Annotated in this window: 82 protein-coding genes; 42 read left to right on the plus strand and 40 right to left on the minus strand. The window is 66.4% G+C overall.

The genetic code is table 11. The features are described from left to right. Positions 1–359 precede the first annotated feature (359 nt). Both ACYCAX_RS22250 and ACYCAX_RS22255 read right to left on the minus strand, forming a co-directional pair. Positions 360–653, minus strand: a complete 294-nt coding sequence (locus tag ACYCAX_RS22250) for an addiction module antidote protein (RefSeq protein ID WP_294978332.1) — start codon at positions 651–653, stop codon at positions 360–362. After that, positions 646–948: a type II toxin-antitoxin system RelE/ParE family toxin gene (locus ACYCAX_RS22255; RefSeq protein ID WP_460248856.1), complete on the minus strand. Its 303-nt coding sequence runs from the start codon at positions 946–948 to the stop codon at positions 646–648. Before ACYCAX_RS22255 ends, ACYCAX_RS22250 begins: the two co-directional genes overlap by 8 nt. A gap of 216 nt (positions 949–1,164) precedes the next feature. On the opposite strand from ACYCAX_RS22255, the gene ACYCAX_RS22260 reads away from it, so the two are divergent. After that, positions 1,165–1,569, plus strand: a complete 405-nt coding sequence (locus ACYCAX_RS22260) for a VOC family protein (RefSeq protein WP_460248857.1) — start codon at positions 1,165–1,167, stop codon at positions 1,567–1,569. Between the two features lie 156 nt (positions 1,570–1,725). Here ACYCAX_RS22260 and gbdR read toward each other — a convergent pair whose 3' ends face one another. Together gbdR and ACYCAX_RS22270 are read right to left on the minus strand one after the other, a co-directional pair. Further along, positions 1,726–2,832 (minus strand): choline metabolism transcriptional regulator GbdR, encoded by a 1,107-nt coding sequence (gene gbdR, locus ACYCAX_RS22265; protein WP_015479718.1) that lies wholly within the window; start codon positions 2,830–2,832, stop codon positions 1,726–1,728. Between the two features lie 374 nt (positions 2,833–3,206). Beyond that, positions 3,207–4,583, minus strand: coding sequence for an L-serine ammonia-lyase (locus ACYCAX_RS22270; protein WP_015479717.1), 1,377 nt, complete (start codon positions 4,581–4,583; stop codon positions 3,207–3,209). Between the two features lie 281 nt (positions 4,584–4,864). Here ACYCAX_RS22270 and ACYCAX_RS22275 point away from each other — a divergent pair, with 281 nt between their 5' ends. The 4 genes from ACYCAX_RS22275 to choV are packed head-to-tail and all read left to right on the plus strand — an operon-like array spanning position 4,865 to position 8,531. Next, positions 4,865–5,518, plus strand: coding sequence for a glycine betaine ABC transporter substrate-binding protein (locus tag ACYCAX_RS22275; protein ID WP_460248858.1), 654 nt, complete (start codon positions 4,865–4,867; stop codon positions 5,516–5,518). Then, positions 5,515–6,453, plus strand: coding sequence for a choline ABC transporter substrate-binding protein (locus ACYCAX_RS22280; RefSeq protein ID WP_294978356.1), 939 nt, complete (start codon positions 5,515–5,517; stop codon positions 6,451–6,453). Before ACYCAX_RS22275 ends, ACYCAX_RS22280 begins: the two co-directional genes overlap by 4 nt. Positions 6,454–6,507: 54 nt before the next feature. Next, positions 6,508–7,347 carry a choline ABC transporter permease subunit gene (choW, locus tag ACYCAX_RS22285; RefSeq protein WP_015479715.1) on the plus strand — a complete coding sequence of 280 codons (840 nt, stop codon included), beginning with the start codon at positions 6,508–6,510 and terminating at the stop codon, positions 7,345–7,347. Between the two features lie 5 nt (positions 7,348–7,352). Then, on the plus strand, positions 7,353–8,531 hold the full coding sequence (choV, locus tag ACYCAX_RS22290) for a choline ABC transporter ATP-binding protein (RefSeq protein WP_015479714.1): 1,179 nt from the start codon (positions 7,353–7,355) through the stop codon (positions 8,529–8,531). 298 nt (positions 8,532–8,829) lie between these two features. Here the strand turns inward: choV and ACYCAX_RS22295 are convergent, their stop codons facing one another. From ACYCAX_RS22295 to ACYCAX_RS22310, 4 genes are all read right to left on the minus strand, one after another. Further along, positions 8,830–9,837 (minus strand): alpha/beta fold hydrolase, encoded by a 1,008-nt coding sequence (locus tag ACYCAX_RS22295; protein WP_294978362.1) that lies wholly within the window; start codon positions 9,835–9,837, stop codon positions 8,830–8,832. Between the two features lie 221 nt (positions 9,838–10,058). Continuing rightward, positions 10,059–10,925 carry a helix-turn-helix transcriptional regulator gene (locus tag ACYCAX_RS22300; protein WP_294978365.1) on the minus strand — a complete coding sequence of 289 codons (867 nt, stop codon included), beginning with the start codon at positions 10,923–10,925 and terminating at the stop codon, positions 10,059–10,061. A gap of 196 nt (positions 10,926–11,121) precedes the next feature. Then, the gene (locus tag ACYCAX_RS22305) at positions 11,122–12,540 is read right to left on the minus strand and encodes an aminotransferase (RefSeq protein ID WP_460248859.1); all 1,419 of its coding nucleotides are present in this window, start codon (positions 12,538–12,540) and stop codon (positions 11,122–11,124) included. A gap of 92 nt (positions 12,541–12,632) precedes the next feature. Next, positions 12,633–13,736, minus strand: coding sequence for a polyamine ABC transporter substrate-binding protein (locus tag ACYCAX_RS22310; protein WP_294978370.1), 1,104 nt, complete (start codon positions 13,734–13,736; stop codon positions 12,633–12,635). A 196-nt stretch (positions 13,737–13,932) separates the two neighbouring features. Here ACYCAX_RS22310 and ACYCAX_RS22315 point away from each other — a divergent pair, with 196 nt between their 5' ends. The 5 genes from ACYCAX_RS22315 to ACYCAX_RS22335 all read left to right on the plus strand — a co-directional run bounded on the left by ACYCAX_RS22315 (position 13,933) and on the right by ACYCAX_RS22335 (position 20,174). Next, a complete protein-coding gene (locus ACYCAX_RS22315; protein ID WP_015479709.1) occupies positions 13,933–14,580 on the plus strand; it encodes a TetR family transcriptional regulator C-terminal domain-containing protein in 648 nt (215 codons plus the stop codon). Between the two features lie 109 nt (positions 14,581–14,689). Further along, positions 14,690–15,430 carry a response regulator gene (locus tag ACYCAX_RS22320; protein ID WP_086009581.1) on the plus strand — a complete coding sequence of 247 codons (741 nt, stop codon included), beginning with the start codon at positions 14,690–14,692 and terminating at the stop codon, positions 15,428–15,430. A 3-nt stretch (positions 15,431–15,433) separates the two neighbouring features. Further along, entirely contained in the window at positions 15,434–16,213 is a 780-nt protein-coding gene (locus ACYCAX_RS22325) for a substrate-binding periplasmic protein (protein ID WP_015479707.1), read from the plus strand. Beyond that, positions 16,210–18,456 (plus strand): ATP-binding protein, encoded by a 2,247-nt coding sequence (locus tag ACYCAX_RS22330; protein WP_460248861.1) that lies wholly within the window; start codon positions 16,210–16,212, stop codon positions 18,454–18,456. Before ACYCAX_RS22325 ends, ACYCAX_RS22330 begins: the two co-directional genes overlap by 4 nt. 293 nt (positions 18,457–18,749) lie before the next feature. After that, positions 18,750–20,174: an amino acid permease gene (locus tag ACYCAX_RS22335; protein WP_294971044.1), complete on the plus strand. Its 1,425-nt coding sequence runs from the start codon at positions 18,750–18,752 to the stop codon at positions 20,172–20,174. Positions 20,175–20,222: 48 nt separating this feature from the next. Here ACYCAX_RS22335 and ACYCAX_RS22340 read toward each other — a convergent pair whose 3' ends face one another. Together ACYCAX_RS22340 and ACYCAX_RS22345 are read right to left on the minus strand one after the other, a co-directional pair. Further along, positions 20,223–21,107: a dihydrodipicolinate synthase family protein gene (locus ACYCAX_RS22340; RefSeq protein WP_015479704.1), complete on the minus strand. Its 885-nt coding sequence runs from the start codon at positions 21,105–21,107 to the stop codon at positions 20,223–20,225. Positions 21,108–21,166: 59 nt separating this feature from the next. Further along, complete coding sequence (locus ACYCAX_RS22345) at positions 21,167–21,949, minus strand: aldolase (RefSeq protein ID WP_294971050.1); 783 nt, start codon at positions 21,947–21,949, stop codon at positions 21,167–21,169. 143 nt (positions 21,950–22,092) lie between these two features. On the opposite strand from ACYCAX_RS22345, the gene ACYCAX_RS22350 reads away from it, so the two are divergent. The 11 genes from ACYCAX_RS22350 to ACYCAX_RS22400 all read left to right on the plus strand — a co-directional run bounded on the left by ACYCAX_RS22350 (position 22,093) and on the right by ACYCAX_RS22400 (position 35,165). After that, a complete protein-coding gene (locus tag ACYCAX_RS22350) occupies positions 22,093–22,632 on the plus strand; it encodes a helix-turn-helix domain-containing protein (protein ID WP_294971054.1) in 540 nt (179 codons plus the stop codon). Between the two features lie 227 nt (positions 22,633–22,859). Continuing rightward, positions 22,860–23,648, plus strand: coding sequence for an enoyl-CoA hydratase/isomerase family protein (locus ACYCAX_RS22355; protein ID WP_294971058.1), 789 nt, complete (start codon positions 22,860–22,862; stop codon positions 23,646–23,648). A gap of 17 nt (positions 23,649–23,665) precedes the next feature. Beyond that, positions 23,666–24,826 (plus strand): acyl-CoA dehydrogenase family protein, encoded by a 1,161-nt coding sequence (locus ACYCAX_RS22360; RefSeq protein ID WP_460248862.1) that lies wholly within the window; start codon positions 23,666–23,668, stop codon positions 24,824–24,826. A 10-nt stretch (positions 24,827–24,836) separates the two neighbouring features. Beyond that, positions 24,837–26,924: an acetate--CoA ligase family protein gene (locus ACYCAX_RS22365; protein WP_460248863.1), complete on the plus strand. Its 2,088-nt coding sequence runs from the start codon at positions 24,837–24,839 to the stop codon at positions 26,922–26,924. Positions 26,925–27,038: 114 nt separating this feature from the next. After that, complete coding sequence (locus tag ACYCAX_RS22370; RefSeq protein ID WP_460248865.1) at positions 27,039–28,649, plus strand: 5-guanidino-2-oxopentanoate decarboxylase; 1,611 nt, start codon at positions 27,039–27,041, stop codon at positions 28,647–28,649. Between the two features lie 54 nt (positions 28,650–28,703). Further along, entirely contained in the window at positions 28,704–29,894 is a 1,191-nt protein-coding gene (locus tag ACYCAX_RS22375) for a pyridoxal phosphate-dependent aminotransferase (RefSeq protein WP_460248867.1), read from the plus strand. Next, positions 29,887–31,305, plus strand: coding sequence for an aldehyde dehydrogenase family protein (locus tag ACYCAX_RS22380; protein WP_294971073.1), 1,419 nt, complete (start codon positions 29,887–29,889; stop codon positions 31,303–31,305). Before ACYCAX_RS22375 ends, ACYCAX_RS22380 begins: the two co-directional genes overlap by 8 nt. A 72-nt stretch (positions 31,306–31,377) precedes the next feature. Then, entirely contained in the window at positions 31,378–32,082 is a 705-nt protein-coding gene (locus ACYCAX_RS22385; protein ID WP_294971076.1) for an NAD(P)H-dependent oxidoreductase, read from the plus strand. A gap of 382 nt (positions 32,083–32,464) precedes the next feature. After that, complete coding sequence (locus ACYCAX_RS22390; protein WP_015479694.1) at positions 32,465–33,400, plus strand: LysR family transcriptional regulator; 936 nt, start codon at positions 32,465–32,467, stop codon at positions 33,398–33,400. Between the two features lie 193 nt (positions 33,401–33,593). After that, complete coding sequence (locus ACYCAX_RS22395) at positions 33,594–33,788, plus strand: hypothetical protein (protein WP_015479693.1); 195 nt, start codon at positions 33,594–33,596, stop codon at positions 33,786–33,788. 372 nt (positions 33,789–34,160) lie between these two features. Next, on the plus strand, positions 34,161–35,165 hold the full coding sequence (locus ACYCAX_RS22400) for a hypothetical protein (RefSeq protein WP_460248868.1): 1,005 nt from the start codon (positions 34,161–34,163) through the stop codon (positions 35,163–35,165). Here the strand turns inward: ACYCAX_RS22400 and ACYCAX_RS22405 are convergent. Then, a complete protein-coding gene (locus ACYCAX_RS22405; RefSeq protein ID WP_015479691.1) occupies positions 35,147–36,481 on the minus strand; it encodes a sigma-54-dependent transcriptional regulator in 1,335 nt (444 codons plus the stop codon). The genes ACYCAX_RS22400 and ACYCAX_RS22405 overlap by 19 nt on opposite strands. Continuing rightward, positions 36,478–38,241 carry a sensor histidine kinase gene (locus tag ACYCAX_RS22410; protein ID WP_015479690.1) on the minus strand — a complete coding sequence of 588 codons (1,764 nt, stop codon included), beginning with the start codon at positions 38,239–38,241 and terminating at the stop codon, positions 36,478–36,480. Before ACYCAX_RS22410 ends, ACYCAX_RS22405 begins: the two co-directional genes overlap by 4 nt. 104 nt (positions 38,242–38,345) lie before the next feature. Between ACYCAX_RS22410 and ACYCAX_RS22415 the strand changes: the two genes are divergently transcribed. Together ACYCAX_RS22415 and ACYCAX_RS22420 are read left to right on the plus strand one after the other, a co-directional pair. Beyond that, positions 38,346–39,224, plus strand: a complete 879-nt coding sequence (locus ACYCAX_RS22415) for an alpha/beta fold hydrolase (RefSeq protein ID WP_294971089.1) — start codon at positions 38,346–38,348, stop codon at positions 39,222–39,224. Further along, positions 39,221–39,574: a DUF7079 family protein gene (locus ACYCAX_RS22420; protein ID WP_015479688.1), complete on the plus strand. Its 354-nt coding sequence runs from the start codon at positions 39,221–39,223 to the stop codon at positions 39,572–39,574. The genes ACYCAX_RS22415 and ACYCAX_RS22420 overlap by 4 nt, the downstream gene beginning before the upstream one ends. Here ACYCAX_RS22420 and ACYCAX_RS22425 read toward each other — a convergent pair. Next, positions 39,571–40,020, minus strand: coding sequence for a DUF3301 domain-containing protein (locus ACYCAX_RS22425; protein WP_041712774.1), 450 nt, complete (start codon positions 40,018–40,020; stop codon positions 39,571–39,573). The two genes, ACYCAX_RS22420 and ACYCAX_RS22425, sit on opposite strands and share 4 nt — an antisense overlap. Positions 40,021–40,168: 148 nt before the next feature. Between ACYCAX_RS22425 and pdxY the strand changes: the two genes are divergently transcribed. After that, a complete protein-coding gene (gene pdxY, locus ACYCAX_RS22430; protein WP_460248870.1) occupies positions 40,169–41,038 on the plus strand; it encodes a pyridoxal kinase PdxY in 870 nt (289 codons plus the stop codon). 154 nt (positions 41,039–41,192) lie between these two features. Here pdxY and ybaL read toward each other — a convergent pair whose 3' ends face one another. From ybaL to ACYCAX_RS22455, 5 genes are all read right to left on the minus strand, one after another. After that, positions 41,193–42,896 carry a YbaL family putative K(+) efflux transporter gene (gene ybaL, locus ACYCAX_RS22435; protein ID WP_460248871.1) on the minus strand — a complete coding sequence of 568 codons (1,704 nt, stop codon included), beginning with the start codon at positions 42,894–42,896 and terminating at the stop codon, positions 41,193–41,195. Positions 42,897–43,101: 205 nt separating this feature from the next. Further along, positions 43,102–43,581, minus strand: a complete 480-nt coding sequence (locus ACYCAX_RS22440) for an acyl-CoA thioesterase (protein ID WP_015479684.1) — start codon at positions 43,579–43,581, stop codon at positions 43,102–43,104. 160 nt (positions 43,582–43,741) lie between these two features. Beyond that, positions 43,742–44,500 carry an SDR family NAD(P)-dependent oxidoreductase gene (locus ACYCAX_RS22445; protein ID WP_015479683.1) on the minus strand — a complete coding sequence of 253 codons (759 nt, stop codon included), beginning with the start codon at positions 44,498–44,500 and terminating at the stop codon, positions 43,742–43,744. Positions 44,501–44,842: 342 nt separating this feature from the next. Continuing rightward, positions 44,843–46,210 (minus strand): glutamine synthetase family protein, encoded by a 1,368-nt coding sequence (locus ACYCAX_RS22450; protein WP_460248873.1) that lies wholly within the window; start codon positions 46,208–46,210, stop codon positions 44,843–44,845. Positions 46,211–46,364: 154 nt separating this feature from the next. Further along, positions 46,365–47,759, minus strand: coding sequence for an aspartate aminotransferase family protein (locus ACYCAX_RS22455; RefSeq protein WP_460248875.1), 1,395 nt, complete (start codon positions 47,757–47,759; stop codon positions 46,365–46,367). Between the two features lie 127 nt (positions 47,760–47,886). On the opposite strand from ACYCAX_RS22455, the gene ACYCAX_RS22460 reads away from it, so the two are divergent. After that, complete coding sequence (locus ACYCAX_RS22460) at positions 47,887–48,672, plus strand: SDR family NAD(P)-dependent oxidoreductase (protein ID WP_460248877.1); 786 nt, start codon at positions 47,887–47,889, stop codon at positions 48,670–48,672. Positions 48,673–48,737: 65 nt separating this feature from the next. Further along, a complete protein-coding gene (locus ACYCAX_RS22465) occupies positions 48,738–49,403 on the plus strand; it encodes a GntR family transcriptional regulator (protein WP_294971106.1) in 666 nt (221 codons plus the stop codon). Between the two features lie 86 nt (positions 49,404–49,489). On the opposite strand, the gene ACYCAX_RS22470 is transcribed toward ACYCAX_RS22465, so the two are convergent. The 3 genes from ACYCAX_RS22470 to ACYCAX_RS22480 all read right to left on the minus strand — a co-directional run bounded on the left by ACYCAX_RS22470 (position 49,490) and on the right by ACYCAX_RS22480 (position 51,287). Then, on the minus strand, positions 49,490–49,702 hold the full coding sequence (locus tag ACYCAX_RS22470; protein ID WP_015479678.1) for a YgdI/YgdR family lipoprotein: 213 nt from the start codon (positions 49,700–49,702) through the stop codon (positions 49,490–49,492). 107 nt (positions 49,703–49,809) lie between these two features. Then, on the minus strand, positions 49,810–50,211 hold the full coding sequence (locus ACYCAX_RS22475; RefSeq protein WP_015479677.1) for an SMI1/KNR4 family protein: 402 nt from the start codon (positions 50,209–50,211) through the stop codon (positions 49,810–49,812). Between the two features lie 194 nt (positions 50,212–50,405). Next, positions 50,406–51,287 carry a Tim44 domain-containing protein gene (locus ACYCAX_RS22480; protein WP_460248878.1) on the minus strand — a complete coding sequence of 294 codons (882 nt, stop codon included), beginning with the start codon at positions 51,285–51,287 and terminating at the stop codon, positions 50,406–50,408. 241 nt (positions 51,288–51,528) lie between these two features. On the opposite strand from ACYCAX_RS22480, the gene ACYCAX_RS22485 reads away from it, so the two are divergent. Further along, the gene (locus tag ACYCAX_RS22485) at positions 51,529–53,289 is read left to right on the plus strand and encodes a cation:proton antiporter (protein WP_294971115.1); all 1,761 of its coding nucleotides are present in this window, start codon (positions 51,529–51,531) and stop codon (positions 53,287–53,289) included. Between the two features lie 108 nt (positions 53,290–53,397). Here the strand turns inward: ACYCAX_RS22485 and uvrD are convergent, their stop codons facing one another. Next, complete coding sequence (gene uvrD, locus ACYCAX_RS22490; protein ID WP_294971118.1) at positions 53,398–55,578, minus strand: DNA helicase II; 2,181 nt, start codon at positions 55,576–55,578, stop codon at positions 53,398–53,400. Positions 55,579–55,753: 175 nt separating this feature from the next. Here uvrD and ACYCAX_RS22495 point away from each other — a divergent pair, with 175 nt between their 5' ends. Beyond that, positions 55,754–58,597: a putative bifunctional diguanylate cyclase/phosphodiesterase gene (locus ACYCAX_RS22495; protein ID WP_460248879.1), complete on the plus strand. Its 2,844-nt coding sequence runs from the start codon at positions 55,754–55,756 to the stop codon at positions 58,595–58,597. 19 nt (positions 58,598–58,616) lie between these two features. Here ACYCAX_RS22495 and ACYCAX_RS22500 read toward each other — a convergent pair whose 3' ends face one another. The 7 genes from ACYCAX_RS22500 to ACYCAX_RS22530 all read right to left on the minus strand — a co-directional run bounded on the left by ACYCAX_RS22500 (position 58,617) and on the right by ACYCAX_RS22530 (position 66,713). Continuing rightward, positions 58,617–59,138, minus strand: coding sequence for a nitrous oxide reductase accessory protein NosL (locus ACYCAX_RS22500; protein ID WP_015479672.1), 522 nt, complete (start codon positions 59,136–59,138; stop codon positions 58,617–58,619). 30 nt (positions 59,139–59,168) lie between these two features. Beyond that, a complete protein-coding gene (locus ACYCAX_RS22505) occupies positions 59,169–59,993 on the minus strand; it encodes an ABC transporter permease (protein WP_015479671.1) in 825 nt (274 codons plus the stop codon). After that, positions 59,990–60,904: an ABC transporter ATP-binding protein gene (locus ACYCAX_RS22510; RefSeq protein ID WP_015479670.1), complete on the minus strand. Its 915-nt coding sequence runs from the start codon at positions 60,902–60,904 to the stop codon at positions 59,990–59,992. Before ACYCAX_RS22510 ends, ACYCAX_RS22505 begins: the two co-directional genes overlap by 4 nt. Further along, positions 60,901–62,178, minus strand: coding sequence for a nitrous oxide reductase family maturation protein NosD (locus tag ACYCAX_RS22515; protein ID WP_460248880.1), 1,278 nt, complete (start codon positions 62,176–62,178; stop codon positions 60,901–60,903). Before ACYCAX_RS22515 ends, ACYCAX_RS22510 begins: the two co-directional genes overlap by 4 nt. A 59-nt stretch (positions 62,179–62,237) precedes the next feature. Continuing rightward, the gene (gene nosZ / locus ACYCAX_RS22520) at positions 62,238–64,148 is read right to left on the minus strand and encodes a TAT-dependent nitrous-oxide reductase (RefSeq protein WP_015479668.1); all 1,911 of its coding nucleotides are present in this window, start codon (positions 64,146–64,148) and stop codon (positions 62,238–62,240) included. A gap of 27 nt (positions 64,149–64,175) precedes the next feature. Beyond that, complete coding sequence (nosR, locus tag ACYCAX_RS22525; protein ID WP_294971130.1) at positions 64,176–66,323, minus strand: transcriptional regulator NosR; 2,148 nt, start codon at positions 66,321–66,323, stop codon at positions 64,176–64,178. Positions 66,324–66,398: 75 nt separating this feature from the next. After that, positions 66,399–66,713, minus strand: coding sequence for a c-type cytochrome (locus ACYCAX_RS22530; protein WP_294971133.1), 315 nt, complete (start codon positions 66,711–66,713; stop codon positions 66,399–66,401). A 200-nt stretch (positions 66,714–66,913) separates the two neighbouring features. Between ACYCAX_RS22530 and ACYCAX_RS22535 the strand changes: the two genes are divergently transcribed. The 6 genes from ACYCAX_RS22535 to ACYCAX_RS22560 all read left to right on the plus strand — a co-directional run bounded on the left by ACYCAX_RS22535 (position 66,914) and on the right by ACYCAX_RS22560 (position 72,538). Then, a complete protein-coding gene (locus ACYCAX_RS22535; protein WP_460248881.1) occupies positions 66,914–67,711 on the plus strand; it encodes an AAA family ATPase in 798 nt (265 codons plus the stop codon). Next, positions 67,695–68,288, plus strand: a complete 594-nt coding sequence (locus ACYCAX_RS22540; protein WP_015479664.1) for a cytochrome c oxidase subunit 3 — start codon at positions 67,695–67,697, stop codon at positions 68,286–68,288. The genes ACYCAX_RS22535 and ACYCAX_RS22540 overlap by 17 nt, the downstream gene beginning before the upstream one ends. Further along, on the plus strand, positions 68,285–68,533 hold the full coding sequence (locus tag ACYCAX_RS22545) for a cytochrome C oxidase subunit IV family protein (RefSeq protein WP_041712278.1): 249 nt from the start codon (positions 68,285–68,287) through the stop codon (positions 68,531–68,533). Before ACYCAX_RS22540 ends, ACYCAX_RS22545 begins: the two co-directional genes overlap by 4 nt. Before the next feature lie 114 nt (positions 68,534–68,647). Continuing rightward, complete coding sequence (locus ACYCAX_RS22550; RefSeq protein WP_015479662.1) at positions 68,648–69,088, plus strand: c-type cytochrome; 441 nt, start codon at positions 68,648–68,650, stop codon at positions 69,086–69,088. Further along, a complete protein-coding gene (locus ACYCAX_RS22555; RefSeq protein WP_167650148.1) occupies positions 69,088–70,515 on the plus strand; it encodes a cbb3-type cytochrome c oxidase subunit I in 1,428 nt (475 codons plus the stop codon). The genes ACYCAX_RS22550 and ACYCAX_RS22555 overlap by 1 nt, the downstream gene beginning before the upstream one ends. A 175-nt stretch (positions 70,516–70,690) precedes the next feature. After that, entirely contained in the window at positions 70,691–72,538 is a 1,848-nt protein-coding gene (locus ACYCAX_RS22560) for a nitric oxide reductase activation protein NorD (RefSeq protein ID WP_460248882.1), read from the plus strand. A gap of 115 nt (positions 72,539–72,653) precedes the next feature. On the opposite strand, the gene ACYCAX_RS22565 is transcribed toward ACYCAX_RS22560, so the two are convergent. From ACYCAX_RS22565 to nirK, 6 genes are all read right to left on the minus strand, one after another. Then, entirely contained in the window at positions 72,654–72,836 is a 183-nt protein-coding gene (locus ACYCAX_RS22565) for a hypothetical protein (RefSeq protein WP_015479659.1), read from the minus strand. Between the two features lie 3 nt (positions 72,837–72,839). Further along, positions 72,840–73,523, minus strand: a complete 684-nt coding sequence (locus ACYCAX_RS22570) for a Crp/Fnr family transcriptional regulator (RefSeq protein WP_015479658.1) — start codon at positions 73,521–73,523, stop codon at positions 72,840–72,842. Positions 73,524–73,630: 107 nt separating this feature from the next. After that, positions 73,631–74,302: an iron-sulfur cluster repair protein YtfE gene (ytfE, locus tag ACYCAX_RS22575; protein ID WP_015479657.1), complete on the minus strand. Its 672-nt coding sequence runs from the start codon at positions 74,300–74,302 to the stop codon at positions 73,631–73,633. 99 nt (positions 74,303–74,401) lie between these two features. Further along, positions 74,402–75,130 carry a Crp/Fnr family transcriptional regulator gene (locus ACYCAX_RS22580; RefSeq protein WP_015479656.1) on the minus strand — a complete coding sequence of 243 codons (729 nt, stop codon included), beginning with the start codon at positions 75,128–75,130 and terminating at the stop codon, positions 74,402–74,404. 65 nt (positions 75,131–75,195) lie between these two features. Then, positions 75,196–76,011: an SUMF1/EgtB/PvdO family nonheme iron enzyme gene (locus ACYCAX_RS22585; protein WP_294971152.1), complete on the minus strand. Its 816-nt coding sequence runs from the start codon at positions 76,009–76,011 to the stop codon at positions 75,196–75,198. Positions 76,012–76,077: 66 nt separating this feature from the next. Beyond that, the gene (gene nirK / locus ACYCAX_RS22590) at positions 76,078–77,232 is read right to left on the minus strand and encodes a copper-containing nitrite reductase (protein ID WP_015479654.1); all 1,155 of its coding nucleotides are present in this window, start codon (positions 77,230–77,232) and stop codon (positions 76,078–76,080) included. Between the two features lie 245 nt (positions 77,233–77,477). Between nirK and ACYCAX_RS22595 the strand changes: the two genes are divergently transcribed. Both ACYCAX_RS22595 and ACYCAX_RS22600 read left to right on the plus strand, forming a co-directional pair. Continuing rightward, positions 77,478–79,649, plus strand: a complete 2,172-nt coding sequence (locus ACYCAX_RS22595; RefSeq protein ID WP_294971156.1) for an outer membrane assembly lipoprotein YfiO — start codon at positions 77,478–77,480, stop codon at positions 79,647–79,649. Between the two features lie 4 nt (positions 79,650–79,653). Then, a complete protein-coding gene (locus ACYCAX_RS22600) occupies positions 79,654–80,367 on the plus strand; it encodes a DUF3142 domain-containing protein (protein ID WP_015479652.1) in 714 nt (237 codons plus the stop codon). A 110-nt stretch (positions 80,368–80,477) separates the two neighbouring features. Here ACYCAX_RS22600 and trhP read toward each other — a convergent pair whose 3' ends face one another. Then, positions 80,478–81,884 (minus strand): prephenate-dependent tRNA uridine(34) hydroxylase TrhP, encoded by a 1,407-nt coding sequence (gene trhP / locus ACYCAX_RS22605; RefSeq protein ID WP_294971160.1) that lies wholly within the window; start codon positions 81,882–81,884, stop codon positions 80,478–80,480. A gap of 208 nt (positions 81,885–82,092) precedes the next feature. Next, a complete protein-coding gene (gene zwf, locus ACYCAX_RS22610; protein ID WP_460248884.1) occupies positions 82,093–83,565 on the minus strand; it encodes a glucose-6-phosphate dehydrogenase in 1,473 nt (490 codons plus the stop codon). A 91-nt stretch (positions 83,566–83,656) separates the two neighbouring features. On the opposite strand from zwf, the gene hexR reads away from it, so the two are divergent. Together hexR and ACYCAX_RS22620 are read left to right on the plus strand one after the other, a co-directional pair. Further along, positions 83,657–84,541 (plus strand): transcriptional regulator HexR, encoded by an 885-nt coding sequence (gene hexR / locus ACYCAX_RS22615; RefSeq protein ID WP_041712277.1) that lies wholly within the window; start codon positions 83,657–83,659, stop codon positions 84,539–84,541. Positions 84,542–84,776: 235 nt separating this feature from the next. Further along, on the plus strand, positions 84,777–84,992 hold the full coding sequence (locus ACYCAX_RS22620; RefSeq protein WP_294971169.1) for a PA3496 family putative envelope integrity protein: 216 nt from the start codon (positions 84,777–84,779) through the stop codon (positions 84,990–84,992). Here the strand turns inward: ACYCAX_RS22620 and ACYCAX_RS22625 are convergent. Beyond that, positions 84,946–85,881: a LysR family transcriptional regulator gene (locus ACYCAX_RS22625; protein ID WP_086009636.1), complete on the minus strand. Its 936-nt coding sequence runs from the start codon at positions 85,879–85,881 to the stop codon at positions 84,946–84,948. The two genes, ACYCAX_RS22620 and ACYCAX_RS22625, sit on opposite strands and share 47 nt — an antisense overlap. Before the next feature lie 229 nt (positions 85,882–86,110). Between ACYCAX_RS22625 and ACYCAX_RS22630 the strand changes: the two genes are divergently transcribed. The 4 genes from ACYCAX_RS22630 to ACYCAX_RS22645 all read left to right on the plus strand — a co-directional run bounded on the left by ACYCAX_RS22630 (position 86,111) and on the right by ACYCAX_RS22645 (position 90,731). Beyond that, positions 86,111–87,526, plus strand: coding sequence for an acetyl-CoA carboxylase biotin carboxylase subunit (locus ACYCAX_RS22630; protein WP_015479646.1), 1,416 nt, complete (start codon positions 86,111–86,113; stop codon positions 87,524–87,526). Positions 87,527–87,537: 11 nt separating this feature from the next. Next, complete coding sequence (gene oadA, locus ACYCAX_RS22635) at positions 87,538–89,352, plus strand: sodium-extruding oxaloacetate decarboxylase subunit alpha (RefSeq protein WP_015479645.1); 1,815 nt, start codon at positions 87,538–87,540, stop codon at positions 89,350–89,352. A gap of 156 nt (positions 89,353–89,508) precedes the next feature. Beyond that, positions 89,509–90,135 (plus strand): c-type cytochrome, encoded by a 627-nt coding sequence (locus tag ACYCAX_RS22640; protein ID WP_460248885.1) that lies wholly within the window; start codon positions 89,509–89,511, stop codon positions 90,133–90,135. Positions 90,136–90,389: 254 nt separating this feature from the next. Then, a complete protein-coding gene (locus tag ACYCAX_RS22645) occupies positions 90,390–90,731 on the plus strand; it encodes a zinc ribbon domain-containing protein YjdM (protein WP_015479643.1) in 342 nt (113 codons plus the stop codon). Between the two features lie 96 nt (positions 90,732–90,827). Here the strand turns inward: ACYCAX_RS22645 and ACYCAX_RS22650 are convergent, their stop codons facing one another. Together ACYCAX_RS22650 and ACYCAX_RS22655 are read right to left on the minus strand one after the other, a co-directional pair. After that, a complete protein-coding gene (locus ACYCAX_RS22650) occupies positions 90,828–91,667 on the minus strand; it encodes an acyl-CoA thioesterase (RefSeq protein ID WP_015479642.1) in 840 nt (279 codons plus the stop codon). Between the two features lie 78 nt (positions 91,668–91,745). Further along, the gene (locus ACYCAX_RS22655; RefSeq protein WP_460248887.1) at positions 91,746–92,774 is read right to left on the minus strand and encodes a DUF5924 family protein; all 1,029 of its coding nucleotides are present in this window, start codon (positions 92,772–92,774) and stop codon (positions 91,746–91,748) included. Positions 92,775–92,962: the final 188 nt, after the last annotated feature.

A 92,962-nucleotide genomic window follows, 5' to 3' on the forward strand; every position in this document is an offset into this window, starting at 1 on the left:
CTCATTATGAGGCTTGGAGGTGTCTACGAAACTAGGGGCGATTCATAGTATCGAATGCATGTTGGGACTTTCCCGGAGAGAAAGATTTTAATTCCAACTTGAAAGTAGTCGATAGCAACACTGCGGCTTATGAGAAGTATTACCCCCAGCCTGCAATACAGTTTGAGTGTAGAGAGAAAGCTCCGGAAGGATTTGCGATGCCTTGGGGGGACAGTCTCGATTTTCAAGCAGAAATCTATCGCTTACAGGGAGACAGAGATCGTGGAAGACGTAAGGAATTTTATGAAAAGGCGATAGCAATCAACGGCTGCTATAAGGCGAAAAGGCGGATTGGTTATAATTGAATATGTGAAAAGAGCTTAGTGCGCAACCTGTGGCCGCACTGTCATTTCAATCCCGAGAGCATTCATCACGGCCAGTAGCGTCTTCAGCGTCGGGTTGCCGTGTTCGCTGAAGGAACGATAGAGCTGCTCGCGAGACAGGCCGGTTTCCCGCGCCAGTTCCGTCATGCCTTTGGCGCGAGCGACGACTCCCATGGCTTTGGCAATGTAGGAGGCATCGCCGGTTTCCAGCGCGTCACTCATGAACTCGGCAATGGCTTCGGGGTTGGTGAGGTACTGCGCGGGATCGAATTCGGTGAACGTCTCAGTCATGTTGTGCTCTCCACGCCGCCAGCATTTTCTGCGCAGCTTCGATGTCACGACCCTGGCTGCCCTTGTCGCCTCCGCAGAGGAGTATCAGCAGAGTGCTGCCCTGCTGATGGAAATAGACGCGGTAGCCTGGTCCATGGTGTATCCGAAGCTCGCTGACGCCCTGGCCGACCGGTGCGACGTCGCCTGGCAGGCCTTCCAGCAGGCGGTTTATCCGGGCGACGATGCGGGCCCTGCCCCTATTGTCCTTCAGGTTCTGCAGCCAGGTTCGAAACTTGGCGGACTCGATTTTCTTCATATCGACTGTAGTCTATAAATTACAGAAAGGGCAATCCCTGTCGGTATGAGCGCTGGTGAAATCGCACTGCTTGCCTTGGACGGGCTTATGGGGCGCCGGACGTGGTGAGAGTGGAAAGTAACCTCGATGCGCTCGGTCCGAGTTGGGTCGCCCGCAGTTTCCGAATCGCCTTACCGATGTCCTAGACTGGCCCCTTCCCTTCACAGGAGAGCCGCCATGACCACCGCCACTCCCTTCCTCATGTTCCAGGGCGGCGTCGCGCAGACGGCGCTGGATTTGTATCTCGCTACTTTTCCCAACTCCCGCGTGGTGCACGTGGAGCGCTATGGCGCCGGTGAGCCTGGCCCGGAGGGGACGATCAAGGTGGCGCGGTTCGAGGTGTGCGGGCAGGCGTTCCTGTGTTCGGACAGCCCGGTGAGGCATGACTTCGATTTCACGCCGTCCAGTTCGATCTTCGTGGAGTTCGAGTCGGGCGATGTGTTGGAGCGCGTCTTCGCTGTGCTGGCGGAGGGTGGGCGGGTTTATATGCCGCTGGGAGACTACGGTTTCAGTCGGTGCTTTGGCTGGGTGAGCGACAGGTTCGGGGTGTCCTGGCAGCTCAGCTTGCCGTTGGGGGCATGAGGCGGGGTTCTGCAGTCGCGGCAGGGGCGGTGGATGCGGGCGGTTCCTACGAAGGCATCGCGTGCCGGAGTCGCGCGAGCAGGCTTGCTCCTACAAGCGCCTGAAACACAAAAAGGAGGCCAGCGGGCTTCCCTTTTGTGTTTCAGGCGACGGGCCTCAGAGCACCCGCACGCTGGCGAAGGTGGATTCGCCCTGGGCCTGGCTGAGGGCGGAGATGGCCGAGGAGTTGGGCATGAGGGCGAGGTCCTGCGGGATGGGCATGACCATGACCGGCTGGCCGATGGGCTGGCCCTGGCGTTCGTCGCGCGGGGGGATGCCGAAGTATTCGCGGTAGCACTTGGAGAAGTGCGGGGTGGAGACGAAGCCGCAGACCGAGGCGACTTCGATGATCGACATGGAGGTCTGCTTGAGCAGCTGGCGCGCGCGGATCAGGCGCAGCTTCAGGTAGTAGCGTGACGGCGAGCAGTGCAGGTACTTCTGGAACAGGCGTTCGAGCTGGCGGCGCGAGACGTTGACGTAGACGGCCAGTTCGTCGAGGTCGATGGGCTCCTCGAGGTTGGCCTCCATCAGCGCGACGATTTCCTGCAGCTTGGGCTGGTTGGTGCCGAGCATGTGCTTGAGCGGTACGCGCTGGTGGTCCTGTTCGTTGCGGATGCGCTCGTAGATGAACATCTCGGAGATCGCCGCCGACAGTTCGCGGCCATGCTCGCGGCCGATCAGGTGCAGCATCATGTCCATCGGCGCGGTGCCGCCGGAGGAGGTGAAGCGGTTGCGGTCGATGGAGAACAGGCGGGTGCTCATGGCCACGCGGGGGAAGGCTTCCTGCATGGCGGCCAGGCATTCCCAGTGCACCGAGCAGTCGTAGCCGTCGAGCAGGCCGGCGCGGGCCAGGGCCCAACTGCCGGTGCACACGGCGCCAAGCCGGCGGCCGTGGCGGGCCTGGGCCTGGAGGAAGGTGACGTGTTCGCGGGTGACGCTGCGCTGGATGCCGACGCCGCCGACCACGATCAGCGTATCCATCTGCGGGGCGCTGTCGCAGGCGGCGTCGGGGGTGATCTGCAGGCCGTCGCTGGCCCAGACCTGACGACCGTCGAGGCTGAGGGTGTGCCAGCGGTAGAGTTCGCGCCCGGAAAGCTGGTTGGCCATGCGCAGCGGTTCCACCGCCGAGGCCAGGGAGATCAGGGTGAAGTTGTCCAGCAGCAGGAAGCCGATGGACTGCGGAGCTCGGTTTTGCGGCGGAACTCCGGGGTTGAACGCGTTCATTCGATCACCTCACGCTAGTCACAGTCGCCTCTAGGGAGGCGTTTCTTATGCTTGTTGTTCTGTTGGGGAAGTCCGCCGTGGGCGGTTCCCTGGCTGTTCCTCTGCCTATAGCAAGGCAAATGCCATGCCTAGGTTGATTGAGCGTTCAATAAAAAAAGAAAACGGCAGGGATATGCCGTTTTTGAGGGATCGGAATGCGACCCGTCACAGGTCGCAAATGCGCATGGGGAAAGGGCTGGGGATTTTGGTAGCACTCCCCGGTCAGCCTGCCGATGGGACGATGCGCGAAACGGTAACGCTGCTCGGCGGTTCGGTACGAACGTGCCGCTGCGCCAGAATGAGGCGTCGTGGCGGCGGCGTGGTCGATTTCGGGCTCAGCATTCGATGCTGCTGACGGCCAGGCCGCCGCGCGAGGTTTCCTTGTACTTGTCGTGCATGTCGGCGCCGGTGTCGCGCATGGTACGGATCACCTGGTCGAGGCTGATGAAGTGCTGGCCGTCGCCACGCAGGGCCATTTGTGCGGCGTTGATGGCTTTCACCGCGGCGATGGCGTTGCGTTCGATGCAGGGCACCTGGACGAGGCCGCCGACGGGGTCGCAGGTCAGGCCGAGGTTGTGTTCCAGGCCGATCTCGGCGGCGTTCTCCACTTGCTCGGGGCTGGCGCCGAGGACTTCGGCGAGACCCGCCGCGGCCATCGCGCAGGCGGAGCCGACTTCGCCCTGGCAGCCGACTTCGGCGCCGGAGATGGAGGCGTTTTTCTTGCACAGGATGCCGACGGCGGCGGCGGCCAGGAAGTAGTCGGTGATGTCGCTTTCGCGGGCGTCGGGGTTGAAGCGCATGTAGTAGTGCAGCACTGCCGGGATGATCCCCGCCGCGCCGTTGGTGGGGGCGGTGACCATGCGTCCACCAGCGGCGTTTTCCTCGTTCACCGCCAGGGCGAAGAGGTTGACCCATTCCATCGCGCTCAAGGTGGAACCGATGACGTTGGGCTTGCCGATTTCCTGCAGGTTGCGGTGCAGGCGCGCGGCGCGGCGTTGGACGTTGAGACCGCCGGGGAGGGTGCCTTCCTGGCTGAGGCCGCTGTTCACGCAGTCGCGCATGGCCTGCCAGAGGGTCTTGAGGCCCTCGCGGATGTCGGTTTCGCTGCGCCACATGCGTTCGTTGGCCATCATCAGCTCGGATACGCGCAGGCCGTGGCGTCGGCAGAGCATGAGCAGTTCGGCGGCGCTGGAGAAGTCGTAGGGCAGGACGGTGTTGTCGGTGTCGAGGCTGCCGGAGGCGGCCTGCTCCTCGTCGACGACGAAGCCACCGCCGATGGAGTAGTAGGTGTCGCCGTGCAGCTCGCCGTCGTGACCGAAGGCGGTCAGGCGCATGGCGTTGGGATGGTAGGGCAGGCTTTCGTCGAGCAGGCGCATGTCGCGCACCCAGTCGAAGCGGATTGCCCGGCTGCCGGCCAGCAGCAGCTCGCCGGAGGCGCGCAGGGCGGCCATGCGCGGTTCGATCTGGCGTGGGTCGATGCGGTCGGGCCATTCGCCCATCAGGCCCATGATCACCGCGCGGTCGGTGCCGTGGCCGATGCCGGTGGCGGACAGCGAGCCGTACAGGCGTACTTCCACGCGCGTGGTACGTTCGAGCATCTGCCGTTCGCGCAGGGCGCCGACGAACAGCGCGGCGGCGCGCATGGGGCCGACGGTGTGCGAGCTGGAGGGGCCGATACCGATCTTGAACAGGTCGAACACACTGATTGCCATGCCGGACTCCGAGCGGGCTGCGCTTCCTGCGGGGGTGGGGGCGTGGGCACGTCCCTGTGCCCGCGTTGCGTGCTCATCATCGGTCCAAGCGGTCGCGCGGCCCCTTCCGGCACCGACTTGGTCATATCCAAAAGCGCCGTAGCCGCTCCCTTGCAGGACGCGGCGGCTGCAACATCGGCGCGGGAATCCGGCTTGCCCCATGATCCGGCACCGACGACGGCAACCAACGGATCCGCAAGCTGATCGATGACCGGAGGTTCGACCTGGACGGCTTCAAGCGGATGGCGTCCAGCGAGGCCGACATGCCGGCTTGTGCCAGGCGCGCCGAGGCGCTGAAACCGCCGATTGGGGAACCTCACCCGATGAATGGGCGTCTTCAGGTAAGGTACCTGGACGGTGGCGATGCCTGTTTCGAGCCGAATCATGGCGGCGCCACGGTCTTCGCCAGCGTCCGAACAGGCTATCTTCAGGAGTGCCCGAATGTCGCGCGGCTGCTGAAGAACCTGAAATTCGACCTGGCGCTGGAGAAGCAACGGATGGATACGCTGCTCAACGAGCGGCGCAATCCACGCCAGGCCGCCAAGGCTTGGCTACAGGCCAATCCACAGGTGCGAGGCACCTGGTTGCAGGGGTGTACCGTGTGTTTCCTGTGTTGCGCCGGTGGGGTCGAAGTCAGTCGCGATGGACTGATCGCGACCCCCGCAGGTCGCCTGCGCCGGGCCCTGCGATTGGATGCGACATGCCTGGTGCTGATTGCGACTTCGCCTGCACTGGTTGCGACGCACCCGGTATGCGGCGAATTTTTCCTGTTCCATGATCGATACGAAATGACAACAAAAGGGCCTGCAAGCCTGGCCCCACCCATAAAACGAGAGACCGCCGCGCCCTTTGCGGGAAGCGCCGGCGCCCCACCCCGCAGAGGAGTACGCTCATGAAAGGTTGCAAGTCTTTGCTGCTGGCTGTGTCCGTTTGCGCGCCGCTGGCGGTTCAGGCCGCTGAACCTGAGTCGTGCGGCACGGTTCGCTTCTCCGACGTCGGCTGGACCGACATCACCGTGACTACCGCCACTACCCGCCAGGTGCTCGAATCGCTTGGCTACACCACCAAGATGAACATGCTGTCCGTGCCGGTGACCTACAAGTCGCTGGCGAACAATGACCTCGACGTGTTCCTCGGCAACTGGATGCCGAGCATGGCCAACGACATCAAGCCTTACGCCGATGCGGGCACGGTGGAAACCGTGCGGGCCAACCTCGAAGGCGCCAAGTACACCCTCGCCGTTTCCCAGGCCGCGTATGACGGTGGCCTGAAGACCTTCGCCGACATCAGCAAGTACGCCGACAAGCTGGGCAACAAGATCTACGGCATCGAGCCGGGCAACGACGGCAACCGCCTGGTGCAGGGGATGCTCGACAAGAACCAGTTCAACCTGGGCAAGTTCAAGCTGGTGGAGTCCAGCGAGGCCGGCATGCTCTCGCAGGTCGGGCGCGCCGATCGCCGCAATCAGTGGATCGTGTTCCTGGGGTGGGAGCCGCATCCGATGAACACCCGCTTCAAGATGAAGTACCTCGAAGGCGGCGATGACGTGTTCGGCCCCAACTACGGCGGCGCGACCATCTACACCAACGTGCGCAAGGGCTATGCCCAGGAATGCCCGAACGTCGGCAAGCTGCTGGCCAACCTGAGCTTCACCCTGGACATGGAAAACAAACTCATGGACGCCGTGCTCAACGGGGGCAAGAAGCCCGAAGAGGCGGCAAAAGCCTGGTTGAAGGACCATCCGGAACTGCTCGACGCCTGGCTTGCCGGCGTGACCACCCGTGACGGCAAACCGGCCTTGGCGGCAGCCAAGGTGGCATTCGCGAAATAAGTGCCGAAATCATTGCCGTTGGCCGATTCCTCAAGCTTCTGATGGGCCCGCATTATGTTTCTGACTGACCACAAGCTACCGCTGGGCGAGCATATCGCCGCCTTCGTCGACTGGCTCACGCAACATGGCGCGTCGGTGTTCGACAAGATTTCCGACACCCTCGAGTTCCTTATCCACGGCGTCACCAACAGCCTGCTCTGGTTCAACCCGCTGGCGCTGATCGCGCTGATGGTCTTCCTGGTGTTCTACATCCAGCGCAGCTGGGGCCTGGCGGTCTTCGCCCTGGCCTCGCTGCTGCTGATCCTCAACCTGGGGTACTGGCAGGAGACCATGGAGACCCTGGCGCAGGTGATCTTCGCCACGGTGGTGTGTATCGCCATCGGGGTGCCGCTGGGCATCCTGGCGGCGCACAAGCCCTGGTTCTACACCGCGCTCAGGCCGCTGTTGGACCTGATGCAGACGGTGCCCACCTTCGTCTACCTGATCCCCACCCTGACCCTGTTCGGCCTGGGTGTGGTTCCGGGCCTGATCTCCACGGTGATCTTCGCCATCGCCGCGCCCATCCGCCTGACCTGCCTGGGCATCCAGGATGTGCCCGCGGAGCTGATGGACGCCGGCAAGGCCTTCGGCTGCTCGCGCTGGCAACTGCTGACGCGCATCGAGCTGCCGCACGCCATGCCGAGCATCGGCGCGGGGATCACGCAATGCATCATGTTGTCGCTGTCGATGGTGGTTATCGCCGCGCTGGTGGGTGCTGACGGCCTCGGCAAGCCGGTGGTCAACGCGCTCAACACGGCGGACATTTCCCTCGGCTTCGAGGCCGGTCTGGCCATCGTCCTGCTCGCCATCCTGCTCGATCGGGTGTGCAAGCAACGTTCGCTGCGGGGGAGGTAAGCACTATGTCGGCGATTCGATTCGAACATGTGGATGTGATTTTCGGCACCCATACCAAGGAAGCGCTCAAGCTGCTGGACAAGGGTCTGGGCCGCGAGGAGATCCTCAAGCGCACCGGCCAGGTGCTGGGTGTCGAGGATGCCTGCCTGGACGTCAATCGCGGCGAGATCTGCGTGCTGATGGGCCTGTCGGGCTCGGGCAAGTCCAGCCTGCTGCGCTGCATCAATGGCCTCAACCGGGTCAGCCGCGGCAAGCTGCTGATCGAGCACGAAGGCCAGCAGGTGGACATCGCCAACTGCTCGCCGGCCACCCTCAAGACCATGCGCACCAAGCGCATCGCCATGGTGTTCCAGAAGTTCGCGCTGATGCCCTGGTTGACCGTCGCCGAGAACATCGGCTTCGGCCTGGAAATGCAGGGCCGCCCGGCCAACGAGCGGAAGAAGGTGATCGACGAGAAACTGGAGCTGGTCGGCCTGTCGCAATGGCGCGACAAGCGCCCGGATTCGCTCTCCGGCGGCATGCAGCAGCGCGTCGGCCTGGCCCGCGCGCTGGCGATGGATGGCGACATCCTGTTGATGGACGAGCCCTTCTCCGCGCTGGACCCGCTGATCCGCCAGCAGTTGCAGGATGAACTGCTGGTGCTGCAACGCCAGCTGCACAAGACCATAGTCTTCGTCAGCCACGACCTCGACGAGGCGCTGAAGATCGGTACGCGCATCGCGATCATGAAGGACGGCCGCATCATCCAGCACGGCAAGCCCGAGGAAATCGTGCTCAGCCCGGCGGACGACTATGTGCGTACCTTCGTCGCCCACACCAACCCGCTCAACGTGCTGTGCGGCTCCAGCCTGATGCGCGGCCTGGACCAGTGCCGCCGCCAGGCCGACGAGGTGTGCTTCGACCAGGGCCGCGACTGCTGGCTCGGCCTGACCGAGGGCAACCAGATCAAGGCCGTGCGCCAGGGCAGCAACATCATCGACCTGCAGCAATGGCGCCCGGGCGACCCGGTGGAGAAGCTCAAGCACGAGCCGACCCTGGTCGACGTCAGCATCCGCATGCGCGATGCCTTGCAGATCCGCTACCAGACCGGCCACAAGCTGGTGCTGCAGGAACAGAACCGCGTGGTGGGCGTGCTCGGCGACAGCGAGCTGTACCACGCGCTGCTGGGCAAGAACCTGGGCTGATTGCTTGCCCGAATGAAAAACGCCGGCTCCCTGCGAGGGGAGCCGGCGTTTTTGTTGGGGCTGGAGCCTTGGTTTTTGTAGGAGCGAGCTTGCTCGCGAACGCATTTTCCCGGCTGCTCAGGTGCTGGGCGGTTCGCGAGCAAGCTCGCTCCTACAAGTCAGGTCAGGTTCCGCGCCGAGCCGGATCGCTTTTGTAGGATGGGTGGAGCGCAGCGATACCCGTGTTGATGGCGGGAGGAATCGATGGGTATCGCTTCGCTCCACGCCATCCTACGGTTCAAACAACCCGGCACGCTGATCAGTGCTTGAGCTCTGCCAAGCCCTTGAGCAGCGCGTCGTGGAAGCGCTTCGGGTCCTGGATCTGCGGCGCGTGGCCCAGGTCGTCGAATTCCACCAGGGTGGCGTTGGGGATCGCCTTGGCGGTCTGCTTGCCCAGCTCGGCGTAGTTGCCCAGCTTGGCTTTCAGCTCGGCCGGGGCCAGGTCCTTGCCGATGGCTGTGTTGTCCTTGGTGCCGATCAGCAGCAGGGTCGGCATCTTCAGCTGGCCGAATTCGTAGACCACCGGCTGGGTGAAGATCATGTCGTAGAGCAGTGCCGAGTTCCACGCCACGCGCTCGTGGCCGGCACCGTTGAACAGGCCGGCGAGCATGATCACCCACTTGTCGTACTCGGGCTTCCACTGGCCGGCGTAGTAGGTCGCCTGCTCGTACTGGCGGATGCCTTCGGCGCTGGTCTTCAGCTCACGCTCGTACCACTGGTCCGGGGTGCGGTAGGGCACGCCGAGGGCCTTCCAGTCTTCCAGGCCGATGGGGTTGACCATCGCCAGTTGCTCCACCTGCTGCGGGTACATCAGCGCGTAGCGGGTGGCGAGCATGCCGCCGGTGGAGTGGCCGAGCAGGGTGACCTTGCCGATCTTCAGGTGCTCCAGCAGCGCATGGGTGTTGCTCGCCAACTGCTGGAAGCTGTACTGGTAGCGCTCGGGCTTGGTGGACTTGCAGAAGCCGATCTGGTCCGGCGCGACCACGCGGTAGCCGGCATTGCTCAGCGCGGCGATGGTGCTTTCCCAGGTGCCGGCGCAGAAGTTCTTGCCGTGCAGCAGCACCACGGTGCGGCCGTTGGCCTTCTGCCTGGGTTTCACGTCGATGTAGGCCATGTGCATGTGGTGGCCCTGGGACGCGAAGCTGTAGTGGCCGACCGGATAGGCGTAGTTGAAGCGCTCCAGTTCCGGGCCGTAGGTGGGTTTGGATTCGGCGGCGTGCAGCGGCAGGGCGGCGGCCAGTAGCAGGGCGGGTAGCCAGCGGCGCATCGGGAGCTCTCCGGGTGGTGTGGGCACGGGTCAGACAGCGGGAAAGGCCATAGGTTGGCAGATTTTCCGGGTCGGCGCCGCATTGGCGCTTGGGCTTCTCGTAGGAGCGAGCTTGCTCGCGAATCGCTTTACTCCGTGTCCGCCCGGTTCGCGAGCAAGCTCGCTCCTACAACAGCACAGCTTGTCGGCGAGCCAGGGCCGCAGGATGGGGTAGAGCAGCTTCAGGCCGCGCTGGCACCGCCGGTCAGCCAGTCGATGAACAGCGAGAACAGCTCCGCCTGGGAATTGATTTCGAGCTTTGTGTAGAGGTGCTTGCGGTGCATGCGCACGGTTTCCGGCGAGATGTCCAGCACCCGCGCGCTGGATTTCACCGAGTGGCCGCGCAGCAGCAGGTGGGCGATTTCCCGTTCGCGCTCGGTCAGGAGGTCGGCGCCGAAGTTCATGAAGGCGGCGCGGATGTGCCGGTTCAACGGCGCCTGGGCGACGTGCGCACTACTGTCACCACGCCCGGCGAGCAGCAGGTCGAGGCCGCCGTTGCGCTCGAACTGGCGGATCAGTTCGCGCACCAGCGGCAGCGCGCCGGCCAGCAGGTCCAGTTGGGTGGCGCTGAAACGCGCGCCGCTGTGGCCCTGGTACAGGCACAGGGAGACCTTGCGTTGCTCGCCGAGGTCGACGATGAAGTGGCAGTCCTCGGTGCAGCCGCAGCGCAGGTAGTAGGTCTTGTAGTACTCGCTGGCGAAGAAGTCGTCCGGGGCGATGTCGGCCAGCGGGTAGAAGCCTTCGGTGAGGCCGGCTTCCATCGCCAGGCAGAAGGGGTCGAGCAGGTAGCCGCGGGCGTAGTAGCGGTCGATCAGCGCCTCGTGGTGCGCCGGGGCGATGCCGCGCTGGTACAGCGGCTGCGGCGGCTGGCCGCGCTGCTCCAGGCCGAGCATCAGCGACTCCACCGGCACCAGGCAGCCCAGGGCGTCGGCCAGGCGTTCGACGAAGACGATTTCGCCGACGCTGGCCAGGGCGCGCGCCAGCCCCGCATGCCAGGCATGCAGGGCCGGTGCGTCGGAGGTTTCGCTCAGCGCCTGGGATTCGCTCATGTCCGGCAGTCTAAAGGGCTGCCTGGATGTAGGCAAAATCCTCAGAACCTGTTTCCAATCTGCTGCGCGTCGGCATAACTGCGTTGAAATCGGTTTCGGGATGCTCATTTACTGCGCGTAGACTCCGCTCCCTCAACCGATTTCGCCTTGTTCTGCTCTAGCTCGCGAGATCGTAAACAGGTTTTCGGATCGATCATCAGTGCCCCGCGTAATCACCGCTGCGCTTGAGGTCTTCGGCGGCCTCGAGGATCGACTCACGCAGGGTGTCGACGATCTCGTCGACCTGCTCGCGGGTGATGGTCAGCGGCGGCGACATCACGTTCAGGTGCACGATCGGCCGCACCAGCAGGCCCTTGGCCTGGGCGCGCAGGTGGATCTTCTCGCCGATGTTCAGCTCCTCGGGGAAGAGCACCTTGCTGCGCTTGTCGGCGACGAACTCGACGCAGGCCATCAGCTTCTGGCAACGCACGCTGCCCACCAGCGGGAGGTCGGCCAGTTCCTGCAGGCGCTGCTCCAGGTAGCCACCGACGTCCTTCACGTGCTCCAGCAGATTCTCGCGCTCGATGATCTCGATGTTCTTCAGCGCCGAGACGCAGCTCACCGGGTGCCCGCTGTAGGTGAAGCCGTGGGCGAAGCAGCGGCCCTGGTCGGCCTCGCCGATCACCTGCCAGATGCGCTCGGAGAAGATGCACGCGCCCAGCGGCAGGTAGCCGGAGGTCAGGCCCTTGGCGGTGGTGATGATGTCCGGCTGCATGCCGAACACGTCTTCGGAGGCGAAGAAGGCGCCGAGGCGGCCGAAGGACGTCACCACCTCGTCGGCGACGTAGAGCACATCGTACTTCTGGCAGACCTGCCACATGCGCTGGTGGTAGCCCTTGGGCGGGATGATCACGCCGCCCGAGCCCATGATCGGCTCGGCGAAGAAGGCGGCGACCTTGTCCTGGCCCAGCTCGAGGATCTTGTCTTCGAATTCCTTGACCAGGAATTCGAGGAAGTCGCCCTCGGTCATCCCTTCCGGCGCGCGGTACGGGTTGGGGCAGGAAATGTGGTGGATGACGTCCTTGAGGAAGTCGAACTCGGCCGGGTGGTCGGCGACCTTGCCGCCCAGCGACATGGTGAGGAAGGTCGAGCCGTGGTAGGCGTTGACCCGGCTGATGATGTGCTTCTTCTCATGCTTGCCGCGGCAGTTCTGGTAGTACTGGATCAGGCGGTAGGCGGTGTCCACGGCGGTGGAGCCGCCGGTGGTGAGGAACACATGGTCGAGGTCGCCCGGCGCCAGTTCGGCGAGTTTCTCGCAGAGCTGGATGGCGGTGACGTTGGCCATGTCGCAGAAGGGGTTGGAGTAGGCCAGCTTGCGTACCTGCTCGGCGATGGCATCGGCCATTTCCGCGCGGCCCAGGCCGATGTTCGTGCACCACATGCCGCCCACGGCGTCCAGGTAGCGATTGCCCTGGGTGTCGTAGATGTAGGCGCCCTCGCCGGCGGCGATGTTCAGCGCACCGTTGACCCGGTGATCGTCGAACACGTGGTAGCCGTGCATGTAGTGGGCTTTGTCGGCGGCGACCAGCTGCTCGTCGTTGAACTGGGCGAAGAAGGCTGGGGTTGGGGTGGTCATCTGCTTTACCTCGGTATTCCGGTTATTCGTCCTGGGGAGAGCCTTCTCCCCGTGCCCCGGCGCTCAGGCCGGGGCGGGTGGTTGGCGATCCATCAGGTCCCGGTCTTCACCGCGTTCCAGGTACGGGTGATCAGGCGGGTCGCCTTGGGGGTCTGCACTTTCTGGGTGAACAGCCGGGCGCGGGTCTCGGCGTCGGGGTAGATCGCCGGGTCGTTGCGCACTTCGGCGGCCAGCAGCGGGGTGGCGGCGGCGTTGCTGGAGGCGTAGCGGATGTAGTCGGCGACGCCGGCGGCCACCTTGGGCTGCAGCATGTATTCGATGAACGTGTGGGCGTTGGCCACGTGCGGCGCGTCGGCCGGGATGTAGAAGTCGTCGAACCAGATCAGCGAGCCTTCCTTGGGCACGAAGTAGCCCAGCTTGACCTTGGCCCCGGCTTCGTCGGCGCGGGCCTGGGCGGTGGCGTAGTCGCCGGACCAGGTCATCGCCATGCACTGGTCGCCGTTGGCCAGGCCGTTCAGGTAGCTGGTGGAGTCGAACTTGCGGATGTACGGGCGGATCGATTGCAGCAGGTCCTGGGCGGCCTTCAGGTCCTCGGGCGCGGCGCTGTTGGGGTCGCGCTTGAGGTAGGCCAGGGCCAACGGGATCACGTCGGTGGGCGAATCGATGATGGTCACCCCGCAATCGGCGAATTTCGACACGATCTTCGGATCGAACAGCATCGCCAGCGAGCCGATGGGCGCGTCCGGCATGCGCTGCTTGATCTTGTCGACGTTGTAGGTGATGCCGTTGCTGCCCCAGGTGTAGGGCGCCGAGTACTTCACGCCCGGATCGTAGTGCTCCAGGTGCTCGAGCACCTCCGCATCGAGGTTGTTCCAGCTGGGCAATTTGGACTTGTCCAGCGGCTGGAATACGCCCGCCTTGAGCAGCGGCGGCACCAGGGCGGCGTTGAGCACCACCAGGTCGTAGCCGGAGCGGCCGGGCATCAGCTTGCCCTGCACGGTTTCGTAGGAGTCGAAGGTGTCGTAGACCACCTTGATCCCGGTGGCCTTCTCGAAATCGGCGATGGTGTGCTCGCCGATGTAGTCGGTCCAGTTGTACAGTCGCAGCGTATTGGCGCTACTGCTGTCTTCCCCGTAGCCCAGCGCCGGCAAGGTCGCCAGTGCCGCGCCGAGTACCGCAGCGAGGGTTTTCTGCATGTCAGTCCACCTGTTGTTGTTGTGTTCGCTGATGGGGTCACTCTCGGCCAGCCCCGGTTGGCGGACCATTCCCCGAACGGGTAGGTAGGGTCGGTTACCGTTACAACGCCCACATCGAAACGACGGCAGACCTGGGGCTGGTATCTTGTCGAACAATCGTTCAGATTCTCCCCATCCCCCACCCGGAATCACAGGAATGAACCAGGAAGTCCGCTTTTCCCGACTGGAGCCCGAACAGCGCAAGGCGCTGCTGATCGAGGCCACCCTCGCGTGCCTGAAGCGCCACGGCTTCCAGGGGGCATCGATCCGCAAGATCTGCGCCGAGGCCGGGGTCTCGGTGGGGCTGATCAACCATCACTACTCGGGTAAGGACGAACTGGTGGCCGAGGCCTACCTGACCGTCACCGGGCGGGTGATGCAGCTCCTGCGCGACGCCATCGCCGAGGCGGCGCCGGATGCCCGTGCGCGACTCTCGGCGTTCTTCCGCGCGTCGTTCTCCGCCGAGCTGCTCGACCCGCAGCTGCTGGATGCCTGGCTGGCGTTCTGGGGCGCGGTGAAGACCGCCGAGGAAATCAACAAGGCGCACGACCATTCCTACGGCGAGTACCGTGCGTTGCTGGCGCAGGCGCTGAACGCGCTGGCGAAGGAGCAGGGCTGGGCCGATTTCGACGCCGATCTTGCCGCCATCGCCCTCAGCGCCTTGCTCGATGGGTTGTGGCTGGAGTCCGGTCTGAATCCCAATACCTTCACCCCGGAGCAGGGCGTGCAGATCTGCGAGGCGTGGGTGGATGGCCTGCAACAGGGCGGCCGGCAACGCTTCAGCCGCGCGGCAGCGGGCTGTTGATCGATTGTTCAGCGACCGGTAACCTGCTGCGACCGTAGGACCGGTCCTACAGAGCTCTCTAGACTAATAACAAGAATGCCCCGCCTCCGAGCGGTGGCGTCAGCAGGGTATTGCGATGACTTCCCGTGTACTGATCGTCGACGACGATCCGGTGGTTCGCGAGCTCCTCCAGGCCTACCTCGGCGAGGAAGGCTACGACGTGCTTTGCGCCGGCACCGCCGAACAGGCCGAGGCAAGCCTCGCCGAAGCCGAGCAGGCCGATCAGCCCATCGACCTGGTGATGCTCGACATCCGCCTGCCCGGCAAGGACGGCCTGACCCTGACCCGCGAACTGCGGGTGCGCTCGGAGGTCGGCATCATCCTGATCACCGGGCGCAACGACGACATCGACCGCATCGTCGGCCTGGAATGCGGCGCCGACGACTACGTGATCAAGCCGCTCAACCCGCGCGAACTGGTGTCCCGCGCGAAGAACCTGATCCGCCGCGTGCGCCACGCCCGCCAGGGCTCCGCCGCCCAGCCGGCGCGGCAGAACCACAAGCGTTTCGCCCGCTGGACGCTCGACCCCGACCGCCGCCGCCTGGTCGACCGCGACGGCAGCGAAACCCCGCTGACCCACGGCGAGTTCCAGCTGCTCTGCGTGTTCCTGCGCAACACCGGCCACACCCTGAGCCGCGACCAGCTGATGGACCAGATCCGCAACCGCGAGTGGCTGCCCAACGACCGCTCCATCGACGTGCTGGTCGGTCGCCTGCGCCGCAAGCTGCGCGACGACCCGGCCGAGCCCGAGCTGATCATCACCATTCACGGCGCCGGCTACCTGTTCACCGCCACGCCCGTCGACGCCTGAGCCATGCGCTGGCTGGCCCCGCTGTGCCTGGTGCTGCCGTTGCTGGCAGCGGGCGCCAGCGCCGCGCCGCCGATCCGTTACTGCGACTATCCCGTCTATCCGCCCATTTCCTGGAGCGACGGCCATGAAGTGCGCGGGCTGGCGCCGCAGACCGTACGCAGCGTGCTCGGCGAGCTGGGCTATGAGGTGCAGACCGTGGTGCTGGGCAACTGGAAGCGCTGCCTGCTGGATGCCGCCGAGGGTCGCGTCGACGTGGTGCTCGCCTACCAGACCCCGCAGCGCGACGATGGTCTGCTGTTCTCCCGCGTGCCGGTGTTGCGCGAGGAAGTGGCGATCTTCTACAACCGCCGCAAGCCGGTGCGTTTCGACCAGCTGGGCGACCTCGCCAATTACCGTGGCGGGCTGCTGTTCGGCGAGAGCTACGGGGCGGAGTTCGACCGTTTCGTCGCCGAGCACGGCAACGTCGAATGGGTCTCCGACAGCCGGCAGAACTTCGGTAAGCTGATCCGCCAGCGCATCGACTTCATCGCCCACGAGCGGCGCACCGGCTCGCTGTTCGTCGAGCAGTTGGCCGGCGGCCAGGACATTGCCGCGCTGCCCCGGCCGCTGACCGTGGATTACCTGCGCATCGCCGTCTCCCGCCATTCGCCGCTGGCCGCGCGAATGGAGGAGATCGATGCCGTGCTGAAGAAACGCGTGGACGACGGCAGCGTCGCTCGCTGGCTGCAGCAGAGCGAGCACGACTACCGCGCCATGCTCGCCGGCGACGGGGTGCCGCGTTGAAGCTGCCCGGCGGCCTGGCCCGGCGCCTGCTGCTGCGGGTGCTGCTGTTCAGCCTGTGCTTCACCGTGCTGGCCAGCGCGGTGCAGCTGTACTTCGAATACCGCCGCGAGATGCGCGACATCGACACGCGCCTGGAGCTGATCCGCGTCGGCTACCTGGCCAGCTTCGAGCGCAGCCTGTGGGACCTCAACCAGGAGCAGCTCAACGTGCAGTTGCACGGCCTGGCCGACTTCCCCGACATTGCCCAGGTGCGCCTGCGCAGCGCCGACTTCAACCTGGTGCAGGACGCCGACGACAAGCGTGGGCCGTTCCGCGTCGAGCGCTACGCCCTGGCCTTCCAGCCGCCGGACGGCGAGCGCCGCGAACTGGGCGAGCTGGAAGTCAGCATCGACCTCGGTGCCGTCTACCTGCGCCTGCTCCACGGTGGGCTGGCCAGCCTGTTGTGGATGGGGGTGTTCCTCTGCGGCCTGGCGGTGGCGCTGAGCTGGCTGTTCCACAGCCTGGTCACCCGCCACCTGCGCGTCATGGCCGACTTCGTCCGGGGCCTCACCGGCGGCGATCTGCAGACCGAACTGGCACTGCACAAGGGGCGCAAGGAGGATGAGATCGACACCGTCGCCGACGCGCTCGACGACTTGCGCCGCGCCCTGCGCGCGGAGCTGCGGCGCCGCGAGGCCGATCGCGCCGCATTGCAGAGCAAGCGCGACGAGCTGCAGCAGCGCGTCGAGCGGCGCACCGCCAGCCTGCGCCGCGCCAAGGAGGAAGCGGAGGAGGCCAACCGCGCCAAGAGCCGCTTCCTTGCCACCATGAGCCACGAAATCCGTACGCCGCTCAACGGCATCCTCGGCATGGCCGAGCTGCTGCGTGCCGCGCCTCTGGGCGAGCAGGACCGGCGCCGGCTGCAGGCGCTGTCCACCGCCGGCGAAGGGCTGCTGGCGATCCTCAACGAGGTGCTGCACTTCGCCAAGCTGGAGGACGGCGCCAGCCAGCCGGAGCCGGTGGACTTTTCCCTGCGCCGCCTGCTCGACGACGTGGTGACCCTGCTGGAGCCGCGCGCCGCCGACAGCGGCCTCTGCCTGCGCTTGCGCGTGGATCCGCAAGTGCAGGACCCCTGCCGGGGCGCGGAACAGTTCCTGCGCCAGGTGCTGAGCAACCTGCTGGCCAACGCGGTGAAGTTCACCGAGGAGGGCGAGGTACTGCTGGAGGTGACGCTGCTGGAGCGCGGCGAGGCCGGGCAGCGCCTGCGCTTCGCGGTGATCGACGACGGCATCGGTATCTCCGCCGAGCAGCAGGAAAAGATTTTCCAGCGCTTCACCCAGGCCAGCGACGAAGTGGCACGACGCTACGGCGGCACCGGGCTGGGACTGGCGATCAGCAAGCGCCTGGTGGAGGCGATGGGCGGCGAGATCGGCGTGGAAAGCCTGGAAGGCGAGGGCAGCACCTTCTGGTTCGAGATCGCGCTGATGCCGGGCGTGCTGCCGCAGTCCGAGGTTTCCGCCGGGCTGGCGCCATCGCGAGAGGTGCTGGTGGTGGAAGACGTCGCCCTCAACCGCGAGGTCGCCCAGGCGCTGCTGGAGCGCGACGGCCACCGAGTCCAGCTTGCCGACGACGCGGAACCCGCGCTGGCGCTCACCGCCGCGCGGCGCTTCGACCTGATCCTGCTGGACATGCATCTGCCGGGCATGACCGGTCTCGACCTGTGCCGGGCGATTCGCGCGCAAGCCGGCGGCCTCAACGCCACCACGCCGATCCACGCCTTCACCGCCAGCGTGCAGCCGGGGATGGTCCGCCGCTATTTCGAGGCCGGCATGCAGGGCGTGCTGGGCAAGCCGCTGCGCCTGGACGACCTGCGCCGCGCGCTGGCCGGCGTGTCTGCCGCCCTGCCACTGGCGGCCGTGGATAACGGCCCGCTGGATCGGCGGGTACTGGAAACCCATCGCCGGTTGCTGGGTGAGCACAAGCTGAACGAGTTGCTCGCCAGTCTGTGGACGTTGCTCGCCGAGCAGTGGCCGCTGTTGCTGGATGCCCTGCACCAGGAGGATGCCGTTGAAGCGGCGAGCTTCGCGCACCGGCTGGCGGGGAGTTGCCGGTCGATGGGGCTGCGCGGGTTGGGGGATTGCCTCGGCGAGCTGGAGGAGGCGGCGCTGGCGGGCTCGGTGCGCGGTGACTGGGCGGAGCGGTTGGAACGGGAGAGGGCGGTGACGTTCGAGCTTCTGCAGGGCGCCCAGGCGCGTTCTCTGTAGGAGCGAGCTTGCTCGCGAACTCCGCCCAACTCCGTCACCGCCGGCCAATCCTGTTCGCGAGCAAGCTCGCTTCTACAAGATCGTCCCCTGAAAGACCCGTCCCATGCGCCCTGCACAAAATCCTTACATCTTTCTACAACTTCGATCCACTCGAACAACGGGGTCTTACATCGCCTTCCAATAATCCGGTGGCATCCGTGCCCGAGCCACGGCCTCTGATTGATTGGAGATAACAATAATGATCCAACGTAGAGTTCCGCTCAGCCGCGCCCGCCGTTCCCTGGAGGTGCGCCATGTCTGAGACCCATCACGCCGGCAGCGGCGAGAAGATCCAGCTCACCCGCGCGCTGAAGAGCCGCCACATCTTCATGCTGTCGCTGGGCGGCGTGATCGGCACCGGCCTGTTCATGGGCTCGGGCGTCACCATTGGCTCCGGCGGCCCGATGGGCGCCATCCTCGCCTACCTGGTCGCGGGCCTCTTGATGTACCTGGTGATGGTCTGCCTGGGCGAGCTGTCGGTGCAGATGCCGGTCTCCGGCTCCTTCCAGGCCCACGCCACGCGCTTCATCGGTCCGGCCACCGGGTTCATGATCGGCTGGGTCTACTGGATGAGCTGGGCCTCCACCGTCGGCCTGGAATTCACCGCCGCCGGCATGCTGATGACCCGCTGGTTCCCCGAGGTGCCGATCTGGCTCTGGTCGGGCTTCTTCGTGGTCGTGCTGTTCTCCCTCAACGCCCTGGCCACCCGCGCCTTCGGCGAGGCCGAGTACTGGTTTTCCGGGATCAAGGTCGCGGCCATCCTGGGCTTCATCGTGGTCGGCGTGCTGGTGATCTTCGGTGCCATTCCGCTCAATAGCGGCGCCGCTGCACCGGGGCTGTCCAACCTGGTCAGCGATGGCCTGTTCCCCAACGGCCTGTCCGCCGTGTTCGCGGTGATGATGACGGTGGTCTACGCCTTCCAGGGCTGCGAGATCATGGGTGTCGCCGCCGGCGAAACCGACCAGCCGGAGAAGAGCATCCCGCGCGCCGTGCGCAACGTGGTGTTCCGCGTGCTGATCTTCTATGTGCTGGCGATCGTCGTGCTGTCCTGCATCGTGCCGTGGAAGCAGGCCGGGCTGATGGAAAGCCCCTTCGTGCAGGTGTTCGACATGGTCGGCATTCCCTACGCCGCCGACCTGATGAACTTCGTGATCCTCACCGCGATTCTCTCGGTGGGTAACTCGGGCCTGTACGCCTCCACCCGCATCCTCTGGGCCATGTCCAAGACCGGCATGGCGCCGCGCGGTCTGTCCAGGCTCAGTGCCCGTGGCGTGCCGCTCTACGCGCTGCTGATCAGCCTGGCGTTCGCCCTGCTCTCGCTGCTCACCAGCATCGTCGCCGCCGACACCCTGTTCATGGTGCTGATGGCGGTGAGCGGGATGTCCGGCACCGTCACCTGGATCGTCATCGCCTACGCCCAGTACCGCTTCCGCCGCGAGCACATGGCCAAGGGCGGCAGCGTGGCCGACCTGAAGTACGCCGCTCCCTTGTTCCCGCTGATTCCGCTGGCGTGCATCGCGATCTGCTGCTCGCTGTTCGTGTTCCTGGCGATGGACCCGACCCAGCGTCCGTCGCTGTACTGGGGCTTCGGCTTCATGGCGGCCTGCTACCTGGCCTACTACGTGCTCAAGCGCAAGCGGCCGCAGGTGGTCAACGAGGCGGCGTTGAGCGTGGGCTGAATGGAGAAGGGCCCCGCCCGCGGCCGGCGCGGGCGGGGCAGTCATGCCTCATTGCAGCGCTGTCAGCAGTCCCTGCAGATAGCGCTGGCCGTCGCCGTCCAGTTCCTGCAACGGCAGGCGTGGTACGCCAACCTCCAGGCCGGCCATGCGCAACCCGGCCTTGATGGTGGTCGGCAGGCCGCGGCGGGTGATGTAGTCCAGCACCGCCAACTGGCGATAGAACGACTCCCGCGCATCCTCCATGCGTCCTTCCTGTACCGCTTCGTACAACGTGCGGTTGTGCTGCGGGATGAGGTTCGGCGCCGCCGTGCACCAGCCTTTCGCCCCGGCCACCAGCGCTTCCAGCGCCAGCGGGTTGCAGCCGTTGTAGAACGCCACCTGGCCGCCCGAGAGCAGGCGCAGGCGGTGCATGCGCTGGATGTCGCCGGTGCTCTCCTTGACCATCGTGACGTTCTCCACTTCATTGACGATCCGCAGGATCAGCTCCACCGGCAGGTCGGTACCGCTGGTGCCGGGGTTGTTGTAGAGCATCACCGGAATACCGATCGCCTCGCCGACCGCGCGGTAGTGGGCGAGGATTTCCTCTTCGTTGAGCTTCCAGTAGGACACCGGCAGCACCATCACCGCGGTGGCGCCGAGGCGTTCGGCAAAACGCGCGCGGCGCACCGTGCGGGCGGTGGTCAGGTCGGACACGCTGACGATGGTGGGGATGCGGCCGGCGATGGTCTTCAGGCTGAACTCCACCACCGCGTCCCATTCCGGGTCGCTGAGGTAGGCGCCTTCGCCGGTACTGCCCAGCGGGGCGATGGCATGCACGCCGCCGGCGAGCAGTCGTTCGATGGAACGGCCGAGCGCCGGCAGGTCGAGCGCGCCGTCGGGGCCGAAGGGAGTGATGGTATAGCCGATGATGCCGTGGAGGGTGGTTGAGGACATGGTTGCACCTGGGGCACTTATGGATAAGTGGCGTTGTAGTTATCGGAGTGGGAGGCCGGTCAGCTCAGGCATTCGCCGTGCTCGCGCAGGCTGCGCCGGGCGTAGTAGCTGAAGGCGGCGCCGTGGCGCTTGGGCGTGGAGATCCAGTCGTGCGCTTCCTTGCCCAACGCCGGCGGAATCGGCTTGATCTCGCCGGCGGCCATCGCCAGCAACTGCATCTTCGCGGCGCGCTCGAACAGCATCGCCACCACGCAGGCTTCCTCGATGCTCGAACCGGTTACCAGCAGGCCGTGGTGGGAGAGCAGGATGGCGCGCTTGTCACCCAGGGCGGCGGAGATGATCTCGCCTTCCTCGTTGCCCACCGGCACGCCCGGCCAGTCCTTGAGGAAGGCGCAGTCGTCGAACAGCGGGCAGAGGTCCATGTGCGACACTGCCAGCGGCACTTCCAGCATCGACAGCGTGGCGGCGTGCAGCGGGTGGGTGTGGATGATGCAGTTGACGTCCGGGCGGGCGCGGTACACCCAGCTGTGGAAGCGGTTGGCCGGGTTGGCCATGCCCTGGCCCTGGAGCACCTTGAGGTCTTCGTCGACCAGCAGCAGGTTGCCTGCGGAAATCTCGTCGAAGCCCAGCCCCAGGCGCTGGGTGTAGTAGGTGTCGGGCTGTTCCGCGCGACAGGTGATCTGCCCGGCCAGGCCGGAGTCGTGGCCGCCGTCGAAGAGAATCCGGCAGGTCAGGGCCAGTTTTTGCCGGGCAGTCCACGTATTATCCGACAGGCTGGCCTGCATCTGTCGTTCGGCGTGCTGGATCAGCTGGTTCTTGGGGAGGTGCATGGTAGTTGCCATGAGAGTCTTCCTCTGTTCGGGGTGGACGCGAGTGGGGCTCGCGGTCATTTCGGTTACGTTGCAATGACACAGATCAAGCTAAATGACACAATTTGTCATTAGCAAGAGAAAAGTTTCCGCACCGACGCCAAGGGGCGTTCTGCATGTCCATGCGATTGAAATTGCTGAGAAAGAAACTGGGGATCACCCTGGAGACGCTGGCCGAGAAGACCGGCATGACCAAGAGCTACCTGTCCAAGGTCGAGCGCGGCCTGAGCACACCGTCGATTGCCACGGCGCTCAAGCTGTCGAAGGCGCTCAATGTCCAGGTGGAAGAACTGTTCGCCGAGGAAAGCGGCTCCGCCGAGGGCTACAGCCTGGTGCGCAGCGGCGAGCGCCAGTCGCTGGCGCGCGACGACGAAGGCCCGACCTATGCGTCGCTGGCCCGGCAGATCGGCGACCGCGCGCTATTGCCGTTCATCGTCTATCCGCCGGCCGACTTCAGCCACTCGGCCTTCAAGGAACACCTGGGCGAGGAGTTCATCTTCGTCCACCGGGGACGGGTGGAGGTGGACTTCATGTCCGAACGTCTGACCCTGGAAACCGGCGACGCGCTGCACTTTAACGCGCAGAAACCGCACCGCCTGCGCTCCCTGGGCGACGAGCAGGCCGAACTGCTGGTCGTGGTGCACAGCCAGGACTGACCCCGCGCGGTGCCCCTTCGCCGCGCCGTCCTCCGCGATTGTTCGAAGTTGTAACAAGCGCTCCCCCGATTGCCCTCCGAACTCCGGCAGCCCCCGCGCCGCGCGGCGTTCCCGCTTGTCCGCAGGCCGTTACAAGCCACCCTTTCGGGTGGATTGCCGTCTTGCTGAACACTTGTTTAGTATTGGCCCAACGCCTCAACACAATCGACTACAAGAACGAGGGCAGCATGACTCAGCCATCCCCGCTCAGCCGGGTCCAGGACGGTATCGCCTGGATCACCCTGAACCGCCCCGAGCAGCGCAACGCGCTCGACGTCCCCACGCTCAGGAGCCTGCTGGCCCTGCTCGACGCCTATGAAGTCGACGAGGCCGTGCGCGTCATCGTGCTCAGCGGCGAAGGCCGCAGCTTCTGCGCCGGTGCCGACCTCGCCGAATGGGCCGAGGCCGAAGCCCGTGGCGAGCTGGAAACCTACGGCTGGACCGAAACCGCTCACGCCCTGATGCGTCGCCTGCACGGCCTGGACAAGCCGACCATCGCCGCCGTCAACGGCACCGCCGTCGGCGCCGGGATGGACCTGACCCTGTGCTGCGACTTCCGCATCGCTGGCGCCTCCGCGCGCTTCAAGGCCGGCTACACCGGCATGGCCTACTGCCCGGACGCCGGCGCCAGCTGGCACCTGCCGCGTCTGATCGGTAGCGAAGCGGCCAAGCGCCTGCTGTTCCTCGACGAGCTGTGGAACGCCGAGCGCGCACTGAATGCCGGCCTGGTCGGCGAAGTGGTCGCCGACGATCAGCTGCAGGCCCAGGTCGGCGAATTCGCCGCGCGCCTGGCTGCCGGCCCGACCTTCGCCTTCGCCCAGACCAAGCGCCTGACGCGCGACGGCGCCGCCCGCACCCTGGCCCAGCAACTGGAGGCCGAACAGGCCGCCGGGCTGCTCTGTGGCCGCAGTGAAGATGCCGCCGAGGCGCTGCGCGCCGTGGCCGAGAAACGCTCCCCCCAATTCAAAGGCCGCTGACGGCTGCAGGTGATGTGATGGATTTCCAACTGACCCAGGAACAGGAAATGCTCGTCGAGGCGGTCAAGGCTTTCGTCGAGAAAGAGCTGCTGCCCTACGAGGAAGAAGTGGACCGCGCCGACGCGGTGTCCCCGGAGCTGGCCGCGCAGATTCGCGGCAAGGCCCTGGCGGCCGGCTTCTACGCCTTCAACATGCCCGAGGAAGTCGGCGGCGGCGGCCTGGACTACCTGTCCCAGGCGCTGGTCGAGCGCGAGCTGTCCAAGGTCTCCTGGGCGCTGCACGTGTTCGTCGCACGGCCCTCGAAGATCCTCATGGCGTGCAAGGGCCAGCAGGTCCAGGACTACCTGCTGCCGGTGGTGCAGGGCGAGAAGATCGACTGCTTCGCCCTCACCGAGCCGGGCGCCGGTTCCGACGCCAACTCGATCAAGACCCGCGCCGTGCGTGACGGCGAGGACTTCGTGATCAACGGCGCCAAGCACTTCATCAGCCACGCCGGCCACGCCGACTTCGCCATCGTCTTCGCGGTGACCGACACCTTCGAGCGCAACGGCAAGAAGCGCAACGCCGTGACCGCCTTCCTGGTGGACAAGGGCACCGCCGGCATGACCGTACGCCGTGGCCCGAAATGCGTGAGCAACAAGGGCTATCACACCTACGAAATCTTCTTCGACGACTGCCGCGTACCGGCTTCCCAGGTCCTCGGCGAAGTCGACAAGGGCTGGGAAGTGGCCAACGCCTGGCTCACCGCCGGCCGCGTGATGGTCGCCGCCAACTGCGTCGGCCAGGCGCAGCGCGCGCTGGACCTGGCGCTGCAATGGTCGGCCGACCGCAAGCAGTTCGGCGCGGCCATCGGCAGCTACCAGGGCATCTCCTTCAAGCTCGCCGACATGGCCACGCAGATTCGCGCCGCCGAGCTGATGACCCTGCACACCGCCTGGAAGATGGATCGCGGCAGCATGACCGACGGCGAGGCCGGCATGGCCAAGCTGTTCGCCAGCGAGGTGCTGGGCAAGGTCGCCGACGAGACCGTGCAGATCTTCGGCGGCATGGGCCTGATGGACGAAGGCCCGGTGGAACGCATCTGGCGCAACGCGCGCATCGAGCGCATCTGGGAAGGCACCTCGGAAATCCAGCGCCACATCATTTCCCGCGAACTGCTGCGTCCGCTGCTGCGTTGAGGCCCGTGCGATGAAACGCGAAAACCTCCAGCGCCTGCTGGCGCCCCGGAACCTGGCCTTCATTGGCGGTCGCAGCATGGCGCGCGCGCTCAAGCGCTGCGCCGAAGGCGGCTTCCCGGGTGCGATGTGGCTGGTCAACCCGCAATACGACGAACTCGAAGGCGTGCCCTGCGTACGCAGTATTGCCGAGCTGCCCGAAGGGCCGGATGCGGTGTTCGTCGCCACCAACCGTGACCTGACCCTGCAGGCCGTCGCCGAACTGGCTGCCAGGGACGCCGGCGGCGCCATCTGCTACGCGTCCGGCTTCGCCGAGACTGGCGCCGAGGGCGAAGCCCTGCAGCGCCGCCTGCTCGCCAGCGCCGGCGATATGGCGTTGCTCGGCCCGAACTGCTACGGCCTGCTCGACTACCTGCACGGCTCCGCGCTGTGGCCGGTGGCCCACGGCGGACACCTGGTGGAGAAGGGCGTGGCGGTGCTGACCCAGAGCGGCAACTTCGCCTACAACCTGTCCATGAGCGACCGCTCGCTGCCCATCGCCTACATGGCCTCGGTGGGCAACCAGGCGCAACTGGGCGTGGCCGAACTGATGGACGTGCTGCTCGACGAGCCGCGCGTCACCGCCCTCGGCCTGCACCTGGAAGGTTTGAAGAACGTCCCCGGCTTCGCCCGCGCGGCCTTCAAGGCGCTGCAGAAAGGCATCCCGGTGATCGCGCTGAAGACCGGCGTTTCCGAGATCGGCGCGGAACTCGCGCTCAGCCACACCAGCTCCCTGGCCGGCTCCGACGCGCTGTACGACGCGCTGTTCGACCGCCTCGGGGTGATCCGCGTCAGTGGCCCGGTGAGCTTTATCGAAACCCTCAAGGCGGCCGCCTGCGGCAACCTGCCGGCCGGTCCGTCGCTGGCCGCGCTGGCCTGCTCCGGCGGCGACGCCGGGCTGATTGCCGACTACGCCGAGCGCAACGGCCTGAGCCTGCCGAAGCTGGTCGATGCGCAGCGCGCCGAACTGGCCGAGGTGCTGCCGGACTACGCCAATATCGCCAACCCGCTGGACTTCACCACCGCCATCTGGGGCGACGGCCCGGCACTGCAGCGCATGCTCGACAGCGCGCTGCAGACCGATGCCGATGCCGCCCTGCTGGTGCTGGATTACCCCGGTGAAGAGACCGGCGAGCGCCCGCAGTGCGACCTGCTGCTGGAGCTGTACTGCGCTGCACTGGAGCGCCACGGCAAGGTCGGCTTCATCGCCTCCGCGCTGCCGGAACTGCTGCCCAAGCATGCCCGCGAACTGCTGCACTCCCACGGCGTCGCCGCGCTGCAAGGTGTGGAAGACGGCCTCGCCGCCTGGGGCCGGATCGCCCATTACCGCCAGTGTCGCGATGCGCTGCTGGCCCGTGGCGAGGCCGCGCTGGTGCCTCTCTGCCCGCAGGCCATCGACGGCGAAGGCCGGCTGCTGGACGAATGGAATTCCAAGCAGGCGCTGAGACCCTTCGGCCTGCCGCTGCCACGCGCCGCGCTGAGCACCCCGACCCAGGCCCGCGAAGCGGCCGCCGACGTCGGCTTCCCGCTGGCGCTGAAAGTGGTCAGTGCGCAGCTGCCGCACAAGACCGAGGCCGGCGGCGTGGCGCTCAACCTGCGCAACGAGGCGGCGCTGGAAGCCGCGCTGTTCGACATGCGCGAGAACATCGCCCGCCACGCGCCGGGTGTGCCCTTCGACCAGGTGCTGCTGGAGCGCATGGCCAACCCGCCGCTGGCCGAGCTGATCGTCGGCATCAAGCGCGAGAACGGCTTCGGCCTGGCGCTGGTGCTGGGCGCCGGCGGCATCCTCGTCGAGCTGCTCAAGGACAGCCGCAGCCTGCTGCTGCCGACCACCGACGCGGCCATCCGCGATGCCCTGCTGAGCCTGCGCAGCGCGCCGCTGCTCACCGGCTTCCGCGGCCGCCCGGCGGTGAAGCTGGACGCCCTGGTGGAAGCCATCCGCGCCGTCGCCGACTACGCCTGCGAGCACGTGGACAGCCTGCTGGAGCTGGACGTGAACCCGCTGCTGGCGGACGCCGAAGGCGCCGTGGCGGTGGATGCGCTGATCCGTACCGCCGAATGATTTCGTCATGCCTGTAGGAGCGAGCTTGCTCGCGAACGAACCCCCGCTGCGGGGTCTGGTTCGCGAGCAAGCTCGCTCCTACAAGGTCCTGCCATAGCCTTGGGGAGCAACCTCATGCAAGAGAACAAGAACCTCACCGGCGGCCAGGCCCTGGTCCGCCTGCTGGCCAACTACGGCGTCGACACCGTGTTCGGCATTCCCGGTGTGCACACCCTGGAGCTCTACCGTGGCCTGCCCGGCAGCGGCATCCGCCACGTGCTGACCCGTCACGAACAGGGCGCCGGCTTCATGGCCGACGGCTATGCGCGCGTCAGCGGCAAGCCGGGCGTGGCCTTCATCATCACCGGCCCCGGCGTGACCAACGCCGCCACCGCCATCGGCCAGGCCTACGCCGACTCGATCCCGATGCTGGTGATTTCCAGCGTCAACCACACCGCCAGCCTGGGCAAGGGCTGGGGCTGCCTGCACGAGACCCAGGACCAGCGCGCCATGACCGCGCCGATCACCGCGTTCTCGGCTGTCGCCTTGAGCCCGGAGGATTTGCCCGAACTGATCGCCCGCGCCTACGCCGTGTTCGACAGCGAGCGTCCGCGCCCGGTGCACATCTCCGTGCCGCTGGACGTGCTCGCCGCGCCCATCGCCCGCGACTGGACCCACGAAGTCGTACGCCGCGCCGGCCGTGGCCGGCCCAGCGCCGATGCGCTCCAGCAGGCTGTGGATAAACTCAAGGCCGCCCAGCGTCCGATGATCATCGCCGGCGGCGGCGCGCTGCACGCCGCCGACGCCCTGGCCGCGCTCAGCGAGCGCCTGGCCGCGCCGCTGTTCACCAGCGTCGCCGGCAAGGGCCTGCTGGCTCCGGAAGCGCCGCTGTCCGCCGGCGCCACCCTGTGCACCCAGGCCGGTTGGGACATGATCGCCGAGGCCGACGTGGTCCTGGCCATCGGCACCGAAATGGCCGACACCGACTTCTGGCGCGACCGCCTGCCGGTCACCGGCGAGGTGATCCGCGTCGACGTCGATTCGCGCAAGTTCAACGACTTCTACCCGAGCGCCGTGGCGCTGCTGGGCGACTCCAAGGCCACCGCCGAAGCGCTGCTCGCCGCGCTGCCGAGTGCTACCCGTGACGCCGCCAAGGCGCAGTCGCGCATCGCCGAGCTGCGTGCGCAGATCGACGGCGGCCACGCGCCGCTGCAACTGATCCACAAGTCGATCCTGGAGCGCATCGCCAAGGCCCTGCCGGACAACGCCTTCATCGCCAGCGACATGACCCAGCTGGCCTACACCGCCAACTACCTGTACCCGAGCAAGGCGCCGCGCGGCTGGCTGCACCCCACCGGCTACGGCACCCTCGGCTACGGCGTGCCTGCCGGCATCGGTGCCAAGTTCGGCGCGCCGGAGCGCCCCGGCCTGGTGCTGGTCGGCGACGGCGGCTTCCTCTACACCGCGCAGGAACTGGCCACCGCCAGCGAGGAGCTGGACAGCCCGCTGGTGGTGCTGCTGTGGAACAACGATGCGCTGGGGCAGATCCGCGACGACATGATCGGCCTGGACATCGAGCCCATCGGCGTCCTGCCGCGCAACCCGGACTTCGCCCTGCTGGGCCGCGCCTACGGCTGCGAGATGCGCGAGCCACAGAGCCTGGACGAACTGGAGCGTGACCTGCGCGCCGGCTTCGCCCATCCGGGCGTGACCCTGATCGAGCTGAAACACGCCTGCGCCAAGTAGGCCCGTTGCACCCGCCGCAGTCCCTGGACTGCGGTGCCTGGAAGGAAGCAAACCATGCGCTACTCCGACTTCACCCAACGCATCGCCGGCGACGGCGCCGCCGCCTGGGACATCCACTACCGCGCCCTGGCGCGCATGGAGCAGGGCGATGACATCCTGCTGCTGTCGGTGGGCGACCCGGATTTCGATACCCCGGTGCCCATCGTGCAGTCGGCCATCGACAGCCTGCTGGCCGGCAACACCCATTACGCCGACGTGCGCGGCAAGCGCTCGCTGCGCGAAGCCATCGCCCGCCGCCACACCCAGCGCAGCGGCCAGGCCGTGACCGCCGATGAAGTGGTGGTGCTGGCCGGCGCCCAGTGCGCGCTGTATGCCGTGGCGCAGTGCGTGCTCAACCCGGGTGACGAGGTGATCGTCGCCGAGCCGATGTACGTCACCTACGAAGCGGTGTTCGGTGCCTGCGGTGCCAAGGTCATCCCGGTGTCGGTGCGTTCCGAGCACGGCTTCCGCGTGCAGGCCGAGGACGTCGCCGCGCTGATCACTCCGCGCACCCGCGCCATCGCCATCAACAGCCCGCACAACCCGTCCGGCGCCAGCCTGCCGCGCGCGACCTGGGAAAAACTTGCGGAGCTGTGCATAACCCATGACCTGTGGATGATTTCCGATGAGGTCTACAGCGAGCTGCTGTTCGACGGCGAGCACATCAGCCCCGCCAGCCTGCCGGGCATGGCCGAGCGCACCGCGACCCTCAACAGCCTGTCGAAATCCCACGCTATGACCGGCTGGCGCGTGGGCTGGGTGGTCGGCCCGCAGGAACTCTGTGCGCACCTGGAAAACCTCGCCCTGTGCATGCTCTACGGCTCGCCGGACTTCATCCAGGACGCCGCCTGCACCGCGCTGGAGGCCAAGCTGCCGGAACTGGAAGCCATGCGCGAGGCCTACCGCCAGCGTCGCGACCTGGTGATCGACTGCCTCGCCGATTGCGTCGGCGTGCGTGCCCTGCGCCCGGACGGCGGCATGTTCGTGATGGTGGATATCCGCGCCACCGGGCTTTCCGCCCAGGATTTCTCCAACCTGCTGCTGGATCGCCACGGCGTCTCCGTGCTGGCCGGCGAAGCCTTCGGCCCCAGCGCCGCCGGGCACATCCGCCTCGGCCTGGTGCTCGGCGCCGAACCACTGCGCGAAGCCTGCCGTCGCATCGCCCTGTGTGCCGCCGAACTGCTGAAGGAAAAACGCTATGCGTGAGCGTACACAGCTCTACATCGACGGCACCTGGGTGGCACCGCAGGGGCAGGGCCTGGCCGAGGTGCAGAACCCGGCCACCGAGGAAACGGTCGGCCGCGTGCCGCTGGGCGGTGAAGGCGACGTGAACCGCGCGGTGGACGCCGCCCGCCGGGCCTTCCCGGCCTGGTCGCAGACCCCTTCCCACGTGCGCGCCGGTTATATCCGCGCGCTCGCCGAGCAACTGAAGAGCCGCGCCGACGAGATGGCCGCGCTGATTACCGCCGAGCTGGGCATGCCCATCCAGTGGTGCCGGATGGTGCAGGTCGACGGACCGATCGAGGGCCTGGAAAGCTACGCCGCGATGGCTGCGCACATGGACGAAGTGCGCGAGGTCGGCAACTCGCTGGTGGTGAAGGAAGCGGTGGGCGTCTGCGCCTTCATCAACCCCTGGAACTACCCGCTGCACCAGTTGATCGGCAAGCTGGCCCCGGCGCTCGCCGCCGGCTGCACCGTGGTGGTCAAGCCGAGCCAGGACACCCCGCTGCATGCCTTCCTGCTGGCCGACATGGTCCACGCCATCGGCCTGCCGGCCGGCGTGTTCAACCTGGTCAGCGGCCCCGGCTCCAAGGTCGGCGAAGCCCTGGCGCGGCATCCGGACGTGGACATGGTGTCCTTCACCGGCTCCACCGGGGCGGGTGTGAAGGTCTCCGAGGCCGCCGCGCCGACGGTCAAGCGCGTGTGCCTGGAGCTGGGCGGCAAGTCGCCGTTCCTGATTACCGCCGATGCCGACCTGGCCGCCGCCGTGCGCCACGGCGTGCAGGACGTGATGATCAACTCCGGACAGACCTGCACCGCGCTGACCCGCATGCTGCTGCCCGCCAGCCGCTACGACGAAGCCGTGGAAATCGCCCGCGCGGAAACCCTGGCGCTGAAGATGGGCGACCCGCTGGACGCCGACAGCTTCCTCGGCCCGATGTGCTCGGCCGGCCAGCGCCGCACCGTGCTGGATTACCTGCGCGTCGGCCTGGAGGAGGGCGCGCAACTGGTCTGCGGCGGCGCCGAGCGCCCGGCGCATCTGGAGCGCGGGCACTATGTGCAGCCAACGATCTTCGCGGGGGTGCACAACCAGATGCGCATTGCTCGCGAGGAAATCTTCGGCCCGGTGCTGTGTCTGATTCCCTACGCCGATGAGGCCGAGGCGATCGCCATCGCCAACGATTCGCCGTTCGGCCTGTCCAGCGCCGTGTGGGCGGGCGACCGCGAAGATGGCCTGCGACTCGCCCGGCAGATGCGCGCCGGCCAATGCTTCGTCAACGGCGGTGCGTTCAACTACCGTGCGCCGTTCGGCGGCTACAAGCAGTCCGGCAACGGCCGCGAATGGGGCGAGCAGGGCTTGCACGAGTTCGTCGAGCTCAAGGCCATCCAGCTTTAAACAGACCCCCTCTCCCACCAGGAGAGGGCTGGGGTGAGGGCAGTTCCGCTCACCGAATTGTCAGGAATCCACATGAACGTACTGATCGTCCACGCCCACAACGAACCGCAATCCTTCAGCACCGCGCTGTACCAGCTCGCCGAGGAAACCCTGCGCGGCCAGGGCCACGAAGTGCAGGTCTCCGACCTCTACGCGATGAACTGGAACCCGGTGGCCAGCGCCGCCGACTTCGGCGCCCGCGCCAACCCCGACTACCTGGTCTACGCCCTGGAGCAGCGCGAAGGCGCCAAGGCCAGGACCATCGCCGCCGACATCCAGGCCGAGCTGGACAAGCTGCTCTGGGCGGACCTGGTGATCTTCAACTTCCCGATCTACTGGTTCTCCGCGCCGGCCATCCTCAAGGGCTGGTTCGACCGCGTGCTGGTCTCGGGCATCTGCTATGGCGGCAAGCGCTTCTACGACCAGGGCGGCCTGGCCGGCAAGAAGGCCCTGGTCAGCGTGACCCTCGGCGGCCGCGACCACATGTTCGGTGATGGCGCCATCCACGGCCCGCTGGAAGACATGCTGCGGCCGATCCTGCGTGGCACCCTGGCCTACACCGGCATGAGCGTGCTGCCGCCCTTCGTCGCCTGGCACGTGCCCTACATCAGCAACGAGGCGCGCGTGGACTTCCTGCGCCAGTATCAGGACCGACTGCAGAACCTGGAGAGCGACCAGCCGCTGGAGTTCGTGCGCCTGGAGCAGTTCGACGAGCGCCTCTATCCGCTGCCGCGCTGATTGGCTTTTCGTAGGAGCGAGCTTGCTCGCGAACGGGATCGCCGGCTGCTCCGACGCTGGGCGGTTCGCGAGCAAGCTCGCTCCTACAATCCGGCTCGACTCCGATGCTATGGCCAAAAACGAAAAGGGCGGCCATCCGCAGATGGCCGCCCCTGGAGAAAAAGTCAGCCGCTGCAGCCAGGTATGCGCGGGGGAGAGGGCCGTCGATTGGTGTATCGACGGCCGTACGATGAGCCTGGTATGCCCACCGTCGCTGCAGCGACTTGGCCGGCACTATACGTGGTAACAATCGGTAAAAAACGACCCTATACTGCGATTCAGTTTTGCGGCGCGGACAACAATTGTCGTCGCCTCCTACAAAGATGGATAAGCAGGGGGAATCATGGACGTACTTCACGCGATGCGGGCCTTCGTCCGGGTGGTGGATGCCGGCAGTTTCACCGCCGCCGCCAACGCCCTGGGGTTATCCACAGCCCAGGTCTCGCGCGTGGTCTCCGACCTCGAAGCCCAGCTCGAAGCACGTCTGTTGCACCGCACCACAAGGCGCCTGGCGCTGACCGAAACCGGCGAGCGCTACCTGCTGCGCTGCCGGGAAATCCTCGCCGATGTCGACGAAGCCCAGGCCGAAGCCAGCGGCGCGCACCTCAATCCGCGCGGCCGCCTGCGCGTGCACTCGCTCACCGGCCTCGGCCAGCAGCACCTGATCCCGCTGATCTCGCGCTACTGCGAGTCCTTCCCCGAGGTCTACATCGAGCTGACCCTGGCCCAGCGCCAGCCGGACATCCTCGAGGAAGGCCAGGACGTGGTGATCACCCGCGACCGCGAGCTACCCGACTCCGAGTTCGTCGCCCAGACCCTGGGCACCATCTACAGCGTGCTCTGCGCCAGCCCCGAGTACCTCAAGCGGCGCGGCACCCCGACCAGCGTCGCCGACCTGCACCAGCACCAGTGCCTGCGCCTGCAGGACCCGACCTTCCCCGAGGGCTGGGCCTTCGAGGAGGGCAACGAGGAAAGCGTGATCCGCCCGCGCGATACCTTCATGGTCAACGTCGCCGAGGCGCTGACCGGCGCCGCCGCCGCCGGCATGGGCATCTGCCTGCTGCCCAGCTACGTCGCCGCGCCCGCCCTGCGCAAGCGTTCGCTGGTGCGGGTGCTGCCCCGGCACAGCCTGCACGTGCGGCAGATCTATGCGCTGTACCCGTCGCGGCGCTTTCTCGATGCGAAGATCCGTACCTGGGTGGAGTTCCTCAAGGCGGAGCTGCCCAGGGTCTTCCAGGACGACGAAGCAGCGCTCAACGATCCCGTCAACTGGGCATAAGGCCATCTCTGACGTTGGGCGCTGGCGTGGCGGATCGTCGCAGCCGCTCTATATCGGTGTTCTCGGACGATCGGCGCGGATTGTTGCTTTTTAGGCAATGCTTTGTTGGTTAGCTAGCTATTTTTCGCCCGACTGTTGCGCCGTAACCTTTCTCCAACCCCGACCAATCGGGTGTTCAGAAAGGATCACCGTCATGTCCCGTTCGTTTTATATTGCTGCCCTGCTGTCCGTTTGCTCGCTGTCCTTCACCCAGCTGAGCTTCGCCGAAGAATCGCGCCTGATGACCGACAAGATGGTCAAGGCCAACGAAGCAGCGATTGCCCAGCAGCAGGCCCAGTCCGCCGAACAGACCGCCAAGGCCACTGCCGACAGCGACGCCGATTCCTGATCGGCCACTTCCCCCGGGAAGCCCGGTGCGTGAGCCGGACTTCTCAATGCCTTGCGCCGCATACGATATGCGGCGTTTTTTTGCCTGCGGAATACGTCTATTACAGAAGTTGTAACAGTCTTTCCTTGGCATTGGCCTGTATTCCTGTCTGATAGGTCAATATACTTGACTCAACAGCGCTTCCTTCGGGGCTGCTGTTCCCGGCCAATGCCGGCAATCTTCCCGACGCCGATATGTGATTGCTCCGAATCGACGTCTGTCTCAAGGCCGCTGTTTTCAGCGGTCTTTTTTTATGCCTGGCAGATATCGGTGGGCCGGGCTGATAGGCTTGGGTATTCCGCGCCAACGGCCGGATTCGACAAGGATGCCGAGATGGCCACCGATAATCCCTTCGCCACACCCCATGCTCCCCTGACTGCTCCCACTGCCGTTGCGACGCCGGCCGGCAGCCAGCCTCTGCTGTTCGTCGCCGCGATGATAGTGGCGGCGGCGCTGGTGTTCTTCGGCAGCAATGCCGTGCAGTGGATCGGCGACCTGGGCAATTACCGCGAGCGCCTGCCGCAGTATCTGCCGACGATGCTGGCCAACTGGCTTGGCGGGCTGCTCTTCTATTCGGCGGCGGTCCTGTTGCTGGTCCATTACCAGCGTGAGCGCCACGGCATTGCGCGATTCCAGCCGCTGGCCGGGCTGTTGGTGGGCTTCGGCGCGGCCTATCTGATCACCACCCTGGTCGTCGGCACGGCGGTGTCCTACCTGAGCGTGTCCTTCTACCAGTGGGCTTTCGAGCAGGACACCCGGACCCTGTGGATGATCCTCTACGGCCAGGCCAGCTCGCTGATCAACCTGACCCTGGGTTGCCTGTTGCCGCTCTGGCTGGTGCTGCGTCTCGCACGCCCGCGCTCCGAGCGGTTGGCGCCGGGACAAACCCTCGCCCTGTCCTCCTGGCAGGTGTCGCTGGGCGTGGCGCTCGGCTTCACCGCGATGACCTACAAGCTGCTCGCCGGGCTCAGCTATGGCGCGCTCTACCTGTACAGCGGCGCGGATGGTTGGCAATCGGTGCTCATGCTGTCGAGCTGCGTATTGCCCTTCGCCATCGTCATGACGGCTGTGCGGACGCGCCTGCCGTCGCAGGTTTCGCGCTTCGCCGCCGGCCGGGTGCTGGCCTGCGCGCTGGTGCTGCTGGCGATGTGGGCGATAGCGATCGTGCTGGTTTCGGTCCTGGTGGCGCTCGCCGCCTACAGCTCGCTGAACGCCAGCAGCCTGCCGCTTTACCTGCTGCCGCCGGCGATCCTGCTGCTGGTGCTGCTCTGGCCGCTGGCACGCTGGTGCGCCGGCTGGTTCTTCGCCGAGCAGCCGGCTCAGTCCTCGCCCAGGTAATCCCCACGGCTCAGCCCGTGGCGCTGCATCTTCTCGTTGAGGGTGCGGCGTGGCAGGCCGAGCAGTTCCATCACCGCCTTGATGTCGCCCTTGCACTGGCCCAGCGCCTGGCGGATGCACTGCGCCTCGTAGGCTTCCATGCGTTCGAACAGGCCGTTGCCGGCGGGCTCGACGGGCGTGTCATCGCGGTCCAGGCCCAGTACGTGGCGTTCGGCGGCGTTGGCCAGTTCGCGCACGTTGCCCGGCCAGTCGTGGGCGAGCAGACGGGCCAGTTCGGTGGCGGAGAGCGGCGCGGCCTCGCGGGCGAATTTCTCGCTGGCCAGTAGCGCGTAGTGTTCGAACAGCAGCGGGATGTCTTCGCGGCGTTCGCGCAGTGGCGGCAGGCGCAGCTCGGCGACGTTCAGGCGGTACACCAGGTCCTCGCGGAAGCGTCCGGCGCGGGCTTCTTCGAGCAGGTCCGGCTTGGTCGCGGCGATCACCCGCAAATCGACCTTGATGCTCTGGTTGGAGCCCAGGCGCTCCAGTTGCTGTTCCTGCAGCACGCGCAGCAGCTTCACCTGCTGGGCCAGCGGCATGCTCTCGATCTCGTCGAGGAACAGGCTGCCGCCGTTGGAATGCTCCAGCTTGCCGATGCGCTTGCCCTGGGCGCCGGTGAAGGCGCCGCTTTCGTGGCCGAACAGCTCGGTTTCGAACAGTTGCTCGGGGATCGCCGCGCAGTTCAGCGCGACGAAGGGCTTGCCGGCGCGCGGACCGAAGTCGTGCAGGCAGCGCGCGACCAGTTCCTTGCCGCTGCCGGTGTCGCCGCGGATCAGCACATTCACCGGCGTGCCGGCCAGCGCCATGATCTGCCGGCGCAGGGACTCCATCGGCCGCGATACGCCGAGCAGGCGCGATTCGATCTGGTCCTTGAGCGCCGCCTGTTCGCGCAACTGGCGGTTCTCCTGCACCAGCCGGCGCTTTTCCAGGGCGCGGCGCAGGCTGTCGAGCAGGCGTTCGGGGGTGAAGGGCTTTTCGATGAAATCGTAGGCGCCCTGGCGCATGGCCTGTACCGCCATCGGCACGTCGCCGTGGCCGGTGACCATGATCACCGGCAGGTCGCGGTCGAGCTGCTGCAGGCGTTCGAGCAGGGCCAGGCCGTCGGTGCCGGGCATGCGCACATCGCTGATGATCACGTCGGGCAGCTCGCGCGCCACGTTTTTCAGGCACTCGTCGGCGCTGCCGCACAGGCGTACGTTGAAGCCGGAGAGTTGCAGCCATTGCTGCACGGCGTCGCGGATGGCGGCTTCGTCGTCGACGAAGAGGATGGTCTGGCTCATGCTCGGTTTTCTTCGGGGGCGGCGGGCAGGCTCAGGCGGAACAGCGCGCCGCCGGAGGGCTGGTTGGCGGCGCTCAGGCGGCCGCCGAGTTCGTGGACGATGCCGTAGGATACCGCCAGCCCGAGCCCCAGTCCTTCGCCGACCGGCTTGGTGGTGAAGAAGGGGTCGAAGACGCTGGCGAGGTTTTCCTCATCGATGCCGGGACCGTTGTCGGCCACCTCCAGGCACCAGTGGTCGCCCTCGCGGCGCAGGCTCAGGGTGATCTGCGCCTGCTCGGTGTCCGCCAGCGCATCCAGGGCGTTGCGCAGCAGGTTGACCAGCACCTGTTCCAGGCGGATCGCATCGCCCAGTATCCAGGCCGGTTCGTCCAGGCGCTGGAGGATGTCTACCTGCTCATCGCGGATGCGCACGGCGAGCAGGCGTAGCGCCTGATCCAGCACGTGGCCGAGTTCGATGCGCTCGCGCAGGCCGCCGGGGGTCTTGCGGGCGAAGGTCTTCAGGTGGCCGGTGAGCGCGGCCATGCGCTCCAGCAGTTCATCCACCCGCAGCAGCGCGGTGCGGGCGTCGTCCTGGCGGCCGGCGTCGAGCAGCAGGCGCACGCTGGCCAGTTGCATGCGCTGGGCGGTGAGCGGCTGGTTGATCTCGTGGGCCAGCGCGGCGGACATCTGCCCCAGCGCCGCCAGCTTGGCGGCCTGCACCAGGCCGTCCTGGGCGGTGCGCAGGGCGGCGGTGCGCTGTTCGACCAGACGCTCCAGTTCTTCCTGGTTGCGCTGGCGCAGGCGGGCGAGGCGGCGGCGCTGCTGCAGCCAGAGCACCAGGAACACCAGCGCCAGCCAGGCGCCGGCGGCGGCCAACCGCGCGCTGGTGACGTCGGATTGCACGCCGTGGGGATTGCGCAGCAGGTGCAGGGTCCACTCGTCTTCCGGCAGCCCGACCGATTGCCAGAGGTAGTCGCCGCTGATGTCCTGGCCGTCGACGCGGACCATGCGCGCGTGCTCGCCGAGGGTTTCCAGCGTCCGGTGCGGCAGCGCGCTGAGCGGCTGCTTGTGGTACTGGCGGGTGTCGGCCATCTCGGCGCGGGCCACGGCGTCCAGCGGCAGCAGTTCGCGGTAGCGCCAGCGCGGGTGGTTGGCGAGGAACACCACGCCCTTGCTGTCGCTCACCAGCACCACGTCCGGGGTCTGGCTCCACTGCCGCTCCAGGTCGGGGAACTCCAGCTTGACCACGATGGCGCCAAGGAAGCGGCCGTCGTCGTCGCGCAGGGCGTTGGACAGGAAGTAGCCGGGAATCCCGCTGGTCACGCCGACCGCGTAGAAACGTCCGGCGCCCTGGGCGATGGTCTGGCGGAAGTAGGGGCGGAAGCCGTAGTTGTGGCCGACGTAGCTGACCGGCAGGTTCCAGTTGCTGGCGGCCACGGCGAGGCCGGTGTGGTCCAGCAGTTCCAGGGTCGAGGAACGTGCCGCGCCGTTGATTTCCTGCAGCTTGAGGTTGAGCCGGTGCTGCAGTTCGCCGGTCACCGGGCCTTGCAGGGCACGGCGCAGGTCGGGATCGAGGGCGAGCACCGCCGGAATGCTGCGGAAGCGTTCGATCAGCGTGTGCAGGGAGTTGGCGTAGAGGTCGAGCTGTTCGTCGGCCGCCTGCGCCTCGGCGAGCAATGCGCGGTGCCGCGCCTGTTCGCCCGCCCAGTACGCCGACAGCAGCAGGCCGGCCAGCAGGAGCAGGCTGATCAGGGTGAGACGAAGGGGGCGGGGAAGCGGCATGTTCGAAGCAAGTCGAGCTAGGATCGCGACGATAGCATGTTGTCGCACTGGTTCGGCGCCCGGCCGCCTCGTTACACTGCGGGCGTCCTGACGGAGACGCGCCCATGCAGTTGTTGTCCTGGACCCACGAAGGGTCCGCCGGTTTCACCCTGCGCGGTTGGCGCAGCGAGCCCAGCGGCAAGCCGCTGTTGCACTTTCTTCATGGCAACGGCTTTTGCGGCCGTGCCTATGAGCCGCTGCTCGCGCTGCTGGCGAAGGATTTCGACCTCTGGCTGTGCGATGTCCAGGGGCACGGCGATAGCGACCACGGCGGGCGTTTCCACGGTTGGAACCGCAACGCCGAGATGGCGGTGGAAGCCTTCGAGGCCGGACGCGGGCGGTTCGGCGAGGTATCGCACTACGCCTGCGGCCACAGCTTCGGCGGTGTGCTGACCAGCCTGATCCTGGGGCGCCATCCGCAACTGTTCCGCCGCGCCGTGCTGCTCGATCCGGTGCTGTTCACCCCGGCGATGATCGGCGTGATGGCGCTCTCCGAAGTGCTCGGCCTGCACAAGCGCCGCACGATGGTGCAGAAGGCCCGCGCGCGGCGCAGCCAGTGGCCGGACCGCGAGGCGGCGTATGCCGGCCTGCATGGCCGGGGCATCTTCAAGGGCTGGACCGACGCGGCGCTGTGGGCCTATGTCGAGCAGGCGATGAAGACGGTGGACGGCGGCGTCGAGCTGAAATGCCGGCCCAGCCGCGAGGCGGAGATCTTCGCCTCCTTCCCCAAGCGCCTGTGGTCGTCGCTGAACAAGGTGGTGACGCCGACCCAGGTGCTGTTCGGCGAACGCACCTATCCCTTCGTACCCAAGGCCGTGGCGCGCTGGTGCGCGAGCAACCCGGCGGTCAGCGCGCAATGCGTCGATGGCGGGCACTGCTTCATGCAGGAGTTCCCCGATGACAGCGCCGGGCGCGTGTCGCGCTTCCTGCTGGGCCACGAATGAACGACCCGGCCCGCGAGTCCGTCTGGCTGGCGCTGTCCGAGCTCTGGCTGGACACCGAACTGGATGAAGGCGGTCGCGCCGCCATCGCGGGCATCCTGTCGATCAGCGGATTCAGCGTGGACGAGCTGGATGCCATCTATCGCCTGGAAGTGGCACCGGTGGTCTGGTCGAACACCTGGGTGACGGCGGGAGTGTGGGATGGCTTCGATCCGGACTGGCTGTTCGAAGCCTGCCGGCGTAACCAGCAGCGGCGCCATTCGCTCTGGCACCGTGGGCGTTGCCGGTTGCTGCGACGGGCGATGACGGCGGCGGTGGAGAAGGACTGGCGGAAGATCCGCGCGCAGCTCTAGTCGCTGACTTTCTTGTCCTGGTGCGCGCGGCGCCATTCGTCCAGGCGCACGATCTCGGCCTTGGGGCGCGGTGGCGGGGTGTCGTCGAACACCGCGTCGACGATCTCGTCGTCCGCCGGGTTGAAGGTGGCGACCGGTGCAACCGTGGCGCGCGGCTCTGGCTCCATGCGGAAGGGCGCCAGCTCGATGCGGCCCAGGTGCTGGCCGAACATGCGGATGGTGCCGGCGTAACGTTCCTGCCCGGTGGCGGTGAACTCGAAACCGTACTCGCGGGCCAGGCGCAGGTGGTTGCGACCATCCCGGCGCAGGCGAATGCGTTGCAGGGCCACGGCTTCGTCGAGCAGTTCCACGCCCTCGCGCGCGCAGTGCTGCTTGGCCAGGACCAGCGCACGCTCGCGGATGCCGTGGGTGCGCCACCACCAGGCGGCCGCCGCGACAACCAGCATGAAGACGAAAAGATTGCCCAGGTCCACTTCTACTTCCTCGGGGTCGGCGCACCAGCTTACTCACTCCGCCGTCGGGCGGCGAGGGGTGGATGTTCACAGGGTGTGAATTGCGCTCCATACTGCGCCATTACTGTTGCAGGACACCGTTATGCCGCGTACTCCCCACGTTCTCGCCATCCAGTCCCACGTCGTCTTCGGCCACGCCGGCAACAGCGCCGCCGAGTTCCCCATGCGACGCGTCGGGGTGAACGTCTGGCCGCTGAACACCGTGCAGTTCTCCAACCATACCCAGTATGGCCACTGGACCGGCCAGGTGCTGCCGCCGGAGCAGATTCCCGCGCTGGTGGACGGCATCGCCGCGATCGGCGAGCTGGGCAACTGCGACGCGGTGCTCTCGGGCTACCTGGGCAGCGCGGCGCAGGGCCGCTCGATCCTCGAAGTGGTGCGCCGCATCCGCGAGGTCAATCCGCGCGCCGTGTACCTCTGCGACCCGGTGATGGGCCATCCGGAGAAGGGCTGCATCGTTGCCCCGGAAGTCGGCGAATTCCTGCTCCACGAGGCCGCCGCCGTGGCCGATTACCTGTGTCCGAACCAGCTGGAGCTGGACAGCTTCTGCGGCCGCCAGCCGACTTCCCTGGAAGACTGCGCCGAGATGGCCCGTGGCCTGCTGGTGCGCGGTCCGAAGGCGATCCTGGTGAAGCACCTGAACTACCCGGGCAAGCCGGCGGACGCCTTCGAGATGCTGCTGGTGACTCTCGACGAGACCTGGCACCTGCGCCGTCCGCTGCTGGCCTTCCCGCGCCAGCCGGTGGGTGTGGGCGACCTGATCTCCGGGCTGTTCCTCGCTCGCCTGCTGCTGGGCGACGACCTGCGCAGCGCCTTCGAATTCTGCGCGGCGGCCGTGCATGAAGTGCTGCTGGAAACCCAGGCCTGCGGCAGCTACGAGCTGGAACTGGTGCGCGCCCAGGACCGCATCGCCCATCCGCGGGTGAAGTTCGAGGCGGTGAAGCTGGGGTGATTGCGATGCAGCCGTGACGGTTTGTGCCACGGCTGTTCGCGAGCAAGCTCGCTCCTACGAAAAGCGGCTCGGACCTGACCTGTAGGAGCGAGCTTGCTCGCGAACCCGCCCAGGCACGATGACCGGCCTGGGCATCCCTCAGAAGCGTTGTGCCTCAGGTCGACTGCGGCAACTGCTCGTCGCTGACGGTCCCTTCAGTACCCTGACGCTCAACCCGCGCAACCATCCCCCGGGCGATTTCCCGTTCGCCCATGATCACCAGGTTCGCGCCGTTCTGCTCCAGGTAATCCACCTCGGCGTCGAAGTGGGCGCGGGCGATGATCTCCAGGCCCGGGTTGATCGCCCGCGCGTGGCTGGCAATCGTCCCGGCTTCGAAGCCGTTGGGGATGGCGATCAGCAGCCAGCGCGCCGAGGCGATGTTGGCCTGGGCCAGCACCTCGGGATTGGCGGCGTTGCCCACCACCACGCAGAGGCCGTACTCGCGCAGTTCGGCGGCTTTTTCGCGCTTGTCCTCGATCACCACCAGCGGCACCTTGTCCTGGCGCAGGCGCTCGCTGACCAGCGCGCCGACCCGGCCGTGGCCGATGAGGATCGCGTGGTCATGCTCCAGCACCGGTGGTGGCAGGTCGGGGGCCTCCACCTGCACCACGCCCGGCTCGCTTTCGGCCTTCTGCGCCTGGCGCGCCTGCAGGCGGTCGATGGCGATGAACAGCAGTGGGTTGACCAGGATCGACAGGATCGCACCGGCCAGCACCAGGTCGCGGCCCGCCTCCGGCAGTAGCTGCAGGCTGACGCCCAGGCCGACCAGGATGAAGGAGAACTCGCCGATCTGCGCCAGGCTCGCGGCGATGGTCAGCGCGGTGCTGTTGGGATGGCCGAACAGCCGCACGATGATGTATGCCGCCACGGATTTGCCGAACACGATCACCAGGAAGGTGGCCAGCACCGGCAGCGGCTCGTGGATCAGGATGGCCGGGTTGAACAGCATGCCGACGGACACGAAGAACAGCACGGCGAAGGCATCGCGCAGCGGCAGCGAGTTCTCCGCCGCCTCGTGGCTGAGCTCGGACTCGTTGAGGATCATCCCGGCGAAGAAGGCGCCGAGGGCGAAGGACACGCCGAAGATCACCGCCGAGCCGTAGGCGATGCCCAGGGCGATGGCCAGTACGGCCAGGGTGAACAGTTCGCGCGAGCCGGTCTTGGCCACGCGCTCCAGGGCCCAGGGCACGATGCGCCGGCCGCCGAGGATCATCACCGCGACGAAGGCGGCGACCTTGCCCAGAGTCAGCAGGATCGGCAGCAGCACGCTGCCTTCGTTACCGTCGGACGTGCCGCCCAGGGAGCCGGCCAGCGCCGGCAGCAGGACCAGGGTGAGGACCATCGCCAGGTCTTCGACGATCAGCCAGCCGATGGCGATGCGGCCGCGTTTGGTGTCGATCAGCTGGCGCTGTTCCAGCGCGCGCAGCAGCACCACGGTACTGGCTACCGACAGCGCCAGGCCGAACACCAGGCCGGCGCCGAGTTGCCAGTCCATCGTCCAGGCCAGGCCCATGCCGAGCAGCGTGGCGACGCCGATCTGCACCACCGCGCCGGGAATGGCGATGGCTTTGACCGACAGCAGGTCCTTCAGCGAGAAGTGCAGGCCGACGCCGAACATCAGCAGGATCACGCCCAGTTCGGCGATCTCGCCGGACAGCGCCTGGTCGGCGACGTAACCGGGGGTGAAGGGGCCGGCCAGCACGCCGGCGAGCAGGTAGCCCACCAGCGGCGAAATGCGCAGGCGGTTGGCCAGGGCACCAAGGACGAAGGCCAGTACGAAGCCGACGGCGAGGGTGGTGAGCAGGGGGGTGTGATGCATGGTCTGGGCTCCGGGCACGCAGGGAGCAACCTGAACCGGTGGTCGCGGGTTGCTCGAAGGTGGATCACGGGGGCAAACCCGCGTACGAAAACTCTAGGCGCTGGAATGGATTCCTACATTGCTTTCACGCAAGAGTAACTGGTTGACGCAACAGATATTTTTCGCGACACACAGATTTTTTATCAAGAAATGTCGCGGTTATTTGTCATTCGTCATGAATTGCCTTGTAGCGCTGTTCCAGTTCCTGGCGAATTTGCCTACGCTGCTGTGCCTGGGCGAAGCGACGTTTCTCGTCCTTGGTCTGCGGCTCCAGCGGCGGCACGACGATGGGGTTGCGACCGTCGTCCAGCGCCACCATGGTGAAGAAGCAGCTGTTGGTATGACGCACCGACTTTTCGCGGATGTTCTCGGTGACCACCTTCACGCCGATTTCCATCGAGGTGCGCCCGGTGTAGTTCACCGAGGCGAGGAAGGTGACCAGTTCGCCGACGTGGATCGGCTGGCGGAAGATCACCTGGTCCACCGACAGGGTCACCACGTAGTGGCCGGCGTAGCGGCTGGCGCAGGCATAGGCGACTTCGTCGAGGTACTTGAGCAGGGTGCCGCCGTGGACATTGCCGGAGAAGTTGGCCATGTCGGGGGTCATCAGGACGGTCATGCTGAGCTGGTGGTTGCCGGGTTCCATGCTGTTCTCTGTGGCGGATGGAGAAAGGACCCACTCTGGACGCACCGGGGTGGGGCTGGCGACACAGTTTTTTCTATACCGCTCATTGGCCGTGGACGCCAGTGGGGATCGGCAGATGCAAAACGGGCGGCCACTGGCCGCCCGTTGTGTTGGCGCCGGGTCAGCGTCCGGCGGAGAGGCCGAAGTCGATCGCCAGGTCCGCGCCGGTGATGGCTTCGGATTCCGGCTTGCACAGGTACCAGACCAGTTCGGCGACTTCTTCCGGGCGGATGAAGCGCGATGCCTTGCCCTGTGGATAATCCTTCAGCAGGGCGCGCTTGTAGCTGTCCGGGTTGCCCTGGCCGTAGCGCTCGGCCTGGTAGTCGAGCATCGGCGTGGCGATGTCCGCCGGGGAGATGGCGTTGACCCGCACGCCCGCCTCGGCCAGTTCCAGCGCCAGGGTGCGGGTGAGCATGGTCAGCGCCGCCTTGCTCGCACAGTAGGCCGCGGAGCCGCGATAGGCCTGGCGGCCGGAGTCGCTGGAGATGTTGACGATGCAGCCGTGGTTTTCCTTGAGGTACGGCGTCGCCGCCTGGCACATGTAGAAGGCGGCCTTGAGGTTCACACCCATCACCAGGTCGAAGTCGTCCTCGTTGAAGTCTTCCACCGGGCCTTCGCGCCAGACGCCGGCGGCGTTCACCAGGGCGTCGAGGCGGCCGGTGCGGGCGAGGATGTCGGAAACCAGGCTGTGGCAGTTGTCGGCGCGTCGCAGGTCGCCGACGGCGGTGGCGTCCAGCGGTACCTGGGCATTGAGCGCATGCAGGCCGGCCTTGTCCACGTCGGTCGCGGCGATGCGCCAGTGACTTTGGGCGAAACGTTTGGCGATGGCTTTTCCGAGGCCACCGGCGGCGCCGGTGATCAGTACGACAGGAGTGCTCATTGTCTACGGGTTCTCCCTGCCTGAGAGAGGACGGCGGCCGGCAGGCAGTACCGGCGGCGCCGCTTTGACCACGGAAGGCGCATCTGCGCCCCGTGCAATTACAGACCAAGAAAAGACCAGATTCTTCAGTCTGACAGGGTAAATTTTTCGTAAGGCTGTCGTGTGTCAGTGGGGCGTGGCGAACTGTGCGGTTGGCGGAGGTGGGCAACTCCCCCGCGCGCCGGCTGACCTGTAGGAGCGAGCTTGCTCGCGAACAAGCTCTGACGCGCGCACCTTCGCGAGCAAGCTCGCTCCTACAAAAGCCGCTCGGCCGTGCAGGGTTGTCTGCCCATACGCCTGCGATCACGCGTGATGCAGATACCAGCGCCAGTCCTGCTCGCCGACCTCGCCCATGAACTGGCGGTATTCCTCCCACTTGATCGCCAGGAACACCTTGAGGAATTCCTCGCCCAGCGCCTCGCGGGCCCAGGTGGAAGACTCCAGCGCGCGCAGCGCGGTGAGCCAGTCGGTGGGCAGGAACTCGGTGGCCTGCTCGTAGCCGTTGCCGACGATGGGCGCGCCCGGATCGATCTGCTCGCGGATGCCTTCGTGGATCGCGGCGAGGATCGCCGCCGCCGCGAGGTAGGGGTTGGCGTCGGCGCCGCAGATGCGGTGCTCGATGTGCCGGCTCTTGGCCGGGCCACCGGGCACGCGGAACGACACGGTGCGGTTGTTCACGCCCCAGCTCTTGGCCAGCGGCGCGTAGCTGTTGGCCTGGAAGCGGCGGAAGGAGTTGGCGTTGGGGCAGAAGATCGCCAGGGAATCCAGCAGGCGCGCCATCATGCCGCCGATGGAGTGGCGCAGCAGCGGGGTGCCGTGAATGTCTTCGCTGGCATAGAGGTTGTTGCCCTGTTCATCGGCCAGGCTGACATGCAGGTGCATGCCGCTGCCTGCGCGATCGCCGAACGGCTTGGCCATGAAGCAGGCCTGCAGCCCGTGCCTGTTCGCCACACCCTTCACCAGGCGCTTGTAGCGCACGCCTTCGTCGATGGCCTGCATGACGTCGAAGCGATGCTCCAGTGTCAGCTCGACCTGGCCCGGCGCGTACTCGGAGATCGCCGTGCGTACCGGCAATCCTTGGACTTCGCAGGCGGCATAGAGGTCGTCGAGGAACGGCTGCAACTGCTCCAGCTCATACACTCCATAGACCTGCGGCGCCTCCGGGCGGATACCGTTCATCTGCAGCGCCGGCTGCGGGCGGCCGTTGGCGTCGCGCTGCTTGTCCAGCAGGTAGAACTCCAGCTCCACCGCCATCACCGGGTGGAAGCCGTCGGCCTTGAGCCGGTCGACCACGCGGGACAGCGCCTGGCGCGGGTCGGCGGGCGTGGCGGGCAGGCCCTGGGTCGGGTGCATGCTGACCTGCAACTGGCCGGTGGGGCTGGCGCGCCAGGGTTGCAGGGTCAGGCTGCCGGGCAGCGGGTAGGTCCAGCAGTCGGCGTCGACCACTTCCCAGACCAGCCCGGTGCCTTCGACGTCCTCGCCCTGCACGGTCAGCGCGAGGATCGAGCTGGGCAGCGGGCGGCCGTTGTCGTAGATCGCCAGCAGCTCGTCGCGATGCAGCAGCTTGCCGCGCGGGATGCCGTTGGAGTCGATGATGAAGAGTTCGATGCTGCGCACGTCCGGGTGGGCGGCGAGGAAGGCTTCGGCTTCCTGTCGATCGGCGAATTGCATGGTGGTCCTCGGTGGCGCGGTGCGCCGGGTGTTCTTGGCTTTTCGTAGGAGCGAGGGGGACGCCTAGTTCTTGCTCGCGAACGCTCTTCTGCGAGTCCGCTGCTGGGCGGGTTCGCGAGCAAGCTCGCTCCTACAGGGTCAGGTCAGGTGTTGATCAGGCCTCACGCGCCCCGGGAATCGCCAGCAGCTCGCTGATGCCTGCATCGAGGGTCTCGATCAGGCGATCCACGTCGGCGGCGGTGGTGTCCGGGCAGCACAGGGTCATGTTGTGGAACGGCGTGATCAGGATGCCGCGGTTGATCAGATACAGGTGCAGGGCCATCTGCAGCTCGTCGTGGAAGGCCGCTTCGGCCTCGGCGCCGGTGCGCGGGGAGACGGGGCAGAACTGGAACTCGCTGCGCGCGCCCAGCTCGGTCACCGACCACTTCAGGTCGTGCTTGGCGATCAGCGCGCGGAAGCCGTCGGCCAGGCGCCTGGCCAGCGGCAGCATGTGGTCGTAGGCCGCCTGGGTCATCACCTGTTCCAGGTTGGCGCGCATGCAGTGCATGGCCAGGGCGTTGGCCGAGAGGGTGGTACCCATGCCGCTGTGGCCGTGGCCGTGGCTGTCTTCCTGGGCGCTCTGGCGCGAGGCGGCCATGCGTTCGGCCATCTCCGCGCTGCAACCGAAGATGCCGCAGGGCACGCCGCCGGCGATCGGCTTGCCGACCACGAAGAAGTCCGGGTCGAGGTTCCACAGCTTCGTGCAGCCACCGATGTCGGTGGAGATGGTGTGGGTTTCGTCGATGATCAGCAGCGCGCCGTACTGGCGGGTCAGCTCGCGGCACTTCTGCATGAATCCCGGATCGGGCAGGACCATGCCGATGTTGGTCATCGCCGGCTCGCACAGCAGTGCGCAGATGTCGCCCTGGGCCAGCGCGGCCTCCAGCGCCTCGACGTCGTTGAAGGGGATGGAGCGGCTGTGCTGGGTCAGGTCGTAGGCCTGGCCGACCAGGCCGGAGCGGTGCACGGTCTTGCCGTCGCGGTAGCGCACCATCACGTCGTCGACGGTACCGTGGTAGCAGCCGTCGAACACCAGCAGGGTCTTGCGCCTGGTCACCGCGCGGGCCCAGCGCAGCACGTAGCGGTTGGAATCGGTGGCGGTGGCGGTCACCTGCCAGTAGGGCAGGCCGAAGCGCGCGGCGAGCAGTTCGCCGCAGACCACGGCGTCTTCACCCGGCAGCATGGTGGTCAGGCCGCGTGCGCCCTGTTCGGCAAGGGCACGGGCGATCGGCGCCGGCGAGTGGCCGAACATGCTGCCGGTGTCGCCCAGGCAGAAGTCCACGTAGTCATGGCCGTCCACGTCGTAGAAGCGGGCGCCCTGGGCGCGTTCGACGAACAGCGGACAGGGCGTGGACCAGTCGGCCATCCAGTGCATCGGCACACCGGCGTACAGCGACTTGTGCGCACGCTCGGCAAGGGCGACGGACTTGGGATTCTGTTCCAGGAAGCGCTGGCGCTCGCGGGCGGTGAAGAGATCCACGGCCGGTTGGGCGATTCCGCTGGCGGTCATGTTGCACACCTCGTTTGTTTTTTTGCACATCTTCTATTTGTGATCACAAAAAAGTCAATACAGGCAATTTCCAGCCTGATAATCTGCCCTGTAAATAATTCTGTGATCACAAATTGAGGTTATCCACATGGACGAATCCTCCTGGGTCGGACAGGTCGCCCTGGTCAGCGGTGCCGGCGGCGAGTCCGGCATCGGTTTCGCCGTTGCCCGCCGGTTGGCGCTCAACGGTGTGAAACTCCTGCTCAGTGCCAGCAGCGAGCGCGTCCACCAACGGGTGGAAGCGCTGCGCGCCGAGGGCTTCGAGGCGCGGGCGATGCCAGCCGACCTGACCCGCGAGGACGAGGTCCGCGCGCTCGCCGAGTGGGCGCAGGCGCAGTGGGGCCGAGTGGATATCCTGGTGAACAACGCCGGCATGGCTATGCAGGGTAGTCCGGAACCGTTCGCCGAGCTGGCGGACATGGACCTTGCGACCTGGAACCTGTCGCTGGCGCGCAATCTCTCCAGCGCCTTCCTGCTCACCCGCGCGCTGCTGCCGTTGATGCTGGCGCGCGGCTACGGACGCATCGTCAACGTCAGCTCCACCACTGGCACCCGCGGCAGCAATCCGGGCGAGTCCGCCTACAGCGCGGCCAAGGCGGGGATGCTCGGCATGAGTATGGGCCTGGCCCTGGAAGTGGCGCGGCGCGGGGTGACGGTGAACAGCGTGGCACCCGGCTGGATCGCCACCGGCTCCAGCACCGAGGAGGAAAACGCGGCCGGACGGCATACGCCGCTCGGCCGTTCCGGGCGACCGGAGGAGGTGGCGGCCGCCGTCGCCTTCCTCGCGTCTCCCGAAGCCAGCTACATCACCGGCGAAGTGCTGGTGGTGGATGGCGGCAACTGTCTGATCGAAAACAAGGGATACGCACGATGATGCACGACTGCAGCCTGACCTTCGCCCAACTGCCGGCGCCGCCGGCCGGCCGGGAGTGAATCGCGATGGCCGACAACCTTCAGCAACAGCTGTACCAGAACCTGCGCCAGGCCCTGCTGAGCGGGCGCTTCCAGCCCGGCGAGCGGCTGAAGATCCGCGACCTGGCCGAGGAATGGGGCACCAGCCCGATGCCGGTGCGCGCGGCCCTGCAACGGCTGGTGGCCGAGGGGGCGCTGGAGGGTGAGCCGCAGCGCTCGCTGCGGGTGCCGGTGATGACCCGCGAACGCTACCTGCAGATCCTGCAGGTGCGGCAATCGCTGGAGGGACTGGCGGTGGAGGATGCGGCCCGGCGCCTGCGTCCGGCGGACAAGGACGTGCTGCGCGCCTGTGCCGGGCGCATGGAAAGCGCGCTGAACGCCCGCGACGTCCAGGGTTATCTCGATGCCAACAGTCAGTTCCACCTCACGCTCTACAGCGCCTGCGGCAACCCGACCCTGCTGCGCATGATCGAGGCGCTCTGGCTGCAGGTCGGGCCGTTCTTCAACCGCCTGTTCACCGAGGCCGACCTGTCGCTGCGCCTGAACGATTTCCACGAAGACGCCCTGCACGCCCTGGAGCGTGGCGATGGCGCGAGCGCGCGCAAAGCCATCGAGCAGGACCTGGGCTATTGCGGCCAGTACCTGCTCAATCTGCTCGAACTGGAGAGCGGAGGACGACTGGGGGCGCGCTAGGGCCCGCAGCAAAGCGGATGGGATCGGCCAGGAGCATGGGCGCTGCGCTCATCTCTTCGCCGATCGGCGTCTCACCGTGTCGGCACTCAGGGCGTCTTGATGAAGCGGACGTTGTCCTTCTTGATCAGGATGGTTTCGCCATTGAGTTGCTCGAATTCGTAGTAGTCATTGTATTTGTCGTAATCAGAGTGATCCTTCACCAGGATTTCGCTGCCATCCTGCAGCGTCACCACGGCCTTGTCGGCGCATCCGGCGAGGCCGAGCAGCAACAGGCTGGTGAACAGGGCTTTGAACTTCATAGCGTCTCCACAACAAGGCATCGTGCCTGGCCTGGACAGCAAGGGCCGAAGGTACGGTGAGTTGCCAGTGAGACAAGCGAAGTGTCAGGAAATTCCGAAGCTTCGGTTCAGGTGTCGAGCCATACGTCGCGTGCCCAGGTCCACACCGAGTCCCAGGTTTCCTCGGTGAGTTCGCCGTCGGCCCATAGCACCACTTCGCCATCTTCGCCCACCGCATAGTAGTCGTCACCATCGGCGCAGAGCGGTACCAGCTCGCGCGGCAGGCCCATCGACCAGGCTACGGCGGCCACTTCCGGCAGGTAGGTGTGGCTGTGCGGATCGGTCACCGTGACCGGTTCCAGGCGCCCATAAATCACGTCGCTGACCTTCAGCAGAAATTCGCGAAATTCCGACGGAATGCCTATCAGCAGGGCTTCTTCGATCTCCACCAGCAGTTCTTCGTCCGGCAGTTCCAGCGGGACGGGAACCGGTTCGTTGGCTTCACGGAGCAGCTCGATCACATCTTCCACGGGCGAGGCCTCTCTACGTCTGGATAGTGGCGCGCTTTATACAGTAGTAGCCGGCACTTGGCGCAAGACCACCGCCGTGGCGGCGGCCGGACGGGCGGTTCCGTCGCTACAGCCGGGCAAGAGTGCCCTCACCCCAGCGCCCAGAAACGAAAAGGCCCGGCCAGGGCCGGGCTTTTCCAGTGTCATGCGCAGGATCAGTTCTGACGGATGCCCGCCACCAGCCAGGGCTGGTTCTCACCCTGGGCGCGCTCCATGCGCCAGCTTTCGCTGAAGGGCTCGCCCTGGTCGAAGCGCGAGGACTTCGACACGCCGCTGAAGGTCAGGGTGGCGACGGTCTTCTCGGCCTGGTCGTCGACGCCTTCGAGCTGCACGTCGAGGTTGTCGATGTAGGTGGACTGGTAGCCGTCGCCCAGGTCGGCGCGTTCCTGCTTGAGGAATTGCAGCATCTGCGGGGTGACGAACTCGGCGATCTTGTCCATCTCGTTGGCGTCCCAGTGCTGCTGCAGGGACATGAAGTGTTCGCGGGCGGCGCCGACGAAACGGGCTTCGTCGAACCAGCTCGGCGCGTTGATCACCGGACGGGAGTCCACCACCGGGCGCGAGGCGCCACCGAAGATCGACGGCGGAGCGGCGGGCGTTTCACGCTGCATCGGCGCATGGCCGGCCATCGCGGGCTGGTGACCCTGCTGCTGGCGGCGACGCGAGGCAATGAAGCGGAAGGCGATGAACGCGATCAGGGCGATGATCAGGATGTCGAGGAACTGCATGCCCTGGAAGCCGTCACCCATGAACATGGAGGCGAGCAGGCCACCGGCGGCGAGGCCGGCCAGCGGGCCGAGCCAGCGCGAGGCACCGCTCTTGGCAGCGGCGCCGGCAGCGCCTGCGGCGGCACCGGTCGCGGCCGGGCCGGCGGCGGTCGGGGAATTCGGGGCGGCGTTGGGTTGCGCCTGGCGGGTCTGGTGGCTCGGCGCCGAGCCCATGCTCTTGCCGCCACCGAAACGCTTGGCGGCATTGACGTCGAGGCTGAGCGTCACGGCGACACAGAAGGCCATGGCAAGGCTGAGAAAGCGCTTCATGGTTGTCATTCTCTTGGTTGGTATACGACGCGCGTCATGTTGCCGAGCATCGCGGTCCACGGCCAGCCGGATTTTGTTTCGCGCTATTGCCCTGCCCTCAAGACAGGGGATTCCCTTTCCAAATCAGTCTGTTACTGATTCTTTCAGAACCGCCATGCGGCGGGGCCCGGTGGTAGGCTTCGCTGAGCGAGGCCGTCAGCCGCGCGTTCCCCCAGAACCCCACGCGCGAGGACCGCCGACCATGCATGCCATCGATTTCATCCAGGACCTCGCGGTGATCATGCTGATTGCCGGCTTCGTCACCATCCTCTGCCATCGCTTCAAGCAGCCGGTGGTGCTGGGCTACATCATCGCCGGGGTGATCATCGGCCCGCACACCCCGCCGTTCGCCCTGGTACACGACGAAGAGACGATCAAGACCCTCGCCGAGCTGGGAGTGATCTTCCTGATGTTCTGCCTGGGCCTGGAGTTCTCCCTGCGCAAGCTGTTCCAGGTCGGCGCCACGGCGTTCATCGCCGCGTTCCTGGAAATCACCCTGATGATCTGGGCCGGCTTCGAGATCGGCCGGCTGTTCGACTGGAACACCATGGACTCGCTGTTCCTCGGCGCGATCCTGGCGATGTCCTCCACCACCATCATCATCAAGGTGCTGGGCGACCTGAAGATGAAGAACGAGCGCTTCGCCCAGCTGATCTTCGGCGTGCTGATCATCGAGGACATCCTCGGTATCGGCATCATCGCGCTGTTCTCCGGCATCGCCGTGAGCGGCACGGTGGAGGCCGACCAGGTGTTCTCCACGGTCGGCAAGCTCAGCCTGTTCATGGTCGTCGCGCTGGTCGTCGGCATCCTGCTGGTGCCGCGCCTGCTGGCCTACGTGGCGAAGTTCGAAAGCAACGAGATGCTGCTGGTGACGGTGCTCGGCCTGTGCTTCGGCTTCTGCCTGCTGGTGGTGAAGCTGGAATACAGCATGATCCTGGGCGCCTTCCTGATCGGCGCGATCATGGCCGAGTCGCGCCAGCTGATCCAGATCGAACGCCTGATGGAGCCGGTACGCGACATGTTCAGCGCGATCTTCTTCGTCGCCATCGGCCTGACCATCGACCCCAGGGTGCTGGTGGACTACGCCGCGCCGATCCTGGTGATCACCCTGGTAGTGGTCGCCGGCAAGCTGGTGTCGTGCGGCGCTGGCGCCTTTATCGCCGGCAACGACGGGCGCACCTCGATGCGCGTGGGCATGGGCCTTTCGCAGATCGGCGAGTTCTCCTTCATCATCGCCGCGCTGGGCATGAGCCTGGGCGTGACCAGCGACTTCCTCTATCCGGTGGTGGTCGGCGTGTCGGCCATCACCACGCTGCTGACGCCCTACCTGATCCGCTCGGCCGACCCGCTGGCGCTGTACCTGGGGCGCAGCCTGCCGTCGCCGATGGTGCGGGTGTTCAGCCTCTACGGCGAATGGCTGCGCAGCATCAAGCCGCGCGGCGACAAGGCGATCCTCGCCGGGATGATCCGCCGCATCCTGCTGCAGGTGGGGGTGAACCTGACCCTGGTGATCGCCATTTTCTTCGGCCTGGCCTACTTCGCCGGGACGATTTCCCAGTGGCTGGCCGATATCGTCGAGCCGGAAGCGCTGCACAAGGCGCTGATCTGGGGCGCCGCGCTCTTGCTGTCGCTGCCGTTCCTGATCGCCGCCTACCGCAAGCTCAAGGCGCTGGCGATGCTGCTGGCGGAAATGGGGGTGAAGGCGGAAAGCGCCGGACGCCACACGGCCCGCGTGCGCCGGGTGATTTCCGAACTGATTCCGCTGCTGTCGCTGGGCGGCATGATGCTGCTGCTGGCGGCGCTCAGTTCGAGCATCCTGCCGCCGGGCGAGCTGCTGGTGGTGGTGGCGCTGATCGCCGCATTGGTGATCGCAGTGTTCTGGCGCTGGTTCATCCGCGTGCACTCGCGGATGCAGGTGGCGCTGATCGAGACCTTCGAGCAGAACGGCGGCGGGCAGCATTGAGCCCCGTACTGATTGGAATGTGCTGTAGGAGCGAGCTTGCTCGCGAACCAGCTTCGCCGCGGAGGTTGGTTCGCGAGCAAGCTCGCTCCTACGAAGAGCAAAGAAGCGTCAGATCGCTTCCAGCTTCGCGTAGCCCATCATCAGCCACTTGCTGCCCTCGCTGTCGAAGTTCACCTGCACCCGTGCCTGGGCGCCGGAGCCTTCGAAGTTGAGGATCACGCCGTCGCCGAACAGCGGGTGGCGCACGGACTGGCCGAGGCTGAACGGGGTGTCCGGCACGCTGGCGCCGCTGAACAGGTTGCCGCTGTACTGGTTGCCCGACAGCGGGCGGCTCACCGAGTTGGACAGGCGTACTTCCTGGATCAGGCCCGGCGGGATCTCGCGGACGAAGCGCGACACCTTGTTGTAGGTCTCGCTGCCATACAGGCGGCGGGTTTCCGCGTAGGTCATGACCAGGCGCTGCATGGCACGGGTGATGCCGACGTAGGCCAGGCGGCGCTCTTCCTCCAGACGGCCGGGTTCTTCCAGGCTCATCTTGTGCGGGAACAGGCCTTCTTCCATGCCGGCGAGGAACACCAGGGGGAACTCCAGGCCCTTGGCGCTGTGCAGCGTCATCAGCTGCACGCTGTCCTCGAAGGCATCGGCCTGGGTGTCGCCGGACTCCAGCGCGGTGTGGTCGAGGAAGGCCACCAGCGGCGGGGTGTCCTCGTCGTCCGGGGTCTCGAAGGCGCGGGCGGCGCTGACCAGTTCTTCCAGGTTTTCCACCCGGGCCTGGCCTTTCTCGCCCTTCTCTTCCTTGTGGTAGGTGATCAGCCCGGACTGCTCGATGACGACCTGGGTCATCTGGTGCAGCGGCATGCCTTCGACCTTCAACGCGAGCAGGTCGACGGTCTCCAGGAAGCCGTTCAGCGCGCTGGCGGCGCGGCCGGCCACGGCCTTGGCGGCGATCACGTCGTTGATCGCGCGCCACATCGAGGTGCCGTTGTGGCGCGCGGCGTTGCGGATCGCCTCGACGGTCTTCTCGCCGATGCCGCGTGGCGGCACGTTGATCACCCGTTCCAGCGCGGCGTCGTCGTCGCGCAGGCGGATCAGGCGCAGGTAGGCCAGGGCGTTCTTGATTTCGGCACGTTCGAAGAAGCGCTGCCCGCCGTAGATGCGGTAGGGAATCTTCTCGCGCAGCAGCGCCTCTTCCAGCACGCGGGACTGGGCGTTGGAGCGGTAGAGGATGGCGATCTCGCTGCGCTTGATGCCGTCCTTGCGCAAGGCATCCGAGAGGGTCTCGACGATGTAGCGCGCCTCGTCGTGCTCGTTGAAGCCGGCGTAGAGGGTGATCGGGTCGCCGTCGACGCCGTCGGTCCACAGCTCCTTGCCCAGGCGCCCGCTGTTGTTGGCGATCAGCGCGTTGGCGGCCTTCAGGATGGTCGCGGTGGAGCGGTAGTTCTGCTCCAGGCGGATGTCCTGAGCATCGTGGAAGTCGTTGGCGAAGCTCAGGATGTTCTCGATCTTCGCGCCGCGCCAGCCGTAGATCGACTGATCGTCGTCGCCCACCGCCATCAGGCTTTCGCCGCCCTTGGCGAGGAAGCGCAGCCAGGCGTACTGCACGGCGTTGGTGTCCTGGAACTCGTCCACCAGAATGTGGCGGAAGCGCCGCTGGTAGTGCTCCAGCAGGCTCGGACGGTTGCGCCAGAGGTCCAGCGAGCGCAGCAGCAGCTCGGCGAAGTCCACTACGCCGGCACGAGCGCAGGCTTCTTCGTAGGCCTGGTAGACGCTGACCATGGTCGACAGGTACAGGTCGCCGCCGGCCTGGATGTTCTGCGGGCGGTTGCCTTCGTCCTTCTGGCCGTTGATGAACCATTGAGCCTGGCGCGGCGGCCAGCGCTGCTCGTCCAGGCCCAGCTCGCGGACCACGCGCTTGACGATGCGCAGCTGGTCGTCGCTGTCGAGGATCTGGAAGTTCTCCGGCAACCCGGCTTCCTGCCAGTGCGCGCGCAGCAGGCGGTGCGCCAGGCCGTGGAAGGTGCCGACCCACATGCCGGCCGGGTTGATCCCCAGCAGTTGCTCGATCCGCGCGCGCATCTCGGCGGCGGCCTTGTTGGTGAAGGTCACCGCCAGGATGCTGTGCGGCGAGGCGCGCTCCACCTGGATCAGCCAGGCGATGCGGTGCACCAGCACGCGGGTCTTGCCGGACCCGGCGCCGGCGAGCACGCGCTGGCGCCCCAGCGGCGCGGCCACGGCCTGGCGCTGCGGGTCATTGAGGGAATTGAGCAGGAGGGAGAGGTCATCGTTCATGGGATGGCATTCTACCGACGGGCGGTTTTCCCCGGCAAACCGGCCCGCCGTCCGGCGTCTTCCCGACGAAAGTTGGGAGGGCAAGCAGCCAATTGCCATCATCCTGCTTGGGTGGGGCAACCTCCTCGGGTATGCTCCGCCGACGCCTAGGCCAGAACCTACAAGAAAAACGCCTATGACTGCTTATGTAGAGCCTTCGGCGATCCCGGTGAGCCATGCCGAGATCCGCCAGCAGTACGCTCACGAAATTGCCGTCGAATGCACCCGCCTGCTCTACCAGGGCTCGCGGGTGCCGACCTTGCTCATGCTACTCAATGGCCTGGCCTGCGCCGGGTTGCTGTGGGACTACGTGCAGCCGGGGCTGCTGGCCGGCTGGCTGGTATGGCTGGTGCTGCTGGCCGTGCTGCGGCTGATCCAGGTGTCCGCCTTCAACGGCGCATCCGCCGAGCGCCAGGCCAGTCCGCACTGGCAGCGCACCTTCCTGTTCGGCGCCGGGGCCTCGGGCCTGACCCTGGCCTTCGCCGCCATCGCCCTGGTGCCGCCGGACGCCTTCCTCCAGCAATCCCTGGTGTTCGGCCTGATCGCCGCCGCGATTCTCTCCGCCAGCGTGGCCTATGCGGTCAGCCTGCCGGCTTTCCTGACCTTCGCCTTGCCCTGCCTGTTCCCGTCCATTACCTATCTGCTGATCAGCGATAACCCGCTGCAGCAAGGCTGGGGCGTGCTCGGGATGATCCTGCTGGCGGCGCTGCTGGTGGTGGTCTGGCAGATTCACCGGCTGGTACATGTCGGCCTGCTGCGGCGCTTCCAGGCCCAGGCCCTGGTGGCGCACCTGGAGCGCGCGAAGACGCAAACCGAGGTGCTGAACCAGGACCTGGAGCGCGAAGTCGAGCAGCGCCGCCGCGCCGAACGCGAACTCTGCCGCGCCCGCGACGCCCTGCAGGCGCGGGTGGAGGCGGGCAGCGCGCAGCTCAGCCACACCGAGGCGCGCCTGGCGCTGGCGCTGGAGGCCAGCGAGCTGGGACTGTGGGACTGGAACCTGCTGACCGACGAGGTACACCACTCGCACCTCGAGGAAATCTTCGGGCTGACCCAGGCGGCGGTGAAGAGCGTGCGCAACGACCTGCGCCCGCGCCTGCACCCCGACGACCTGCCGCTGCTGCGCCGGGCGCTGGTCGAGCACCTCAAGGGCCGTACCGACGGCTACCGCATCGAATACCGCGTGCGCCACGCCGACGGCCACTGGGTCTGGGTCGAGGACCGTGGCCGGGCGATGGAGCGCGACGCCCGTGGGCGGGTCACGCGGATGGTCGGTACCCGTTGCGACATTTCTACCCGCAAGCTGCGCGAGGAAGAGCAGCGTCTGGCCGCCACGGTGTTCGAGGCGGCCAGCGAAGGCATCATCATCCTCGACCCGAGCTACCGCCTGATCGCCCTCAACGAGGCCTTCACCCGCCTGACCGGCTATCGCCGCGAGGAGCTGCTGGGGCGCAACGCCAGCCGGCTGATGGACTCGGCGGAAACCCTGCGCCGCTACCAGGCGATCCGCACCGAACTGGAGCGCCAGGGCACCTGGCAGGGCGAACTGATCGAGACGCGCAAGAACGGCGAGCTGTACCCGCAGTGGCTGCAGCTCAACGTGGTGCGCGACGGCCGTGGCCAGGTGACCCACGTGGTCGGCTTCTTCGCCGACCTCACCGCCCGCCGCGACGCCGAGGAGCGCCTGCGCTACCTGTCGCACTACGACGAACTCACCGGGCTGGCCAACCGCACGCTGTTCAAGGAGCGCCTGCACGAGGCCAGCCAGCGCGCCCGCCAGGAAGGCCGCACGGCGGCGCTGCTGCTGATCGACCTGGACCGCTTCAAGCTGCTCAACGACAGCCTTGGCCACGAAGTTGCCGACCAGTTGCTGCGGCAGATGGCGCGGCGCATGACCCAGACGGTGCCCGAGGCCGACACCATCGCCCGCCTGTCCGGCAACGAATTCGCCGTGCTGATCGATTCCTATGCCAGCCTGGCGGCGCTGGCGCGGTTGTCCAGCCGCCTGCTGGCCAAGCTGCGCACACCGATGACCGTGGGTGGCCACGAACTGGTGATCAGTGCCTCGGTGGGCATCAGCCTGCTGCCGGACAACGCCTGGGAAATCTCCGCGCTGATGAGCCAGGCGAACATGGCCATGCACCACGCCAAGCACCTGGGCGGCAACACCTTCCAGTTCTTCACCGACAACCTGCAGGCTTGCACCCTGGAGCGCCTGCAGCTGGAAACCCGGCTGCGCAAGGCCATCGACGAGGGCCAGCTGGATGTGCACTACCAGCCCAAGCTGAACCTCGCCAACGAGCGCCTGGACAGCGCCGAGGCGCTGGTGCGCTGGCGCCATCCGGAGCTGGGCATGGTGCCGCCCGGCGATTTCATCGGCCTGGCCGAGGAAACCGGATTGATCGGCGCCATCGGCGAGTTCGTCCTGCGCCGTGCCTGCCAGCAGGCCCGCGCCTGGCAACTCCAGGGCCATGAGCTGAGGGTTTCGGTGAACCTCTCGGTGCACCAGTTGCGTACCGGCAACCTGGTCGAGCTGGTGCGCGCCGTGCTTGACGAAACCGGCCTGCCGCCAAACCTGCTGGAACTGGAGCTGACCGAGAGCCAACTGCTGGACAACGTCGAGAGCGTCACCGTCACCTTCCGCCAGTTGCGCGAGATGGGCGTGAAGCTGGCCATCGACGACTTCGGCACCGGCTATTCCTCGCTCAGCTACCTGAAACGCTTCCCGGTGGACTACGTGAAGATCGACCAGACCTTCATCCGCGACCTGTCCGAGCGCGGCGAAGACGCGGCCATCACCCGCGCGATCATCGCGATGGCGCACAGCCTGGAGCTGAAGGTGGTGGCGGAAGGCGTCGAGCACCCGGAGCAGTTGCGCTTCCTGCGCGCCCACGGCTGCGACGAGATCCAGGGCTACCTGATCAGCCAGCCGCTGCCGGCGGAGGAGTGCCAGGCTCTGCTGGAGGAAAATGGCCGGCGCTGAGTGCGCCGGCCGGAGGGCATCAATGATGCGGGTGGTCGCCGGACGTGCCTTGCAGGACGCTCTGGTCGATCTCGTCGAAGCGCAGTACCCGTCCGCCCTCGGCATTGGCCATGCGCTCGGCGTCCGCGCGTTCGGCGAAGGAGGCGAGGGTGGCGCCCATGGCGCCGGGGCGTTTCACCCCGACCACGTAGAAGGCCGTAGTGGCGTCGATCAGGTGCCGGTCGTCGGGATGGTTCCAGTCGCTGCGGGCCATGTCGTGCACATACAGGCGCGCGCCGCCGTGCTGGTTTTCCGGTTGCAGCCACCAGCCCAGCAGTTCGGCGGTGGAGCAGAACTTGTGCACCGAGCCTGGGGCCACGGCCTCGCCCTTCGGACCGGCGAAGTCGCTGATGATCATGCCGCAGACATGGCATTCGTCGCCGTTCTGGAAGGGCACCGGGGCGAGGTTGGCGGTCTGCTGGGCGGCATCGTCGCAGCCGCCGAGCAGCACGGCGAAAAGCCCGGCGGCAAGGCCGAGGCGAAGGGGGCGGGACAACAGCATGGGAGCTCCTTGAGTCAGATTGGGCTCGGGTCAGATCGGGCGCCGACGGAACAGCGCGTAGGCCAGGGCCAGCGCGGCCAGGGTCCAGGCGCACAGCGCCAGCCATAGCGCGGCGGGCGGCACGGCCAGGTCCCGGCCCAGGGTCAGGACGCCGCCCAGTTCGGAGCCGAAGCCGGGCAGGTTGATCAGGCGGTACAGGTCGGTGGGGTTGAGCAGCAGCAGCCAGGGCAGCAGGTTGGCGCTGAACTGGCCCTTGCCGATCACCAGCAGGGCCAGCAGGGCCAGATCGAACAGCAGCACGAAGAAGAACCACACGCCCAGCGCGAGGCCTGCGGCGGTGGATTTCTCGCTGACCCGGCTGCTCACGGCGTAGGCGATGGCCAGGAAGGTCCAGCCGAGCAGGCAGGACGACAGGATGAAACGGCCGAAGGACCCCAGCAACTGCGCCAGCGGGATGTCCGGGACCAGCACGGCAATGGCCAGCGCGGCGGCGGAGAAGCCCAGCAGGGTGGCAAGCCCCAGGACCAGGCCGTGCCCGAGGAACTTCCCGAGCAGCAGTTGGCCACGGCCCAGTGGGTAGGTCAGCAGCAGCATCAGCGTACCGCCTTCCTCCTCGCCGACGATGGCGTCGTAGGCCAGCAGCAGGGCGATCAGCGGCATCAGGAAGGTCGCCAGGCTGGTCAGGCTGGCCAGCGTGGACGGCAGCGAGGTGAAGCCGACCTGGCCGCTGGCGGCGGCGCCCAGCCAGGCGATGCCGACCGCGAGCAGGGCGAACAGCAGGCTGATGGCGAGCATCCAGCGATTGCGCAAGCCATCGGCCAGCTCCTTGCGGGCGATGTTCCAGAGCGGACTCATGGTTGGGCTCCCACGGCTTGGCCGGTGTTTTCCATGTGGTGGCGGTAAAGGTCTTCCAGCGACGGCGGCAGCACTTCGAGGTCGCTGACCCGCTCTTCGAGCAGCCTGCTGAGCACCTCATGCTGCCGTTCTTCGCCCACGCGCAGTTCGAGGCGCCGGTTATCCAGGGCCTCGATCGCATGGCCGGCGGCCTGCCAGCGCCGCGAGCCGTCGTCACCGGGCGTGCCGCTGAAGCGGATGCGCACCGGCAGCCCGGCGTCCCGGCGCAGTTCGGCCAGGCTGCCGACCGTTTGCAGCCGGCCCTTGGCGAGGATCGCGGCGCGGTCGATGTGCGATTCCACGCCGGGCAGCACATGGGAGCAGAGGATGATCCCGGTGCCCTGCGCCCGCAGGCGGTCCAGCCACTGATACAGCTCGATCGTGGCGATGGGGTCGAGGCCGACGGTGGGCTCGTCGAGCAGCAGCAGTTGCGGCTGGCCGAGCATCGCCTGGGCCAGGCCAAGGCGCTGGCGCATGCCTTTGGAGTAGGTCTTCACCCGGCGCCCGACGGCGTGGCTCAGGCCCACCTGCTCCAGCAGCTCGTCCGCCTCGGCGGACCGTACACCCTTGAGCCGGGCGAAGTGGTGCAGGGTCTCGCGGCCGGTGAGTTGAGGGTAGAAGGTTACGTTTTCCGGCAGGAAGCCGGTTCTTCGACGCACCGCCGGGTCGTCCGGCGCCTGGCCGAAGACCCGCACCGAGCCGCGGGTCGGCTGGAGCAGGCCGAGGATCAGCTTGATCGTGGTGGTCTTGCCGGCGCCGTTGTGTCCGAGCAGGCCGAGCACTTCGCCGGCGTTCAGTTGCAGGTCGAGCCCGTGCAGGGCGGTGAAGCCGCCGTAGTCGAGGGTCGCGTCATGGATTTCGACGGGCTTCATGGCCGTGGCTCCTGGTTCGGCGCCCGCATCAGCGGGAAGCTGTCACGCACGCCGGGTGGGCGGGTGACCGGGAAGGCGCGCTGCACCCAGCGCAGCAGTTCGATGGCCGGGCTGGTCATCAGCAGTTGCACCTGCGGGTACATCCACAGCAACTGGTCGACCTTGTCGTTGGGCTCGTAGGCGACGTCGCCGACGCCGTCGGCGTTGCGGTCCCAGCCCAGGTAGTCGCTCCAGTAGTTGCCGTGACCGTCGGCCGACCATTCCTGCTGCCGGTTGGCCACGTACTTGACCTGCTGGCGGTTGCCGATGAAGGCGTTGCCGCTGATGCGGTTGTCCTCGGAGCCGGCGGTCAGGTGAATGCCCAGGGCGCTGCTTTCGAAGCGGTTGTTCTCGATGCGGTTGAACAGCGAGTTGTAGATGAACAGGGCCTTGCCCTCGGCCCCGGCGATCATCGCGTCGCCGCCGCCATCGCCGCTGCGGACGCTTTCCACGCGGTTGTCGGTGAGGGTGGAGTAGGTGATGTAGTTCATCAGGATGCCGTAGTTCTGGTCGTCCACCGAGCGGTTGCCGACCACGGTGAGGTGGTGGCTCTGCATCAGCGCGTAGCCGGTGCGCGTATGCCGGGTCAGGTTGCCGATCACGCGGCTGTTGTTGGTGAACATGTAGTGCACCCCGTAACGCAGGTCCTCGAAGCGGTTGTCTTCGATGGCGCTGTCGTTGGAGGTGTCGATGTACACGCCATCGCGGGTCTGGTGCACCTGGTTGCCGCGCACCAGGGCGTTCTTCACCGCGTAGAGGTGGATGCCGTTGCCACGGTCCTGGGAGCGCACGCTGGGGTCGCCCTGGATGCGGTTGTCGAGGATCTGGACGTCCTGGGTGGCGTCGAGCCAGATACCGAAGCCGATGCCCTGCAGGTCATTGCCGCGGACGATCGTGCCGGTGGCGATCTTGTCGACGAAGATCGCTGCATCCATGTCCGTCAGGTTATGCCCCCAGTTGCGCAGGGTGCAGCCTTCGATGGTGACGCCGGGCACCCGGACATGCAGCGTGCTGCCCTGGCCCTGGCCGTCGATCAGTGCGCCAGGCGCGCAGCGCAGGTGCAGCGGCTGGTCGATGGTGAAGTTGCCGGTGTAGTTGCCGGCCGGCAGGGTGCGGATATCCCCGTCGGCCTGCAGTGGTAACTGCTCGATGGATTGCAGCTGCGCCTGGACGCCCGCCGCGAAAAACAGTAGCGGCCACAGCAACAGGGCTAGGCTTGGCCTCGTGGGTAACATGCAATACCTTCTCATCAATGGCCCCGCCGGCGGCTGCCGGCGGGGCCAGGGGCCTGGAATCAGGCCTTTTCCACCATCATGCGGCCGACCATTTCCATGTGCAGCGCATGGCAGAACCAGCTGCAGTAGTACCAGTACAGGCCGGGCTTGCCGGCGGTGAAGGTGATGGAGGAGGTCTGCTGCGGGCTGATCTCCATGCTCACGCCGTGGTTGACCATGACGAAGCCGTGGCTGACGTCCTCGATCTCGTCCAGGTTGGTGATGGTGACGGTGACTTCGTCGCCCTGTTTCACGGTGAACTCGGTGAGGCCGTAGGCGGGGGCGGACGAGGTCATGTAGACGCGCACCTTCTTGCCGTCGCGGATGACCTTGTTGTCCTGCATCAGGTCGATGCCGTCGCGCTTGGCGATCGCCACGGTCTCGGCGAAGAACGGATCGTTGCGGTCCCAGATCTTGCGGGTCTTGATCTGGTCGCGGCGGGCCAGGATGCAGTCATGCGGCTCGGCGAAGGTGGGGCCGTCGTGCACCAGCTTCATCTCGTCGCCGGAGATGTCGATCAGCTGGTCGTTCTCCGGGTGCAGCGGGCCGGTGGGCAGGAAGCGGTCCTTGGAGAACTTGCTCAGCACGACGACCCACTTGCCGTCCGCCTCGCTGGTTTCGGTCAGCGACGCGTGGTTGTGGCCCGGTTGGTAGTGCACGTCGAGCTTCTGGCGGATGTAGTCGACCTTCTCGCCCTTGTAGGCGCGGCGGGCGTCTTCCAGGTTCCATTTGACCAGCTGGCTGTCGATGAACAGCGTGGTGTAGGCGTTGCCGCGACCGTCGAAGGTGGTGTGCAGCGGGCCCAGGCCCAGTTCCGGCTCACCGACCACCACGTCGCGCGGATCCTTGAGCTTGCCGGCGAACAGGTCGGGCAGCTTGTCGATGGCGATCATGGTGCAGGTGGGGGAGAGCTTGCCGTTGGCGATGAAGTACTTGCCGTCCGGCGAGGTGTTGAGGCCGTGGGGGTTCTTCGGCACCGGGATGTAGCGGGTGACGACGCTGTCCTTGCCGTCCTTCTTGCGGCCATCGACCACCGGCACCTTGCTGTCGCCCAGGGTGATGAAGCGCTTGGCCTTGATCTCCTTCTCGATGGCGGGAATATCGAACACCACCACCCAGTCGCGCTCGTTGCGCATCATGCCGGCCAGGTCGGTGGCCTTCTCCGAGTTGTAGCAGGTGGAGGCGGCGAAGCGGCCGGTGTAGTCCATGTCGCTGTTGTCGAGGTTGCCGTCGACGATGACCTGCCAGGCCACTTCCATCGTCTCGGCATCGACCGCGTTGTACATGGTGAAGGCGTTATCCCCGGTGATGTCGAAGCTCGATCCGTCGTTGGGGTGCGGGATGATGAACTCGGCGTTGCAGAGCACGTACTTGGTGTGCGGCACCTTCTGCAGGCGCAGGCCGTGGATGGCCTGCACGTTGGGGATGGTGGTGATCTTGTCGCACTTCATGATGTCCAGGCGGATACGCGCGACGCGGCTGTTGGCCTTGTCGTTGATGAACAGGTACTTGCCGTCGTACTTGCCGTCGGTCATCGAGATGTGCGGGTGGTGACAGTCGCCGTTCTGGAAATGCGCGCTGTCGCCGAGGACGCGCTTGCTCTCGTTGGTCAGGCCCCAGCCGGTGGCCGAGTCGACGTTGAACACCGGGATGCGCATCAGTTCGCGCATCGACGGTACGCCCAGTACCCGCACTTCACCCTGGTGGCCGCCGCTCCAGAAGCCGTAGTACTCGTCCAGCTCGCCGGGGGCGATATGGATGGAGTTCTGCTTGGCGGACTTGGCCGCCTCGGCCCAGGCCTCGCGCGAGGTGAAGGCCCCCATCGAACCCGCGGTCACCAGCGCAGCTGCGCCGGTCACCGCGGAAGCGCCGAGGAATCCACGCCGGCTGAGCCCGGTGGTCTCGTCGTGCTGCTGTTTCTTGTCAGTCATGTTCTGCTCCTTCCTTAAGGCAAATGGTCAGATCTGTTGCACCGCAATCAGCTGGTCGTCGTCGCTGGCGGCCGCGCGCTTGCCGCGCTTCTTGCGCTTGTTCACCAGCGGCGGGCACTTGTTCTCGTTGTGGTAGGTCATCTGGCAGTCGAGGCAGTAGTGGCACTCGTTGGCGTTGATCCGGCCATCGGGATGGATGGCCTGGATCTCGCATTCCTTGGCGCACAGCTGGCATGGCTGGCCGCACTCCTTGCGCCGCTTGAGCCAGTCGAACAGGCGCGCCTTGCCGGGGATCGCCAGGGCGGCGCCCAGCGGGCAGACGTAGCGGCAATAGACCTTGCGGGTGAACAGGTTGATGACCAGCAGCACGGCCACGTAGGCCACGAACCACCACTGGCGGTCGAAGTGCAGGGTGATGGCGGTCTTGAAGGGCTCGACCTCGGCGAAGCGCTCGGCGGTGGACAGCGACTCCAGGGAGAGGCCGAACAGCACCAGCAGGACGATGTACTTGATCGCCCAGAGCCGCTCGTGGACGGCGAAGGGCAGCTCGTACTGCGGAACCTTCAGCTTGCGCGCGGCCTCGTTGAGCAGCTCCTGCAGGGCCCCGAACGGGCACAGCCAGCCGCAGAACACGCCACGGCCCCAGAGCAGGATGCTGGCGGCGGTGAAGGTCCAGAGGATGAACAGCACCGGGTCGATGAGGAACAGTTCCCAGCGGAAGCCTTCGAACAGCGAGTGGACGAAGGTCAGCACGTTGACCACCGAGAGCTGCCCCAGGCAGTACCAGCCGATGTAGGTCAGGGTGAACAGCAGGTAGCCGCGGCGCAGCCAGTGCAGCAGTTGCGGGCGGCGGGTCAGGTTGTCCTGCAGGAACAGGATCACCGCGAGCAGCCCCAGGGCGCTGAGCAGCACGCCGATCTGGAAGCTCTTCTGGTACCAGACGCGCAGCCACATCGGGCGCTTGGCGTCTGCCAGCGCTTCCAGTTCCGCGGCGGTCGGCTGCGGCCGGTCGAGATAGGACTCGGGCGTCTGGTAGCCCAGGTCGAAGGTGGTGAACAGGCTGTCCACCGGGCCGGTCTGGCGGCGCACCAGCAGTTCCAGGTCCCACGGGGTGCCGGGGTCGAAGCGCTGCGCGGCGCGGACGATGAAGATCGCCATCTCGGCGAAGTGCGGCATGCCCTCGGCGTAGGTGTCCGACAGGCGCTGGTAGTCGAGGTCGCGGAAGCTGAGGATGTCGCCGAACTGGCGGACCTGCACCCGGTCGAAGATGCCGCCGCGCACGTAGCCCGAGCCCTTGAACGAATACTGGCCGTTGCCCAGCACGACGACCGCATGCTCGCCGGGTTTCAGCGATTCGCGCAGCTCGTTGTACTGCTTCTCGCCCAGCAGGTTGCGGCCGATGCTGGGCACATCGAGCAGGGCGGTATAAAGGTCGATGAAGGTTTCTTCGCGCTGCTGCGCATCGTGGGCCTGGCCGACCTTCTCGGCGGCGGTGCCCTTGAAGGCGTCGTCGATCTGTCCGCGGGTCAGCTTCAGCTGGCGGATGGCGCCGTTGCCCAGCAGCTCGCTCCAGCTCGCCGGTTGATAGGCGTCGTCGCGGACGATCGCCGGCTTGGGCCGTACCTGGCCGTCGTCCTTGATCAGCTTGAGCGACACCGCCACGGTGCGGGCGGCGCGCATGATGATCTCATTGACCACCATGACGGTCACGGTGGCGCCGGCCACGGCATCCACGGTGACGGTCTGCGGATCGCCGGAGCGGCCCACGGCGACCCGCTGGTCGGCGCGCAGTCCGGAATAGCCGGCGGTGAAGGCGTGCAGTTTCTCTTCGGGAATGCCGATCAGCAGGATCGGCTCATGGTGTTCGAGGACGTAGCTGTCGCGGATCACGGCCTGCGGATCGAGGATCACCTGGACGTTGATCGGCTTGCCGGAATACGCGGGAATGCGGGTGACGCGGATGCTCTGGAAGGCATAGCCGAGGAGCTTGTCGCCCTGGGACAGGCGCCGTACACCGTATTCCCCCTCGGGTTCGCCGATGTGGTCGACCTGGGGGAACACCTGCAGGATGCGGGTTCGTTCCAGGTCGCTGAGGTCGGCGCCTTGGGCGGCCAGACTGGCCATGAGCAACAGCCAACCGAGCACTGTCCCGAACAGATTGCGAACGCCGAACATGGGGCCTCCTTCCTCCACTTACCGTGTTGAACCGAATCGCGCCAGGGCCGGTGGCGCCGGCCCTGGACGGGGGGATTACTTGAGCGTGACGATCCATTCCGCGAGGGTCTTGGCTTCCTCCGGGCTCACCGCGTTTGGCGGCATCGGGATCGGCCCCCAGTTCCCCTTGCTGCCGGTCTTGATGCTGTTGGTGATGTGGGCGACGCCATCGCCCTGTGCGCCGTACTTGGCCGCGACGTCGTGGAAGGCCGGTCCCACCAGCTTCTTGTCGACGGAGTGACAGGCCACGCAGGCCTTGGCCTTGAACAGCTCTTCGCCGGTGCTGGCCATGACGGCTGTGGCTGGGACCAGCAGCCCGCCGAACAGCAGGGCAACCAGGGCTTTGTTCATGAATGCTTCTCCTCACAGGTTGACGCCCCCAGGGCGCCGATCGTTTTCGCCGGCGGCCTGCCCGGCGTTTGCGGCGATTCTAGGAGGGGGCGTGCGGCATCGGCTTGATGCCGATCAAGAACTTCTGGCGCTGTGCTTGAGGCATGGGACCGCAGTGGCTAGCGTGCCCAGCCATAGCTTCGACGGAGAACCCCAACGCCATGAACGCCCCCGCCCAGAACATTCCGCCGCTCTTCTACCAGGCGACCGGCAACGAGGTGGCGCTGTTCACCGAGGCCGCCGCGCATGGCATGCCGGTGCTGATCAAGGGCCCGACCGGCTGCGGCAAGACCCGCTTCGTGCAGCACATGGCCCAGCGCCTGAACCTGCCGCTGTACACCGTGGCCTGCCATGACGACCTGTCGGCGGCGGACCTGGTCGGTCGCCACCTGATCGGCAGCGACGGCACCTGGTGGCAGGACGGCCCGCTCACCCGCGCAGTGCGCGAGGGGGGCATCTGCTACCTGGACGAAGTGGTGGAGGCGCGGCAGGACACCGTGGTGGTGCTGCACCCGCTGGCGGACGACCGCCGCGAGCTGTTCATCGAGCGCACTGGCGAAGCCCTGGTGGCGCCGCCGGGCTTCATGCTGGTGGTGTCCTACAACCCCGGCTATCAGAACCTGCTCAAGGGCATGAAGCCCAGTACCCGCCAGCGCTTCGTCGCCCTGCGCTTCGATTACCCGACGCCGGAAGTGGAAGCCGGGATCATCGTCCGCGAGGCCGGCGTCGCGCCGGAGCTGGCGCAGCGTCTGGCGCAACTGGGCGTGGCCCTGCGCCGGCTGGGCCGGCAGGAGCTGGAGGAAGTCTGTTCGACGCGCCTGCTGGTGCTGACCGCGCGTCTGCTCAATGCCGGCGTGGCGCCGCGCGATGCCTGTCGCGCCGGGTTGGCCGAACCGCTGTCGGACGATGAAGCCACGGTCGCCGCGTTGATGGATCTGGTCGATGTCCACTTCGCCTGAGGTCGCCGTCAGCACCCGGCGCCTGCCGGGCGACCTGGCGATGTGGTTCTTCATCCTCGCCGAGCTGACCGTCTTCGCCATCCTGATCATCGTCTTCGCCGTGGCCCAGTACCTGGACGTCGAAGGTTTCCGCGCAGGCCGCGCGGAGCTGGACCTGTCCACGGCCCTGGCGCTGACCCTGACCCTGCTCACCGCCGGCTTCTGCGCGGCGCTGGCGGTGGAACAGGTGCGCCACCGGCGCCAGGGGCGCGCGGCGGCCCTGCTGGGCGCCGCGCTGCTGCTGGGGCTGGCGCATGTGGTGTTGAAGTCCGGCGAGTATTACCACCTCGCTACCCGCGGGCTGGACCTGGAGTACAGCACCTTCTTCACCCTGTTCTGGCTGATTACCGGCTTCCACTTCCTGCACGTCTGGCTCGGGCTGGTGATCATCGGCTGGATGATGCTGCGCTGCCTGCGCGGGGCCTACCGCAACGAGGCGCTGGGCGGGCTGGAGTCCGGTGCGCTGTACTGGCACATGGTCGATCTGGTCTGGGTGGTGTTGTTCCCGTTGGTCTACGTATTGGCGCCCGGATCATGAGGACATTGCTCATTGCCTGGCTGCTGATGCTGCCCATGTCCGTCGCCGGGGTCTGGCTGGGCCACCGCGCGCCCGACGCGTTACTGCCGGTGGCGGTGATCCTCCTGCTCGGCCTGGGCAAGGCCTGGCTCATCGCGCTGCGCTTCATGGAGCTGAACCGTGGCCCGCGGCTATGGCAATCGCTGCTGCTCGGTTGGCCGCTGGCAATCACCGGCGTGATCCTGGCGCTTCACGCAACGCACTGATTTTCTTCAAGAAAAATACCTGACTAGAAGCATTGGTCTTTCTTGATTGCCATCAAGCGGATTCGCCAGGCTCCCTTCCTAGAATGGCAACGGACCGTGACCTAGGAGGGCCCCATGTCAGAGACATTCACCAAAGGTATGGCGAGGAACATCTACCTGGGAGGAGGCGTGTTCTTCTTCCTGGTGTTCCTCGCCCTCACCTATCACACAGAGAAGAAGTTCCCCGAACGCACCAACCAGAGTGAGCTCACCGAGTCGGTGGTGCGCGGCAAGCTGGTATGGGAGCAGAACAACTGCGTGGGTTGCCACTCGATCCTCGGTGAAGGCGCCTACTTCGCGCCGGAGCTGGGTAACGTCGCGGTCCGCCGTGGCGGTGACGCGGCCTTCGGCAGCTTCCTCGCCGCCTGGATGAAGATGCAACCGCTGGGCGTGCCCGGCCGCCGGCAGATGCCGCAGTTCCACCTGAGCGATCAGGAGGTCACCGATCTCGCCGCGTTCCTGCTGTGGACATCGAAGATCGACACCAACAAATGGCCGCCGAACAAGGAGGGTTGATCATGAACCCGGGCAATCCCTATCTGAAATTCGCTTCGCAGTCGGTGGCCAAGCCGTACTTCGTGTTCGCCCTGATGCTCTTCGTCGGGCAGATCATCTTCGGCCTGATCATGGGCATGCAGTATGTGGTCGGTGACTTCCTGTTCCCGGCGATCCCGTTCAACGTCGCCCGGATGGTGCACACCAACCTGTTGATCGTCTGGCTGCTGTTCGCCTTCATGGGCGCGGCCTACTACCTGATCCCCGAGGAAGCCGACCGCGAGCTGTACAGCCCGAAACTGGCCATCCTGCTGTTCTGGGTGTTCGCCATCGCCGGCGTGCTGACTATCCTGGGCTACCTGCTGGTGCCCTATGCTGGCCTGGCCAAGCTGACCCACAACGAGCTGTTGCCGACGATGGGCCGGGAGTTCCTCGAGCAGCCGACGATCACCAAGATAGGTATCGTGATCGTGGCGCTGGGCTTCCTGTTCAACATCGGTATGACCATGCTCAAGGGTCGCAAGACCGCCGTCAGCGTGGTGATGATGACCGGCCTGGTGGGCCTGGCGGTGTTCTTCCTGTTCTCCTTCTACAACCCGGAGAACCTGGCCCGCGACAAGTACTACTGGTGGTGGGTCGTGCACCTGTGGGTGGAAGGCGTGTGGGAGCTGATCATGGGCTCGATGCTGGCCTTCGTGCTGATCAAGATCACCGGTGTCGACCGCGAAGTCGTGGAGAAGTGGCTCTATGTGATCATCGCGATGGCCCTGATCACCGGCATCATCGGCACTGGCCACCACTTCTTCTGGATCGGCGCGCCGGGCGTCTGGCTGTGGCTGGGCTCGATCTTCTCCGCCCTGGAACCGCTGCCGTTCTTCGCAATGGTGCTGTTCGCCTTCAACATGGTGAACCGCCGTCGCCGCGAGCACCCGAACAAGGCCGCCGCGCTCTGGGCTCTGGGCACCACCGTGACCGCCTTCCTCGGTGCCGGCGTGTGGGGCTTCCTGCACACCCTGGCTCCGGTGAACTACTACACCCACGGCTCGCAGCTTACCGCCGCCCACGGCCACCTGGCGTTCTACGGCGCCTACGCGATGATCGTCATGACCATGATCAGCTATGCCATGCCGCGCCTGCGGGGCATCGGCGAAGCGCCTGACGCCCGTGCGCAGAGCCTGGAGATCTGGGGCTTCTGGCTGATGACCATCTCCATGCTGCTGATCACCCTGATGCTCACCGCCGCCGGTGTGGTGCAGGTCTGGCTGCAACGCCTGCCGGCCGATGGCGCCGCCATGCCGTTCATGGCCACGGTCGACCAGTTGAAGATCTTCTTCTGGCTGCGCCTGTACTCCGGTGTCGGTTTCTTCATCGGGCTGATCTGCTACCTGCTGAGCTTCCGCCAGCGCGGCCGCGTGGCTGTTGCTTCCGGCGCGGCCCAGGTGAGCTGAACCCAACCAGTGACACGGGGCCCGTCCGCTTTGCGGCGGGCCCTTTTCTTGTATGACCCTGGCAGCAGGGTGGCTTCGAGTCACCCATCGGCACGAGTGGTTCCCTCTCCCAGAGGGAGGGGGACAGTCCGAGCGGCCTGAAACTATCTGCGCTAGCCGGTAAGGGAGTCCTCCCATGACCATCCACCTCGAAATCGAAGAAGGCTTCGGCCGCGCCTGGCACCGCTTCATCACCCGTCGCGCCAGCCCTGAGTTCGAGGACGCGGCGGTAGCCCTGGACGACGTACGGCGCAGCCTGCTGTTGCTATTCCGTGGCACCGGCGGCGAGGCCGGCGTCGGCGTGGAGGCGGCCAGCGCCCGCGAACTGTTGGTACGCCGCAGCCTGCTGCAACAGGTAGCCGGCACCTGCCAGCAACTGCCGGTGGCCTGGTTCGACGCCGACTCCCTGCGTCTGCCCGCGCAACTGGCGGTGTTCCCCGATGCCGAGCTGAACCGCGAACTCTACCGCTGGCTGGCGCTGCTGGCCGCGCGCAGTCAGCCGATGCGCCACTGGGCCCGGGACAACCAGGCCTGGACGCTCGCCGTACTTGACCGTTACCCGCTGCTGCACCCGCGCTACCGCCGGTTGGTGGATGCGCTGCTGAGCCTGCGTCCCGATCCTTCCGCGCTGCCGCCCGCCGAGGCGGCGCTGGAGCGCGCGCTGCAACAGGCCCTGCGCGAGCCGGGCAGCCTGCAGCGGTTGCCGCGCAGCGAGAAGGCGCCCTGGCCGGTGCCGCTCTGGCTCTATCCACCGCAACGCCTGGCCGCGCCGCAGCACACCGACCTGATCGACGGCGACGAGCAGGGCCGTTCCGTCCACAGCGAGGCCAAGGGCGTGGCGCGCAAACGCGCCGAACGTACCGAGCAGGACCCTGGCCGTGGCGGCCTGCTGCTGTTTCGCCTGGAGAACCTGTTCAGCTGGTCCGAGCACGTCGAACTGGACCGTGCCGGCGACGACAGCGAAGACCTGGATGCGGCGAAGGTCGCGGACGACCTCGACCACCTCAGCATGTCCCGCCAACGGCAGAAGAAGGGCGGCGGCCTGAAGCTCGACCTGGACCTGCCGGCCGCCGATTTCGACGACATGCCACTGGGCGAGGGTATCCGCCTGCCGGAGTGGGATTACCGGCGCCAGCAACTGATCGACGATCACGTCTGCCTGCAGCCGATGCTGCCGCGCGATGCTGTGCCGGCGCCATTGCCCGACGCCCTGGCACCCGTGGCGCGGCGTCTGCGCCGGCAATTCGAAAGCCTGCGCCAGCAGCCGCAGTGGCTGCGCCGGCAACCCCAGGGCGCGGAACTGGACCTGGAAGCCTGGCTGGACTTCAGCGTCCAGCGGCGCCTGGGTACCTGCAGCGAGCCCGGGCTGTTCATGGAACACCGGCAGACCCGTCGTGACCTGGCGTGCCTGCTGCTGGCGGACCTGTCGATGTCCACCGACGCGCACATCGACAACGACCACCGTGTCATCGACCTGATCAGCGACAGCCTGCTGCTGTTCGGTGAGGCGCTGCAGGCGGTGGGCGATCGCTTCGCGCTGTACGGATTCTCGTCGCTGCGCCGGCACCAGGTGCGCCTGACCCAACTGAAGACTTTCGACGAGCGCTACAACGACACCGTGCGCGGACGTATCCGCGCGCTGCGCCCTGGCTACTACACGCGTATGGGCGCGGCGATCCGCCGGGCCACGCAACTGCTGCTCGAGCGCAAGGAGCGCCAGCGCGTACTGCTGATCCTCACCGATGGCAAGCCCAATGACCTGGATCTCTACGAAGGCCGCTACGGCGTCGAGGATACCCGTCAGGCGGTGCTGGAAGCCCGTCGCGCCGGGCTGGTGCCGTTCTGCATCACCATCGACCGCGAGGCGGCGGACTACCTACCGCACCTGTTCGGCAGCCAGGGCTATCTGCTGATCAACGATCCGGCGCAGCTGCCGGTGCGGTTGCCGCAGCTCTATCGGCAGCTCACTCGCCGGCAGGGATAACGACTGTAGGAGCGAGGGGGACGCCTAGTTCTTGCTCGCGAACCGAGCCCCGCAGCGAGGCACGTTCGCGAGCAAGCTCGCTCCTACGAAGAGCAAAAGCGCATTGGAGCGGGGCTTAGCGCGGCAGCCAGAACACCATCACCAGGCAGAACACCGTGAGCAGCGCGCAATACCAGGCAAAGCGCCGCAGCCGGCGCTGCTTCGCCAGTTCCTGATCGACCGGCAACGGCATCCCGCACTGCGGGCAGTCCGCGTGGTCCTCGGGGCTTTCGTGCTGGCAGTACAGACACTGGCGCATGGCTTACTCGAACTGTTCCAGGCGGGCGACATCGAGCACCTGTACGGTGCGCCCGCTGAGATCGATGATGTCCTCGTCGATCAGCCGTCGCAGCACGCGGGAGAAGGTTTCCGGCTGGATCGACAGGTGCCCGGCCACCAGTTGCTTGGCCATCGGCAGTTCGAAGCGGTTGTCTTCGCCGCCCTGGCGGTTCAGCTGAGTGATCAGGTAGCGCACCACGCGGTGGGTGGAGTTCTTCAGCGACAGCGTCTCGATCTCGTTGATCCGCCGGTGCAGACGCACGCAGAGGGTGGCGAGCAGGGAGAAGGGCAACTGCGGGTTGCTGTGCAGCAACTCCATGTAGGTGCGGTTGGCGAAGCGATAGACCTGCGTGGGCTCCAGCGCCTGGGCCGAGGCCACGTAGTTGGAGGTGTCCATCAGCATCATGGCCTCGGCGAAGGTCTGCCGGCTGCCGACGACTTCCAGTACCTTCTCCTGGCCCTCCGGGGTCAGGCGGTAGATCTTCACCGCACCGGAAATCACGAAATAGAAAGCATGGGCCGGCTCGCCCTGGAGGAACAGCTTGTCGCCTTTCTCCAGGTTGAGCAGCGTGCTGGTGGCGAGCAGCTGCTCCAACTGTTCTTCGTTGAGCACGTTGAACAGGTGGTGGCCGCACAGAATCTGGTGGTGGACGCGATGCGCGAGCATGGCGGAGCGCTCCTGGGCGGGGACAATCCTCCCAGTATGCGCGTTATTGGCCGGCAGCGTGGTGAGACAAGCTGTCACTGGCAGCCCTCCTGGGTCCCGAAGGCCGCTCAGGCCGGATGGTTGGCGCCGAGGAAAAGCAGGTTGTTCTCCAGGTGGATATGCTGCATCAGGTCTCGGCGCAGCTCTTCCAGACCGGTGTAGAGCCGGCGCCAGCTGTTGCAGCCATCGGTGGGCACGGTGAGGTCGCCGGTCAGATCGGCCAGCACCGCCAGCGACTGCGAATGCTCGTCGTGCTCATGACGCATCACGCCGATCGGCCCCTGCACGTGGGTCAGCGGAATCCCCTGGCGCAGCCAGGGGAAGAGCACGCTCTCCTCCTTGCACATATGCCATTCCAGCTCTTCCTGCATCTTCTTCAGGTGCGCGGTCAGGCCGGCCGGGCATTGCGGGTGCGCGGCATGGGTGTTCTCGACACGTTCGGCCAGCGGGATCAGCGCCGGCAGCTGCTCACGGTGGACCTTGTGGTAGCGCTCGAGGATGTGGTCGATCAACTGGTCGTTGCTGCTGAGCCGCCAGTCGGTCTGTTCGTTGGCCGACGGCAGGGCCTTGAGCTCATCGGCGATGCGCTGGGCGTCGAGGCCTTGCTCGCTGGCCGCTTCGCGCAGGCTGCGCTGCCCGGCGCAGCAGAAATCGAGCTTGTAGTCGTGGAACAGCGCGGTGCTGCCGGGCACGCTGAAGGCCAGGTCGCTGAGGGTGCGTTCGGTGAGGTTTTCGTTCATGGCAGGCCTCGGGTGGAGTGGACACGGGCGGCCGCAGTCGTCGTGGCGGCGGTGGTGGTCAGTCTAGGGAAGGGCGCGCGCGAAGCTCCTTGATTGCAGTCAAGCGCCTCCAGGCGCCGATTCCCGCTCGTCGCCGCCGGCGATCTGCATCAGTTGCTGAGGGTTGCGGACCAGCAGCTTCTGCCGCCCGCCGCGCACCAGGCCGCGGTCTTCCCAGGCGCTGAGGATGCGCGAGACGGTGTGCAGGGTGGTGCCGGTCATCTCGGCGATGTCCTGGCGGGTGACCGGAAAATCGATGCGGATGCCCTCTGCCTCCGGAGAGCCGGATTGCTGCACCAGACGCAGGACGGTGTGGGCGACCCGGCGCTCGACTTCCTCGGTGGCCAGTTCGCAGAAACGCACGTGGGCCTCCTGCAAGCGCACGCCGATGGCCTGCACGGTGTTCAGTGCGAAACCGGGATGGCGTGCCAGCAGGGGTTCCCATTGGCTGGTCGGCCAGGACAGCGCGAGGCTCTCCAGGGTGGCGCTGGCGGTGGCCGGATAGTCCCGTCGGCCGAGGGCGCGGACGAAGCCGAACAGGTCCCCCGGATTGACCAGGCGCACCAGCACGCGCTGGCCGTCGCCGGTGAGCTGGGTCGCTTTCAGGCGGCCGTGGACCAGCAGGTAGAAGGCCTCCGCTGGAGCGCCCTGCTCGAACACGGTGGTGCCGCAGCGCAGGCGCAGCACGCTGGCCTGGCGCAGGATGTCGTCCTGTTCTTCGCGACTGCTGTTGGCGAACGGCGGCAGGTTGGCCAGCCAGGCGCGGTTGAGGGAGATGTCGGTGGTCACGGCAATGATTCCCTGGGTCCCGCCGCAGCATACCTTTGAGGGTGGACGGCAGAACTTGAGGGGAATCAAGGGATGTCCCTGACCAGGCGGAAGCCGAGGTTGTCCGGCGGCTGGCCGGCGCTGCAGCCGCCGCCGCGGGCGTCGCGCACGAAATCGTTGATCGCGGCGCGGTGACGGCCTTCGGCGATGCGGATCGAGCAGAACTCCGCGCGGTGGGTCTGGGTGCCCTGGGTGTCGAGGTTGACCCGCTGGTGGCAGCTTTGCGTCCACTCCCAGACGTTGCCGCCCAGGTCCGCCACACCGAACTCGTTCAGCCCGTGGCTGCCGCGTGCCTGTGGCAGCGCCGAGGCGCTGGTGCGGGTCTCGGCCTCGAAGCGATAGCGCGCCAGCCAGCGCATGGCCGGGTTGCTGCCATCGTCGTCCTCGATGCGCAAGGCGTCGTCGGCCCAGCGCGAGCCGGCGAAGAAGGCCCACTCGCGGTCGGTGGGCAGGCGCCACGCCTGGCCGGTACGCTTCGACAGCCAGTCGGCATAGAGCTGCGCGTCCAGCAGGCTGGCGCCGGTGAGCGGCAGGTCGTCGCGCGCGGTGTTGCCGCTGTCCAGCGCCAGGCAGTCGCCGTCGGCCACGCAGCGGGCGTACTCGGCCTGGCTGACCTGGTACTTCATCACCTCGAAGCGCGGTTGCAGTTGTTCCTGCCGCGACGGTGCGTCGATGGCGCGCTTGTCCTGCCAGTAGTCGCCGGCAGGGCGGAAGTTGAAGTCGCGTGGCGCCAGCTTCACGGTTTCCGGCGCCAGTTCGGTGTCGTACTGCGGCCGCAGCAGCAGGACGGCGGCGCCGACCAGGAGCGCGGCGGGTACGCCGATCAGGGTTGTCTTGCGCATGGGCTGCGATGTCCGCTCCGGGAGATAGCCGGGAAATGGCCGGCCCCTACGGGCCGGCCGCGGGTCTTACTTGATCGGCGTTGGCGGCTCGATCTGGCTCATCAGGTCGGAGTCCCACTTGCCTTCGACCTGGATGTGCGCGGCGGCGCCCAGCAGGACGGCCTCGATCAGGTTGTGGTTGAGGTAGGTGTACAGGCCCGGCTGCAGGAAGGTGTAGAGCGCAGCGCCGGCCGCGCCGCCTGGGATGAACCAGGTTTCCAGGTCTTCCTCCGGCGGGTTGTGGAACTTGCCGGTGGCCCATACGTGGTCGCCGTGGCCGCCGATCAGGTGCGGGCGGGTGTCGCGGTTGGCCTGGGAATGGATGATCAGCATGGTCTCGCCGACATTGGCGGTCAGCGCGTTCTTGCCGGTCAGCGCGCCGACCTTGCCGTTGAACACGATGTGGCTGGGGATCAGCCCCTTCATGACTTCCAGCGTGTCGTTGTAGCCTTCCATCGGCGTTGCGTAGCGCTTGAACTTGCCGTCCTTGTCGCGCGGGACGTAGTAGTCCTGCTCGCCGATGTAGACCACCTTGTCGTACTTCAGCGCCTTGCCGTCGCGGTCCTTCAGGCCATCGCGCGGCAGCACCATGATCGCGCCGTTCATGCCCGAGACCACGTGCCACGGGATCATCGCGCCGCCCGGTGCGCAGTGGTAGACGAACACGCCGGGGCGGGTCGCACGGAAGCGCAGCTTCACTTCCTCGCCGGGCTGGATGATGGTCAGCGCGCCGCCACCCAGGGCACCGGTAGAGGCGTGGAAGTCGATGTTGTGGGTCAGGGTGTTGGTGGCCGGGTTGACCAGGGTGAGCTCCAGGTAGTCGTCCTGGTGCACCACCATCATCGGGCCGGGAACCGAGCCGTTGAAGGTCATGGCGTGGATCTCGGTGCCATCGTCGTCGATGACCAGCTTCTTCTCTTCGATCACCATGCGGAACTCGACCACGCGAGGCTTGCCGCTGACGCGCTGCTCGTGTGCATGGACGAAGGGCGGGGCGACCAGATCGACCTTGACGTGCTCCAGTTTGGACAGGTCAGGTGCCGGCCCCATGTTCTTCGGCGCCGGCTCTCCGCCCCTGGCCAGGGCACGTCCGCTGCCGAGCATCGAGCCGGTAACGCCGAGCACTACCGCGCCAGCCAGCAGGGTACGCCGGGAAAGGGACATCTCTTCCTGATCATGCATAGGTACATCTCCGTAATGGACGAACTGTCGTTGAGTACAGAGATACCTGTTGGGTGGGAATCTTCTTTGAGCCGGAACAAACAAGCCCCCAGCTGGACAACGTGTCGCAGGCTCTGGCGTGCGGTAGTTCGCGTTTACAGTTTGCCGTGACGGAAGCGCGCAAGTGTGGGGAGTGCGAGGTAAGATTCTTCCCCTGAGCCAACTTTCCGCGCCCGCTGCGCGGGCCCAACGGACAAGGATTCTCCATGCGTCTGCTCACCCTACTGGCCCTGACGATTGGCTGCCTTGGCGTGCAGGAAGCGCGCGCGAGCAGCGACGACGCCTGCTACCCGAGCTGGAACCTCAAGCGCGACACGCTGGATTTGTGCAACAGCCTGCCGTTCCTGAGCCCCGGCAACGACAGCCGGATCAACCTGCAATTGCTGCTGGCCGACGACGGGCAGGCGACCATTGCGGACCGGCCGCTCTCCGATGACGAGCAGCAGCTGGGTTACGGCAAGGTGCCGTTCCCGATGGCGCGCTGGCTCGACGATGGGCTCTCCGCCGATGCCGACGGCCCGGCGAACGGCACCCAGACGTCCGCGCCGCTGGCCGACCTGGTGGCGCGCATCGGCCTGCCGGCGGACAGCCTGCCGCAGTCCGCAGACAGCTTTGCCAGCGGTGAAGGCAGCCGCTGCCGCAGCAACAACGCGGGCACCGTGCAGGACTTCCTCGGCCAGTTGCTGCTCGTCGAGGGGTTGCCGACCGACGAGCGGCAGAGCCTGGCGCGTGCGCGCCTGACTCTGCTCGGTGCCTGCCAGTGGGACGAAACCCAGCTCACCGTGATGCTGCCCGGCGACCTGAAATCCGCACAGGGCAAGGCTTTCGCCACCTACCTCAAGGGCGCGGCGGAGTTCTACAGCGGGCGCTTCGGCGAGGCGCTCAAGGCCTTCCGCGCGCTGCAGGACAGCAACCTGCCCTGGCTGCAGGAAACCGCCCGCTACATGGTCGCCCGTGGCCAGCTCAACGAGGCCCAGCAGAACGCCTTCGACGACATGGGCTACCCCGATCTGCGCAAGGTCGACAAGAACGTGCTGAAGAACGCCGAGGCGAGCCTAGGCGACTACCTCAAGCGTTATCCACAGGGCCAGTACGCTGCCTCGGCCAAGGGCCTGCTGCGCCGTGTGTATTGGCTGATGAGTGACGAGGGCCGGCTGGCCGGGGAATATGCCGAGCTGTTCGCCCGCCGCGATGCCGACCTGGGGCCGCTGATTCAGGAAGTCGACAACAAGCTGCTGGTCACCGCCCACCCGGTGGACGTCCGCGACCCGCGCCTGCTGGCCGTGCTCGACCTGATCCAGATGCGCCATCACGAGCCGAACGAGGCGCGCGCCCTGGACAGCGCCGGGCTGGCCGCGCAGAAGGAGCTGTTCGCCGCCCAGCCGGCGCTGCACGACTACCTGACCGCGGCCTACCGCCTGTACGTGGAGGAGAAGCCCGCCGAGGCGCTGAAGAGCCTGCCGCAGGAGATTCCCGAGGAACTCGACTACCTCGCCTTCAGCCAACAGGCCCTGCGCGGCTTCGCCCTGGAGGCCGGCAACGACTGGCTGGGTGCCGAGAAGCTCTGGCTGCACCTGCTGCCCCTGGTGCGCCAGCCGCTGCAGCACGACCAGCTGGAACTGGCCCTGGCGTTCAACTATGAGCGCAGCGACCGCCTGGTGAAGGTCTTCGCCGAGGGATCGCCAGTGCAGACGCCGATCATCCGCGAGATTCTTCTGCGCCACGTCGCCGGCCCCGACCTGCTGCGCCAGCAGGCGCGCTCCGCCTCGGCCTCGGTCGAGGAACGCGACACCGCGCTGTTCGCCCTGCTCTACAAGGACCTGCTGCACGGCCAGTACCAGGCCTTCATCGACGACCTCGCGCTGCTGCCCGCCGAGCCGACCAGCAAACCGCTGGGCGCCAGCATCGGCTATCTCTACGGCAGCATGCCGCTGACGCTGTTCCAGTGGCCGGGCGGCAAGAACGACACCGGCTACGAATGTCCGGCCATCGTCGACGTGGCCCGCGACCTGCTGCAGAACCCGCGGCCGCCCAAAGCGCTGAACTGCCTGGGCGAGTTCATCCTGCGCAATGGCCTGGATGGCTTCCCGCTGGACAGCCAGCCCAGCGAACGCGAACTGGGCGGCGGCGAATCGCTGTTCCCCGGCACGGCCTACTCGCGGATGGACGGTTACCTCAAGGTCATCACCGACAAGCAGGCGCCCGAAGACGACCGCGCCTATGCGCTGTTCCGTGCGATCAACTGCTACGCGCCCAGCGGCTTCAATGGCTGCGGCAGCCAGGACATCCCCCCGTCCCAGCGCAAGCAGTGGTTCCGCACCCTCAAGAGCCAGTACGCCGCCACGCCCTGGGCGAAGGCGCTGAAGTACTACTGGTAAACCGATGCTGCGGGCTGTCGCGGTCGGGGTGGCGCTGCTCTTGGGCAGCGCCCCGGCTGGCGCGGGCGAGGTGAACGCCGCCGACCACGATGCCTTCTGGTTGTGGAGCGGCGTGGCCGCGCAGCCGGTGCTGGCCCAGGCGCGCACGCTCTACGTGCTGCAAGGGCAGGTCAGCGCGCCACGCTACCAGGACGGCCGCGCCCGGCTGATCGCCCAGGGCATCGCCATTCCGCGCCTGTCGCAGGGTGAGGTCTGGGTGGTCTACCGCGCCCATACCCTGCGCTGGCACGAGGATATCTACCGCACCCTGCTGGCCCAGCTGCGCCGCTGGCGCGCCGCCGGCAATCCGGTGGTGGGCGTGCAGATCGACTTCGACGCGCGCACCCGCTACCTGGGCGAATACGTCGATTTCCTCGAAGACCTGCGCCGGCGCTTGCCGGCCAATTGCCGGCTGAGCATCACCGGGCTGATGGACTGGGGCAGCAACGGCGCGCCGGAAACCCTCAACCGCCTGGCCGGCGTGGTGGACGAGGTGGTGGTGCAGACCTACCAGGGGCGGCAGACCATTCCCAACTATGCGGCGTACCTGCCGAAGGTGGCGCGGCTGCAGCTGCCGTTCCGCATCGGACTGGCGCAGTACGGGGAGTGGCGGGCGCCGGACTACCTGGCACGGAGTCCCTGGTTCAGGGGGTATGTGGTGTTTCTGCAGAATCCCTGAACAGGCGCGGCGTTTCCGCTCCTCTCAGGAACGAGGGGGACGCCTAGTTCTTGCTGGCGAACCGCAGTCTGCCGCTGTTCCTGCGTGTGCTTGTCCGCGATGCCTTCAGGTCAGCTCCCGCCACACCCGCAGGTGCCGCAATCGCTCCCGCAACCACCCACCGCGGCAGCAGGCTCCCGTGCATCGCGCGTGGTGCCGCCGTTCAGGTTGCGCATCAGTAGTGCGTATTGCAGGTCCAGCTCCTCGGGCACCGGGATGTAGATGACATGGCCGTCGCCGGGCGCGACGCCAATGGATTCTCCCCGGTTGTTCTCCAGGGCGTGCAGGCGGAAGGTGCGGTTGCCGGCCGGGGTCATCAGCTCGATGCTGTCGCCCACCGCGAAGCGGTTCTTCACCCGCACCTCGGCCAGGCCGTGGCGGCGCTCGCCGGTGAACTCGCCAACGAACTGCTGGCGCTCGGACAGCGAGTGGCCGTACTGGTAGTTCTGGTACTCGTCGTGCACGTGGCGGCGCAGGAAGCCCTCGGTGTAGCCGCGGTGGGCGAGGGACTCCAGGGTGTCCATCAGGCCGAGGTCGAAGGCGCGCCCGGCGACGGCGTCGTCGATGGCCTTGCGGTAGGCCTGGGCGGTGCGCGCGACGTAGTAGTGGGACTTGGTCCGACCCTCGATCTTCAGCGAATGCACGCCCATCTGCGTCAAACGTTGCACGTGCTGGATGGCGCGCAGGTCCTTGGAGTTCATGATGTAGGTGCCGTGCTCGTCCTCGAAGGCCTCCATCAGCTCGCCGGGGCGGTTGCCCTCTTCGAGCAGGAAGATGTCCTTCGTCGGCACGCCGAGCCCCAGGGTCGGCTCGACGTTGCGCACGGCGTGGCCCAGTTCGTCTTCGTGGGCGGCGTGGGTCTTGTACTCCCAGCGGCAGGCGTTGGTGCAGGTGCCCTGGTTGGGGTCGCGGCGGTTGATGTAGCCCGACAGCAGGCAGCGCCCGGAGTAGGCCATGCACAGCGCGCCATGGACGAAGACTTCCAGCTCCATGCCTGGCACCCGCTCGCGGATCTCGCCGATTTCCTCCAGCGACAGTTCGCGGGACAGGATCACCCGCTTGAGCCCCTGCTGGCGCCAGAACTCCACGCTGGCCCAGTTCACCGCGTTAGCCTGCACCGACAGGTGGATGTCAACCTCGGGGAAATGCTGGCGAACCAGCATGATCAGGCCGGGATCGGACATGATCAGCGCGTCCGGGCCAAGGGCGAGCACCGACTCCACGTCCTGCAGGAAGGTCTTCAGCTTGGCGTTGTGCGGGGCGATGTTCACCACCACATACAGGCGCTTGCCCTGGGCGTGGGCCTCGTTGATGCCGGTGGCGAGGTTGGCGTGGTCGAACTCGTTGTTGCGTACCCGCAGGCTGTAGCGCGGCTGGCCGGCGTAGACAGCATCGGCGCCGTAGGCGAAGGCGTGGCGCAGGCTTTTCAGCGAGCCGGCGGGGCAGAGCAGTTCGGGGGAAAACGGCGTGGGGGACATGGCGGCGCAGCGGGTAGTGGGAAAAAGGCCGCCACTCTAGGAAGTCCGGGGCTTGCGCGTGCTGAGCGAGGTCAACGGAGTGCCGCTTTTCGTAGGAGCGAGGGGGACGCCTAGTTCTTGCTCGCGAACCGCCCAGCGCCGGAGCTGCCGGTAGGCTTTGTTCGCGAGCAAGCTCGCTCCTACAGGCCAGTCATGAAGCCGCAACGCATCACTCCAGCCAGCGCCGCCCTTGCAGTTCCAGCAGCGTCTGCGCCTGCTCCGGCCCGTTGCTGCCGGCCGGGTAGGGGCGCGGGCTCTGGTAGTGCTCCTGCCAGCCCTTGATGATCGGGTCGATCCAGCGCCAGGCCGCTTCCACCTCGTCGCGGCGCATGAACAGGGTCGAGTCGCCCTCGATCACGTCCAGCAGCAGGCGCTCGTAGGCGTCCCAGCGGCGCTTGTTGCGGCTGAAGGCCTGGGCCAGGTTCAGGTCCAGCTCCACCGGCTCCAGTTGCATGCCCTTGCCCGGCGCCTTGGCCATCAGTTGCACGCTGATGCGCTCCTCCGGTTGCAGTCTTATCCACAGGCGGTTGGCGGTACTGGCGGCGCCGATCAGACCGTTGGGCGCCGGCTTGAACTGGATGACGATCTCCGAGCACTTCTTCGCCATGCGCTTGCCGGTGCGCAGGTAGAACGGCACGGCGGACCAGCGCCAGTTGTCGATCTCGGCCTGTACGGCGACGAAGGTCTCCGTATCGCTGTCGTTGTCGACATTTTTCTCGAACCAGTAGGCCGGAACCTCCTGCCCGCCGATGTGCCCGGCGGTGTACTGGCCGCGCACGGTCTTGTCCTGCACGTCCTGCCCGGAGATCGGTTTGAGCGCCTGGAGGATCTTCACCTTCTCGTTGCGCACCGCCTCGGCGTCGAAGCGCACCGGCGCCTCCATCGTCACCAGGCAGAGCAGCTGCAGCAGGTGGTTCTGCACCATGTCGCGCATGGCGCCGGCGTGGTCGTAGTAGGCGCCGCGGTTCTCCACGCCCAGGGTCTCGCTGACGGTGATCTGCACGTGGTCGATGTGCCCGTTGCGCCACACCGGTTCGAACAGCGTGTTGGCGAAGCGCAGGGCCATCAGGTTCTGCACGGTTTCCTTGCCCAGATAGTGGTCGATGCGGAATACCCGCGATTCGTCGAACACCTCGCCGATCGCCTGGTTGATCGCCAGCGCCGATTCCAGTGAGTGGCCCAGCGGCTTCTCCAGCACGATGCGCGCCAGCGGGCCGGCCAGGCCGGCGATCTTCAGGTTCTGCGCAATGGGGACGAACAGGCTCGGCGCGGTGGCCAGGTAATGCACCAGCACGCGGCCTTCGCTGCGCTTCAGGGCGGTTCGCAGGCGGCCGAAGTCGGCGCTCTGCGAGGCGTCGATGGACAGGTATTCCAGGCGCTGGGCGAAGCTGCGCCAGGCCTCGGTGGAGAAGTCGTTGCGCGCCACCTGGGCGCGGCAGTTGCGTTCGGCCAGGGTGAGGTAGGACGCATTGTCGCGGTTGCCTCGGGCGAGGGCGAAAATCCGCGTATCGGCCGGCAGGCGGTTCTCCCGGTGCAGGTGGTAGAGCGCCGGCAGCAGCTTGTGCAGGGCCAGGTCGCCGCTGCCGCCGAATACCAGAATGTCGCAGGAGCTGGGAAGACTAGCGCTGACGGGCGTGTTCAAGGACTTATTCCCTGGGCTTGGCGAGTCGATTTGTAGTATAACTACAACAAGACTACAGAATTCTCAGACAATCATCACCGAGCCTACCCCTGTGAACCTTTTGCAGCACATTGCCCAGTCGCGTCATCTGCTCCGCAAGTCGGAGCTCAAGGTTGCCGATCACGTGATGCAGGATCCTGCATCGGTCATGCACAGCTCCATGGCGGACCTCGCCCACGGCGTCGGCGTCAGCGAGCCGACCATCGTGCGCTTCTGCCGCGCCATTGGCTGTAGCGGCTTCCAGGACCTCAAGCTCAAGTTGGCGCAGAGCCTGGCCGCCGGTGCCAGCTTCGGCCAGTTCTCGATCAACGAGAGCGACTCGGTGGCGGACTTCAGCCTGAAGATCTTCGACACTACCCTGCACTCGCTGATGGAAGTGCGCGAGCACCTCGACACTCATGCCCTGGAGCGCGCCATCGCGGCCATCGCCCATGCCCAGCGCGTCGAGTTCTACGGCTTTGGCGCGTCCGGCGCGGTGGCGGCGGATGCCCAGCACAAGTTCTTCCGCCTGCTGCTCTCGGCGGCGGCCTATTCCGACCCGCACATGCAGGCCATGTCGGCGGTGACCCTGAAGCCCTCGGACGTGGCGATCTGCATCTCCCAGTCCGGCCGCTCCAAGGACCTGCTGGTGACCGCCAATCTCGTCCGCGAGGCCGGCGCCACGCTGATCACCCTGTGCCCCAGCCAGACCCCGCTGGCGGACCTGGCCACGGTGAACCTGGCGGTGGACGTGCACGAAGACACCGACATCTACACCCCGCTGACCTCGCGGATCGCCCACCTGGTGGTGATCGACGTGCTGGCGATGGGCGTGGCGATGGCCCGTGGCCCGGACCTGGTCAATCACCTGAAGAGCGTGAAGCGCAGCCTGCGCAGCCTGCGTCTGTCGCCGAAAGTGGTGAAGAGCCACGAGGAACGTCCGGAAGAGGCGTCCTAAGCGCTTTTCCCTAGGTTTTTCCGTAGGAGCGAGCTTGCTCGCGAGCGTCGATCGGGACCTCCCACGGTGGGTGGTTCGCGAGCAAGCTCGCTCCTACGAAGATCAAAGGCTCCTCGCCGATCCGACAATCGGCACGACTCCGACCACTCGTCGGCGCTTTACCGTCGCGTCGTCAAACGGTCATCCGTCGTCAGCATGCTGGCGTCTCCAGCCCTTCGGCCTTGGGAGATGCGAGATGCCCCGCCATATCGACGACACCCAGCTCCAAGTGGACAGCAAGACCCGTCGCAAGCTCGAAGACCAGCGACGCATGCAGTTCCGACGCGCCATCGAGGACCGTGTGGAGGCGCAACGCCTCGCCCTGGAAACCTCCGATTACCCCGATCTGATCGCCGTCGCCTACCTCACTTCGGCGAAGGCGGGCCGGCGAAGCGTTCGGCCAGCTGGCTGATCAGCGCCCGCTCTTCGCGGATGAAGGCGACGAACGCCTGGGCCACCGGACTCAGGCGCTTGCCGCGGGCGTGCACCAGACACCAGCTGCGGTAGAGCGGCAACTCTTCCACCGGCAATTCGTGCAGCAGCCCGGATTGCAGTTCGCGGCTCACCGCGTGGCGCGGCAGCAGCGCCAGGCCCAGGCCCGCCAGCACCCCTTCGCGTGAACCCTCCAGCGAGGCGAATTCCAGCGTCTGCGGGAAGTGCGCGCGCTTCTGCTGGAAGTGTTCCTCGCAGGCCTTGCGCGTGCCCGAGCCCGGCTCGCGGATCAGTAGCGGGTAGGGTTCCAGGTCCTTCAGCGAGAGCTTCGCGGCGTTGCACAGCGGATGGTCCGGCGGTGCCACGGCCACAATGGGGTTGTTCAGGAAGGGCAGGAATTCCAGCGCCATGTCCTGCGGCACCAGGGACATGATCACCAGGTCGTCGCGGTTGTCCGACAGGCGCTTGATCACCTGGGCGCGGTTGACCACCGTGAGGTTCAGGCTGACGTCCGGGTGCTGCGCCTGGAAGGCGGCGAACAGATGCGGGGTGATGTACTTGGCGCTGGACTCCACCGCCAGGCGCAGCTGGCCCTGCAGCGAGCCCTTGAGGTCGGAGAGGTTCATGTCCAGCACTTCCAGGCGCTGGAAGATGTCGTTGGTGGCGCGCAGCAGGGCGTCGGCGGCATCGGTCTGGTAGAGCTTCTTGCCGATGTACTCGAACAGCGGCTGGCCGACCAGTTCTTCCAACTGGCGAATCTGCAGGCTGACCGCCGGCTGGGTCAGGGCCATTTCCTCCGCCGCCCGGCTGTAGGAACGGCTTTCGCACACCGCACGGAAAACCTGCAGTTGGCGAAGGGTCATACGCATCAACGACTTACGCATCGATCGCGGTCTCTTGGCGGCTTTATTTCGGCAACTATAAATCATTCTTTATGGCTACCCCAATAATTATTGATTTTGGTTAATCCTCCCTCCCGCGCTAGGGTAAAAACATGCCGGAACCCGCTCCGGCCCACATATCCAGCTGCCAGTGCCGGAGCTGCCGATTGGTTTTTTACGCCGGGGTCCACAAGGCCCGGGCCGAGGGAAAGCCGTAGTGATCAAGAAAATCCTGATCGCCAACCGTGGGGAAATCGCTGTCCGGATCGTGCGCGCCTGTGCCGAGATGGGCATCCGTTCGGTGGCTGTCTATGCCGACGCCGACCGCCACGCCCTGCACGTCAAGCGTGCCGACGAAGCGCACAGCATCGGTACCGATCCGCTGTCCGGTTACCTCAACCCGCGCGCCCTGGTGAACCTGGCGGTGGAGACCGGCTGCGATGCCCTGCATCCGGGCTACGGCTTCCTCTCCGAGAACGCGGAGCTGGCGGAAATCTGCGTCGAGCGCGGGATCAAGTTCATCGGCCCGTCGGCGGAAGTGATCCGCCGCATGGGCGACAAGACCGAAGCGCGCCGCAGCATGATCGCCGCCGGCGTGCCCTGCACCCCCGGCACCGAAGGCAACGTCGCCGATCTGGCCGAAGCCGTCTCCGAAGCCGAGCGCATCGGCTATCCGGTGATGCTCAAGGCCACCTCCGGCGGTGGCGGTCGCGGCATTCGTCGCTGCAACTCGCGCGCCGAGCTGGAGCAGAACTTCCCCCGCGTGATCTCCGAGGCCACCAAGGCTTTCGGCAGCGCGGAAGTCTTCCTCGAGAAGTGCATCGTCAATCCCAAGCACATCGAAGCCCAGGTGCTGGCCGACTCCTTCGGCAACACCGTGCACCTGTTCGAGCGCGACTGCTCGATCCAGCGTCGCAACCAGAAGCTCATCGAGATCGCCCCCAGCCCGCAGCTCACCCCCGAGCAGCGCGCCTACATCGGCGACCTCTCCGTACGCGCGGCCAAGGCCGTGGGCTACGAGAACGCCGGCACCGTGGAGTTCCTGCTCGCCGATGGCGAGGTGTACTTCATGGAGATGAACACCCGCGTGCAGGTGGAGCACACCATCACCGAGGAAATCACCGGCATCGACATCGTCCGCGAGCAGATCCGCGTGGCCTCCGGCCTGCCGCTCTCGGTCAAGCAGGAAGACATCATCCACCGTGGTTTCGCCCTGCAGTTCCGCATCAACGCCGAAGACCCGAAGAACAACTTCCTGCCGTCCTTCGGCAAGATCACTCGCTACTACGCGCCCGGCGGCCCCGGCGTGCGCACCGACACGGCGATCTACACCGGCTACACCATCCCGCCGTACTACGACTCGATGTGCCTGAAGCTGGTGGTCTGGGCACTGACCTGGGAAGAGGCGCTGGACCGTGGCCTGCGTGCGCTGGACGACATGCGCGTGCAGGGCGTGAAGACCACCGCGGCCTACTACCAGGAAATCCTCAAGAACCCGGAATTCCGTAGCGGCCAGTTCAACACCAGCTTCGTCGAGAGCCATCCGGAACTGACCGAATACTCCATCAAGCGCACCCCGTCGCACCTGGCCATCGCCATCGCCACCGCCATTGCCGCCCACGCTGGCCTGTGAGGATCACTTCAATGACCGTTGCCAAGAAAGTCACCGTCACCGATACCATCCTGCGCGACGCCCACCAGTCGCTGCTGGCGACCCGGATGCGCACCGAAGACATGCTTCCCATCTGCGACAAGCTCGACCGGGTCGGCTACTGGTCGCTGGAAGTCTGGGGCGGCGCCACCTTCGACGCCTGCGTGCGCTTCCTCAAGGAAGACCCGTGGGAGCGCCTGCGCAAGCTCAAGGCCGCGCTGCCCAACACCCGCCTGCAGATGCTCCTGCGCGGGCAGAACCTGCTCGGCTACCGCCACTACAGCGATGACGTGGTGCGTGCCTTCGTCGCCAAGGCGGCGGTCAACGGCATCGACGTGTTCCGCATCTTCGACGCGATGAACGACGTGCGTAACCTGCGCGTCTCCATCGAGGCGGTGAAGGCCGCCGGCAAGCACGCCCAGGGCACTATCTGCTACACCACCAGCCCGGTGCACACCATCGAGGCCTTCGTCGCCCAGGGGCGCGCCATGGCGGACATGGGCGTGGACTCCATCGCCATCAAGGACATGGCCGGTCTGCTGACCCCCTATGCCACCGGCGAGCTGGTCAAGGCGCTGAAGGATGCGCTGCCGCTGGACGTGGTCGTGCACTCCCATGACACCGCCGGCGTGGCCAGCATGTGCCAGCTGAAAGCCGTGGAGAACGGCGCCGACCGCATCGACACCGCCATCTCCAGCATGGCCTGGGGCACCAGCCACCCGGGCACCGAGTCGATGGTCGCCGCCCTGCGCGACACTCCTTTCGACACCGGGCTTGACCTGGAACTGATCCAGGAAATCGGCATGTACTTCCACGCCGTGCGCAAGAAGTACCACCAGTTCGAGAGCGAGTTCACCGGCGTGGATACCCGCGTGCAGGTCAACCAGGTTCCGGGCGGGATGATTTCCAACCTGGCCAACCAGCTCAAGGAACAGGGCGCGCTGAACCGCATGTCGGAAGTGCTGGCTGAGATTCCGCGAGTTCGCGAAGACCTCGGCTTCCCGCCCCTGGTCACCCCGACCTCGCAGATCGTCGGCACCCAGGCGTTCTTCAACGTGCTGGCCGGCGAACGCTACAAGACCATCACCAACGAGGTGAAGCTCTACCTGCAGGGCCGCTACGGCAAGGCGCCGGGTACCATCGACGAAGCACTTCGCCGCCAGGCCATCGGCAACGAGGAAGTGATCGACGTGCGCCCGGCCGACCTGCTCAAGCCGGAGCTGAACAAGCTGCGCGAAGAGATCGGCAGCCTGGCCAAGTCCGAAGAGGACGTGCTGACCTTCGCCATGTTCCCGGACATCGGCCGCAAGTTCCTCGAGGAGCGCGCCGCCGGCACCCTGAAACCCGAAGAACTGCTGCCCATCCCCAACGGCAAGGGCGTCGCCGCCGCCGGCGGTGAAGGCGTGCCGACCGAGTTCGTGGTCGACGTGCACGGCGAGAGCTACCGCGTGGACATCACCGGCGTCGGCGTGAAGACCGACGGCAAGCGCCACTTCTATCTGTCGGTGGATGGCATGCCGGAAGAGGTGGTGTTCGAACCGCTCAACGAGTTCATCGGCGGCGGCGGCAACAAGCGCAAGCAGGCCAGCGAGCCGGGCCATGTCAGCACCACCATGCCGGGCAACATCGTCGATGTGCTGGTCAAGGAAGGCGACAGCGTCAAGGCCGGCCAGGCCGTGCTGATCACCGAAGCGATGAAGATGGAAACCGAGGTGCAGGCGGGCATCGCCGGCACCGTGAAGGCCATCCACGTAGCCAAGGGCGACCGGGTCAACCCCGGTGAGATCCTGGTTGAAATTGAAGGCTGACCAAGGACAGACGGGTCTTTAAGGTTCAGTCCCCAGGGGAGCACGATGCTCCCCTTTTTTTGTCCGCACGATTTGTACGTTTGCTTGATCTGAGTCGGAAACTTCCTTCAGAAAGCCTCTATGTTCCATGCTGGGAAGACTGAGCATGGGTGCACGATGGGGAGAGTCGTTCTGCTGTGGGTGCTGTTGTGCGCGACCGCGCAGGCATCGGAGATGATGGACCGGCTCAACGCCCTGGAGAAAGACCCCGCCGCGCGGGAACAGTCTTATGCCGCGGCGCAGGAGCGCATCCTGCTGTGCAGCAAGTGCCACGGCGAAGACGGTAACAGCAAGCGCGACTACATCCCCAACCTCGCCGGGCAGAACCCGCAATACCTGTTCGACGCCTTCGAAAAGTACGTGACCGGCCAGCGCACCGACTTCGTGATGAACCAGGCCGCGAAGTTGCTGACGCTCGATGAGCGGGTGAACATCGCCTTCTATTTCAGCCAGCAGCAGGTCCACCCCAGACCCGCCACCGACCCGCTGGACGCGGCGCTGGTGGAACAGGGCGCGCAGCGCTTCGGTACTGTCTGCGCCGCCTGCCACGGTGCCGCCGCCCTGGGCCACGACGGCATTCCGCGCATCGCCGGCCAGCCCGGGCAATACCTGAATCACGCCCTGCAGCGCTACCGGGACAAGGACCCCAGCCGGGCGGGTTCACCCATGCTCGGCGTGGCGGCGGCACTCAGTGATGCGGACATCGCCGCTCTGACGGCCTATCTCAGCCAGTTGCAGCCCTGAGGAGCCCGGGCGAGTGATCGCCTGCGCAAGATACCCGGATGCAGAACCGGCGCCGCCGCTATGGCTGACCGAAGCCGGCCAGCTTTGTCGCGCGTTGACGGGGCGGAAATGGTAGAGGTTCCGAGGGTGATCGGGAGTTTTCCGAAACGTTCTCACAGGCAAGGAAATGACCCACTACTCTCCTGTGGCCGACAGACAGGAGTTAAACCTTATATACTCTGCGGTCTTTCAACCGTTTCAATGTGAGAATCGCCGTGAGCACCTTGCCTGCCTGCCCGAAATGCAACTCCGAATACACCTATGAAGACGGCACCCTGCTGATCTGCCCGGAGTGCGCCCACGAGTGGTCCGCCGACGGCGCGGCCGAGGCCGAGGGCGATGCCCGCGTGATCAAGGACTCGGTCGGCAACCTGCTGCAGGACGGCGATACCGTGACCGTGATCAAGGACCTGAAGGTCAAGGGTTCGTCCCTGGTGGTGAAGGTCGGCACCAAGGTGAAGAACATCCGCCTGGTGGACGGCGACCACGACATCGACTGCAAGATCGACGGCATCGGCGCGATGAAGCTGAAGTCGGAGTTCGTGAAGAAGGTCTGAGCCTTCTCGCAGCCTATGAAAAAGCCCGGCCAAGTGCCGGGCTTTTTCATAGGGCTCTTCGTAGCAGCAAGCTCGCTACAAAAGAAGGCTTGGGGTTTATTCCTTGTAGTAGACGATCTGATTGCTGGTCGCCAGCAGTTGGCCCGACTCGCTCCACAGTTCCGCCGTCTGGTCGAAGAAACCGTTGCGGAAGGCCTGGCCACGGGCGTCGCCGAGCAGGTAGCCGGTGCCGGCTTCGCTCAGTTGGGCGGTGTCGGTATGGAAATAGGTGGTGATCGACACGGTGCCCGCCGGCACCGGGGTAGCACGGCGTAGCCAGACGCGCGGGTAGAAGATGTCGCTCATCGCCGCCAGGGACAGGAAGTCCAGCGGGCGGGCCTCGGCGTCGCGCAGCCAGAACTGGCTGCGGCTGTGCTCGCCGCCGCCGTCCCAGCGGGTCGGAATGCCGCCGCTGATGGCGCGCAGTTCGTACTGTTGCACCCAGGCCACGCCCTTGCCGAGGTTGGTCATCCGCGCCAGTTCGGCGGCCGGGGCTGCCTGCGGCATGTGCAGGTCGGAGTGGCTCCAGGTTTCGCGGCGCAGGGCGGTGACCAGGGTGGCGGTGGTGGTGACCTGCTGCTCGCCGTTCTCGTCGACCTGGGTCAGCTGCAGCAGCCAGTGCTGGGTGGAACGGTTGGTGCGGACCGGCGTGGCCTGGACCTGGAAGGCCCCGGCCACCACGGCGCTGGCGTAGTTGACCGTCAGCGAGAGAGGGCTGCCGAGCAGCTGCGGATGGCGCAGCGCGCCCTGCAGGAGGACGGCCGCGGTGATGCCGCCGAACGGGCCCACCATGTTCCAGTAGTCCTGGCTGGTGTGGCCATCGTAGAGGCCGGGCTGGCCGTCCACGGGTTGCAGGGCGACGGCGCGGTCGAATGGGTGCAGGGCGGTATCGGTCATGACTCTCTCGGCGCTTTTTGTTCTGGGAAGAGGGTCTTGTAGGGGAAAGCGCCGAGGCGGGTCAAGCGAACCGATGGGTCAGGGCGTGACCTCGAAGCGGAGCGTACCGATGACCTGGCCGGCTTCGGTGAGGACCTGCACCTGCCAGCGTCCGGTGGGATCGCTGGGGAAGTTCTGCTTGTGCGTCCAGGCGCGGTAGCCGGCTTCGCGGCCGCCCTTGATGTCCAGGGCGATGCGGTCGACTTCCTTACCTTCGTGGCGCCAGGCGTGGTAGATGCGCTCGTTGAGCCCGCGCGGCGCGTTGATCGCGGTGTAGGCGTAGAGGCCCTGGCTCTTGATCTGCGCGAGGCTCACGGTTTCCAGGCTGTCGCCGGGGGTGCGCTGGGCGTTGTCGAAGCTCTCGGTCACCGCCATCTCGGTCATCCACAGGGTCGAGGGCGGCACCCAGGCGCGGGCGAACCAGCCCACCGCGCCTATGGACAGCGTCAGGCCTACCAGGGCGAACCAGCGCCACCATTTGTGGATCTTCACCGTCACCGCCAGGCTCGGGAAGGACAGCAGCACGGCGATGCCCAGGGCCAGCCGGTAACTTTCCGGCGTGCTCAGGTGGAGGATGATCGGCAGCGCGGTGAGCAGCACCGCGAACAGCGTCAGGGTGTGGTAGCCGAGGAAGGTCCAGCGCCGCACCGACAGCCACTTGTAGTAGAGCGGATCGGTGATCGCCATCAACCCGGCCACGGCCAGCGCGCCGGTGAACAGGGCCTGGCCGCTGTTCCAGGTGGTGGTGACGAAGAAGAACGGCAGGCAGAAGAACAGGCTTTCCTGGTGGATCAGCTGGGTCGCGTAGCGCAGCAGCCCCGGCGGCACCTCCCAGCCGAAGCGACGCTTGAAGCGGTCGGTGAGCAGGTTTTCCAGCATCAGCCAGACCCAGCTCACCAGCATGACGATGGCCATCACCCGGGCGAAGCCGGCGCGGTGGCGGTCCACCATGATGAAGCTGAACACCCCGGAACAGAAGCCGAACAGGGCGACGATGTGCGGGTAGCGCTGCAGCAGGCCGAGGACGAGGGTGATCAGGCGCTGCGCGCGCTCTTTCCAGATGAGCATGGGGCGGTGAGGAGAAGAAAAGCTGAAAGGGGGGGCAGGATTGTAACCCCCTGGGGACGATTGGGGGCAGCGGGGGATGACGGGAGGGATTTTCCTGCGCCTGCGATTGCACCGGTGGTTGCATTGTGGCCAGACGGCTCTTCGTAGGAGATTCTATGTCTACCCCGCCGTATCGGCCGCAGGCCGAT

Source organism: Pseudomonas sp. MT3, from assembly GCF_054720805.1.

Bases quoted from the DNA above. Each gene is read 5' to 3' on its own strand.
- ACYCAX_RS22505 (WP_015479671.1), bottom strand. From the start codon at position 59,993: ATGAGTCCGCTCTGGAACATCGCCCGCAAGGAGCTGGCCGATGGCTTG.
- ACYCAX_RS22460 (WP_460248877.1), top strand. From the start codon at position 47,887: ATGGACGAATCCTCCTGGGTCGGACAGGTCGCCCTGGTCAGCGGTGCC.
- ACYCAX_RS22500 (WP_015479672.1), bottom strand. From the start codon at position 59,138: ATGCTGTTGTCCCGCCCCCTTCGCCTCGGCCTTGCCGCCGGGCTTTTC.
- ACYCAX_RS22510 (WP_015479670.1), bottom strand. From the start codon at position 60,904: ATGAAGCCCGTCGAAATCCATGACGCGACCCTCGACTACGGCGGCTTC.
- ACYCAX_RS22440 (WP_015479684.1), bottom strand. From the start codon at position 43,581: ATGGAACCCGGCAACCACCAGCTCAGCATGACCGTCCTGATGACCCCC.
- ACYCAX_RS22335 (WP_294971044.1), top strand. From the start codon at position 18,750: ATGTCTGAGACCCATCACGCCGGCAGCGGCGAGAAGATCCAGCTCACC.
- ACYCAX_RS22545 (WP_041712278.1), top strand. From the start codon at position 68,285: ATGAGGACATTGCTCATTGCCTGGCTGCTGATGCTGCCCATGTCCGTC.
- uvrD (WP_294971118.1), bottom strand. From the start codon at position 55,578: ATGAACGATGACCTCTCCCTCCTGCTCAATTCCCTCAATGACCCGCAG.
- ACYCAX_RS22570 (WP_015479658.1), bottom strand. From the start codon at position 73,523: ATGCTCGCGCATCGCGTCCACCACCAGATTCTGTGCGGCCACCACCTG.
- ACYCAX_RS22445 (WP_015479683.1), bottom strand. From the start codon at position 44,500: ATGAGCACTCCTGTCGTACTGATCACCGGCGCCGCCGGTGGCCTCGGA.
- ACYCAX_RS22600 (WP_015479652.1), top strand. From the start codon at position 79,654: ATGCTGCGGGCTGTCGCGGTCGGGGTGGCGCTGCTCTTGGGCAGCGCC.
- ACYCAX_RS22585 (WP_294971152.1), bottom strand. From the start codon at position 76,011: ATGCGCAAGACAACCCTGATCGGCGTACCCGCCGCGCTCCTGGTCGGC.
- ACYCAX_RS22275 (WP_460248858.1), top strand. From the start codon at position 4,865: ATGGCGTCCAGCGAGGCCGACATGCCGGCTTGTGCCAGGCGCGCCGAG.
- ACYCAX_RS22390 (WP_015479694.1), top strand. From the start codon at position 32,465: ATGGACGTACTTCACGCGATGCGGGCCTTCGTCCGGGTGGTGGATGCC.
- ACYCAX_RS22470 (WP_015479678.1), bottom strand. From the start codon at position 49,702: ATGAAGTTCAAAGCCCTGTTCACCAGCCTGTTGCTGCTCGGCCTCGCC.
- ACYCAX_RS22650 (WP_015479642.1), bottom strand. From the start codon at position 91,667: ATGACCGATACCGCCCTGCACCCATTCGACCGCGCCGTCGCCCTGCAA.
- ACYCAX_RS22365 (WP_460248863.1), top strand. From the start codon at position 24,837: ATGAAACGCGAAAACCTCCAGCGCCTGCTGGCGCCCCGGAACCTGGCC.
- oadA (WP_015479645.1), top strand. From the start codon at position 87,538: ATGACCGTTGCCAAGAAAGTCACCGTCACCGATACCATCCTGCGCGAC.
- ACYCAX_RS22350 (WP_294971054.1), top strand. From the start codon at position 22,093: ATGTCCATGCGATTGAAATTGCTGAGAAAGAAACTGGGGATCACCCTG.
- nosR (WP_294971130.1), bottom strand. From the start codon at position 66,323: ATGTTCGGCGTTCGCAATCTGTTCGGGACAGTGCTCGGTTGGCTGTTG.
- ACYCAX_RS22340 (WP_015479704.1), bottom strand. From the start codon at position 21,107: ATGTCCTCAACCACCCTCCACGGCATCATCGGCTATACCATCACTCCC.
- ACYCAX_RS22595 (WP_294971156.1), top strand. From the start codon at position 77,478: ATGCGTCTGCTCACCCTACTGGCCCTGACGATTGGCTGCCTTGGCGTG.
- ACYCAX_RS22380 (WP_294971073.1), top strand. From the start codon at position 29,887: ATGCGTGAGCGTACACAGCTCTACATCGACGGCACCTGGGTGGCACCG.
- ACYCAX_RS22415 (WP_294971089.1), top strand. From the start codon at position 38,346: ATGCAGTTGTTGTCCTGGACCCACGAAGGGTCCGCCGGTTTCACCCTG.
- ACYCAX_RS22395 (WP_015479693.1), top strand. From the start codon at position 33,594: ATGTCCCGTTCGTTTTATATTGCTGCCCTGCTGTCCGTTTGCTCGCTG.
- ACYCAX_RS22315 (WP_015479709.1), top strand. From the start codon at position 13,933: ATGAACCAGGAAGTCCGCTTTTCCCGACTGGAGCCCGAACAGCGCAAG.
- ACYCAX_RS22325 (WP_015479707.1), top strand. From the start codon at position 15,434: ATGCGCTGGCTGGCCCCGCTGTGCCTGGTGCTGCCGTTGCTGGCAGCG.
- ACYCAX_RS22305 (WP_460248859.1), bottom strand. From the start codon at position 12,540: ATGACCACCCCAACCCCAGCCTTCTTCGCCCAGTTCAACGACGAGCAG.
- ACYCAX_RS22355 (WP_294971058.1), top strand. From the start codon at position 22,860: ATGACTCAGCCATCCCCGCTCAGCCGGGTCCAGGACGGTATCGCCTGG.
- ACYCAX_RS22280 (WP_294978356.1), top strand. From the start codon at position 5,515: ATGAAAGGTTGCAAGTCTTTGCTGCTGGCTGTGTCCGTTTGCGCGCCG.
- ACYCAX_RS22400 (WP_460248868.1), top strand. From the start codon at position 34,161: ATGGCCACCGATAATCCCTTCGCCACACCCCATGCTCCCCTGACTGCT.
- ybaL (WP_460248871.1), bottom strand. From the start codon at position 42,896: ATGCATCACACCCCCCTGCTCACCACCCTCGCCGTCGGCTTCGTACTG.
- ACYCAX_RS22560 (WP_460248882.1), top strand. From the start codon at position 70,691: ATGACCATCCACCTCGAAATCGAAGAAGGCTTCGGCCGCGCCTGGCAC.
- ACYCAX_RS22370 (WP_460248865.1), top strand. From the start codon at position 27,039: ATGCAAGAGAACAAGAACCTCACCGGCGGCCAGGCCCTGGTCCGCCTG.
- ACYCAX_RS22385 (WP_294971076.1), top strand. From the start codon at position 31,378: ATGAACGTACTGATCGTCCACGCCCACAACGAACCGCAATCCTTCAGC.
- ACYCAX_RS22625 (WP_086009636.1), bottom strand. From the start codon at position 85,881: ATGCGTATGACCCTTCGCCAACTGCAGGTTTTCCGTGCGGTGTGCGAA.
- choV (WP_015479714.1), top strand. From the start codon at position 7,353: ATGTCGGCGATTCGATTCGAACATGTGGATGTGATTTTCGGCACCCAT.
- ACYCAX_RS22345 (WP_294971050.1), bottom strand. From the start codon at position 21,949: ATGGCAACTACCATGCACCTCCCCAAGAACCAGCTGATCCAGCACGCC.
- ACYCAX_RS22495 (WP_460248879.1), top strand. From the start codon at position 55,754: ATGACTGCTTATGTAGAGCCTTCGGCGATCCCGGTGAGCCATGCCGAG.
- ACYCAX_RS22565 (WP_015479659.1), bottom strand. From the start codon at position 72,836: ATGCGCCAGTGTCTGTACTGCCAGCACGAAAGCCCCGAGGACCACGCG.
- ACYCAX_RS22405 (WP_015479691.1), bottom strand. From the start codon at position 36,481: ATGAGCCAGACCATCCTCTTCGTCGACGACGAAGCCGCCATCCGCGAC.
- ACYCAX_RS22480 (WP_460248878.1), bottom strand. From the start codon at position 51,287: ATGAAGCGCTTTCTCAGCCTTGCCATGGCCTTCTGTGTCGCCGTGACG.
- ACYCAX_RS22535 (WP_460248881.1), top strand. From the start codon at position 66,914: ATGAACGCCCCCGCCCAGAACATTCCGCCGCTCTTCTACCAGGCGACC.
- gbdR (WP_015479718.1), bottom strand. From the start codon at position 2,832: ATGAACGCGTTCAACCCCGGAGTTCCGCCGCAAAACCGAGCTCCGCAG.
- ACYCAX_RS22310 (WP_294978370.1), bottom strand. From the start codon at position 13,736: ATGCAGAAAACCCTCGCTGCGGTACTCGGCGCGGCACTGGCGACCTTG.
- ACYCAX_RS22550 (WP_015479662.1), top strand. From the start codon at position 68,648: ATGTCAGAGACATTCACCAAAGGTATGGCGAGGAACATCTACCTGGGA.
- ACYCAX_RS22270 (WP_015479717.1), bottom strand. From the start codon at position 4,583: ATGGCAATCAGTGTGTTCGACCTGTTCAAGATCGGTATCGGCCCCTCC.
- ACYCAX_RS22410 (WP_015479690.1), bottom strand. From the start codon at position 38,241: ATGCCGCTTCCCCGCCCCCTTCGTCTCACCCTGATCAGCCTGCTCCTG.
- ACYCAX_RS22465 (WP_294971106.1), top strand. From the start codon at position 48,738: ATGGCCGACAACCTTCAGCAACAGCTGTACCAGAACCTGCGCCAGGCC.
- ACYCAX_RS22540 (WP_015479664.1), top strand. From the start codon at position 67,695: ATGTCCACTTCGCCTGAGGTCGCCGTCAGCACCCGGCGCCTGCCGGGC.
- ACYCAX_RS22360 (WP_460248862.1), top strand. From the start codon at position 23,666: ATGGATTTCCAACTGACCCAGGAACAGGAAATGCTCGTCGAGGCGGTC.
- nirK (WP_015479654.1), bottom strand. From the start codon at position 77,232: ATGCATGATCAGGAAGAGATGTCCCTTTCCCGGCGTACCCTGCTGGCT.
- ACYCAX_RS22655 (WP_460248887.1), bottom strand. From the start codon at position 92,774: ATGCTCATCTGGAAAGAGCGCGCGCAGCGCCTGATCACCCTCGTCCTC.
- pdxY (WP_460248870.1), top strand. From the start codon at position 40,169: ATGCCGCGTACTCCCCACGTTCTCGCCATCCAGTCCCACGTCGTCTTC.
- nosZ (WP_015479668.1), bottom strand. From the start codon at position 64,148: ATGACTGACAAGAAACAGCAGCACGACGAGACCACCGGGCTCAGCCGG.
- ACYCAX_RS22425 (WP_041712774.1), bottom strand. From the start codon at position 40,020: ATGCTGGTTGTCGCGGCGGCCGCCTGGTGGTGGCGCACCCACGGCATC.
- ACYCAX_RS22485 (WP_294971115.1), top strand. From the start codon at position 51,529: ATGCATGCCATCGATTTCATCCAGGACCTCGCGGTGATCATGCTGATT.
- ACYCAX_RS22420 (WP_015479688.1), top strand. From the start codon at position 39,221: ATGAACGACCCGGCCCGCGAGTCCGTCTGGCTGGCGCTGTCCGAGCTC.
- ACYCAX_RS22640 (WP_460248885.1), top strand. From the start codon at position 89,509: ATGGGGAGAGTCGTTCTGCTGTGGGTGCTGTTGTGCGCGACCGCGCAG.
- ACYCAX_RS22250 (WP_294978332.1), bottom strand. From the start codon at position 653: ATGACTGAGACGTTCACCGAATTCGATCCCGCGCAGTACCTCACCAAC.
- ACYCAX_RS22450 (WP_460248873.1), bottom strand. From the start codon at position 46,210: ATGCAATTCGCCGATCGACAGGAAGCCGAAGCCTTCCTCGCCGCCCAC.
- ACYCAX_RS22300 (WP_294978365.1), bottom strand. From the start codon at position 10,925: ATGAGCGAATCCCAGGCGCTGAGCGAAACCTCCGACGCACCGGCCCTG.
- choW (WP_015479715.1), top strand. From the start codon at position 6,508: ATGTTTCTGACTGACCACAAGCTACCGCTGGGCGAGCATATCGCCGCC.
- ACYCAX_RS22255 (WP_460248856.1), bottom strand. From the start codon at position 948: ATGAAGAAAATCGAGTCCGCCAAGTTTCGAACCTGGCTGCAGAACCTG.
- ACYCAX_RS22620 (WP_294971169.1), top strand. From the start codon at position 84,777: ATGCCCCGCCATATCGACGACACCCAGCTCCAAGTGGACAGCAAGACC.
- ACYCAX_RS22260 (WP_460248857.1), top strand. From the start codon at position 1,165: ATGACCACCGCCACTCCCTTCCTCATGTTCCAGGGCGGCGTCGCGCAG.
- ACYCAX_RS22295 (WP_294978362.1), bottom strand. From the start codon at position 9,837: ATGCGCCGCTGGCTACCCGCCCTGCTACTGGCCGCCGCCCTGCCGCTG.
- ACYCAX_RS22530 (WP_294971133.1), bottom strand. From the start codon at position 66,713: ATGAACAAAGCCCTGGTTGCCCTGCTGTTCGGCGGGCTGCTGGTCCCA.
- ACYCAX_RS22515 (WP_460248880.1), bottom strand. From the start codon at position 62,178: ATGTTACCCACGAGGCCAAGCCTAGCCCTGTTGCTGTGGCCGCTACTG.
- ACYCAX_RS22375 (WP_460248867.1), top strand. From the start codon at position 28,704: ATGCGCTACTCCGACTTCACCCAACGCATCGCCGGCGACGGCGCCGCC.
- ytfE (WP_015479657.1), bottom strand. From the start codon at position 74,302: ATGAACGAAAACCTCACCGAACGCACCCTCAGCGACCTGGCCTTCAGC.
- trhP (WP_294971160.1), bottom strand. From the start codon at position 81,884: ATGTCCCCCACGCCGTTTTCCCCCGAACTGCTCTGCCCCGCCGGCTCG.
- ACYCAX_RS22455 (WP_460248875.1), bottom strand. From the start codon at position 47,759: ATGACCGCCAGCGGAATCGCCCAACCGGCCGTGGATCTCTTCACCGCC.